This window comes from Pseudomonas gessardii, assembly GCF_001983165.1.
In the GTDB taxonomy this organism is placed as follows: domain Bacteria; phylum Pseudomonadota; class Gammaproteobacteria; order Pseudomonadales; family Pseudomonadaceae; genus Aquipseudomonas; species Aquipseudomonas gessardii.
On record NZ_MNPU01000005.1, the window covers coordinates 114,424 to 218,712 of the forward strand.

Annotated in this window: 87 protein-coding genes and 2 pseudogenes (1 of these 89 only partly in view); 41 read left to right on the plus strand and 48 right to left on the minus strand. The window is 62.0% G+C overall.

The window, feature by feature from the left end:
- Together BLL38_RS05950 and ubiE are read right to left on the minus strand one after the other, a co-directional pair.
- A protein-coding gene (locus tag BLL38_RS05950; protein WP_076961705.1) for a ubiquinone biosynthesis accessory factor UbiJ crosses the window boundary here: on the minus strand, positions 1 to 228 show its 5' end (the start). The gene continues 396 nt to the left of window position 1, outside the view; 228 of the gene's 624 nt are visible here — the first part of the coding sequence; the start codon lies at positions 226 to 228; the stop codon falls past the left edge of the window.
- On the minus strand, positions 228 to 998 hold the full coding sequence (gene ubiE, locus BLL38_RS05955; protein ID WP_076961787.1) for a bifunctional demethylmenaquinone methyltransferase/2-methoxy-6-polyprenyl-1,4-benzoquinol methylase UbiE: 771 nt from the start codon (positions 996 to 998) through the stop codon (positions 228 to 230). The genes BLL38_RS05950 and ubiE overlap by 1 nt, the downstream gene beginning before the upstream one ends.
- A 155-nt stretch (positions 999 to 1,153) precedes the next feature.
- Here ubiE and BLL38_RS05960 point away from each other — a divergent pair, with 155 nt between their 5' ends.
- The 3 genes from BLL38_RS05960 (at position 1,154) to BLL38_RS05970 (ending at position 2,928) form a co-directional block, all read left to right on the plus strand.
- On the plus strand, positions 1,154 to 1,429 hold the full coding sequence (locus BLL38_RS05960; protein WP_038445377.1) for a polyhydroxyalkanoic acid system family protein: 276 nt from the start codon (positions 1,154 to 1,156) through the stop codon (positions 1,427 to 1,429).
- Between the two features lie 138 nt (positions 1,430 to 1,567).
- The gene (locus BLL38_RS05965) at positions 1,568 to 1,990 is read left to right on the plus strand and encodes a phasin family protein (protein ID WP_076961706.1); all 423 of its coding nucleotides are present in this window, start codon (positions 1,568 to 1,570) and stop codon (positions 1,988 to 1,990) included.
- 11 nt (positions 1,991 to 2,001) lie between these two features.
- Positions 2,002 to 2,928 carry a phasin family protein gene (locus BLL38_RS05970; protein WP_076961707.1) on the plus strand — a complete coding sequence of 309 codons (927 nt, stop codon included), beginning with the start codon at positions 2,002 to 2,004 and terminating at the stop codon, positions 2,926 to 2,928.
- A gap of 182 nt (positions 2,929 to 3,110) precedes the next feature.
- On the opposite strand, the gene BLL38_RS05975 is transcribed toward BLL38_RS05970, so the two are convergent.
- From BLL38_RS05975 to BLL38_RS06020, 10 genes are all read right to left on the minus strand, one after another.
- Positions 3,111 to 3,731 (minus strand): TetR/AcrR family transcriptional regulator, encoded by a 621-nt coding sequence (locus BLL38_RS05975; protein WP_076961708.1) that lies wholly within the window; start codon positions 3,729 to 3,731, stop codon positions 3,111 to 3,113.
- A 27-nt stretch (positions 3,732 to 3,758) separates the two neighbouring features.
- On the minus strand, positions 3,759 to 5,441 hold the full coding sequence (gene phaC, locus BLL38_RS05980; RefSeq protein ID WP_076961709.1) for a class II poly(R)-hydroxyalkanoic acid synthase: 1,683 nt from the start codon (positions 5,439 to 5,441) through the stop codon (positions 3,759 to 3,761).
- A gap of 112 nt (positions 5,442 to 5,553) precedes the next feature.
- On the minus strand, positions 5,554 to 6,402 hold the full coding sequence (gene phaZ, locus BLL38_RS05985) for a poly(3-hydroxyalkanoate) depolymerase (RefSeq protein ID WP_076961710.1): 849 nt from the start codon (positions 6,400 to 6,402) through the stop codon (positions 5,554 to 5,556).
- A 192-nt stretch (positions 6,403 to 6,594) separates the two neighbouring features.
- The gene (gene phaC / locus BLL38_RS05990) at positions 6,595 to 8,274 is read right to left on the minus strand and encodes a class II poly(R)-hydroxyalkanoic acid synthase (protein ID WP_076961711.1); all 1,680 of its coding nucleotides are present in this window, start codon (positions 8,272 to 8,274) and stop codon (positions 6,595 to 6,597) included.
- A 250-nt stretch (positions 8,275 to 8,524) separates the two neighbouring features.
- Entirely contained in the window at positions 8,525 to 8,902 is a 378-nt protein-coding gene (locus BLL38_RS05995; protein ID WP_076961712.1) for a gamma-butyrobetaine hydroxylase family protein, read from the minus strand.
- Between the two features lie 193 nt (positions 8,903 to 9,095).
- Entirely contained in the window at positions 9,096 to 10,433 is a 1,338-nt protein-coding gene (hslU, locus tag BLL38_RS06000) for an ATP-dependent protease ATPase subunit HslU (protein WP_076961713.1), read from the minus strand.
- 38 nt (positions 10,434 to 10,471) lie between these two features.
- On the minus strand, positions 10,472 to 11,002 hold the full coding sequence (gene hslV / locus BLL38_RS06005; protein WP_017738857.1) for an ATP-dependent protease subunit HslV: 531 nt from the start codon (positions 11,000 to 11,002) through the stop codon (positions 10,472 to 10,474).
- A gap of 255 nt (positions 11,003 to 11,257) precedes the next feature.
- Positions 11,258 to 11,959: an SPOR domain-containing protein gene (locus BLL38_RS06010; RefSeq protein ID WP_076961714.1), complete on the minus strand. Its 702-nt coding sequence runs from the start codon at positions 11,957 to 11,959 to the stop codon at positions 11,258 to 11,260.
- Between the two features lies 1 nt (position 11,960).
- Positions 11,961 to 13,697, minus strand: coding sequence for an arginine--tRNA ligase (gene argS, locus BLL38_RS06015; RefSeq protein WP_076961788.1), 1,737 nt, complete (start codon positions 13,695 to 13,697; stop codon positions 11,961 to 11,963).
- A 204-nt stretch (positions 13,698 to 13,901) separates the two neighbouring features.
- The gene (locus BLL38_RS06020) at positions 13,902 to 16,121 is read right to left on the minus strand and encodes a primosomal protein N' (protein ID WP_076961715.1); all 2,220 of its coding nucleotides are present in this window, start codon (positions 16,119 to 16,121) and stop codon (positions 13,902 to 13,904) included.
- A 202-nt stretch (positions 16,122 to 16,323) separates the two neighbouring features.
- Between BLL38_RS06020 and rpmE the strand changes: the two genes are divergently transcribed.
- From rpmE to BLL38_RS06035, 3 genes are all read left to right on the plus strand, one after another.
- A complete protein-coding gene (rpmE, locus tag BLL38_RS06025; protein ID WP_029296053.1) occupies positions 16,324 to 16,554 on the plus strand; it encodes a 50S ribosomal protein L31 in 231 nt (76 codons plus the stop codon).
- Positions 16,555 to 16,568: 14 nt separating this feature from the next.
- On the plus strand, positions 16,569 to 17,375 hold the full coding sequence (locus BLL38_RS06030) for a thermonuclease family protein (protein WP_076961716.1): 807 nt from the start codon (positions 16,569 to 16,571) through the stop codon (positions 17,373 to 17,375).
- A 183-nt stretch (positions 17,376 to 17,558) separates the two neighbouring features.
- Positions 17,559 to 18,827 carry a malic enzyme-like NAD(P)-binding protein gene (locus BLL38_RS06035; RefSeq protein WP_076961717.1) on the plus strand — a complete coding sequence of 423 codons (1,269 nt, stop codon included), beginning with the start codon at positions 17,559 to 17,561 and terminating at the stop codon, positions 18,825 to 18,827.
- 137 nt (positions 18,828 to 18,964) lie between these two features.
- Here the strand turns inward: BLL38_RS06035 and BLL38_RS06040 are convergent, their stop codons facing one another.
- Entirely contained in the window at positions 18,965 to 21,406 is a 2,442-nt protein-coding gene (locus BLL38_RS06040; protein WP_373562140.1) for a penicillin-binding protein 1A, read from the minus strand.
- Between the two features lie 209 nt (positions 21,407 to 21,615).
- Between BLL38_RS06040 and pilM the strand changes: the two genes are divergently transcribed.
- From pilM to BLL38_RS06110, 13 genes and pseudogenes are all read left to right on the plus strand, one after another.
- A complete protein-coding gene (gene pilM / locus BLL38_RS06045) occupies positions 21,616 to 22,269 on the plus strand; it encodes a type IV pilus biogenesis protein PilM (RefSeq protein WP_076961719.1) in 654 nt (217 codons plus the stop codon).
- Positions 22,269 to 22,820 (plus strand): PilN domain-containing protein, encoded by a 552-nt coding sequence (locus BLL38_RS06050; protein ID WP_076961720.1) that lies wholly within the window; start codon positions 22,269 to 22,271, stop codon positions 22,818 to 22,820. Before pilM ends, BLL38_RS06050 begins: the two co-directional genes overlap by 1 nt.
- The gene (locus BLL38_RS06055) at positions 22,817 to 23,437 is read left to right on the plus strand and encodes a type IV pilus inner membrane component PilO (RefSeq protein WP_076961721.1); all 621 of its coding nucleotides are present in this window, start codon (positions 22,817 to 22,819) and stop codon (positions 23,435 to 23,437) included. The genes BLL38_RS06050 and BLL38_RS06055 overlap by 4 nt, the downstream gene beginning before the upstream one ends.
- A gap of 128 nt (positions 23,438 to 23,565) precedes the next feature.
- A pseudogene (locus BLL38_RS06060) lies at positions 23,566 to 23,949 on the plus strand (pilus assembly protein PilP); the annotation flags it as partial.
- A 69-nt stretch (positions 23,950 to 24,018) separates the two neighbouring features.
- Entirely contained in the window at positions 24,019 to 25,350 is a 1,332-nt protein-coding gene (locus BLL38_RS06065; RefSeq protein ID WP_076961722.1) for a type IV pilus secretin PilQ, read from the plus strand.
- 4 nt (positions 25,351 to 25,354) lie between these two features.
- Positions 25,355 to 25,873 (plus strand): shikimate kinase AroK, encoded by a 519-nt coding sequence (aroK, locus tag BLL38_RS06070; protein WP_076961723.1) that lies wholly within the window; start codon positions 25,355 to 25,357, stop codon positions 25,871 to 25,873.
- A gap of 147 nt (positions 25,874 to 26,020) precedes the next feature.
- Positions 26,021 to 27,121 carry a 3-dehydroquinate synthase gene (gene aroB / locus BLL38_RS06075; RefSeq protein ID WP_076961724.1) on the plus strand — a complete coding sequence of 367 codons (1,101 nt, stop codon included), beginning with the start codon at positions 26,021 to 26,023 and terminating at the stop codon, positions 27,119 to 27,121.
- A gap of 10 nt (positions 27,122 to 27,131) precedes the next feature.
- Positions 27,132 to 28,706 carry an SPOR domain-containing protein gene (locus tag BLL38_RS06080; RefSeq protein WP_076961725.1) on the plus strand — a complete coding sequence of 525 codons (1,575 nt, stop codon included), beginning with the start codon at positions 27,132 to 27,134 and terminating at the stop codon, positions 28,704 to 28,706.
- A 350-nt stretch (positions 28,707 to 29,056) separates the two neighbouring features.
- Positions 29,057 to 33,502: a glutamate synthase large subunit gene (gene gltB, locus BLL38_RS06090; protein WP_076961726.1), complete on the plus strand. Its 4,446-nt coding sequence runs from the start codon at positions 29,057 to 29,059 to the stop codon at positions 33,500 to 33,502.
- Positions 33,503 to 33,534: 32 nt separating this feature from the next.
- On the plus strand, positions 33,535 to 34,953 hold the full coding sequence (locus BLL38_RS06095) for an FAD-dependent oxidoreductase (protein WP_076961727.1): 1,419 nt from the start codon (positions 33,535 to 33,537) through the stop codon (positions 34,951 to 34,953).
- 135 nt (positions 34,954 to 35,088) lie between these two features.
- A complete protein-coding gene (gene hemE, locus BLL38_RS06100) occupies positions 35,089 to 36,156 on the plus strand; it encodes a uroporphyrinogen decarboxylase (RefSeq protein ID WP_076961728.1) in 1,068 nt (355 codons plus the stop codon).
- Between the two features lie 147 nt (positions 36,157 to 36,303).
- Positions 36,304 to 36,555 carry a helix-turn-helix transcriptional regulator gene (locus BLL38_RS06105; RefSeq protein WP_076961789.1) on the plus strand — a complete coding sequence of 84 codons (252 nt, stop codon included), beginning with the start codon at positions 36,304 to 36,306 and terminating at the stop codon, positions 36,553 to 36,555.
- Positions 36,548 to 37,819: a type II toxin-antitoxin system HipA family toxin gene (locus tag BLL38_RS06110; protein WP_076961729.1), complete on the plus strand. Its 1,272-nt coding sequence runs from the start codon at positions 36,548 to 36,550 to the stop codon at positions 37,817 to 37,819. Before BLL38_RS06105 ends, BLL38_RS06110 begins: the two co-directional genes overlap by 8 nt.
- A 21-nt stretch (positions 37,820 to 37,840) precedes the next feature.
- Here BLL38_RS06110 and BLL38_RS06115 read toward each other — a convergent pair whose 3' ends face one another.
- Positions 37,841 to 39,067, minus strand: coding sequence for an MFS transporter (locus BLL38_RS06115; RefSeq protein ID WP_249043051.1), 1,227 nt, complete (start codon positions 39,065 to 39,067; stop codon positions 37,841 to 37,843).
- A 172-nt stretch (positions 39,068 to 39,239) separates the two neighbouring features.
- Between BLL38_RS06115 and BLL38_RS06120 the strand changes: the two genes are divergently transcribed.
- Positions 39,240 to 40,133 carry a LysR family transcriptional regulator gene (locus BLL38_RS06120; protein WP_076961731.1) on the plus strand — a complete coding sequence of 298 codons (894 nt, stop codon included), beginning with the start codon at positions 39,240 to 39,242 and terminating at the stop codon, positions 40,131 to 40,133.
- 87 nt (positions 40,134 to 40,220) lie between these two features.
- A complete protein-coding gene (locus BLL38_RS06125) occupies positions 40,221 to 40,604 on the plus strand; it encodes a type II toxin-antitoxin system PemK/MazF family toxin (protein WP_076961732.1) in 384 nt (127 codons plus the stop codon).
- A 235-nt stretch (positions 40,605 to 40,839) separates the two neighbouring features.
- Here the strand turns inward: BLL38_RS06125 and BLL38_RS06130 are convergent, their stop codons facing one another.
- From BLL38_RS06130 to BLL38_RS06225, 20 genes are all read right to left on the minus strand, one after another.
- Positions 40,840 to 41,289, minus strand: a complete 450-nt coding sequence (locus BLL38_RS06130) for a hypothetical protein (protein WP_076961733.1) — start codon at positions 41,287 to 41,289, stop codon at positions 40,840 to 40,842.
- 27 nt (positions 41,290 to 41,316) lie between these two features.
- Positions 41,317 to 42,543: a beta-ketoacyl-ACP synthase gene (locus tag BLL38_RS06135; RefSeq protein ID WP_076961734.1), complete on the minus strand. Its 1,227-nt coding sequence runs from the start codon at positions 42,541 to 42,543 to the stop codon at positions 41,317 to 41,319.
- Positions 42,543 to 43,271, minus strand: coding sequence for a 3-oxoacyl-ACP reductase FabG (gene fabG / locus BLL38_RS06140; protein WP_076961735.1), 729 nt, complete (start codon positions 43,269 to 43,271; stop codon positions 42,543 to 42,545). The genes BLL38_RS06135 and fabG overlap by 1 nt, the downstream gene beginning before the upstream one ends.
- Positions 43,264 to 43,728 (minus strand): hotdog family protein, encoded by a 465-nt coding sequence (locus tag BLL38_RS06145; RefSeq protein WP_076961736.1) that lies wholly within the window; start codon positions 43,726 to 43,728, stop codon positions 43,264 to 43,266. Before BLL38_RS06145 ends, fabG begins: the two co-directional genes overlap by 8 nt.
- Entirely contained in the window at positions 43,725 to 44,891 is a 1,167-nt protein-coding gene (locus tag BLL38_RS06150; RefSeq protein ID WP_076961737.1) for a beta-ketoacyl-[acyl-carrier-protein] synthase family protein, read from the minus strand. Before BLL38_RS06150 ends, BLL38_RS06145 begins: the two co-directional genes overlap by 4 nt.
- Entirely contained in the window at positions 44,888 to 45,370 is a 483-nt protein-coding gene (locus BLL38_RS06155) for a DUF3261 domain-containing protein (RefSeq protein ID WP_076961738.1), read from the minus strand. The genes BLL38_RS06150 and BLL38_RS06155 overlap by 4 nt, the downstream gene beginning before the upstream one ends.
- Positions 45,367 to 46,101: a class I SAM-dependent methyltransferase gene (locus BLL38_RS06160; RefSeq protein ID WP_174553795.1), complete on the minus strand. Its 735-nt coding sequence runs from the start codon at positions 46,099 to 46,101 to the stop codon at positions 45,367 to 45,369. The genes BLL38_RS06155 and BLL38_RS06160 overlap by 4 nt, the downstream gene beginning before the upstream one ends.
- 11 nt (positions 46,102 to 46,112) lie before the next feature.
- On the minus strand, positions 46,113 to 47,360 hold the full coding sequence (locus BLL38_RS06165; RefSeq protein ID WP_242627601.1) for an NAD(P)/FAD-dependent oxidoreductase: 1,248 nt from the start codon (positions 47,358 to 47,360) through the stop codon (positions 46,113 to 46,115).
- Between the two features lie 57 nt (positions 47,361 to 47,417).
- On the minus strand, positions 47,418 to 49,730 hold the full coding sequence (locus BLL38_RS06170) for an MMPL family transporter (RefSeq protein ID WP_076961741.1): 2,313 nt from the start codon (positions 49,728 to 49,730) through the stop codon (positions 47,418 to 47,420).
- On the minus strand, positions 49,720 to 50,388 hold the full coding sequence (locus tag BLL38_RS06175) for an outer membrane lipoprotein carrier protein LolA (protein WP_076961742.1): 669 nt from the start codon (positions 50,386 to 50,388) through the stop codon (positions 49,720 to 49,722). Before BLL38_RS06175 ends, BLL38_RS06170 begins: the two co-directional genes overlap by 11 nt.
- Entirely contained in the window at positions 50,382 to 50,810 is a 429-nt protein-coding gene (locus BLL38_RS06180) for an acyl-CoA thioesterase (protein WP_076961743.1), read from the minus strand. Before BLL38_RS06180 ends, BLL38_RS06175 begins: the two co-directional genes overlap by 7 nt.
- Positions 50,803 to 52,347, minus strand: a complete 1,545-nt coding sequence (locus tag BLL38_RS06185; protein WP_076961744.1) for an HAL/PAL/TAL family ammonia-lyase — start codon at positions 52,345 to 52,347, stop codon at positions 50,803 to 50,805. The genes BLL38_RS06180 and BLL38_RS06185 overlap by 8 nt, the downstream gene beginning before the upstream one ends.
- Positions 52,328 to 53,266, minus strand: coding sequence for a lysophospholipid acyltransferase family protein (locus BLL38_RS06190; RefSeq protein ID WP_076961745.1), 939 nt, complete (start codon positions 53,264 to 53,266; stop codon positions 52,328 to 52,330). Before BLL38_RS06190 ends, BLL38_RS06185 begins: the two co-directional genes overlap by 20 nt.
- Positions 53,263 to 53,997 carry a glycosyltransferase family 2 protein gene (locus tag BLL38_RS06195; RefSeq protein WP_076961746.1) on the minus strand — a complete coding sequence of 245 codons (735 nt, stop codon included), beginning with the start codon at positions 53,995 to 53,997 and terminating at the stop codon, positions 53,263 to 53,265. Before BLL38_RS06195 ends, BLL38_RS06190 begins: the two co-directional genes overlap by 4 nt.
- A gap of 107 nt (positions 53,998 to 54,104) precedes the next feature.
- Complete coding sequence (locus BLL38_RS06200) at positions 54,105 to 55,775, minus strand: acyl-CoA synthetase family protein (RefSeq protein ID WP_076961747.1); 1,671 nt, start codon at positions 55,773 to 55,775, stop codon at positions 54,105 to 54,107.
- Complete coding sequence (locus BLL38_RS06205) at positions 55,772 to 56,317, minus strand: COG4648 family protein (RefSeq protein WP_076961748.1); 546 nt, start codon at positions 56,315 to 56,317, stop codon at positions 55,772 to 55,774. The genes BLL38_RS06200 and BLL38_RS06205 overlap by 4 nt, the downstream gene beginning before the upstream one ends.
- Positions 56,314 to 56,568 (minus strand): acyl carrier protein, encoded by a 255-nt coding sequence (locus tag BLL38_RS06210; protein WP_076961749.1) that lies wholly within the window; start codon positions 56,566 to 56,568, stop codon positions 56,314 to 56,316. The genes BLL38_RS06205 and BLL38_RS06210 overlap by 4 nt, the downstream gene beginning before the upstream one ends.
- A 9-nt stretch (positions 56,569 to 56,577) precedes the next feature.
- The gene (locus tag BLL38_RS06215; RefSeq protein ID WP_029296129.1) at positions 56,578 to 56,847 is read right to left on the minus strand and encodes a phosphopantetheine-binding protein; all 270 of its coding nucleotides are present in this window, start codon (positions 56,845 to 56,847) and stop codon (positions 56,578 to 56,580) included.
- Positions 56,825 to 57,637, minus strand: coding sequence for a lysophospholipid acyltransferase family protein (locus tag BLL38_RS06220; RefSeq protein WP_076961750.1), 813 nt, complete (start codon positions 57,635 to 57,637; stop codon positions 56,825 to 56,827). The genes BLL38_RS06215 and BLL38_RS06220 overlap by 23 nt, the downstream gene beginning before the upstream one ends.
- Positions 57,613 to 58,332: a beta-ketoacyl synthase chain length factor gene (locus BLL38_RS06225; RefSeq protein ID WP_076961751.1), complete on the minus strand. Its 720-nt coding sequence runs from the start codon at positions 58,330 to 58,332 to the stop codon at positions 57,613 to 57,615. Before BLL38_RS06225 ends, BLL38_RS06220 begins: the two co-directional genes overlap by 25 nt.
- Before the next feature lie 349 nt (positions 58,333 to 58,681).
- Between BLL38_RS06225 and BLL38_RS06230 the strand changes: the two genes are divergently transcribed.
- Complete coding sequence (locus BLL38_RS06230; RefSeq protein ID WP_076961752.1) at positions 58,682 to 59,452, plus strand: ParA family protein; 771 nt, start codon at positions 58,682 to 58,684, stop codon at positions 59,450 to 59,452.
- Between the two features lie 54 nt (positions 59,453 to 59,506).
- Here the strand turns inward: BLL38_RS06230 and trxC are convergent, their stop codons facing one another.
- On the minus strand, positions 59,507 to 59,941 hold the full coding sequence (gene trxC / locus BLL38_RS06235; RefSeq protein WP_076961753.1) for a thioredoxin TrxC: 435 nt from the start codon (positions 59,939 to 59,941) through the stop codon (positions 59,507 to 59,509).
- A 237-nt stretch (positions 59,942 to 60,178) separates the two neighbouring features.
- Between trxC and BLL38_RS06240 the strand changes: the two genes are divergently transcribed.
- Together BLL38_RS06240 and BLL38_RS06245 are read left to right on the plus strand one after the other, a co-directional pair.
- Positions 60,179 to 60,466: a type II toxin-antitoxin system HigB family toxin gene (locus tag BLL38_RS06240; protein WP_076961754.1), complete on the plus strand. Its 288-nt coding sequence runs from the start codon at positions 60,179 to 60,181 to the stop codon at positions 60,464 to 60,466.
- Between the two features lie 6 nt (positions 60,467 to 60,472).
- Entirely contained in the window at positions 60,473 to 60,874 is a 402-nt protein-coding gene (locus tag BLL38_RS06245; RefSeq protein WP_076961755.1) for a helix-turn-helix domain-containing protein, read from the plus strand.
- A 6-nt stretch (positions 60,875 to 60,880) separates the two neighbouring features.
- Here the strand turns inward: BLL38_RS06245 and selO are convergent, their stop codons facing one another.
- The 6 genes and pseudogenes from selO to BLL38_RS31820 form a co-directional block, all read right to left on the minus strand.
- Complete coding sequence (gene selO, locus BLL38_RS06250) at positions 60,881 to 62,344, minus strand: protein adenylyltransferase SelO (protein WP_076961756.1); 1,464 nt, start codon at positions 62,342 to 62,344, stop codon at positions 60,881 to 60,883.
- A 48-nt stretch (positions 62,345 to 62,392) separates the two neighbouring features.
- Positions 62,393 to 65,731: a mechanosensitive channel MscK gene (gene mscK / locus BLL38_RS06255; RefSeq protein ID WP_076961757.1), complete on the minus strand. Its 3,339-nt coding sequence runs from the start codon at positions 65,729 to 65,731 to the stop codon at positions 62,393 to 62,395.
- Between the two features lie 70 nt (positions 65,732 to 65,801).
- Positions 65,802 to 67,544 (minus strand): potassium/proton antiporter, encoded by a 1,743-nt coding sequence (locus tag BLL38_RS06260; RefSeq protein ID WP_076961790.1) that lies wholly within the window; start codon positions 67,542 to 67,544, stop codon positions 65,802 to 65,804.
- A 283-nt stretch (positions 67,545 to 67,827) separates the two neighbouring features.
- Entirely contained in the window at positions 67,828 to 68,238 is a 411-nt protein-coding gene (locus tag BLL38_RS30350; RefSeq protein ID WP_130898196.1) for a hypothetical protein, read from the minus strand.
- 282 nt (positions 68,239 to 68,520) lie between these two features.
- Positions 68,521 to 69,393, minus strand: a complete 873-nt coding sequence (locus tag BLL38_RS31815; protein WP_415756551.1) for a methyl-accepting chemotaxis protein — start codon at positions 69,391 to 69,393, stop codon at positions 68,521 to 68,523.
- A gap of 30 nt (positions 69,394 to 69,423) precedes the next feature.
- Positions 69,424 to 70,263 (minus strand): annotated as a pseudogene (locus BLL38_RS31820) (MCP four helix bundle domain-containing protein); the annotation flags it as partial.
- Between the two features lie 158 nt (positions 70,264 to 70,421).
- Between BLL38_RS31820 and BLL38_RS06270 the strand changes: the two are divergent.
- Entirely contained in the window at positions 70,422 to 70,652 is a 231-nt protein-coding gene (locus BLL38_RS06270; protein ID WP_029299225.1) for a hypothetical protein, read from the plus strand.
- On the plus strand, positions 70,649 to 70,942 hold the full coding sequence (locus BLL38_RS06275) for a cell division protein ZapA (RefSeq protein ID WP_076961759.1): 294 nt from the start codon (positions 70,649 to 70,651) through the stop codon (positions 70,940 to 70,942). The genes BLL38_RS06270 and BLL38_RS06275 overlap by 4 nt, the downstream gene beginning before the upstream one ends.
- Here BLL38_RS06275 and BLL38_RS06280 read toward each other — a convergent pair whose 3' ends face one another.
- Together BLL38_RS06280 and putA are read right to left on the minus strand one after the other, a co-directional pair.
- Complete coding sequence (locus BLL38_RS06280; protein ID WP_076961760.1) at positions 70,943 to 72,745, minus strand: acyl-CoA dehydrogenase; 1,803 nt, start codon at positions 72,743 to 72,745, stop codon at positions 70,943 to 70,945. It lies immediately after the preceding gene.
- A gap of 215 nt (positions 72,746 to 72,960) precedes the next feature.
- On the minus strand, positions 72,961 to 76,914 hold the full coding sequence (putA, locus tag BLL38_RS06285; protein WP_076961761.1) for a trifunctional transcriptional regulator/proline dehydrogenase/L-glutamate gamma-semialdehyde dehydrogenase: 3,954 nt from the start codon (positions 76,912 to 76,914) through the stop codon (positions 72,961 to 72,963).
- Between the two features lie 29 nt (positions 76,915 to 76,943).
- Here putA and BLL38_RS06290 point away from each other — a divergent pair, with 29 nt between their 5' ends.
- From BLL38_RS06290 to BLL38_RS06305, 4 genes are all read left to right on the plus strand, one after another.
- Entirely contained in the window at positions 76,944 to 77,198 is a 255-nt protein-coding gene (locus BLL38_RS06290; protein ID WP_090412817.1) for a hypothetical protein, read from the plus strand.
- Between the two features lie 174 nt (positions 77,199 to 77,372).
- Positions 77,373 to 78,857, plus strand: coding sequence for a sodium/proline symporter PutP (gene putP, locus BLL38_RS06295; protein WP_076961762.1), 1,485 nt, complete (start codon positions 77,373 to 77,375; stop codon positions 78,855 to 78,857).
- A 188-nt stretch (positions 78,858 to 79,045) separates the two neighbouring features.
- Complete coding sequence (locus tag BLL38_RS06300; protein WP_076961763.1) at positions 79,046 to 81,082, plus strand: type VI secretion system Vgr family protein; 2,037 nt, start codon at positions 79,046 to 79,048, stop codon at positions 81,080 to 81,082.
- Positions 81,079 to 81,792: a DUF4123 domain-containing protein gene (locus BLL38_RS06305; RefSeq protein WP_076961764.1), complete on the plus strand. Its 714-nt coding sequence runs from the start codon at positions 81,079 to 81,081 to the stop codon at positions 81,790 to 81,792. Before BLL38_RS06300 ends, BLL38_RS06305 begins: the two co-directional genes overlap by 4 nt.
- Position 81,793: 1 nt before the next feature.
- On the opposite strand, the gene BLL38_RS06310 is transcribed toward BLL38_RS06305, so the two are convergent.
- Entirely contained in the window at positions 81,794 to 83,062 is a 1,269-nt protein-coding gene (locus BLL38_RS06310; RefSeq protein WP_076961765.1) for an O-acetylhomoserine aminocarboxypropyltransferase/cysteine synthase family protein, read from the minus strand.
- A 251-nt stretch (positions 83,063 to 83,313) separates the two neighbouring features.
- Between BLL38_RS06310 and BLL38_RS06315 the strand changes: the two genes are divergently transcribed.
- Positions 83,314 to 84,150: a 23S rRNA (adenine(2030)-N(6))-methyltransferase RlmJ gene (locus tag BLL38_RS06315; protein WP_057958111.1), complete on the plus strand. Its 837-nt coding sequence runs from the start codon at positions 83,314 to 83,316 to the stop codon at positions 84,148 to 84,150.
- Positions 84,151 to 84,270: 120 nt separating this feature from the next.
- On the opposite strand, the gene msrA is transcribed toward BLL38_RS06315, so the two are convergent.
- The 4 genes from msrA to aceE all read right to left on the minus strand — a co-directional run bounded on the left by msrA (position 84,271) and on the right by aceE (position 92,290).
- Positions 84,271 to 84,918, minus strand: a complete 648-nt coding sequence (gene msrA / locus BLL38_RS06320) for a peptide-methionine (S)-S-oxide reductase MsrA (protein ID WP_076961766.1) — start codon at positions 84,916 to 84,918, stop codon at positions 84,271 to 84,273.
- Positions 84,919 to 84,985: 67 nt separating this feature from the next.
- On the minus strand, positions 84,986 to 87,676 hold the full coding sequence (locus BLL38_RS06325; RefSeq protein WP_076961767.1) for a putative bifunctional diguanylate cyclase/phosphodiesterase: 2,691 nt from the start codon (positions 87,674 to 87,676) through the stop codon (positions 84,986 to 84,988).
- A 310-nt stretch (positions 87,677 to 87,986) separates the two neighbouring features.
- Positions 87,987 to 89,633, minus strand: a complete 1,647-nt coding sequence (aceF, locus tag BLL38_RS06330) for a dihydrolipoyllysine-residue acetyltransferase (RefSeq protein ID WP_076961768.1) — start codon at positions 89,631 to 89,633, stop codon at positions 87,987 to 87,989.
- A gap of 11 nt (positions 89,634 to 89,644) precedes the next feature.
- Complete coding sequence (gene aceE / locus BLL38_RS06335) at positions 89,645 to 92,290, minus strand: pyruvate dehydrogenase (acetyl-transferring), homodimeric type (RefSeq protein ID WP_076961769.1); 2,646 nt, start codon at positions 92,288 to 92,290, stop codon at positions 89,645 to 89,647.
- A 383-nt stretch (positions 92,291 to 92,673) separates the two neighbouring features.
- Here aceE and glnE point away from each other — a divergent pair, with 383 nt between their 5' ends.
- The 10 genes from glnE to BLL38_RS30365 all read left to right on the plus strand — a co-directional run bounded on the left by glnE (position 92,674) and on the right by BLL38_RS30365 (position 103,905).
- Positions 92,674 to 95,613: a bifunctional [glutamate--ammonia ligase]-adenylyl-L-tyrosine phosphorylase/[glutamate--ammonia-ligase] adenylyltransferase gene (glnE, locus tag BLL38_RS06340; protein ID WP_076961770.1), complete on the plus strand. Its 2,940-nt coding sequence runs from the start codon at positions 92,674 to 92,676 to the stop codon at positions 95,611 to 95,613.
- Positions 95,614 to 95,811: 198 nt separating this feature from the next.
- Entirely contained in the window at positions 95,812 to 96,846 is a 1,035-nt protein-coding gene (waaF, locus tag BLL38_RS06345) for a lipopolysaccharide heptosyltransferase II (RefSeq protein WP_076961771.1), read from the plus strand.
- Position 96,847: 1 nt separating this feature from the next.
- Positions 96,848 to 97,909, plus strand: a complete 1,062-nt coding sequence (gene waaC / locus BLL38_RS06350; RefSeq protein ID WP_076961772.1) for a lipopolysaccharide heptosyltransferase I — start codon at positions 96,848 to 96,850, stop codon at positions 97,907 to 97,909.
- Complete coding sequence (locus BLL38_RS06355) at positions 97,909 to 99,030, plus strand: glycosyltransferase family 4 protein (protein ID WP_076961773.1); 1,122 nt, start codon at positions 97,909 to 97,911, stop codon at positions 99,028 to 99,030. The genes waaC and BLL38_RS06355 overlap by 1 nt, the downstream gene beginning before the upstream one ends.
- Positions 99,030 to 99,836 carry a lipopolysaccharide core heptose(I) kinase RfaP gene (gene rfaP, locus BLL38_RS06360; RefSeq protein WP_076961774.1) on the plus strand — a complete coding sequence of 269 codons (807 nt, stop codon included), beginning with the start codon at positions 99,030 to 99,032 and terminating at the stop codon, positions 99,834 to 99,836. The genes BLL38_RS06355 and rfaP overlap by 1 nt, the downstream gene beginning before the upstream one ends.
- Entirely contained in the window at positions 99,836 to 100,570 is a 735-nt protein-coding gene (locus BLL38_RS06365; protein WP_076961775.1) for a lipopolysaccharide kinase InaA family protein, read from the plus strand. The genes rfaP and BLL38_RS06365 overlap by 1 nt, the downstream gene beginning before the upstream one ends.
- Positions 100,567 to 101,319, plus strand: coding sequence for a lipopolysaccharide kinase InaA family protein (locus BLL38_RS06370; RefSeq protein ID WP_076961776.1), 753 nt, complete (start codon positions 100,567 to 100,569; stop codon positions 101,317 to 101,319). The genes BLL38_RS06365 and BLL38_RS06370 overlap by 4 nt, the downstream gene beginning before the upstream one ends.
- Positions 101,319 to 102,770, plus strand: a complete 1,452-nt coding sequence (locus BLL38_RS06375; protein WP_076961777.1) for a lipopolysaccharide kinase InaA family protein — start codon at positions 101,319 to 101,321, stop codon at positions 102,768 to 102,770. The genes BLL38_RS06370 and BLL38_RS06375 overlap by 1 nt, the downstream gene beginning before the upstream one ends.
- Positions 102,771 to 103,110: 340 nt before the next feature.
- A complete protein-coding gene (locus BLL38_RS06380) occupies positions 103,111 to 103,353 on the plus strand; it encodes a hypothetical protein (protein WP_130898198.1) in 243 nt (80 codons plus the stop codon).
- 222 nt (positions 103,354 to 103,575) lie between these two features.
- The gene (locus BLL38_RS30365; protein ID WP_130898199.1) at positions 103,576 to 103,905 is read left to right on the plus strand and encodes a hypothetical protein; all 330 of its coding nucleotides are present in this window, start codon (positions 103,576 to 103,578) and stop codon (positions 103,903 to 103,905) included.
- Positions 103,906 to 104,289 lie beyond the last annotated feature (384 nt).

Sequence of the window (104,289 nt, forward strand, 5' to 3'; positions counted from 1 at the left end):
GCTCGCCGCCGGCGCACGCAGGGTGCAGTCGGCGTCGGCGGCCCAGTGCGCGGCGAGCAACAGGCCTTCATCGCTGGGCAGGATAAACAGCTGCAAGGCCGGGCTGCTGCAATCGACGGCAATGATCTTGCCGTTCAGGTGCGCCAGCCGCGCCAGGGCGGTGCTGTCCAGGCGCAGGACACGGTTGAGGCCGTGTTCGACGCTGGCGAGAAGGCCGGTGAACAACATCAGGGCTTGATGCCGCGATGCAGGGCAACGATGCCCGAGGTCATGTTGTGGTAGGTCACGCGGTCGAAACCGGCCTCGACCATCATCGACTTCAGGGTTTCCTGGTTGGGGTGCATGCGGATCGATTCGGCCAGGTAGCGATAGCTCTCGGCGTCATTGGTGATCAGCTTGCCCATCAACGGCATGAAGGCGAACGAGTAAGTGTCGTAGACCTTGGACATCAGCGCGTTGGTCGGCTTGGAGAACTCCAGCACCAGCAGGCGCCCGCCCGGCTTGAGCACCCGCAGCATCGAGCGCAGGGCGTCTTCCTTGTGGGTCACGTTGCGCAGGCCGAAGGCGATGGTCACGCAGTCGAAATGGTTGTCGGGGAACGGCAGCTTTTCAGCGTCGGCCTGGACGAACTCGATATTGCCCGCCACGCCCTTGTCCAGCAGGCGGTCGCGACCGACCTTGAGCATCGAGCCGTTGATGTCGGCCAATACCACCTGGCCGGTGGGGCCAACCAGCTTGGAGAACTTGGCGGCCAGGTCGCCCGTGCCGCCGGCGATGTCCAGCACGCGGTTGCCGGCGCGCACGCCGGACAATTCGATGGTGAAACGTTTCCACAAGCGGTGCATGCCGCCCGACAGCACGTCGTTCATCAGGTCGTACTTGGCGGCCACGGAGTGGAACACCTCAGCGACTTTTTCCGCTTTCTGGCTTTCCGGGACGTTCTTGAAGCCGAAGTGAGTGGTGGGTTCGGCATCGCTGCCTTTGCGCTGATCAGTCATATCGCTGTCACCAAAAGAGAATGGGGGCATTCTAATCCCCAAGGCATGCTTTGTCTTGGCAAGGCTGAAGGTAAGATAGGTGGCCACCGAGACCTTTTGCCGCATGGCGGGTGAGCCGGGTGCTCAATATGTCTTTATAACGAGGAGTCATTCAAATGGCCCGCATACAGATTGAACGTGCCCACGCACTGGGTAAGGAAGCCGCCAGGGCGAAAGCCGAGAAGTTGGCGCATAAACTCAAGGAGCAATATGGCCTGGAGCCTTCGTGGTCTGGCGACACGTTGAACCTCAAGCGTTCCGGCGTCAAAGGCACACTGAAAGTAGCTGAGGATTCGTTAAGGATCGATGTGGAACTGGGCCTGTTGATGTCGGCCATGAGTGGCACCATCAAGTCCGAAATCGAGAAGGCCCTGGATAAGGCCCTGGCCTGAGCTGCGACCGCGCGCCGCATTGGCTGGCGGCCCATTGCGCTGTTCTTAGGGTGCCGATTCTAATTTTTCTCCCTACTTTGTATTCAGCCCTCAACTCCTGTGGGCAGTTCCTCCACCCTTTTATGCGTGAGGTGCACCATGGCCAAAGTTATTTTGAAGAAAAAAATCGACACCCAAATCAGCGCCCTGAGCGACGTTAAAACCTATGCTCGCAAGATCTGGTTGGCGGGTTTGGGGGCTTATGCGAAGGTCGGCAGCGAAGGCAGCGAGTACTTCAAGGAACTCGTCAAGACTGGTCAACATGTTGAAAGTAAAGGTAAAAAAGTTGTGAATGAACAACTTGATGCCGCCAACAGTCAGATTGATTACGTTAAGAGCAATGTCTCCAGCGTCAAAGGTCGCGTCGAAGTGCAACTGGATAAAGTCGAGAAGGCTTTTGATGCGCGTGTTGCAAGTGCCTTGAATCGAATCGGCATTGCGTCTAAACATGACGTGGAGACACTCTCTGCTAAGCTCGATGAGCTAACGGCATTGCTCGAACGTGTCGCGCGTAAACACTAAGGAGACATCGGATGGCTGTTAAAAAGACTACTCAGAAAGAAGGCAGCTCTTGGGTCGGGAAAGTTGAAGAATATTCCCGCAAGATCTGGCTGGCTGGTTTAGGCGTGTACTCGAAGATCGACAGTGACGGTAGCAAACTCTTCGAGACTTTGGTTAAAGACGGCGAGAAGGCCGAGAAGTTGACCAAGAGCACAGTCGGTAAACAAGTTACTGCGGCCAAGGCAACTGCCGGTTCGCGCATCAGTGATGCGAAGAAACAGGTGTTGGGAACTTGGGGTGAGCTTGAAGGCGCACTCGACAAGCGCCTCAACAATGCCATTTCGCGATTGGGCGTGCCTAGCCGTACTGAAGTGAAGGCGCTGCACAGCAAGGTCGATACCCTGACCAAGCAAATCGAAAAACTCACCGGCGCTAAAGTTGCCCCAGTGAAAGCAGCTGCAAAACCGGCTGCCAAGCCGGTGGCGAAGACGGCTGCGGCCAAACCTGCGGCAAAAACCGTGGCCAAGCCTCTGGTCAAGGCCGCTGCCAAATCTGCAGCTAAACCTGCGGCCAAGGCAGTTGCCAAGCCTGCGGCGAAAACCGCAGCAGCCAAACCAGCAGCCAAGCCTGCTGCCAAGAAGCCTGTAGCGGCCAAGCCGGCAGCGAAACCGGCCGCCAAGCCAGCGGCCAAAACGGCTGCCGCCAAACCGGCTGCCAAGCCAGTTGCAGCCAAACCGGCTGCCGCTAAGCCAGCAGCCAAACCTGCGGCTGCCAAGCCGGCTGCAAAGCCAGCGGCGAAGAAACCCGTCGTAGCCAAGAAGCCAGCAGCGCCAAAACCAGCGGTAGCGGCCAAGCCTGCAACCCCGGCCCCCGCGACCAACTCGGCCACTGCGCCGACACCCGCCGCCGCAACCCCGACTGTAACGCCGGCAACCCCGACGCCATCCAGTCAGTCCTGATTCACGGGACGTATAAAAACGCCCGGCCTGCAAAGGTCGGGCGTTTTACTGGGTGCTTGCAACAACACATTCCTAATGTGTGTGGGCTTGTGTGGGAGCGGGCTTGCCCGCGATAGCGGTGTATCAGTGCCAGATTTGTTGGCTGACCCACCGCAATCGCGAGCAAGCCCGCTCCCACATTTCTAGTCCGTGTCGTCCAGGTAGCGCAGAGCAAAACGCTCGGTAGCCAACCGTGCCGGCATCAACAGGTGCGGCGCCACCAGCATCATCACTTGATACACCGCCACCCGCACCTCGGCCTCGCGATCGAGGATCCGCTGGTAATCCAGGGAAAACAGCAGGGTCATGGTGATCTGCTCCACCAGTTGCCCCAGGGCCTGGGTATCGCTGACCAGCTGCCCCTCGGTCTTGAGCCGGGCCAGCAGCGAAGCCAGGGTGCGCTTGAGTGCGGTCAGCAGGTGGCGAATGCCCTTGGCCAGCTTCGGCAAGCGCCCGGCCAGGTTCGACAGGTCCTGGAACAGGAACCGATAGTGCGCCATGCGCTCAACGATCAGGTGCAGGAACAGCCAGTAATCCTCCGGCGCCAACTGCACATCCGCCGGCGGGTCGAGCAGTGGCGCCAATTCCCCCTGGAAGCGCTCGAACAACCCCAGCACCAGGGGCTCCTTGCCATGGAAGTGGTAGTAGAGGTTGCCGGGGCTGATCCCCATTTCATTGGCCACCTCCATGGTTGAAACATTCGGCTCGCCCTTGCGGTTGAACAACTGCAGGGCGCATTCCAGGATACGGTCGCGGGTTTTCATCCAGTCTTCTTAATCTGATCGTTGAGCTCAGCGCACCCGCACATAGGTGCCCGGCGCTGCTTCCATCGGTGGGTAGTTCTGGTTGCCCAGGGCTGTCAGGGTCTCGCGCTGCACCCCGGAACGTTGCTGGATCCACTCAAGCCACTGCGGCCACCAACTGCCCTCGACGTGGCTGGCGTCGTAGTACCAGGCGCGTGGGTCGCTGCTCAGCTTGAGGTTTTCGACGAAGTTGGCCTTGGGGTTGCCCGGCGGGTTGAGGATGCTCTGGATATGCCCGCTGTTGGAAAGCACAAAACGTTTGTCGCCGCCCAGCAGCAAGGTCGAGCGGTAGACCGCGTCCCATGGCGTGATGTGATCGTTGATGCCGGCCACGCTAAAGCTGTCGACGGTGACTTTATGCAAGTCGATGGGTGTGCCGCAGACTTCCAGGCCGCCAGGGTGGCTCAACGGGTTGTGCTTGAAGAAATCCAGCAGATCGCCGTGCAAGGCTGCCGGCAAGCGGGTGTTGTCGTTGTTCCAGTACAGGATGTCGAACGCGGGCGGTTCCTTGCCCAGCAAGTAGTTGTTGATCCAGTAGTTCCAGATCAGGTCGTTGGGGCGCATCCAGGCGAAGACCTTGGCCATGTCCCGGCCATCGAGCACCCCTTCCTGGTAGGAGCGACGCTTGGCCGCTTCCAGGGTCTGTTCGTCGGCAAACAGCGTGGCGGGGCTGTCGAGCTGGCTGTCCAGCAGGCTCACCAGGTACGTGGCGCTGGCGACCCGCCGTTGTTGGCGCTTGGCTTGCAGGTGGCCTTGCAGGGCGGCGATGGTCAGGCCACCGGCGCAGGCGCCCATCAGGTTCACTTCGCGGGCGCCGCTGATTGCCCGGCAGATATTCAGCGCTTCCTCCAGCGCTGCCACATAGGTCGACAGGCCCCACTCGCGATGGCGCACATCCGGGTTGCGCCAACTGACCATAAACACCTGTAGGCCGTTTTTCAGGGCGTACTGCACGAAACTGTTGGCCGGGCTCAAATCGAAAATGTAGTACTTGTTGATCTGCGGCGGCACCACCAGCAGTGGCCTGGCGTACTGTTTTTCGCTCATGGGCTTGTACTGGATCAGCTCCAGCAGTTCATTGCGAAACACCACCGAGCCGGGCGTGGTGGCTACCGTCTTGCCGACCTCGAAGGCCTGCTTGGTGACCTGGCGCGGCAGGCCGTTGTTGTGCAGCAGGTCATCGAACAGGTTGCCCATGCCGCGCACCACGCTGTTGCCGCCGGAGTTGAGCAACTCCTTGATCGCCAGCGGGTTGAGCAGGGTGTTGGACGGCGACAGGGCATCGTTGAGCAACGAGAAGGCAAAGTGCGCCCGTGCGCGGTCGTCGTCGCTCAGGTGGCTGTCGTCAATCCAGTGCCGGGTTTGTTTCTGCCAGCTCAAATACGCCTGCAGGCTGCGCCGGTACAGGGGGTTGAGGGTCCAGGTGGGGTCGGCGAAACGGCGGTCGTGGGGGTTGGGTTCGTGCACGGTTTCACCCAGTAACACCCGGCCCAATTGCCCACCCAACGCCAACGCATGCCGGGCGCTGTGCAGCGGGTTGCGCAGCCCATGGGCGGCGACGCTGCGCAGGGTCGACAGCAGGTCCCGGCCACGCAGGCCGGTGATTGCACTTTGTGCATTGATGAACGCGGCGGGTGTGGGCGCCGGGGTCTTCAGGGGTCTGTCACGCATGAGTCAACACTCCTTCGTCAATTCATCAACAAGCACGCCAATGCAGAACCATAGTCGGTTCTGGCCAAGTTGCGCATAAGGATCATCCTGATCCGATATCGCTCAGGTGCTGCTATAGGGGGGCCGGTTGCGGGTGGATTACCGCGCGCAAGCGTTCCTCCTGGAGAAATTTCATGATGATCGGTGCCACCGCTTCGGCCCGGGTGATCAGGAACAGGTGGCCATCGTCGATGATGTGCAACTGCGCATTGGGAATGCGCCAGGCCAGCATGCGCATGTTGACCAGCGGGATCAGTGGGTCATCGTCGCCGGCCAGCACCAGGGTGGGTTGCTTGATCTTGTGCAGCCAGTGAATGCTGGTCCAGCCAAACCCTGCGAACAGTTGCCAGTAGTAGCCCAGCTTGCCGGCCGAGCGCACTTTGCTCGCGTGTTCGGCGGCCAGCTTTGAGTCCCGGCGAAACGAGCCGCCATAGATCATCGGCGCGATACGCACCACGTGGGACGGTTGGATGTAGCGCCGCGGGCTGGCCATCAGCCACAGCACCTTCGGCTTGCCGGGCACCATAAAGGCGCCGGCGGCGGTGGCGGCGAGGATCAGCTTTTTGCAGCGCTCCGGGTAGTCGTAGGCAAACTGCTGCGCCAGGGCACCGCCCCAGGACACCCCGACGGCATTGACCTGGCCATAGTCCAGGTAATCGAGCATACGTGCGGTGAGTTTGGCCAGGCCGGGAAAGCGATAGGGCCGGCTGGGTGTCGACGAGCCGCCCACCCCGGGTACGTCGAAGGCAATCACTTCCAGGTCCGGGTCAAGAGCCTGGACGAACGGAAACACCAGCTCAAGGTTGGCGCCGATGCCGTTGAAAATCAGCAGCGGCGTCAAGTGAGACTTGCCCGGTCGTACCGCCGTGCGGATGGTCTGGCCATCCAGGTCGATGGTACGGAAGATGAACGGTTGCGGCATGCTCAAGCCCTGTGAAGTGTTACTGCTGGAATGGGGCCAATGTGTGTGGTTTGTGTGGGAGCGGGCTTGCCCGCGATGGCATCCACTCGGTTTGACAGAGACACCGTGTTGCCTGCATCGCGAGCAAGCCCGCTCCCACCTTGACCGAGTTCCCACATTTGATCCCATTGCAATCGCGCAAAGGTGTCTGCCTTACCGCTCGTGCACGTATGTCCCGGGTGCAGCTTCCGCCGCTGCGTAGGCCTTGTTACCCAAAATCGTAGGTGACTTCTTCAACTTGCCCGAACGCTCCCCCAGCCAGCCCTGCCAGTGCAGCCACCACGAGTCGGTATGCTTGGTGGCGTTTTCCTGCCAGTCCAGGGCCTTCTCGCCCATGCTCTCGCTGGTCTGGTAACGCGCCTTGGGGTTGCCGGGGGGGTTGAGGATGCTCTGGATATGCCCGCTGCTGGACAGCACGAACTCGACCTTGCCGCCAAACAACTGCGCCGACTTGTAGCAGGACTGCCACGGTGTGATGTGGTCGTTGGTGCCCGCCAGCGAGTAGATATCGGCCGTCACCTGCTTGAGGTCGATCGGGGTGCCGCACACTTCCAGGGCATTGGCCCGCACCAGCGGGTTGTTCTTGAACAGTTCGATCAGGTCGCCGTGGAAGGCCGCCGGCAAGCGTGTGGTGTCGTTGTTCCAGAACAGGATGTCAAACACCGGCGGTTCATTGCCCAGCAGGTAGTTGTTGACCCAATAGTTCCAGATCAGGTCATTGGGGCGCATCCAGGCAAACACCTTGGCCATGTCCCGGCCTTCCAGCACGCCGGCCTGGTAGGAATGGCGCTTGGCCGCTTCCAGGGTCTGCTCGTCGACGAACAGGGCCACCTGGGTGTCGAGGGTGGTGTCCAGCACGCTCACCAGCAAGGTCAGGGCGTTGACCTTCTTCTCGCCCAGCGCCGCATAGTGGCCCAGTAGCGCGGTGCAGGTGATACCGCCCGAGCAGGCGCCGAGCATGTTGACGTCCTTGCTGCCGGTAATCGCCGTGACCACATCCACCGCCTCTTTCAGCGCCTCGATATAGGTCGACAGGCCCCATTCGCGCTGGGCCTTGGTGGGGTTGCGCCAACTGACGATAAAGGTTTGCTGGTTATTGCGCAGGCAGAAACGCGCCAGGCTCTTGTCCGGGCTCAGGTCGAACACATAAAACTTGTTGATCTGCGGCGGCACCACCAGCAGCGGGCGCTCGTACACCTGTTCGGTGATCGGCTTGTACTGGATCAGCTCCAGCACGTCATTGCGAAACACCACCGCGCCTTCGCTGGTACCCAGGCTCTTGCCCACTTCAAAGGCGCCCATGTTCACCTGGCTCGGCATGCCGCCGTTGTGCACCAGGTCCTTGGCCAGGTGCGAGAGGCCGTCCAGCAGGCTCTTGCCACCGGTTTCAAAGAAGCGCTTGACGGCGGCCGGGTTGGCGGCGCTGTTGGTGGGGGCCATGGCCTCGGTCATCAGGTTGATGACAAAGTGCCCGCGGCTGATGTCCTGTTCCGACAGGTTGCTGTCACCGATCCAGTCGTGCAGCTCCTTGCGCCATGCCAGGTAGGTTTGCAGGTAGCGTTTATAGAGGGGGTTCTGGCTCCAGGCCGGGTCGTTGAAGCGACGGTCATCGCTTTCAGGGGCAAGCTCGGATTTGCCGAATACGACGTTCTTCAACTCGACGCCAAAGTGGGCGACGTGCTTGACGCTGTGCAACGGTTGCTTGATGGCCTGGGTCAGCACCATCCGCGCCGAAGCCAGTAAATCCTTTTTGCGCAACGCGATGATCGGGTTCAGCCCCAGGGTGTTTTCCGAGGCCTGGCGTTTCAAGTCATCGTTATTCTTGTTACTCATCCACGACGCTCCATTGTCCGAAAGACGAGTACCGGGTACCGCTGTGCAGCCAACTATCGATGCACAACACAAGCCTGGTACTGCTGCTCGGGTGACCGTAAATACTGCATCGTCAAATGCAGGGAACTTGCCAGATCCATTGGTTACCCGAGTTTAATTTTTTTCGCAAGCGGACCAATCTTTGATCACACCACAGGGCATTCAAGCAGATGAAATTAGAAAATGCCCACTAATGAGCAACAGGCTTGAGCTAGAGCATCAGCTTGATGACGGACTGGCTCGGGTCGCGGGTTTTTCCGGCGGCCTTGAGCTCGGCAAGATAGTCGGCCCACAACGCGTCCTGACGTACGGCGAGTTGGTAGAGATAGTCCCAGGTGAACAGTCCGCTGTCATGACCGTCGTCGAAGGTCAATTTCAGTGCGTACTGCCCGGCAGGTTCGATCTTGGTCAGGCCGACATTCAGCTTGCCAAATTGCAGGATCGGCTTGCCGTGGCCCTGGACCTCGGCGGAGGGAGAGTGCACCCGTAGCAGTTCGGCGCTCAGGTGATAGACCTCGTCGGGGCCGTAGGTCAGCGAGAGGGTCTTGGAGGCTTTGTGCAGGTTGATGGCGGTGGGCAGTTTGGTCATTTGGGGAACCGCTCAGAGATGATCCTGAAGGAACCGGCTTTAAAATGTGGGAGCGGGCTTGTGTAGGAGCTGGCTTGCCTGCGATGGCATCACTGCGGTGTTTCTGACACCACGCGGCGATCCCATCGCGGGCAAGCCCGGCTCCCACACAAGCCCGCTCCCACATTAAAGCAGAGCGGTTCCTGTGTGAGGCTTACAGGATATAACGAGACAGGTCTTCGTTCTGCGCCAATTCGCCCAGGTGGTTGTTGACGTAGTCGGCGTCGATCCTGATCGCCACGCCATTCTGCGCGCCCGCCATGTCGCCGGCGCTGAAGGACACTTCCTCCAGCAGGCGCTCAAGCAAGGTGTGCAGGCGACGGGCGCCGATGTTCTCGGTCTTCTCGTTGACCTGCCAGGCAATTTCCGCCAGGCGCTTGATACCGTCGGGCAGGAACTCGATCCCCAGGCCTTCGGTTTTCAGCAACTCGCGGTATTGCTCGGTCAGCGAAGCATGCGGTTCGCTGAGGATGCGCTCGAAGTCGCCCGGGGTCAGGGCCTTGAGTTCCACGCGAATCGGCAGGCGGCCTTGCAGCTCCGGCACCAGGTCGCTGGGCTTGCTCAGGTGGAACGCGCCGGAAGCGATAAACAGGATATGGTCGGTCTTGACCATGCCCAGCTTGGTATTCACCGTGCAGCCTTCGATCAGCGGCAGCAGGTCGCGCTGCACGCCTTCGCGGGATACATCGACGCCGCCGGAGTTACCGCGCTTGGCCACCTTGTCGATCTCGTCGATAAACACGATGCCGTGCTGCTCGACCGCTTCCAGGGCCTTGGCCTTGAGCTCTTCCTCATTGACCAGGCGCCCGGCTTCTTCGTCACGCACCAGCTTGAGTGCGTCCTTGACCTTGAGCTTGCGGCTTTTCTTCTTGCCCTTGCCCATGTTGGCGAACAGGTTCTGCAACTGGCTGGTCATTTCTTCCATGCCAGGCGGTGCGGAGATATCGACGCCGGCGCTTTCGGCGACTTCGATCTCGATTTCCTTGTCGTCCAGCTGGCCTTCACGCAGGCGCTTGCGGAACAGCTGGCGCGTATTGGAATCCGAAGCGGGTGCGGCGTCTTCATTGAAACCGGCCCGCGCCGGCGGCAGCAGGGCATCGAGGATGCGCTCTTCGGCGGCGTCTTCGGCGCGATGGCTGACCTTGGTCATTTCCTGTTCGCGCAGCAGTTTCAGGGCGGCGTCGGCCAGATCACGGATGATCGACTCGACGTCGCGGCCCACATAGCCGACTTCGGTGAACTTGGTCGCTTCGACCTTGATGAACGGTGCATTGGCCAGCTTGGCCAGGCGCCGGGCGATCTCGGTCTTGCCGACACCGGTCGGGCCGATCATCAGGATGTTCTTGGGGGTTACTTCAACACGCAATTCTTCGGGCAGTTGCATCCGGCGCCAGCGGTTACGCAGGGCGATGGCAACGGCGCGCTTGGCATCGTCCTGGCCGATGATATGGCGATTGAGTTCATGGACGATTTCGCGGGGAGTCATGGACATAGTGGTGTGTGGTCCTCAAGCAGGAAAAAGCCGACGGCTTATTCCGCGAGGTCCTGCTCCTCAATGGTCAGGTTGTGGTTGGTAAACACGCAGATATCGCCAGCGATACCGAGGGCGGTCTCGACGATTTCCCGGGCAGACAGGTCGGTTTTCTTCAGCAAGGCACTGGCGGCGGCCTGGGCATAGCCACCGCCGGAACCCATGGCGATCAGGCCGTTCTCGGGCTCCACCACGTCACCGTTGCCGGTGATGATCAGGGATGCGTCTTTGTTGGCGACGGCAAGCATGGCTTCGAGGCGGCTGAGGGAGCGGTCGGTGCGCCACTCCTTGGCCAGTTCGACAGCGGCGCGCACCAGATGGCCCTGGTGTTTTTCCAGCTGGCCTTCAAAGCGTTCAAACAGGGTAAAGGCGTCAGCGGTGGCCCCTGCAAAACCGGCGAGGACCTGGCCGTGGTACAGGCGGCGCACTTTTTTGGCGTTGCCTTTCATCACGGTATTGCCAAGGGAAACCTGGCCGTCGCCGCCCATGACGACTTTGCCGTGGCGACGAACTGAAACGATGGTGGTCAAGGGGAGAGTCTCCACGCTGCGGGGCGAAAATGCCCTGATGGAACTCATATGGGGGTGGTGGGGGAGATTTCAACCGTAGGGCGGGTGTGCGGACGAGTGGTGTCTGGCGGGCCGGCACAAGCTCAAGAGCACTATAAAACCAATGTGGGAGCTGGCTTGCCTGCGATAGCGGTGCACCCGTCACTGAAAATATTGACTGATACACCGTCATCGCAGGCAAGCCAGCTCCCACATCTGATCCATGTTACCTGTGGCTCAACGGCTCTGGCGTTGTTGTAACAACAGGTTGCTAAAGCCCGCGCCTGCCAGTTGTTTCTGCGCCACGGTCAGTTGTTCGCGGTTGCTGAACGGCCCCACCAGCACGCGATACCAGGTCGCTTCCTTTACGGTCCCGGACTCCACCGTCACCGTCTGCCCCAGCAGGATAATCTGCGCGCGCACCCGATCCGCATCCGCCTGCTTGGGGAACGAGCCCGCCTGCAGGAAGAACTTGGTCACCGGCGCCGCCTTGGTGGTGGCGACCGGTGGTGCCGGCGGCGGGGTAATCCCGGCCAGCGCCGCCTGGGCCCGCGCGGTGTCGATCTTCGCTGCCTCCGCCGGGGTCACCGGGGTGGTCGGTATTTGTGGCGTCGGCAGGGTTTTCTCCGGCACGGCGTCTTGCGGCACGATCACTTCCGATTCCGGCAGCAGCGTGTAGAAGTCGTATTTCGGCTTCACCGGTGCGGTCGGGCTTGGAGGTGTCTTGTTCGCCTCGGCGATCTTGCTAGCCTTCTGCTGCTCCTGCTTGACCCGCTTGACGTCTTCGCCCTGGCCCGGCTCCAGCTTCATCAGGAACACGATAAACGCACCGACCGACAGGCCGATGGCCAGCCACATCCAGCCCGGGATCGGTTGTTTTGCCGGTGCCTGGTAGCGGCTGGCGCCGCGCTTGGGTGCAGGTTTTTTCTTGGCTGCCAACTTACATACGCTCCAGAGTTTCCAGGCCCAACAGTTCCAGGCCTTGCTTGAGGGTCCGTCCAGCCAGTGCGGCGAGGCGCAGGCGGCTTTGCTTCTGCGTTTGGTCGTCGGCGTTCAGGATCGGGCAGTTCTCGTAGAAACTGGAGAACAACCCGGCGACTTCATACAGGTAGGTGCACAGAATGTGCGGCGTGCCTTTCTCGCCGACGCTGTTGAGCACTTCGCCGAACTGCGCGAGCTTGGCCGCCAGTTCCTGCTCGTGGGGCGCGTCCAGCACGATCTGCCCTTCGACTTCGCTGAAGTCCTTGCCCAGCTTGCGGAAGACGCCGGCCACACGGGTGTAGGCATACAGCAGGTACGGCGCGGTGTTGCCTTCAAAGTTGAGCATCAACTCGAAGTTGAAGCTGTAGTCGCTGGTGCGGTGCTTGGACAGGTCGGCGTATTTCACCGCGCCAATGCCCACCACCTTGGCGATGTTGCGCAGGTCGGCTTCGGCCAGCTCCGGGTTCTTTTCCTTCACCAGGTTGTAGGCACGCTCCTGGGCTTCGTTGAGCAGGTCGATCAGCTTCACGGTGCCGCCGTCGCGGGTCTTGAACGGGCGGCCATCGGCGCCGTTCATGGTGCCGAAGCCCATGTGCTCCATGTGCATCGGGTGGGTGACGAAACCGGCGCGGCGCGCCACTTCAAACACTTGCTGGAAGTGCAGGGCCTGGCGCTGGTCGACGAAGTACAAGGCGCGATCGGCCTTGAGCACGCTGCTGCGGTAGCGCACGGCCGCCAGGTCGGTGGTGGCGTACAGATAGCCACCGTCGGCCTTGACGATGATCACCGGCAGCGGCTCGCCGTCGGCGGTCTTGAATTCGTCGAGGAACACGCACTGGGCGCCGTTGCTCTCAACCAGCAGGCCCTTGGCCTTGAGGTCGTTGACCACGTTGATCAGGTCGTCGTTGTAGGCACTTTCGCCCATGACGTCGGCCATGGTCAGCTTGACGTTCAGCAACTCGTAGATTTTCTGGCAGTGCGACAGAGAGATATCACGGAAACGTGCCCACAGCTCCAGGCATTCCGGGTCGCCGGCCTGCAACTTGACCACCAGGCCCCGGGCGCGGTTGGCGAACTCTTCGGATTCGTCGAAGCGTTTCTTGGCGGCGCGGTAGAAGTTTTCCAGGTCCGACAGCTCGTTGCTGGTGATCGGGTTTTCTTGCAGGTACGCCATCAGCATGCCGAACTGGGTGCCCCAGTCGCCCACGTGGTTCTGGCGGATCACGGTGTCGCCGAGAAACTCCAGGACCCGCGCCACGCCGTCGCCAATGATGGTCGAGCGCAGGTGGCCGACGTGCATTTCCTTGGCCAGGTTGGGGGCCGACAGGTCGATGGCCACACGCTGCACAGGGCCGGCCTTGCGCACGCCGATTTTGGCGTCGGCCAGGGCGGCGTCCAGGCGCGACGCCAGGGCCTGGGTATTCTGGAAAATATTGATAAAGCCGGGGCCGGCGATTTCGGCCTTGCTGACCTGTGGATCAGCCGGCAGCGCGGCAATGATTTTTTCCGCAAGGTCACGCGGTTTCATGCCCGCAGGCTTGGCCAACATCATCGCGATATTGCTGGCGAAGTCGCCGTGGGTCTTGTCTCGAGAGTTTTCCACCTGGATCGCCGGCGTCAGCCCTTCAGGCAACACACCTTCGTTGACGAGTTGGGTGAGGGCTTGTTGGATCAACTGGCGAATTGTGTCTTTCATGGTGTTCTCTTTCGACCGCAAGCGGCGGCGCGCGATGCGCAGGTGGAAAAACTGGACATTATCCGGTGCCAGGGCAGGCTTGCCAACCTTCAAGGTCCGTTACTGGACCTGCGGGCCTCATCGCGGGCAAGCCCGCTCCCACATTTTGATGTGTGAATACCGTCAAATGTGGGAGCTGGCTTGCCTGCGGTAGCAATTTACCTATCAGTACAAATCCACCGGATCGACATCCAACGACCATCGCACCTGTCGCCCGCTGGGCATTTGCTCCAGCGCAAGTAACCAGCTACTTAATAGCCGATGCAGCGGCGCGCGGGCGCTGGCTTGCAGCAGGAGTTGTGCGCGATAACGTCCGGCGCGGCGCTCCATCGGTGCTGGCACTGGGCCCAGTAACTCGATGCCGCTCAGACCCAACTCGCCGAGCAAACGTTCAGCCGCGCTGCACGCTTCGTCCAGGAAACCTTCGGCCTGCCCCGGTTTATGGGCCTCGGCGCGCAACAGCGCGAGGTGCGCAAAGGGCGGCAGGCCGGCGGAGCGGCGCTCGCTCAAGGCCTGCTCGGCGAAGGCGAAATAGCCTTGTTCTGTCAGTTGAATCAACAGGGGGTGGTCGGCCAGGTGGGTCTGGATGATTACTTTGCCAGGCTCCTCGGCCCGCCCGGCGCGGCCTGCGACCTGCACGATCAGCTGCGCCATGCGTTCACTGGCGCGGAAGTCCCCGGAGAATAGCCCGCCATCGGCATCCAGGATCGAGACCAGGGTCACGCGCGGGAAGTGATGGCCTTTAGCAAGCATCTGCGTGCCGACCAGGATGCACGGCTGGCCTTTCTGGATGGTGGCGAACAACTGGTTCATCGCATCCTTGCGCGACGTACTGTCGCGGTCCACCCGCAGTACCGGGAAGTCGGGGAACAGAATCCCCAGGCGTTCCTCGGCGCGCTCGGTGCCTGCGCCCACGGGCCGCAGGTCGACTTTGCCGCATTGCGGGCAATGGCGCGGGACCCGTTCCACATGGCCGCAATGGTGGCAGCGCAATTCGCCCGAGCGCTGGTGCACCGTCATCCGCGCATCGCAGCGGTTGCACTCGGACATCCAGCCGCAGTCGTGGCATAGCAAAGTCGGCGCAAAGCCCCGGCGATTGAGGAACACCAGCACTTGCTGGCCGGCCGCCAGGGTCTGGCCGATGGCTTGTTGCATCGGCCCTGAAATTCCGCTGTCCAGTGGCCGGCTTTTCACGTCCAGGCGCAAGAAGCGCGGTTGCTTGGCGCCGCCCGCGCGCTCGTTGAGGCGCAGCAGGCCATAGCGCCCGGTGTAGGCGTTGTGCAGGCTTTCCAGGGAGGGGGTGGCCGAGCCCAGCACAATCGGGATGTTTTCCTGGCGTGCCCGTACCAGGGCCAGGTCGCGGGCGTGGTAGCGCAGGCCTTCCTGCTGTTTATAAGAACCGTCGTGTTCTTCGTCGATGATGATCAGGCCGGGGTTTTTCATCGGCGTGAACAGCGCCGAGCGGGTGCCGATAATAATGTCGGCCTCGCCGTCCCGGGCGGCGAGCCAGGATTCCAGGCGTTCGCGGTCGTTGACGGCCGAGTGCACCAGGGCGATCCGCGCATTGAAGCGTTGCTCGAAGCGCGCCAGGGTCTGCGGGCCGAGGTTGATCTCGGGGATCAGCACCAGTGCCTGTTTGCCGGCTTCCAGGGTTTCGCGGATCAGTTGCAAATAGACTTCGGTCTTGCCGCTGCCGGTAACGCCGGCCAGCAGGAAGGCGTGGAAGCTGTCGGCGCCGGCGCTGATGGCTTCAAAGGCGGCGCGCTGTTCCGGGTTCAGCGGCAGTTCCGGTTGGGCCAGCCAGTGTTCATGGCGCTCGCCGGGGGCATGGCGGCGGATTTCCACCTGCACCAGGTCCTTGGCCAGCAGCAGGTCCAGGCTGTCTTTGCTCAGCATCAGTTTGCTCAGCAACTGATGAGCAACGCCGTGGGGGTGCTGCGCCAGGGTGGCCAGAGCCTCACGCTGACGCGGGGCGCGGGCGATGCGTGGGTCGTCCAGGCGTGCGCCCGGGGCCATCGACCAGAAACGCTCCTGGCGGGCCTCGGCCAACTCGCCCTGGCGCAACAGCACCGGCAACGCCCAGCTCAAGGTATCGCCCAGGCTGTGCTGGTAATACTGGGAGGTCCACAGGCACAGCTTGAACAGCGACGCCGGCAGCGGTGGCGTGGCATCCAGGATGGCCAGGGCCGGCTTGAGCTTTTCTGCCGGCACTTCGCTGTGGTCCGCCACTTCGATCAGGATCCCGATCATCTCCCGCCGACCGAACGGCACGCGCACGCGCATCCCCGGCTGCAACTGCGACCGTACGACACCCGCAGGCGCCCGATAATCGAACAGACGGCGCAGGGGCGAGGGCAGGGCGAGGCGCAAAATGGCGTCGGGCACGCGGGCGATTCTCATATGGCAGGCGGTGAAGAAGGGCGCGAGCCTAGCAGACCCGCAGGGGAGTGTCCTGCCACAGTTTCTGATGAAAGGGGGCATGGCGGCGCTTGCGCGTTTAAAAAGCTCTGGTAGAATCCGCAGCCCAATTACGTGCGGTATTCGACAATAGTGTCGAGTGGCGGCACGCTAGCCCGAGGAAGACACCATGAAAGCCGATATCCATCCAGCGTACGAAACCATCCAAGTTACTTGCAGCTGCGGCAACAAGTTCGAAACTCGCTCGAACCTGTGCAAGCCACTGGGTACTGACGTATGCAACGAGTGCCACCCGTTCTACACCGGTAAGCAGAAGACTCTGGATACTGGCGGCCGTGTACAGCGCTTCGCTGACCGTTTCGGTGCTTTCGGCAAGAAAGCTCCAGCTGCTGCAGAGTAAGGTTAAAGAGCCTGATGGGCTTTTACTTGCTAATGAAAAAGGCGTCCCTTGCGGGCGCCTTTTTTGTGCCTGCGATTTGGCTGTCGGCCGCCCAGGCCGAGGTGTTTTGCCCCGCGCCCGCTGCGCTCAGCACCTTCGAGGTGCAGCGCGTGGTGGATGGCGACACCGTGCGCCTCAAGGACGGGCGCAGTGTGCGGATGATCGGCGTCAATGCACCGGAGACCGCTAAGAAAGGCCGCCCGGACGAGCCATTCGCCGTGGCTGCGCGCCAACGCCTGCAAGGGTTGGTGGAGGCCAGTGGGGGTCGGGTCGGCTTGGTGCCGGGGCGCGAGGCCAAGGACCGTTACGGGCGGACCCTGGCCCATCTTTATGGGGCCAACGGCGCGAATCTGGAGGCCCAACTGCTTGCCGAGGGGCTCGGGTTCCTGGTGGCGGTGGCACCCAATGTCGATCTGGTCGCCTGCCAGCAAGCGGCTGAGCGCAGTGCGCGGGTGGCAAGGCTGGGCCTGTGGCGCCAGTCGCCAGTGCAGAAAGCCGGGCACATCCAGCAGTCGGGCTTCGCCGTGGTTAGCGGGCGCGTGAGCAAGGTCGAACGCAATCGCGGCGGGATCTGGATCGAATTGCAGGACTCCCTGGTATTACGGGTTGCACCCAATCTGGCCGGGCAATTCGATAACGCCCTGCTCAAGCGCCTGCCAGGCCAGGCTATCGAGGCCCGCGGCTGGGTGCTGGACCGCTCGCGGCGGGGCGGCCTGAAAAGTGGCCAGGCGCGCTGGCTGCTCCCCTTGACCGACCCCGGCATGCTGCAATTGGCACAATAAGAAAAAATTGTAGACATTTTTTCTATCAATTGTGAACAGTTGTAGGCCTTGTATCCCGTGGCTCTTGGCCGAAAGTCGTAGGGCAGGGCCCTTGACACCGGTGACTGCCCAGTCTTGTAGGGACTTTGCGACACGAGTATCCTCGGCGGTCCGTCGTCCAACAGTAAAAAGCGGAATGCCGATATGTCTGATTTGAAAACTGCCGCTCTCGAATATCATGCCCATCCTCGTCCAGGAAAGCTGAGTGTCGAGCTCACCAAAGCCACTGCTACCGCACGCGACCTGTCGCTGGCGTACAGCCCCGGTGTAGCCGAGCCCGTGCGTGAAATCGCCCGCGATCCTGAACTGGCCTACAAATACACCGGCAAGGGCAATCTGGTTGCAGTGATTTCTGATGGCACCGCGATTCTCGGCCTGGGTAACCTCGGCCCATTGGCCTCCAAGCCCGTGATGGAAGGCAAGGGCGTACTGTTCAAGCGCTTTGCCGGCATTGATGTATTCGACATCGAAGTCGACTCCGAAAGCCCGCAGGCCTTCATCGACACCGTCAAGCGCATCTCCATCACCTTCGGTGGCATCAACCTGGAAGACATCAAGGCACCTGAGTGCTTCGAGATCGAAAAGGCCCTGATCGAACAGTGCGACATCCCGGTATTCCACGATGACCAGCACGGCACCGCGATCGTTACCGCCGCCGGCATGATCAACGCCCTGGAAATCGCTGGCAAAACCCTGTCCGAGGCCAAGATCGTCTGCCTGGGCGCCGGTGCCGCGGCCATCTCGTGCATGAAGCTGATCGTCAGCATGGGCGCGCGCCTTGAAAACATCTCCATGGTCGACAGCAAGGGCGTGATCCAGTCCGAGCGGACCGACCTGAACCAGTACAAGGCGATGTTTGCCCACCCGTCCTCCAAGCGCACCCTGGACGACGCCTTGAACGGTGCTGACGTATTCGTCGGCCTGTCCGGCCCGAACCTGCTGAGCGCCGAAGGCCTGAAGCTGATGGCGGCCAACCCGATCGTGTTCGCTTGCTCCAACCCTGATCCAGAAATCGCCCCGGCCCTGGCACACGCCACCCGTGACGACGTGATCATGGCCACTGGTCGTTCGGACTTCCCGAACCAGGTCAACAACGTATTGGGCTTCCCGTTCATCTTCCGTGGCGCCCTGGACGTTCGCGCCAAGCGCATCAACGAAGAGATGAAAGTGGCTGCCGCCAACGCCCTGCGTGAACTGGCCAAGCTGCCGGTGCCTCAGGACGTGTGCGACGCCTACGGTGGTGCCAAGCTGGAATTCGGCCGTGAGTACATCATTCCCAAGCCAATGGATAAGCGCCTGATCACCGTGATCTCCGATGCCGTGGCCAAGGCCGCCATCGAGACAGGTGTGGCTACCCTGCCGTATCCGAAGAACTACCCGCTGCAAAGCGTGGATGATGTGTTCAACGGCTAAGCCGTTGTAGCGCCCCCACAAAAAAGCCCCGGCTCTTGCGAGTCGGGGCTTTTTTTGTAGGGGCAGAATGCAGGCTCAAATGTGGGAGCGAGCAAGCCCGCTCCCACACAAATCCGCTGCCACAATGGGACCTGTGTTTAGAACAAATCGATCGGCGCCGACTCATCCGCCGGCAGCGGGCTGCCCGGTGCCACGCCATTGCCCAGTTCATTCATCGACGGCGGCGTATCTTCGCTCTTGAACAGTTCAAAGTACGCATTCGGCGTGCCTGGTACGGCGGCGCGGCCGCTGATCGGGTCGATGCGCAGGCTGAGGATGCCTTCCGGCTCGGCCTGGGTGTGGGCGGGCTTGTCCTTGAGGGCGGCGCCCATGTAGCTCATCCAGATCGGCAGCGCCACGGTGCCACCGTACTCGCGGCGGCCGAGGCTTTCCGGTTGGTCGTAGCCGGTCCAGACGGTGGTGATGTAGTCGGCGTTGTAGCCGGAGAACCACGCATCCTTGGATTCGTTGGTGGTACCGGTCTTGCCCGCCAGGTCCGTGCGGCCCAGGGCCAGGGCACGGCGGCCGGTGCCGCGCTTGATCACATCCTGCAGCATGCTGGTAAGAATGTAGGTGGTACGCCCGTCAACCACACGTTCGGCCACGGCCGGTGTGTGTGGGGCCGGTGCCGCCTCCGTGGGCACCGCGCCTGGCGCAGGCTCGATGGTGATGCCAGCGTTGGCCGGTGCCGCCAGGCCATCGCTGGCGGCGACGCCGTTGGGCACGCTCGGCGGGTTGGCGACAAACAGCGTGTCGCCGTTGCGGCTTTCGATCTTGTCGATCAGGTACGGCGTGACCTTGTAGCCGCCGTTGGCGAACACGCTCCAGCCGGTGGCGATCTCCATCGGCGTAAGGGTCGCGGTGCCGAGGGCCAGGGACAGGTTGGGTGGCAGGTCCTGCTTGTTGAAGCCGAAGCGGGTCATGTAGTCGATGGTCTTGCCCACGCCCATCGCTTGCAGCAGGCGGATCGATACCAGGTTGCGCGACTTGTACAGCGCCTCGCGTACGCGGATCGGGCCGAGGAAGGTGTTGGTGTCGTTCTTCGGGCGCCAGACCTTGTCCAGGTACTCGTCGACAAACACGATCGGCGCGTCGTTGACCAGGCTGGCGGCGGTGTAGCCGTTATCCAGCGCGGCACTGTAGACAAATGGCTTGAAGCTGGAGCCCGGCTGGCGCTTGGCCTGGGTGGCGCGGTTGTAGTTGCTCTGCTCGAAGGCGAAGCCACCGACCAGGGCGCGGATCGCGCCGTTCTGCGGGTCGAGGGAGACCAGGGCGCCCTGGGCGACCGGGACCTGGCTGAATTTCAGGCTATCGTCCTTCTGGCGCTGCACGCGGATCAGGTCGCCGACCTGGGCCACGTCCGACGGTTGCTTGGGCATCGGCCCCATGCTGTTGGTGTTCAGGAAGGGGCGGGCCCACTTCATGCTGTCCCACGCCACATGTTCTTCGCCGCTGCGGGTCAGGACCTGCACGCCATCTTTTTTCACCTGGGTGACGATGGCCGGATCCAGGCCGCTGATGGAGCGCTGCTTGCCCAGCTCGACGGTCCAGGCGCTCAGGGTCTTGCCCGGCAGGCGCGATTCCGGCCCACGGTAGCCATGGCGCTGGTCGTAGGTGATCAGGCCTTCGTGTACTGCGTGGTTGGCAATTTCCTGCAAGTTGCTCGGAATGGTCGTGGTAACGCGGAAACCTTCGGTGTAGGCGTCGCTGCCGTAGCGGCCGACCATTTCGGCACGGGCCATCTCGGCGATATAGGGGGCGCTGATTTCTGGCGTCGGCACGTGGTAGCTGGCGTTCAACGGCTCGGCCACCGCGCTTTCATAGGCGCTCTGGTCGATCTTGCCCAGCTTGTACATGCGCCCCAGGATCCAGTCGCGGCGTTCCTTGCTGCGGGCCGGGTTGGCCAGCGGGTTGAAGCGCGACGGGGCCTTGGGCAGGCCGGCAATCATTGCCATTTGTGCCAGGCTGGCATCGCGAATCGACTTGCCGTAGTACACCTGGGACGCGGCCTCGATCCCGTAGGCGCGGTTGCCCAGGTAGATCTTGTTGACGTACAGCTCAAGGATTTCATCCTTGGTCAGCTGGCGTTCGATCTGCAGCGCCAGGAGGATCTCGGTGGCCTTGCGCGAGAAGCTGCGCTCGCTGGTGAGGAAGAAGTTCTTCGCCACCTGCATGGTGATGGTGCTGCCGCCCGATTGAATGTGTCCGCTTTTTACCAATTGCGTGGCTGCGCGCACCAGGCTGCTGGGGTCCACGCCATAGTGGTTGGCAAAATTATCGTCTTCAGCCGACAACAGGGCATTGATGAAGTTGGGTGGAATGTCGGCGAAACGGATCGGGGTGCGGCGCATTTCGCCGAACTCCGCGATCAGTTTTTCATCGCTGCTGTAGACCCGCAAAGGAATCTGCAACTGGATACTTCTCAGGGCCTCTACCGAGGGCAATCCCGGGCTAAGGTAGAGATAGGCGCCGCTGAACACGAGCAGCAGCCCGCAAACGATAGCGACGAAGGAGTACCCGAAAAACTTCAGCAGACGAATCAAGGCTTTTGGATTTCCAGAGAAAAGAATGAGTTAGGTGTCGGGGGTAGGCATGCCGACCCGACCTGCAGATAAAAAGCGGGAAAAAACGCTGGGCATTAAAGCATTTTTCGCCTCGGGGCGTCATGGGCGCTGCGGGACCGAGCCGACCGAATGCATCAAACCCGAAATTGATCAGCCCTGAGACAGGCAAAGCTTTAGGGAGTTTTATGAAAAAGGGATTTTTCAGGCGAAAAGCCGATACCGTACTGGGCGTGGACATCCAGGATCACGGCGTGCAGGTGCTGGAGCTGGCCCGTGCCGGCGATGGCTATGCGGTGCGCACCTATGCAAGCCAGCCTTTACCGGGCCACGCGGTGCTCGACAGTAATATCGTTGATCTGGAGGTTGTCGCGCAGGCCCTTTCCAAGGCATTGTTCCGGGCGCAGACCCAGGTCAGGCAGGCGGCGGTTGCCGTGGCGGGGCCTTCGGTGATCAGCCGTATGGTTGCGCTGGAGGCCGGGCTTGAGGCCGGCGAGATGGAGCGGCGCCTGCACTGCGAAGCCGAGCAGTACATTCCTTATCCGCTGGATGAGGTGGCGATTGATTTTCAGGTCCAGGGCCCCTCGGGTCGTGAGCCCGGTTATGTTGATGTGCTGCTTGTGGCGTGCCTCAAGGAGCAGGTGGAAGCGCGCGAAGCGGTGCTGGCCCTGGCCGGCCTGGTTGCACGAGTCGTGGATGTAGAGGCATTTGCCTTGGCGCGGATGACCGATCAGGTGGTCGCCCGGATAGCGCCGGGGCGTGGGATCAATAGTGCACAATGGGCTGCCGATGCCCAGGGATTGCGGGTCGCCTGCGGTTTGGCCCTCAGGAGTTTCGATTGATGACAAGAATCAACCTATTGCCCTGGCGTGAAGAACGCGCCGAGCGCCGTCGCAGGTTTTTCCTGATTTTCCTGTTGGTGATCAGCCTTATTGCATTGGCCGCGGTATGGCTGGCCGACCGCGTCATCGACCGTGCGATTGATCGGCAAGTGGCCCGTAACAACCACTTGAGCAAGCAGGTCACGATATTGGACTCACGCATCAAGACCATCGACGAGCTGCGCGAACAGCGCCAGCAACTGATGGAACGGATGAAGGTGGTCGAAGACCTGCAGAACCATCGTGCGTCCGGCCAGGCCTTGTTCGACCAACTGGCCCGTGCCGTGCCGGATGGGGTGCAACTGAGCCAGGTCAGCGTCAGCGGTACATCGGTGGAGGTTCTCGGCACGGCGGTGTCCAGTGATGATGTCGCCTGGCTGATGCGCAGCCTGGAAGCCTCCAGCGCCCTGCACGCGCCCAATCTGCGGCATGTGCGGGCCGAGGAGGGCGGTGCGGGCACTGCCTTCCAGTTGATGGTGGACCATGGGGAGCCTCAGGAGACGGGGCAGTGAGCCTTGCGCCCAGCCTGCCAGGGCTGGCACTCCCGCGACTCTCCACGCTGTACCGCAACACCGCCCACTGGCCTTTGGCTGGCCGGCTCCTGGTGGGCGTCGTGCTCGCCTTGCTGGTACTGGTGGCGGGGGATGCTGTGTACCTGGGCAGCGCCCGTGAGGTCTTGCAGCGTCAGGAGGCGGGAGAAATAACGCTGCGCCAGCAGTTTGCTACCAAAGCCCGGCAAGCCGCCCAGCATGAAGGGGTGGTGCGCGAGCTTGAAACCCTGCGCACCGCCTTCACCGAACAGTTGCGCCAAATGCCGACGCTGACGCAAATGCCCGGCCTGCTGGAAGACTTCGCCCGGCTGGGGCAGGCCAGCGGCGTGCAGGTCGAGCAGCTCAGTGTGCTGGACGAGCAGGTGCAACCCGTGTTCGTCGAACGGCCGATGCAGCTCAAACTGCTCGGCACCTATCACGACCTCCTGGCCTTCGTCAGTGGCGTGGCCGGGTTGTCGCATATCGTTACCCTGCATGACTTTGTGATTCGCCCTGCCAGCTCCCAGGGTGACGCCTTGCTGAGCCTGACGATGCTCGCCAAGACCTACAGGTACAGCGCCCAGGGAGCATTGCCATGAGCCGTCTCAAGGTTGTGGGCCTGAGCCTGGCATTGCTTGCGGGGTGCGACAGTGACCCGCAATTGCAGGCGCTGAATGACGAGTTGCAAGCGATCCGCCAGCAGGCGCTGCCGCTGGCCGACGACGTGCCGGCAGCGAGGCCCGGGCCACGGTTTGTCGCCAGCTCGCCACCCCTGCGTGATCCCTTCCAGCCACCGGACCAGCCCGCCAGTCGTCCCACCGGCAAGCCTGGACCTGCACCGGACCTCGACCGTCCCCGGCAGTTTCTCGAAGGGTTTGCCGTCGATCAGTTCCAGTTGGTCGGCACCCTGTCGCTGGGCGCGCAGACCTTTGCCCTGCTGCGCGGCGCGGCAGGTGTTCATCGCCTGGCGGTGGGGGATTACCTGGGGGCCGATCATGGGCGCGTCGTGGCGATCCATGAGGGGCAGTTGGAGCTGGTCGAGCTTTTTCCCGATGGTCAGGGCGCCTGGCTTGAGCGCCCGCGCACCTTGGTATTGAACGTGAACTCATAACGGAAGCAAAAAATGAAAAGGATTATTTCGTCCTTCGGTGTGGCGCTATGGATAGCGTTCACGGCACCGATGACTGAGGCTGTGCCCAAGCGGATCGACCTGATTCACTTGCCACCACCGGGCGGCTCGCCCCTGAATGCTGCGCGTGGCCCGTTTACCGGTGACAAGCTGTCCCTCAACTTCCAGGACATCGAGGTGCGCGCCGTGCTGCAGCAGATTGCCGACGTCGCTGGCCTCAACCTGGTGGCCGGCGATGATGTGCAGGGCTCGATTACCCTGCGTCTCAGGGATGTGCCGTGGGACCAGGCCCTGGACCTGGTGCTGCAAGCCAAGGGCCTCGACAAGCGCGTGACGGCCAATGTGCTGCTGGTGGCGCCGGCCGAAGAGTTGGCCGCGCGTGAGCTGTTGGCCCTGGAGTCGCGCAAGTTGATGACCGAACTGGCGCCCCTGCGCCGGGAGCTGCTGCAGGTCAATTACGCCAAGGCGTCTGAGCTGGCCAAGTTGTTCCAGTCGGTGGCCGGGCTTGAAGGGGCAACCGATGAGCGCGGTTCGGTGACGGTAGATGACCGCACCAACAATATCATCGCCTACCAGACGGGGGAGCGCCTGGAGGAGCTGCGGCGCATCGTCGATCAGCTGGATGTTCCGGTGCGCCAGGTGATGATCGAGGCGCGGATAGTCGAGGCTAATGTCGACTATGACAAAAGCGTCGGTGTGCGCTGGGGTGGGTTGCTGCGCAATAAAGGCAATTGGAGTGGTGGTGGGGTCGATAAAAAACCGTCAGGTGAGGGCGAGTCGCCCGATAGCTCGCCGTTCGTTGACTTGGGCGTGGTTAACCCAGGCTCCGGCCTGGGCATCGCGTTTATCACCGATAATGTGCTGCTGGACCTGGAACTCACCGCCATGGAAAAAGGCGGTAATGGCGAGGTGATTTCCCAGCCCAAGGTGGTCACGTCCAACAAGGAAACTGCGCGGATTCTCAAGGGCACCGAGATCCCTTACCAGGAGTCGACGTCCGAGGGAGCAACCTCGGTTTCGTTCAAGGAAGCCTCGCTTTCTTTGGAGGTGACGCCGCAAATCACCCCGGATGACCAGGTGATCATGGAGGTCCGGGTGACCAAGGACGAGCCGGACTACTTGAACAAGCTCAACGATGTGCCGCCGATCAAGAAGAACGAGGTCAACGCCAAGGTGCTGGTCAAGGACGGCGAGACCATCGTCCTCGGTGGGGTTTTCTCGAAAAACCAAAGCAAGGTGGTAGATAAAGTGCCATTTTTGGGCGATGTGCCGTATCTTGGCCGCCTTTTCCGGCGTGATGTGGTCGCCCAAAGAAAATCCGAGCTGCTGGTATTCCTGACTCCGCGTATTATGAATAACCAGGCGATTGCTGTGAGTCGTTGATTCTGTGCGAAATTTGATTCTTGTAGGGCCGATGGGCGCTGGAAAAAGCACCATCGGCCGTTTGCTGGCCAAAGAGCTGCGCCTGCCATTCAAAGACTCCGATAAGGAAATTGAATTGCGCACGGGTGCCAATATTCCGTGGATCTTCGATAAGGAAGGCGAACTGGGCTTTCGTGACCGCGAGCAGGCGATGATTGCCGAGCTGTGCGGCTGCGATGGCGTGGTATTGGCCACCGGCGGCGGCGCGGTGATGCGCGAGGAAAACCGGCGAGCGCTGCATGCCGGCGGTCGGGTGGTGTATTTGCATGCCTCGGTCGAGCAGCAGGTCGGGCGCACCGCGCGTGATCGCAACCGACCATTGCTGCGCACCGCCAACCCTGAAAAAACCCTGCGGGACTTGCTGACACTGCGCGATCCGCTTTATCGGGAAATCGCCGATCTGGTGGTAGAAACCGATGAACGGCCACCGCGCATGGTCGTAATCGACATTATCGAGCGCTTGCAGCAGCTGCCGCCCCGTTAAAGCCAGGGCCGAAATGCGCTATCCTCGGCAACGCGTTGCAACCGTCCGAGGTGTGGCGTAGAGCCATCAGGCAGCGTCCGATCTCGACGGTGCCGACAACGTTAATACAGGGCAGGACGCCTGCTTCCATCTTCAGCGCGGGGACACATGCAGACACTTAAGGTCGATCTTGGCGAGCGTAGCTACCCGATCCATATTGGCGAAGGTTTGTTGGGCCAGCCCGAGTTGCTCGCGCCGCATATTGCCGGGCGACAAGTGGCAATCATCTCCAACCAGACCGTGGCGCCGCTCTACCTTGAGCGTCTGAGTCGCAGCCTTGCGGCGTATTCGGTGATCTCGGTGATTCTTCCCGACGGCGAAGCCTTCAAGAACTGGGAAACCCTGCAACTGATCTTTGACGGCCTGCTCACTGCACGCCACGACCGGCGGACCACGGTGGTGGCCCTTGGCGGCGGCGTTATCGGCGACATGGCCGGTTTTGCGGCGGCCTGTTACCAGCGTGGCGTGGACTTTATCCAGGTGCCGACCACTCTGCTGTCCCAGGTCGATTCGTCGGTGGGCGGCAAGACCGGGATCAACCATCCCCTGGGCAAGAACATGGTCGGCGCGTTCTACCAGCCCAATGCCGTGCTGATCGACACCGCCACCCTCAATACCCTGCCGCCCCGCGAGCTGTCGGCGGGCCTGGCGGAAGTCATCAAGTACGGGTTGATCTGCGATGAGCCGTTCCTGACCTGGCTTGAAGAGCACGTCGATGCCTTGCGCAACCTGGACCAGGTGGCGCTGACCGAGGCTATCTCCCGCTCCTGTGCGGCCAAGGCGCTGGTGGTCAATGCCGACGAACGTGAGTCTGGCGTGCGTGCCACCCTGAACCTGGGCCACACCTTCGGCCATGCGATTGAAACCCACATGGGCTATGGTGTCTGGCTGCATGGAGAGGCCGTGGCGGCTGGCACAGTGATGGCGTTGGAGATGTCGCAACGCCTGGGCTGGATCAGTGTCCAAGAGCGTGATCGCGGCATTCGCCTGTTCCAGCGCGCCGGGTTGCCGGTCATTCCTCCTGAGGCAATGACCGAGGCCGATTTCCTCGAACATATGGCGATAGACAAGAAAGTGATCGATGGTCGTTTGCGTCTGGTGCTGTTGCGCCGAATGGGCGAAGCGGTAGTGACCGACGATTATCCGAAAGAGATTCTACAGGCCACGCTGGGAGCGGATTACCGCGCCCTGGCCCAGCTGAAAGGTTAACCAGATCCCGATGACTAGTTTGCATGCCGACGAGGCTTTCCTCGGCCATTACCAGTTGAGCCACGACCCTTTTGCGCCACGGGTCCCCGGTTTCAAGTTTTTCCCTGCGCAACGCAAGCCGGTGTTGGGGCAGTTGCACCACCTGGCGCGTTACAGCCAGTTGCTGCTGGTGGTCACCGGCCCCCTGGGCAGCGGCAAGACCCTGCTGCGCCAGGCCCTGGTGGCCAGCACCAACAAGCAATCGGTGCAGAGCGTGGTGGTTTCCGCCCGTGGCGCCGGCGATGCGGCCGGCGTGTTGCGCCAGGTTGCCCAGGCGCTGGATGTGGCCAATGCCGAGCCGACCGCGATCCTCAAGCAAGTGGTGCAACTGGGTCTGACCGGCCAGGAAGTCTACCTGCTGGTGGACGACGCCGAGCAGCTCGACGAGTCCGCCCTGGAAGCGTTGCTGGCCCTGGCGGCGGGTACGCCGGAAGGTCGCCCCCATGTCTTCCTGTTCGGTGAGGCATCGCTGATTGCCGATCTGGAGCAGCTCAGTGGCGAGCAAGAGCTGTTCCACGTCATCGAATTGCAGCCCTACGAAGAGGAAGAAACCCGCGAGTACCTGGCCCAGCGCCTTGAAGGTGCTGGCCAGGGCATCGAACTTTTCTCTGCCCAGCAGATCTCTGATATTCACGAAAGCTCCGACGGCTGGCCTGGCACCATCAACCAGGTGGCCCGGGATGCAATGATCGAAGCAATGATTGCCAGCCGCTCTGCGGTTAAGCGTCCAAAGATGGGGTTCACCATGCCGAAGAAACACGTACTGGCGATTTCTGCTGTTGTCGTGGTGGCCGTTGTCGCCGCCTGGCTGATTCCTGGCCGCAGCAAGGCCCCGACCGCGCCAGGTGCGCCGACCGAGCAGGCACAACTGCCACTGGGCAAGCCCACCACCAACGGCGCGCCTGCCGTTGAGTTTGCCGGTTCCGGCCAGCCTACCAACCTGCCGATGGTCGGCCAGCCGGTCATGCGTGGCCCGCTGGCAGAAGAAGCCGGCGCCATTTCCGAAGGCGACGACGGTGTGCCGGTAGAAGGCTCCAGCGCCACGCCACCGACCGTTACCACCGTGGCTCCGCCACCGGGCGCAACAGCCAGCCCTGCACCGGTGCCTGCGGCCACGCCAACGCCTGCTCCGACTCAGGTTGCCACCGCCAAGCCAGCTCCGGCGCCCGTGGTCAAGCCTGCGCCAGCCCCTGCGGCCAAGCCCGTGCCAGCCGCCAAGCCTGCTGAAAAACCGGTGACCGTGGCCAAGGCCGCTGCCGGCAGTGGCTGGTACGGTAGCCAACCGGCGAAGAACTACGTGGTGCAGATCCTCGGCACCAGCTCTGAAGCCAATGCCCAGGCGTTCGTCAAAGAGCAGGGCGGCGAGTACCGTTATTTCAAGAAAGTGCTCAACGGCAAGCCTCTCTACGTGATCACCTACGGCAGTTTCCCGAGCCGTGCGGCCGCCGATTCCGCGATCAAAGCCTTGCCAGCGAAGGTTCAGGCTGGTAAACCTTGGCCTCGCACTGTTGCCAGCGTTCAACAAGAACTCGCAACAACTCGCTGAAGATCCGGCGACCTTACCCAGGTCGCCCTCTCAGCACCTCAAAAAAACGACAACAGCGTGCTGCCCTGAAGGCCGCACGCTTTGTGGTGTCTGCGTTACAGTAGCTTTTGAGTAGTAGCAGTCAGAATTAAAAAAGTTTTGACTAGCACAGCATATCGCTTTAAACCTTTCATAAATGCGACATAGATTTGCGACAGTTCGTCGCCAAATTTGTGGGCGTCTGTGTCGGTGTGTACAATGACCTCCCTTTTGCCCCCGCTAAGCCGGCGTACGTTCGGCGTGGAAGGTAACCGGTTGAATTGAAAAGAAATTTGCCTCGAAATAAGAGGCAGCCTGGTGAGAAAGTGTCTATGAAAGCAGGTCTGTACCAACCCGATGAATTCAAGGATAACTGTGGTTTCGGCCTGATAGCCCATATGCAGGGCGAACCCAGTCATACCCTTCTGCAAACGGCCATCGAGGCCCTGACCTGCATGACCCACCGCGGTGGGATCAACGCCGACGGCAAGACCGGTGACGGCTGTGGCTTGCTGATTCAAAAGCCCGACCTGTTCCTGCGCGCTGTCGCCAAGGAAACCTTCGGCGCCGATTTGCCCAAGCAATACGCGGTGGGCATGGTGTTCTTCAATCAGGACCCGGTCAAAGCCGAGGACGCTCGCGAGAACATGAACCGCGAGATCCTCGCCGCCGGCCTGCAACTGGTCGGCTGGCGCAAAGTGCCAATCGACACCAGCGTGCTCGGCCGCCTGGCCCATGAGCGCCTGCCGCAGATCGAACAAGTGTTTATCGCAGGCGAGGGCCTGAGCGACCAGGACATGGCGATCAAGCTGTTCACCTCCCGTCGTCGTTCGTCCGTGGCCAACGCCCTGGACACCGACCACTACATCTGCAGCTTTTCCCACAAGACCATCATTTATAAAGGCCTGATGATGCCGGCGGACTTGACCGCCTTCTATCCAGACCTGAGCGATGAGCGCCTGCAAACCGCGATCTGCGTGTTCCACCAGCGCTTCTCCACCAACACCCTGCCGAAATGGCCGCTGGCCCAGCCATTCCGCTTCCTCGCCCACAACGGCGAGATCAACACCATCACCGGCAACCGCAACTGGGCCGTGGCCCGTCGCACCAAGTTCGCCAACGACCTGATGGACCTCGAAGAGCTCGGCCCACTGGTCAACCGCGTGGGTTCCGACTCTTCGAGCATGGACAACATGCTGGAATTGATGGTCACCGGCGGTATCGACCTGTTCCGTGGCGTGCGCATGATCATTCCGCCAGCGTGGCAGAACGTCGAGACCATGGACCCCGATCTGCGGGCGTTCTATGAGTACAACTCGATGCACATGGAACCGTGGGACGGCCCGGCCGGCGTGGTCATGACCGACGGTCGCTACGCGGTGTGCCTGCTCGACCGTAACGGCCTGCGCCCGGCGCGCTGGGTAACCACCACCAACGGCTTCATCACCCTGGCGTCGGAAGTCGGCGTGTGGAACTACCAGCCTGAAGACGTGATTGCCAAAGGCCGCGTCGGCCCTGGCCAGATCCTCGCCGTGGACACCGAAACCGGGCAGATCCTCGACACCGATGCCATCGACAACCGCCTGAAGTCGCGCCACCCGTACAAGCAATGGCTGCGCAAGAACGCCCTGCGCATCCAGGCGACCATGGAAGATAACGACCATGGCTCGGCGTTCTATGACGTGGACCAGCTCAAGCAGTACATGAAGATGTACCAGGTCACGTTCGAGGAGCGCGACCAGGTGCTGCGCCCACTGGGCGAGCAAGGCTACGAGGCGGTCGGCTCCATGGGCGACGACACGCCGATGGCCGTGCTGTCCCAGCGCGTGCGCACGCCGTACGACTATTTCCGCCAGCAGTTCGCCCAGGTGACCAACCCACCGATCGACCCGCTGCGTGAAGCCATCGTCATGTCTTTGGAAGTGTGCCTCGGTGCCGAGCGCAATATCTTCCAGGAATCGCCAGAGCACGCCTCCCGCGTGATCCTCAGCTCGCCGGTGATTTCCCCGGCCAAGTGGCGTTCGTTGATGACTTTGGAGCGTCCAGGCTTCGACCGCCAGATCATCGACCTGAACTACGACGAGAGCCTCGGCCTGGAAGCCGCGGTGCGCAACGTCGCCGATCAGGCCGAAGAAGCCGTGCGTGCCGGTCGTACCCAGATCGTGCTGACCGACCGCCATATCGCCCCGGGCAAGCTGCCGATCCACGCCTCCCTGGCTACCGGCGCGGTGCACCACCGCCTGACCGAAAAAGGCCTGCGCTGCGACTCCAACATCCTCGTCGAAACCGCCACCGCCCGCGACCCGCACCACTTTGCGGTGCTGATCGGCTTTGGCGCATCGGCGGTGTATCCGTTCCTGGCCTACGAAGTGCTGGGCGACCTGATCCGCACCGGCGAAGTGCTGGGCGACCTGTACGAAGTGTTCAAGAACTACCGCAAAGGCATCACCAAAGGCCTGTTGAAGATCCTGTCGAAGATGGGCATCTCCACCGTCACTTCGTACCGTGGTGCGCAGTTGTTCGAGGCCATCGGCCTGTCGGAAGAAGTCTGCGAGCTGAGCTTCCGTGGTGTGCCAAGCCGCATCAAGGGCGCGCGTTTCGTCGATATCGAAGCCGAACAGAAAGCCCTGGCTTTGGAGGCCTGGAGCGCGCGCAAGCCGATCCAGCAAGGTGGCCTGCTCAAGTTCGTGCACGGTGGCGAATACCACGCCTACAACCCGGATGTGGTCAGCACCCTGCAAGCCGCTGTGCAGCAGGGCGACTACGCCAAGTTCAAGGAATACACCGCACTGGTGGATAACCGCCCGGTGTCGATGATCCGCGACCTGTTCCAGGTGAAGACCCTGGACACGCCAATGGACATTGCCGAAGTCGAGCCGCTGGAATCGATCCTCAAGCGCTTCGACTCCGCCGGTATTTCCCTGGGCGCCTTGTCGCCCGAGGCCCATGAAGCCCTGGCTGAAGCCATGAACCGCCTGGGTGCGCGTTCCAACTCCGGCGAAGGCGGCGAAGACCCGGCGCGCTACGGCACCATCAAGAGCTCGAAAATCAAGCAGGTGGCCACTGGCCGTTTCGGCGTAACCCCGGAATACCTGGTCAACGCCGAAGTGCTGCAGATCAAAGTCGCCCAGGGCGCCAAGCCCGGTGAAGGCGGCCAGTTGCCAGGCGGCAAGGTCAATGGCCTGATCGCCAAGCTGCGTTATGCCGTGCCGGGCGTGACCCTGATCTCGCCACCGCCGCACCATGACATCTACTCGATTGAAGACTTGTCGCAGCTGATTTTCGACCTCAAGCAAGTCAACCCGCAGGCCCTGGTCTCGGTGAAACTGGTTGCTGAAGCCGGCGTCGGCACCATCGCCGCTGGCGTGGCCAAGGCCTATGCCGACCTGATCACCATCTCCGGCTACGACGGCGGCACCGGCGCTTCGCCGTTGACCTCGATCAAGTACGCCGGCGCACCGTGGGAGCTGGGCCTGGCCGAGACTCACCAGACCCTGCGCGGCAACGACCTGCGCGGCAAAGTCCGGGTGCAGACCGATGGCGGCCTGAAAACCGGCCTCGACGTGATCAAGGCCGCGATCCTCGGCGCCGAAAGCTTCGGCTTCGGTACCGCACCGATGATCGCCCTGGGCTGCAAATACCTGCGCATCTGCCACCTGAACAACTGCGCCACCGGCGTGGCCACGCAGAACGAGAAGCTGCGCAAGGATCACTACATCGGCACCGTCGACATGGTGGTGAATTTCTTCACCTACGTCGCTGAAGAAACCCGTGAGTGGCTGGCCAAGCTCGGCGTGCGCTCCCTGGAAGAACTGATCGGGCGTACCGATCTGCTGGATATCCTCCAGGGCCAGACCGCCAAGCAACAGCACCTGGACCTGACGCCGCTGTTGGGCAGCGATCATATCCCGGCAGACAAGCCACAATTCTGCCAGGTGGAGCGCAACCCACCGTTCGACAAAGGCCTGTTGGCCGAGAAAATGGTCGATATGGCCGGTTCCTCGATCAATGACGCCAGTGGTGGCGAGTTTGCCCTGGATATCTGCAACTGCGACCGCTCCATCGGCGCACGCATCTCCGGCGAAATCGCGCGCAAGCACGGCAACCAGGGCATGGCCAAGGCGCCGGTCACCTTCCGCTTCAAGGGCACTGCCGGCCAGAGCTTTGGCGTGTGGAACGCCGGCGGCCTGCACATGTACCTCGAAGGCGACGCCAACGACTACGTGGGCAAGGGCATGACCGGCGGCAAGCTGGTGATCGTCCCGCCAGCGGGTAGCATCTACAAGACCCAGGACAGTGCCATCATCGGCAACACCTGCTTGTACGGCGCCACTGGTGGCAAGCTGTTTGCCGCAGGGACCGCCGGTGAGCGTTTCGCCGTGCGTAACTCCGGTGCCCACACTGTGGTTGAAGGCACGGGCGATCACTGCTGCGAGTACATGACCGGTGGCTTTGTCTGCGTGTTGGGCAAGACCGGTTACAACTTTGGTTCGGGCATGACCGGCGGTTTCGCCTACGTGCTGGACCAGGACAACACCTTCGTCGACAAGGTCAACCACGAGTTGGTCGAGATCCAGCGGATCAGCGGCGAAGCCATGGAGTCCTACCGGAACCACTTGCAGCACGTGCTGGACGAGTACGTCGAGGAAACCGGCAGCGAATGGGGTCGTAACCTCGCCGAGAACCTCGATGATTACCTGCGTCGTTTCTGGCTGGTCAAGCCCAAGGCTGCCAACCTGAAATCGTTGCTTTCCAGCATCCGTGCCAACCCGCAGTGATATGCGCCTGAAGAGTTTGATGAGGTTTTAACATGGCTGAACGTCTGAATAACGACTTCCAGTTCATCGATGTCGGGCGCAAAGATCCGAAGAAGAAACTGTTGCGTCAACGCAAGAAAGAGTTCGTGGAAATCTACGAGCCCTTCAAACCCCAGCACTCGGCCGAACAGGCCCACCGCTGCCTGGGGTGCGGTAACCCGTATTGCGAATGGAAGTGCCCGGTGCACAACTTCATTCCCAACTGGCTCAAGTTGGTGGCCGAGGGCAACATCCTCGCCGCCGCCGAGCTGTCGCACCAGACCAACACCCTGCCGGAAGTCTGCGGCCGGGTGTGCCCGCAGGACCGTCTGTGCGAGGGGGCGTGCACCCTCAATGACGGTTTTGGCGCGGTGACCATCGGTTCGGTGGAGAAGTACATCACCGACACCGCGTTCGCCATGGGCTGGCGCCCGGACATGTCCAAGGTCAAGCCCACCGGCAAGCGCGTGGCGATCATCGGCGCAGGCCCGGCGGGCCTGGGCTGTGCCGACGTGCTGGTGCGTGGTGGCGTGACCCCGGTGGTGTTCGACAAGAACCCGGAAATCGGCGGCCTGCTGACCTTCGGCATTCCCGAGTTCAAGCTGGAAAAGACCGTGTTGAGCAATCGCCGCGAAGTCTTCACCGGCATGGGCATCGAGTTCCGCCTGAACACCGAGATCGGCAAAGACGTGACCATGGAGCAACTGCTCGAAGAATACGATGCGGTGTTCATGGGCATGGGCACCTACACCTACATGAAGGGCGGCTTTGCCGGTGAGGACCTGCCGGGTGTGTACGACGCGCTCGACTTCCTGATCGCCAACGTCAACCGCAACCTGGGCTTTGAAAAGTCGCCGGAAGATTTCGTCGACATGAAAGGCAAGAAGGTCGTGGTGCTGGGCGGTGGCGACACCGCGATGGACTGCAACCGCACGTCGATCCGCCAGGGCGCCAAATCGGTGACCTGTGCCTATCGCCGTGACGAAGCCAACATGCCGGGCTCGCGCAAAGAGGTGAAGAACGCCAAGGAAGAAGGCGTGAAATTCCTCTACAACCGCCAGCCGATCGCTATCGTCGGTGAAGACCGTGTCGAAGGCGTGAAGGTGGTCGAGACCCGTCTCGGCGAACCGGACGCCCGTGGCCGTCGCAGCCCCGAGCCGATCCCGGGTTCCGAAGAGATCATCCCGGCCGATGCCGTGGTCATCGCTTTTGGCTTTCGCCCAAGCCCGGCGCCGTGGTTCGAGCAGTTCCAGATCCAGACCGACAGCCAGGGCCGCGTCGTGGCCCCGGAGCAGGGCCAGTACAAGCACCAGACCAGCAACCCGAAAATCTTCGCCGGTGGCGATATGGTGCGCGGTTCTGACCTGGTGGTGACGGCGATCTTTGAAGGCCGCAATGCCGCCGAAGGCATCCTGGACTACTTGCAGGTCTGATCTGATCGTTCCCACGCTCCGCGTGGGAACGATCGGCCGCGACAAATTGACCCTATAGACAAAAGGCACGGTGCATACCGTGCCTTTTGCGTCCGGCTCTGAGAAAATGCCCGCACTTTTTTTGCGGATGCCGACATGACTGCCCTCAAGAACGACCGTTTCCTTCGTGCCCTGCTCAAGCAACCCGTAGACGTCACCCCCGTGTGGATGATGCGTCAAGCCGGTCGCTACCTGCCGGAATACCGCGCCAGCCGCGCCAACGCAGGCGATTTCATGAGCCTGTGCATGAACCCGGAGTTTGCCTGTGAGGTCACGATGCAGCCGCTGGACCGCTATCCACAACTGGACGCGGCCATCCTCTTCTCCGATATCCTGACCATCCCCGATGCCATGGGCCAAGGCCTGTACTTTGAAACCGGCGAAGGTCCACGCTTCAAGAAAGTGATCAGCACCCTGGCCGATATCGAAGCCCTGCCGATCCCTGATCCACACAAAGACCTCGGTTATGTGATGGACGCCGTCAGCACCATCCGCCGCGAACTCAACGGCCGCGTACCGCTGATCGGCTTCTCCGGCAGCCCGTGGACCCTGGCCACCTATATGGTCGAAGGCGGCTCGTCGAAAGATTTCCGCAAGACCAAGGCCATGCTCTACGACAACCCGCAAGCCATGCACCTGCTGCTGGACAAGCTGGCGCAGTCGGTCGTGTCTTACCTCAACGGCCAGATCATGGCCGGCGCGCAAGCGGTGCAGATCTTCGACACCTGGGGTGGCAACCTGTCGGCGGCGGCGTACCAGGAATTCTCCCTGGCCTACATGCGCAAAATCGTCAGCGGCCTGATCCGCGAACACGAAGGCCGCAAAGTGCCGGTGATCCTGTTCACCAAGGGCGGCGGCCTGTGGCTGGAAAGCATCGCCGATGCGGGCGCCGATGCATTGGGCCTGGACTGGACCTGCGACCTGGGCGAAGCCCGTCGCCGCGTCGGCAGCCAAGTGGCCCTGCAAGGCAACATGGACCCGACCGTGCTCTACGCCAAGCCAGAGGCGATCTGCAGCGAAGTGGGGCGCATCCTCGCCAGCTACGGCAAGGGCAGCGGCCATGTGTTCAACCTCGGCCATGGCATCACCCCGGAAGTGAACCCGGAGCATGCGGGCGCGTTCCTGCGGGCGGTGCATGAGTTGTCGGCGCAGTATCACGAGTGATTGCAGCCTATAAAAAACGCCCGGCTTAGGCTGGGCGTTTTTTTGGGTCGGTTTTATGAGTGGGCAACGGACGTAAGAGGCTTGTAAAGTCCGTCATATAGGACTAAATGTATGATTTACTCTATAAAGTCCGATATGGGTAACATTATGTTGCTGACTAATCCACCTGACCTCGGTGAAAGGATACGCCAGTTGCGTCGCGCCAAAGGTTACAGCCAGGCGCAACTGGCGGACCGTGCCAAGTGCAATCGCAAGACCATCATTGATCTTGAAGCGGGTGAGAACGTCGCGATGTACACGGTATTCCGGGTGATCTCGGCACTCGGGATGGCCTTGGAAGTCGTCGACAAACGCATCGATCTCAAATCCCTGGCGGATCTGGTGGAGCACGATGAGTAGAGTCAAATTGCTCAATGTCGTAGCCCCACAGGGGAACTCAGGCGCGCTGTCCAAGGGCTCCCAGTTCTCGTTTGCCTACGCGTCTGCCGATGCCGAGCGCGAGGTGTCGCTGGTCATGCCTTATGACCCTACGCCTGCGGTCAGCAATGTGTTGCATCCGATTTTTGATATGAACGTGCCGGAGGGTTTTCTCGCCGATCAGATAAAACGCCGGATGGCCAAGCACATGCAGGTAGATGAGATGCGCCTGTTATCGGTAATCGGCGGGAACCAGATCGGACGTCTGACCTATCAAAACCCAGTCGAAGCGTCGGTTGCCGTGCGTGCTCAGGTTGGGCTTGAGCAAATACTTTCGGCCGATACCTCCCAGGGCATATTCGAGTTTCTGGTGCAAACGTACTTCGAGTCGGGTATTTCCGGCGTGCAGCCCAAAGTGCTGGTACCTGACCTGGATAAGCTGACCGGTAGCCGCAAAACCATGCTCAGTTCCGACCTGATCGTGAAGTCTGGTGCCGATGAGTACGCCCACCTGGCCCAGAACGAGTTCCTCTGCATGGAAGCTGCGCGCTTAGCGGGGATGGAAACACCACCATTCTGGCTGTCTGAAGGTGGCGATCTGTTTGTCATGGAGCGCTTTGACTTGACACCATCTGGCCGGCTCGGTTTTGAAGACATGGCTGTGCTCTTGGGGCTCAACAAAGACCCCCATGACAATTACAAGTATTCCCAGAGCTACGAAACCCTTGCTGCAGTCATTGACCATGTCTGCTCACATGGCGACCCGTTACGTGAGCTTGAGCGGTTTTTTTTCTCGGTCTGCTTGTCGGTGATGGTGCATAACGGTGATGCGCACTTGAAGAATTTCGGGGTGATCTACACCCATCCGGGCGCTCGTGAAACGGTGCGGCTGGCGCCCGTGTTCGATGTGACCACTACCACGGTGTATGAGAACTACAACCCAAAATCCGGCCGCTCATTGGTTGATCGCACGTTGGCAATCAAAATGAACAAGGTGAAAACCTACCCGGACCGTCAGCAACTGATGGAGTTCGGTCGTAAACACTGTGCTGTGGAGAAGCCTGGGGTGATCATCGAGCGAATCGCAGAGGCCATGTCCGAGGCGCTCGTTACTCATCAAGCACGAATCGACGTTGAGCTGTTTTCGGCGATGCAGGCGGAGTGGGACGCGGGGCGTGCCACGGCGTGTTATGACTCGATAACTACCGCAATGAAGCGCAAGCCTGTGGTGAGAAAAACGCAGTGAGGCGCTTTATCCAGGAGCACTTCAAGCCACTGTTTGTCTCAGCGGCGCCAACTTCGCCAGCTTCAACGCCACCAGCAGCGCAACGATCAGCAGCGCCACGATAAACCCGCCAATCCCGTTCCACCCGGCGTAATGCCAGAAAAACCCACCGGCCGTCCCGGCAATACTCGACCCCGCGTAATAGCTGAACAGGTACAGCGACGATGCCTGGCCCTTGGCTTTCAGTGCACGCCGGCCAATCCAACTGCTGGCTACCGAGTGGGCGCCGAAGAAGCCGAAGGTGAAGATCAGCATGCCGATGATGATCAGTGGCAGCGGGCTGAACAGGGTCAGGGTGATGCCGGTGAGCATCAGCACAATCGTGGCCCACAGGACGCGGCGGCGGCCCAGGCGGTCGGCCAGCGAGCCAATCTTCGCCGAGCTGTAGATGCCCGATAGGTACACCACCGACAGCAAGCCCACCACCGCCTGGCTCAGGTCATAGGGATCGGCCAGCAAGCGGTAGCCGATGTAGTTGAACAGCGTGACAAACGCCCCCATCAGCACGAAGGCTTCGAGAAACAGCCACGGCAGGCCGGCATCCTTGAAGTGCATGACAAAGCCATTGATCAGGTTGCGCGGCTTGAGGCTGCTGGCGCGGAAGTTGCGCGAGGGTGGCAGGATCTTCCAGAACACTGTCGCCGCAATCAGCGCGAGGGCGCCGATGATCAACATCGCGGTGTGCCAACTGACGAAATCGATCAACACTCCGGTGATCAAGCGCCCGCTCATGCCGCCAATCGCATTGCCGCCGATATACAGGCCCATGGCCAGGCCGATGTGCTGCGGGTGGATCTCTTCGCTGAGGTAGGTCATGGCCACGGCTGCCAAGCCACTAAGGGACAGGCCCAGCAGCGCGCGCATCCACAGGATGCCTTCCCAGGTCGGCATCAGGCCGCTGGCGATGGTGCATACGGCTGCGCAGAACAGCGAGGTGACCATCACCGGCTTGCGCCCCAGGCGGTCGGAAATCGGCCCGGTGATCAGCAGGCCAAAGGCGAGCATCGCGGTGGAGACGGAGAGGATCAGGCTGCTCTGTGCGGCATTGATGGAGAATTCGTGGGACAGCGCCGGCATCATCGGCTGTACGCAATACAGCAGGGCAAAGGTGGCAAAGCCGCCGGAAAACAGCGCCAGCACCGTACGCATAAACATCGGCGTACCTTTTTCGATGTACGCGTCGTTGAGCTGCGCCACCACCTCATCCAGGGCGGTGGGCGGACGTTCTTGGGCAAGTGGAGCGACAGCAGCTTTCACGCGGGACCTCGGGAAGCAAAGGCAGCCAGGACTGGCCATGCAAAAAAGAATATAGCTGGCTAATGATTCTTTCCAATATATTGTTCGACCTGTTTGATAGCTTTTACGACCTAATGAGGTTTTTATGGAATTGCGCCACTTGCGCTACTTCATCGCCGTGGCTGAAGAGCTGCATTTCGGCAGGGCTGCCCAGGTCCTGGGCATCTCCCAACCGCCCTTGAGCCAGCAGATCCAGGCGCTGGAACAGCAGGTCGGCGCCCGGCTGTTCGAGCGTACCAATCGTCGGGTCGAGCTGAGCGAGGCAGGGCGCTTGTTCCTCACGGAAGCCCGCCTGGTATTGGCCCAGGTCGACAAGGCTGCGGATGTGGCACGCCGAGCGCAGTTGGGGGAGTTGGGGGAACTGAAGATTGGCTTCACTTCTTCGGCGCCGTTCAACTCCAGCATCCCACAGGCGATTTTTGCTTTTCGCCAGGCCTTCCCGGCGGTGCACCTGAACCTGCAGGAAATGAGCAGTACCGAAGTGGCGGATGCGCTGGTGGATGAGTCGATCCAGGTCGGCTTGATGCGCCCGTTGCCCTTGCCGGACTCACTGAGTGTCGTGGAGTTGATGCGTGAGCCCCTGGTGGCGGTGCTCAGTGCCGGCCATCCATTGGCGCAAGGCAGCGAACGGGGCTTGCACCTGACGCAGTTGGCTGACGAACCTTTTGTATTTTTCCCTCGGGCCTATGGCAGCGGCCTGTATGCCCAATTGCTCAGCCTGGCTCGCGACGCAGGCTTTAGCCCGCATTTTGCCCAGGAGGCCGGTGAGGCCATGACCATCATCGGCCTGGTGGCGGCGGGGTTGGGGGTGTCGGTGTTGCCGGCGTCGTACCAGCGCATCCGCATCGACGGCGTGGTCTACCGCCCCTTGCTCGACCCGGAGGCGGTGACGGCGGTATGGCTGGTGCAGCGCAAGGACCAGCAGTCACCCATGGCCAAGGCGTTTGTCGAGCTGCTGACGCGTAAGGCGTTGGTGTAGCGGCGGTCACATATCAGGTAACGGAACCGATTTAGTGATTTGCCTTGGAGTTGCGCAGAATCGTTTCTTTTTCACTGAGTGACATGGATGACACTTCTCTATCAGCCCAAAGAAGGCAGCGTGTTGATTTGTGATTTTCGAGGCTATGAGGTGCCGGAAATCATCAAGATCAGACCTGTTATTGTGATACGCAGGCACAGGACCAATAAGCTGTTGGTAACGGTTGTGCCTTTAAGTACCACGGCGCCGCAGACGGTACTCGCACACCACTTGCAGCTTGAAAGCCATTTACAAGGTGCGAACCCGGTGTGCTGGGCGAAATGCGACATCGTTGCCACCGTCAGCCTTGGACGACTTGATCGAATCAAGAGTAAGGATCGGCATGGCAAACGAACTTACAAAATCGCCGAACTTTCCAGTGAGCAGTTTTTGGCTGTCAAGGCGGCGGTGCGCGGTGCACTTGGCCTTTGAGGAGTGCGTTAGCCGACAGGAGGCGTTTTGCCACGGATTGTCCTGCCCGGTATTTCAGGCATACTGACCCAGTTCCCGAAAGGGGCTTGTGAGACTCTGAGGATCCTGGAAATCCAGCCATCGCAGAGCCGGGCAGGACAAGGCGATGACAAGCCAGCCTGCTTGTGAAGAGGGCGCCGAAAGGCGCCCTTTGTCGTTTCTGGTGCTAGGTAGATGCCGGTTTTTCAGGCGCCGATCAGTTCTGCTTCGACGTCCCCGTCTCCTTGAACAACTGCGCCGCCGTGCCTGCTTGCGCTGCGCCGCTTGTGCGCAGCCCGGCCATGATGTCGCGGTCGAGCATGCTCACCCAGCGGTTGTAGTTGCGGTGGATCTTGCCGTCCTTGTAGCCCAGTTCCTGGCTGTCGCGGTAGGTGATGGCGTAGCTGGTGCCGGTGTAGCGGATGTCGATTTCGGCGGAGTAGCGGTTGCGCACGTTGATCTGGGCCTGGATCAGGCGTGGGTCGGCGCGCTGTACGGTCCAGTTGCGCTTGTCCAGGGCAGTGAGGATGCTCTGTTTCATTTTCTCTTCGCTGACCTGCTCGTTGGCGGCAAGTGCGTGCTGGGTGTTGAGCACCGGCTTGCTGGTACAGCCGGCAGCGGTCAGCAGGGTCAGGGCGATAAGGGTGGCGCGTAGCAACGAAGACATTGCGTTCTCTCCAATCAATTAAAAGGCTTACTGCCAGCGGCGAAAGATCAGCGACGTGTTGACGCCGCCAAAGGCAAAGTTGTTGTTCATCACGTAGTCGTTGTGCATCTGGCGGAACTCGCCGCGCAGGTAATCCAGTTCGCCGCAGCGTGGGTCGATGTGATCGAGGTTGAAGGTCGGCACGTACTGGTCGCGGTTCATCATCTCGATGCTGAACCACGACTCCAACGCCCCGCAGGCACCCAGGGTATGGCCCAGGAAGCTCTTCTGCGAGCTGATGGGCATGCGGCTGCCGAACAGGCTGCTGGTGGCCAGGGTCTCGGCTATGTCGCCTTGTTCGGTGGCGGTGCCGTGGCCGTTCACGTAACCGATGGCATCCGGTGCCAGGCCGGCATCTTCGAGGGCCAGCTCCATCGCCCGGCGCATGGTGACCTGCTCGGGACGGGTGGTGTGCTGGCCGTCGGCGTTGCTGCCAAAACCGACGATCTCGGCATGGATAGGCGCACCGCGGGCCAGGGCATGTTCCAGCTCTTCAAGCACCAGCATGCCGCCGCCTTCGCCGATCACCAGGCCATCGCGGCCGCTGTCGTAGGGGCGTGGGCTGGTCTGCGGGGCGTCGTTTTTCAGGCTGGTGGCGTAGAGCGCATCAAATACCATGGCTTCGGTGGGGCACAGCTCTTCGGCGCCGCCGGCGAGCATCAGCGGCAGGCGGCCGAACTTGATCGCTTCATAGGCATAGCCGATGCCCTGGCTGCCGCTGGTGCACGCGCTGGAGGTGGGGATCAGGCGCCCGGTGAGGCCAAAAAAGATGCTGATATTGGCTGCCGTGGTGTGCGGCATCATGCGCACATAGGAGTTGGCGTTCAGGCCTTCGGCTACCGAGTTGAGCAGCATATTGCCGAATGCCTTGATCTCGTCGGTGCTGCCGGTGGATGAGCCGCAGGCTACACCCATGCGCCCATCCTTGATCGACGCATCGCCCAGCAGGCCGGCGTCGTGCAACGCCTGCTCGGCCGCCCACACCGCCAGGCGCGAGACCCGGCCCATGCTGCGCAGTTGTTTGCGGGTCCAGTGGGCGGGCACGACAAAGTCGTCAATCGGCCCGGCCAAACGGGTGTTCAGTTCGCTGAAGCGATCCCACTCGTCCATGCGCCGGATACCGCTGCGTTGGGCGCGGAAGTTGGCGACGATGGTTTCCCAGTCGCAGCCCAGGGAGGTCATGCCGGCCATGCCGGTGACTACCACACGTTTCATCAGCACAGGCCCCCGTTCACGGCCAGGACCTGGCGGGTGATGTAGCCGGCCTCGGCCGACATCAGGAAGTTCACCGCACTGGCGACCTCTTCGGGGGTGCCCATGCGTTGCGCGGGGATCATCTTCATCAATTCTTCCACCGGCACGTTTTCGTCGAGCATCGCCGTGTCGATCAGGCCGGGAGCCACGCAGTTGACGGTGATCTTGCGTTTGCCCAGCTCAATGGCCAGGGCCTTGGCCGCGCCGATCAGGCCGGCCTTGGACGCGCTGTAGTTGACCTGGCCACGGTTGCCGATCAGCCCCGAGACCGAGGTGATGCACACAATGCGCCCGGCCGCGCGACGCCGGATCATCGGCATCATCACCGGGTGCAGCACGTTATAGAAACCGTCGAGATTGGTGCGCATCACCACGTCCCAGTCGTCTTCCGACAGCGCCGGGAACGCGCCATCGCGGGTCAGGCCGGCGTTCAACACCACGCCGTAATAGGCGCCGTGGGCTTCTACGTCGGCTTCAAGGATCTGCTTGCAGGTGGCCCGGTCCGCCACATCGAATTGCAGCACCCGCGCCTTGCGGCCCAGGGCCTGGACTTCGACCTGTACGGCATCCGCCTCGGCGCGGCCACTGCGGCAATGCAGCACAATGTCATGGCCGGCCTGGGCCAGGCGCAGGGCGATAGCGCGGCCGATACCCCGGCTGGAGCCGGTGACCAGTACGGATTCAGTCATGACGAGTGTCCTTCGATTCAGCTAAATAGTTGGCCGCCTGGGGCGGTCGAAATACGTTCAGGCGCGCACTGGCCTGGATCCCGTCGCCGGTCAGGTGGCACTCGAACACACCCATGCCGTTGTCGTCTTCCAGGGAGCGCAGGCCGTGGATGGTCAGCTCGGTGCCGGCGGGAAAGTGCTCGACATTGCACTCGAATTTACGGGTGCCCAGCAGGAAGCCCAACGCCACGGCTTCGCCGTTCTGGCGTGCGCGGCAGCCGGCATAGGCCGCGACGCTTTGCGCCATCAACTCGACGCCGACCCAGGCCGGCAGGCTGCCGTCAGGGCGGTTGAACAGGCCGCCGGGCTTGACGGTGGCGTGGGTGCGGATCTGCTCTTCATCGAAGGCCAGCACCTGGTCGATCAGGATCATGTCCCCGGCGTGGGGCAGCAGTTCGGCGAGTGGCCAATGGCTCATGGGGCGTCTCCGATAATCAGGCTGACGTTATTGCCACCGAAGGCAAACGAGTTGCTCATCAGGTAGCGTTTTTCCAGGGGGTCGCCGACCTTGGCCCAGCGCAGGGCGGGCAGCGCCGGGTCGGCGTGGCCGTCCCAGAGATGCGGCGCCAGCGTGCCCTCGACCAGGCTCAGCCAGCAAAACGCCGCTTCCAGCGCCCCGGCGGCGCCGAGGGTATGGCCGGTCAGTGGCTTGGTCGAGGAGCAGGCCACGCCCGCCGGAAACAGGCTGGCCACGGCCAGGCTTTCCATGGCGTCGTTATGCTGGGTGGCGGTGCCGTGCAGGTTCAGGTAACCGATCTGCGCCGGTGCTAACTTCGCGTTGGCCAGGGCCTTGCTCATCGCCTGCAATGCGCCCTTGCCACTGGGCTCCGGTGCGGAAATATGGTGCGCGTCGCAACTGGCGCCGCTGCCCAGCAGGGCGATGGGCCCTGGGGTCTTGCTCATCAGGAACAGCACCGCCGCCTCGCCGATATTGATGCCATTGCGGTTCAGCGAAAACGGGTTGCAGCGCTCGGCGGACACCGCCTCCAGCGAGGTAAAGCCATTGAGGGTCAGCTTGCACAGGCTGTCGACCCCGCCGCACAGCACCGCATCGCACAGGCCCAGGTCCAGCAGGCGGCGTGCGCTCATCATTGCGCGGGCGCTGGAGGTGCAGGCGGTGGAAATCACATAGGCCGGGCCGCTCAGTTGCAGCCAGTCGGCGAGGAAGTTGGCCGGGGCGCCGAGTTCCTGTTGCCGGTAGTCATAATCGTCAGGGAAGTGCCCTTCTTGCAGATAGTGGGCAATGCCGCGGCTGGCTTCATCGATGCCCGAGGTGCTGGTGCCCAGCACAATCCCGATGCGCGCGGCGCCAAAGGTGTGGATCGCCTGCCGGATCGGGCCTTCGATCTGCAAGGCGGCCTCCAGCAGCAACTGGTTATTGCGACTGCTTTGTTGCGCCAGGTGCGGCGGCAGCGGTGCCAGCTCGCCAGGCACGCTGCCCACCGGCAGTACCCGCTCGGGCACCCAGCCACTCTCGGCGCGCATGCCCGAGCTATCCCCGGCAAACAGGTTGCGCCGCACTTGCTGCTGGCCACGGCCCAGGGCGCAGATGATCCCCAGGGCATTGAGGTAGGCGGTCATGGGCTGCTCTCAAGCGCGCTGACGCGGTAGTTCAGGTGCTGGCCCGGCATGTTCACGCTGAAGATCAAGGGTGCGCGGTAGATCACCTGCCAGTGCGGCTTGAGGGCCCGCACGCCATCGTCTTCACGGGCTTGGGGGTAGTTGCCGGGCAGCTCGGCGGCGGGTGTCAAAGCAAATAGCAAGGCGGCAAACAACTCGCGGGCCTGGGGGTTGGGCGGCAGCAGGCCATCTGCCTGCCAAGCCCCGGCCACCAGCTTTTGCCGGGCCAGGGGGATGCCCAGCGGGTCCAGCAGCGACCAGCGCAAGGCCTGGCCTTCGCGCTGGATCACCAGCAACCAGTCCTGGCGCTGGCCATCCTGCTCGCGCTCGATATGCAATTGCAGGGGCAAGGCCAGGCTTGGCGTATGCACCGGCAGCGGCGGCTGGCTGGCGCAGGCGGCCAGCAGCAACAGGCAGCCGATCAACAGCGCGCGGATCATGCTGGCGGGCCTGCGAGGGGCTTGCGCGCAACCACATTCACCAGGGTCTCTTCACGTTGGCCAAACGGCTTGGGCTGGCGCAGGCCCCAACGCTCCAGCAGGCCGAAGTCTGCCGAGCGGCTCCACCACAGGTACGGGTACGACACGTTCTGCGGGCCAAACTCGAAACCCTGGTCGCGGATCATCTCCAGGTACTCATCGGCACTTTTCTGCACCTGCATCGGGTGGCGGAACAGCCAGCGAATTACCCAAGTGTCGATGTAGGCTTCGGTGGACTCGGCAAACAGCAGGTAGCCGCCGGGCTTGAGCACCCGATAGAACTCGGTCAGTGCCCGCTGTTGCTCCACCAGGTGGTGGAAGGTCTGGTGGCAGAACAGGATATCGACACTTTCATCGGCCACCTTGAGGGTCGCGCAATCGCTGCCGATCAGCTCGATCTCTATGCCCTGGCGCGCCGCTTCGGCACGGCTCAGGTCGAGGCTGTGCGGGTCGGCGTCCAGGCCGATCAGGCGCTTGGGGGCGAACACCTGCTGCAAATAGCCGAACGATTTGCCCTGGCCACAACCGGCATCCAGCAGCACCGGGGCCTCGGGCAGCGGCGCGTTGAACAGGCTGCGCAGGTCGTTGATGGCCACGCGTAGTACGTGATGCTGCCAGGTGTGACTGCGCAGGAACCAGAAGCCGAACTTGGTTTCTTCGACGTAGTTTTTGCTCAAGTACTCTTTTGACACAGGTGGGCTGCTCATAGGTTTTCCCCGGCACAGATTTCCGAGAGCATCCGCAAGCGGCGCTTGGGTTCGCTGACAAAGGGGTTGCGCTCGTCCCAGGCATAACCGGCGAGGATCGAGCTGATCATGCGGCGGATTTCCGGCGAACTGCCCGGGTGGTAGATCACATCCTGGAACGTGCCGGCGTACCAACCTTCGACATAGCAGCGGAACGTATCGACCCCACGTTTGAGCGGCTCGGCGAACTCGGTCTGCCAGTCCACCCTTTGGCCCTTGAGCTGGCGGTGCAGCAGCCCTGCGGCCATGCTGGCCGAACGCATGGCGATGGTCACGCCGGAGGAGAATACCGGGTCGAGGAACTCCGCCGCATTGCCCAACAGCGCAAAGCCCGGGCCATGCAGGGTGGTGACGTTGGCCGAGTAGCCGCCGATGGTCCGCGCCGGGGTATCCCAGACCGCGTTCGCCAGCACCTTGGACAGGCTCGGGGTTTGCTCGATGAAGCCGCGCAGGCAGGCATCGAGGTCGGCATCGCAACCGTCGAAATGCTCCTTGGCTGCGACCACGCCCACCGAGCAGCGCCCATTGCTGAACGGGATGGTCCAGAACCAGATATCGCGCTGGGTCGGGTGGGTGGTGATGAGGATCTTGCTGCGGTCGAAGCCCGGATGTTCGATGCGGTCCTCGACGTGGGTGAACACCGCCTGGCGCAACGGGAAGTTCGACGGCGCTTCGAGGTTCAACAGGCGTGGCAGCACGCGGCCGTAACCGCTGGCGTCGAGGACGAAGCCGGCCTTGATATGGTATTCGCGGCCATTTTCGCGGCGGACATGCAGGTAGCGGTGGCCAGCGGCAAAGTCCACCCCGACCAGGGTCTGGCCATACCGGATCTCTACGCCTTGCAACGCCGCCTGATCGGCCAGCAACTTGTCGAAATCGGCGCGCTGGACCTGGAAGGTGGTGGGCTTGCCATCGCTGAACGTGTCGCTGAAATCAAAGGCACTGTAGCGCTCGCCCCAGGCAAACGCGGCGCCGGTTTTCAGCTGGAAGCCGGCGGCGTTGACCGCCTCGAGCATGCCGGCTTCTTCGATAAAGTCGATGCAGTGGGACAACAGGCTCTCGCCGATGGAAAAGCGCGGGAAGTGCTGGCGCTCGATGATCAACACATCATGCCCGTTACGCTTGAGCAACGCGGCCGCAATGGCGCCGGACGGGCCGGCACCGATCACCACGACCTGGCGACGTTCCATTTCAACTGTGGGCACTGTGGCTCCTTGCCGGGTTGGCAATCATCAGGTTCGACTCAATAAAATTCGTGGGCATCATTGCGTGTGCTCCTGGCGGCCGGCCCACGGCGCCAGCATAAAGCTGAAGGCCAGGCCCAGGCTGACCGACAGGCCGAAGTTACTCACTGCCGGCGTACTGGAAACGGCCAGCAGGCCAAAGGACAGCCAGGTGGTGACGGCGGCCAGCAAGGTCCCCAGAAGACTGACAGCGGCACCGCCGATCTGTTCGCGCATGAGGATCGCATAATCGACGCTGATGGCCGTCACCAGCAGCAGGCCAAACAGGCTGAACAGGGTCAACGGCTGCCCCAGCCAACCGAGGCTGGCCAGGCTGCACAGGGCGGCCAGCAGCGGCAGGGCGACAATCCGCAGCGCGCCGCCCAGGCCGAAGGGCAGGATCAGCAACAAGACAATCAGTACACAGGACAATAATTTCAATTCGGCGGCGCTGACCTGGGTCGCGGCAAATACCTGGTTCAAGTCGCCAAGGCGATCCACCAGTTGCACGCCCGGCAGGTCCAGGGCCTGGATACGCAGCAGCGCCGGGTTGTTCAGGCCTTGCAGGCTGACCATCGCCGCCACGCCGCCGTCCACCTTGCCCAGCCACAACAGGCGCCACGGTTCGGCCAATGGGCCGGCCAGGGCGGCGTCGATGTCGGCGGTGGGCAGCGCCTGCAACTGCGCCACCTCCGCTTGCAAGGCGCTGGTGGGGATGCCGAGGTCGAGCAGCGGTTGCCACAGCGCCGGCAGTTGCTTCAGGGCCTCGCGCACATGTTGCTGTTCGCCGGGCGTGCTGACCAGTTGATTGAGCGCCAGGTAGCCCTGCAGCTTGTCCAGGTGCACCAGTTGATCCAGGCGCTGGCTCAACGCCGCCTGGCGCTCCAGTAACTGTTGTTGAGTGTCCGCCCGCACGAGGAAGAACTGGCTGGTGGGCTGGTAGCCGGTAATCCGTGCAATGGCCTGGGCTTCTTGCAGCAACTGCGGCGGTGCGCCGATCCACTGGCGAATATCGTTCTTGCTGTTCAACTGCCACAGGCCGCCGGCGCAGAACAGCAGGGCCAGCACCAGCAGCGCCTGGCTCGGCAGGCGCTTGAGCAAGGATTCACGTACCCCCAGCAGGAACTCGGCGACCCGCAGCGGCCATTGCGCCGGGCGCAGGTCCAGGCCGTTGAGCAGCGCCGGCAACAGGCACACCGCCGACAGGTAGGCGCCCACCAGCCCAGCGGCGGAGAACACGGCGATCTGGGTCAGCGCCGGGAACGGCGTCCAGGCCAGGGCCAGGTAGCCGATGCAACTGGTGGCCAGGCTCAGGCTCAGGCCCGGCAGGGTCAGGCGCAAGGCCGGCCAACTGCGCCAGGGTTGCAGGCTCCAGCTCTTGGACAGGTAGTGCAGCGGGTAGTCGACCGCCACACCGATCAGGCTTGCGCCCAGTACCAGGGTCATCACATGCATATGGCCAAACAACGCCACGCAGGCCACCGCGCCAAACAGCATGCCCACCAGCACCGGGACAAAGGCCAGCAACACGCGCCAACGACGGAACGCCAGCAGCAACAGCAACAGAATCCCTACCGTTGCGCCGCCGCCGACCCAGGTCATCTCGCGGCTGGCCTGTTGTTGGCCGTTGGCCGCGTACAGCAGGCCGCTGGCGGCAAGCAGTTGCACGCCTTGCTGGCTGGCCTGTTCGCGGCTCGCTTGCAGCAGGTCGGCGACTTGCAGCGGCAGCTTCATATCAAAGGCATTGCCCTGGGTACGCGCGCGCAGCAGCACCCAGCTTTTGCCGTCGGCATCGGCGATCAACGCGCCGCTGCCGATATCCAGCTGCACCGCACCGTGTTGCGGCTGGCTGTTCTGGATGCGCCCGGTCAGGCCCAGCCAATCGTCCTGGCTCGACACCAGGCTGAAGCCGGTAAAGGGGTCGAACAGCGCCTGTACCCGCTGCGCGATAAATGCCTCGGGCTCGCTGATCAACTGTTCGCGGTCCTTGGCCGACAGCATCGCCAGGCGCCCTTGCAGCAATTGCTGGCGCAGGGCTGGCAGGTCGGCCTGCAGGGTCCAGGTGACCTGTTCAAACAGGCCGCTGGCCTGCCACTGCGTGCCGAGCTGTTGGGCCATGCTCAGTGCCTGCTGGCGGTCGGCATGCCCGACCAGCACCAACATCTCGCGGTTCAGCGGTTCTTGCATGCGTTGCTCGGCCGCCAGTTCCAGGGCGTCCGGGGTGTTGCCCGGCACCAGGTCCATCAGGTTGGCCGACAACGGTGCGCCATGGCGCCATTGCCAGCCGGCCAGGGCCAGCACGGCCACCAGCAGGATCAGGAACAGGCGCGGCAACCAACGCTCACTGGGCAAAGTCGTGTTGCTCCGCGTCGCTCAAGGGTTGCGTGCTGGTGCTGTCTTGCATGCGCAACAGGGTGCTGTCGCCCTGGGTTTCCAGCAGCTCGATGGTGTGCACCAACTCGCCGCCGTCGATATTGATCTGGGTGAACACTTGCTTGAGCAGCAGCGAGCGGGGGATCAGCGTGAGTTTCCAGGCCTTGGCCTCGCCTTGCAGCTGCAACTCGAAGTCGCGCTGCAAGCCGCTGCTGTCGCCTTGCAGCACGGCGAGGAACAAACGGTTCTGCTCGGCGCCGGCGCTTTTGTTCGGCAGCGGTTGCCAGCCGTTGACATCACGCCGGGCAATGCCCTGAGAGTTGATGCGGTAGTCCTGCTGCAGCGGGGTTTTCAGCAGCCAGAGCAGGCCGTGGTCCCGGGCCAATACGAAGGTGCCCTTGCTGGTCAGCGGCTGGGGCAGGGCGCGCAGGTGTTTTTCCTGGATGAAGCTGCCGTGGATCACCGTGGGTTTGGCCAACTGATCGCTCAGTTGTTGCAAGTCGAAGGCATAAGCCCCAACGCTCAGCAACAACCCAACCCCTGTAGGCGCGAGCTTACTCGCGAAAAAACCGAGGACGCCGCGCAGTGTCAGGCACCCCGCGTTATTGTTGGCGAGCATCGCAGGCAAGCTCAGCATTTCAGAGCCCTTTCGACGGCGGTGGTGAACACGGCGGGTGAGGCCAGTTGCATCTCGCGGCTGGCAATCTCGACCGCCACTTGCACGGTGCTGGCGCGGGTCAGGCGTTCGCCGCTGGCCAGGTCGGTGATCAGGTAGTTGACCTTCAAGCGGTTCTCCCACTCCACCAGGCTGGCGCGCACATTGAGGGTCTGGCCAAAGGTGGCGCCCCGCACGTAGCGCAGTTGCAGGTCGATCACCGGCCACGCATAGCCGGATTCGAGCATTGCCGTGTAGTTGTGGCCGAGCTTGTCGAGCAACGCGCAGCGGGCGATTTCCAGGTATTTCACGTAGTGGCCGTGCCAGACCACGTTCATCGTGTCGATGTCGAAGAAGGGCACGAGGATTTCAGTGTCGCAACGCAACACGCCGGGGCTACGCATGCAGCCTCCAGTGTTGCGCGGCGATGCGTTGCAGGCACAGGCGCAGTTCGCCTTCCAGGGCGCGGTCTTCAATCACCGGCGGGAAGTCCTTGGCCAGCTCGCTGTGCATCGCGGCTAGGGCCGGCGGCAACGGCCTGGCATCCGTGACCTGGGCGCGCAACCACACGCCCTGGTTGGCCGCGAGCAAGGTGGCGGCGGCCACCTGTTCGGTCAGCTCCAGCACGCGGATCGCATCGCGGGCGGCGATCGTACCCATGCTCACCTTGTCCTGGTTGTGGCACTCGGTGGAGCGTGAAAACACGCTGGCCGGCATCGTATTTTTCAACGCTTCGGCGGTCCAGGCGCTGGTGCCGATCTGCACCGCCTTGAAGCCGTGGTTGATCATCGCGCGGTCCGCCGGGGCGCCCGACAGGTTGCTCGGCAAACCATGGTTGTAGCGCTCGTCCACCAGCAGCGCCAATTGCCGGTCGAGCAGGTCGGCGACGTTGGCCACCAGGTTTTTCAGGCTGTCCATGGCAAAGGCGATATGCCCGCCGTAGAAGTGCCCGCCGTGCAGCACGCGCTCGGCCTCGGCGTCGATGATCGGGTTGTCGTTGGCGCTGTTGAGCTCGATCTCGATAAACGAGCGCAGCCAGTTCAGGCTGTCGGCCAGCACGCCGAGGACGTGGGGCGCGCAGCGCAACGAGTAGCGGTCTTGCAGGCGGTGCAGCGGCGCGGTCGGGGCGTCGATGGCCAGGTCCTTGCGCAGCCACGCCGCCACCTGCATCTGCCCGGGGTGCGGCTTGGCGGCGAACAGGCGTTCGTCGAAGTGCTCCGGGTTGCCTTGCAGCGCTACCACGTTCAACGCGGTGATGCGCGTGGCCAGTTGCAGCAGGTAGTCGGCGCGGGCGAAGGCCAGGCAAGCCAGGCCGGTCATCACCGCGGTGCCGTTCATCAGCGCCAGGGCTTCCTTGGGCCGCAGCACCAGCGGCGTCCAGCCCAGTTCGCGATGGACATCGGCGGCCTGGCGGCGCTCGCCACGGAACAGCACTTCACGCTCGCCGGACAAGGTCGCGGCCACGTACGACAGCGGCGTCAGATCGCCGCTGGCGCCCACCGAGCCCTCTTCGGGGATCAGCGGCAGGATGTCGTGTTCAAGGAACGCATGCAGGCGCTCCAGCAGTTCAACCCGCACCCCGGACACGCCATGGCACAGCGACTGCAAGCGTGCCGCCAGCACCGCACGGGTGGCCTGGGCGTCGAGCAACTTGCCCAGGCCGCAGCCGTGGAAGGTGTACAGGTGACGCGGCAAGGCCTCGACATGCTGCAACGGCACCGCCACCACGCACGAGTCGCCGTAGCCGGTGGTCACGCCGTAGATCACGCCTTCTTTGTCCAGCAGCGAATCGAGGAACTGCGCGCCCTTGGCGATGCGCTGGCGGTACCCGGCATCGTCTTGCAGGCGGGTGGGCGCCTGACGGTTGGCCAGGGCCAGCACGTCTTCGATGCGCAAAGGGAGTTCGCCGAAGGTTACCGGCTCAAGCAGATGCGTCGTCATCGGTCTTCCAGAAAGGGTAAAAGTTGAACCATTGTTGGGGCGCTTGCAGGCAGAACTGGCCCAGGCGTGCGGCGTAGCGCGCGGCCCAGTGGGCGATCACCTGCTGGCGGTCGCTGCGTTTCCATTCGATCAATGGGGCAAAGGGCTCGATGATCAACCGATAGCGGCCCTGCTGCTTGAGGCACATCAGCAGGTTGACCGGGCATTTGAGCAGGCCGGCCAGCAGCCAGGGGCCCTGGGGGAAGGCCGCGCTGTGGCCGAGAAAGTCCACGCGCACCGTGCGCCCGCCATGCAGGGGGATGCGGTCGCCGGCAATCGCCAGCCATTCGCCGTCGTCCAGGCGCTGGCTGAGCAGCAGCATCACCGCCGGGTCCAGCTCGCTGACCTGGATCAGCCGCAGGTTGCTCGCCCCGGCTTCGCCCAGCAGGCGGTTGAACTGTTCGGCATGCTTGGTGTGCACCAGCACGTTCATGGTGACTTTCTCACCCAGCTCCGCCAGGGCCCGGCACACTTCCAGGTTGCCCAGGTGCGCGCCCACCAGCATCTGCCCGCGCTCGCCGCGCAGTTGCCCGCGCAATTGGGCCGGGTCGATGATTTCGATCTGTTCCAGGCGCAGCTTGCCGTTCCACACGTCGAGCTTGTCCAGCAAGGCGTCGGCGAAGGCCATGAACTGGCCGAAGACCTTTGTGTGGCTGGGGCGCAGGTCGTCGCGCCCGCTCCAGTCGGCCAGGCGCTGCTGGTATTGCCAGATGCTCCGGCGCGCGGCGCAGCCAAACAGGAAAAAGTACAGGACGATGCCATACAGCAGTGGGCTCAGTACCCGGCGCCCAAGGACTTTGGCGGCGAACGCGGTGAGTTTCATCAGCCAGAAACTACCGCGCTCCTGGCGGTCGGCCCAATGCCGGGTGTTTTCGCTCATGCCTGCCACCGCCGCCAGAGGATCAGCGGCGCGCGCAGCAACATGCCGAAGAACAGCCGGGTATGCATGGATGAAATCAGCAGGTTGTCGCGGACCAGGCGAAAGTGCGACAGGCCGTCGGCCGGGTAATGCACCTGGGTCGGCAGCCAGCGCATCGGCTGGTTGCGCCATGACAGGCGCACGATGATGTCGGAGTCGAAATCCATGCGCTTGCCGATCCGCGCCGAGTCCATCAAGGCCAGCACCGGTGCCAGGGGGTAGAGGCGAAAGCCACACATCGAATCGCGGATCTGCAGCGACAGGCTGTTGATCCACACCCAGACGTGGGTCAGGTAACGCGCATAGAGGCGGCCCTTGGGCACGCTGTCGTCGTATTCGGGGTAGCCGCAGATCACCGCGTCGGGGTGGGTGCGTGAGGCGTCGAGAAACAGCGCGACTTCGCGCAGGTCGTGCTGGCCGTCGGCGTCCACTTGCAGGGCGTGGGTGAAGCCCAGGCGTGCGGCTTCGCGAAAGCCGGCCATCACTGCCGCGCCCTTGCCTTGATTGACGGGCAGGGTCAGCAGCGACACGTTATCCAGGTTTGCCAGTTGCGCCAGCACGGCGGCGCAGGCCGGGCTGCTGCCATCGTCCACCAGCAGGCAGGGCAGGCCGTGGTCCAACAGGCTGCGGACCACGGCGGGCACGGCGGCTTCATGGTTGTAGACCGGGATCAGGGCGCAGGGGTTATGCATGGTGGTGGACACCTGATGGACCGAGTTGCCTGCATCGCAGGCAAGCCAGCTCCCACCCAATGTGGGAGCGGGCTTGCCCGCGATTGAGCGCGCAGCGCTCACCCAGCCTATGCATGGGAGCTCTCCAGCAAAATCCGCCCGCTGGAACACGCCGCACTGTCATTGCGATAGGCGAAATACAACTTGCCCCGCTCGCGATCAAAGCGCAGGTGCAACTCGACCCCATCGCCTGGGCGCACCAGTTGCTGGAACTTGAGCACTTCCATACCGGCAAAGCTCGCTGGTAGGTCGAGCAATTGCTGGCCCAGATTGAACGCCCACTCCACCTGCACCACTCCCGGCAACACCGGGGTGTGGGGGAAATGGCCACTGAAGTAGGCCAGGTCCGGCGGGATGCTCAACTGCAGGGTCCATTCGCCGTCCGTCTCGACTTGCGCCAGGACTTCCGGCGCCTTGGGGCGCGGCGCCAGCAGCAGGGCTTCGACCTCGGCCTGGGGCAGTTTGCCCTGGGGGTTGAGCGGCAACTGCCGCACCAGGCGCCAGCGGCGGGGCAGGGCCAGGGCTTCGCAATGCTGGCCCAGGTGCTGGCGCAGGGCTTGGGTGACGCTGCGCCGGCCTTGGTTGCGCAGGGCGTGCAGGCCGTCGCCACTGAGCACCACCAGGGCGCCGAGGGAGGCGCGGTTTTCCTGGACCACGCCCAGGCGCGCTTCGGCGACCCAGGCGTGACTGGCCAGGGCTTGTTCGAGCATGGGCAGGGAGATGCGTTTTTCTTCCAGCTTGACGATCCGGTCCAGGCGCCCGAGCAGCTCAAAGCGGCCATCGGCGTGGATCTGCGCGGCGTCGGCCGTCTGCTCCACATGCCCGGCCGGCAGGTACGGCGAGGCAATGCGTAGGGCGCCATCGGCATCCTGAGTCAGGCGCACATCGGCAAACGGTTGCCACGGTGCCTGGCCCTGGCGCCAGGCTATGCCGCCGGTTTCCGAGCTGCCGAGGATCTCCGTCGGCCACTGTTGCAGGCGTTGGTGCAGGCTGTCGGCTGCGTCAGTGGGCAATGCACCGCCGGAGGAGAACACCCGCTTGACCGCACTCAGGGCAGCCCAGTCGAGGTTATCGCCCATGCGCTTGAGCAGGGCCGGGCTGGCCACCCAGGCAAAGTGTGGGTGCTGGCGGCTGACGCGCTGCAAGTCTTCGGGGAACGGCAGTTGCTCGCGCACAAAGGCGCGGCCGGCGCACAGCGGCCACAGCACGCGGAACAGCAGGCCGTAGATATGCTGGGTGGCGACGCTGCCGATGATGCAGGCCTGGCCCAGGTCGGCGCCCCATAAGGCTTCCAGGGCCTGCACCTCATTGGCCAGTTGGCGCAGGGTCTTGTCGATGCGCTTGGGTTCGCCGCTGGAGCCGGAGGTGCACAGGCCCAGTTGGCAGGTATCCAGGTCGAGGGCGGCGGCGGCAAGGGGTGGCTGGTAGAGCGCATCCAGGTCGCCCGCTTCGGTCAGCCAGGCGTCAACATCTGCGGCCCAGCGTTGGCGGGTCTGGGGTTGCAGGTCGGCGGGTAGCAACACGCTGACCCCGGCGCGCCAGGCGCCCAGCAGGGCAATCGCCAGCTCGCCGGCGTCGTTCAGGTGCACCGCCAGGCGCTGGATGCCACGGGCTTGCAGCCCGGCCGCCAGGCTCAGGGCCCGTTCGCATAGTTGTGCGTGGTTCATCGCCGGTTCAGTGGTGACCGAACGCAGTTGCACAGGCTCAAGCAACAGGTGCTCAAGATTGACCCAATTCATACGCGGCCTCGAACCCTTTGTCGTACCAGCCATTCCACGGCAAACAACAAACCCATCAACCCATAGGCGATCAGGCCGTTGTACAACATCCACCAGCTCAGCGGTGCCCACAGGGTGAGCGCGGCGGCGAGCAGGCCGTTACACAAGAAAAACACACTCCATGCCACGGTGACCTGGCGGGTGTACGCAATGGCCTTCTCGGGCAACTGCGGATCGCTCAGGCGCGCCAGGCGTTCGACCATCGGCGGGCCGTACTTCAGGCTCAGGCCGAACAGCGCCAGCATGAACAGGCTGACCAGGCTCGGGTACCAGCGCAGCAGTTGCGGGTTGTCGAACCAGGCCAGCAGCAGGCAAAACACAATCGCTACCACGGCCATCCAGCCACTGCCGGGGCGTCGCGGGCCGGTCAGCGCGCGCAGCAGCCACAGGCTGGCCAGCAGCAGGCCGAATTGCCACGGGGCGAAATGCTCCGTGCCGTAATACACCGCGAAAGGGTACAGCAGCCCGACCAGCAACAGGCCAAGGCCGATCAGCCGGCTCATGCGGCCGGTTGGACCAGACGGTAGACCGCCTCGACCACGTCATTGACCGTACGCACGGCCTTGAACTCTTCGGCGGCGATTTTCTTGCCGGTCTGGCGCTTGATATGGTCGATCAGGTCCACCGCGTCGATGCTGTCGATTTCCAGGTCCTGGTACAGGTTGGCGTCGAGGGTGACCTGCGCCGGCTCCAGTTCAAACAACTCCACCAGGGCGTCGCGCAGGGTGTTGAAGATATCGTCACGAGTTTGCATGGTCGGGTCTCAAGCTGCCTGTCTGGCCGTGACGAACGCCGCGAGGCTGGCCACGTTGATAAAGTGATTGCGGGTATCCTTGGCGTCGGCATCGATCTTGATGCCGTACTTTTTCTGGATCGCCAGGCCCAATTCCAGGGCGTCTACCGAATCCAGGCCCAGGCCTTCGCCGAACAGGGTTTGCTCGCTGCCGATGTCGCTGGCGTCGATGTCTTCCAGGCCCAGGGCCTCGATGATCAGGGTTTTTATCTCGTGCTCAAGGCTGTTGGGGTTGCTCATCTTCGGCGAGCTCCTTAATGAAATAGTGATGCAGATAATCGTTGAGCTTGCGTGAAGCCTGGGGTGCCGGCCCTTGCGAGGCAAACACCTGTGGGTCTATATCGGCACCCACCTGCAAACTGAAGTGAAAACGGCGGTGGGGGATGCGATACCAGGGTTCGGCCTTGGTCAGCGTGGTCGGGCTGACCCTGAGCACGACGGGGGTGATGATTGTCGCACCCCGCAGGGCAATGGCGGCGGCCCCGCGATGAAAGGCCGGCGCTGCGCCCGGCACGGTGCGGGTGCCTTCGGGAAAAATAATCAGGGTCTGGCCATCACGCAGGGCGCCCGCAGCAGCATCGAGCAGGTCGATGCTGCCGTCATTGCTGAGGTAGCCGGCATCGTTCACCGGGCCGCGGGTGAAGGGGTTCTGCCACAGGCTTTGCTTGACCACGCAATTGGCCTGGCGTACCAGGCCGATCAGCACCACCACGTCGATCAGCGACGGGTGGTTGGCGATGATCATCTGCCCGGGGCGCCCGAGTTTTTCGGCGCCCTCGACGCTATAGGTGAGAATGCCGGCGCGGTACATCATGTTGATAAAGAACCAGAACAACCGGCCGATGGTCAGGCGCGCCCGCCGCTGGTGCTGCCGGGCGTCCCCCGGCAGGCAACTGAGCAGCGGAAATACCAGCAGGCGCAGGCACAGGCCGCCGAGGCCAAACAGCACAAAGCTGGCCGCCGTGGCGAACAGGCGCCAGTAGTAGGCGTCCCGGGGCTTTTCGGTCAGGGTTTGCGTTGCCAGTTCCATACTCGGTTCTTCCAGGCATGTTGGCAGGCCTCCTGCTCGGTGAGCAGGGTGCGCAGCAGGTTCAGGGCGTGGGGCCACTGGGTCTCGGAGGGTTGGACAGTCGCGGTGTGCAAGGCCAGTTGCCATTCGTCGCCAGGGGTCAGCAGCAGGCCCAGGGCATAGGGGAACGGTACGTCGTCGATCCAGCGCGCGTAGGCGCCGGGGGGCTGTTCTTCGGTGATTACCAGCAGCACCGCTGGCGCGCCCTCGTTGAGCAGGGCCGCGGCTTCGAGCATGCCGTGCTCCAGGCCGTCGCCCGCCGCTGCCAGGGCGGTCATTTCACTGGTTTCATTGCGCAGGATCGACCACAGGCCAATCACCGCGTTATGTACCGACAGGCTGAACTGGGTGGGCGACAGGGGCTGGTCAGTGGCCAGGTCGCTGAGAATATCCAGGGTGCGCGGGGTTTCGCCGTGACGGGAGACAAATACCAGCGGCAGGTCCCGCAGGCCTTCGGCCAATGGCCAGCCGACACTGAAGGCCATCCGGGCCAGGCGGCCCAGGCGCCGACGCTGCATGGCCGGCAGAAACGACACATCGGGCGCAGCATCGCTTTGGGCCAGCAACGCCGGGGCATGGCACCAGGCGCGCCAGGCATCCACGCTGTCGAGCCCCGGGGCCCAGGCGCGCCATTGGGCGATGTTGAAGTTGATCACTGAGAAGAATTCCCGCCCCTGCGGGCTTCCTTGTGCTGCAATTGGCCCGTAGAACCGGGACATGGCGCGATGGCCGAGTGGCGCGCATTATCCCGGTGCGGTGGGGTTCTAGCAAACTTTGGTAAAGAATTGTTCACGGAATATTACAAAATCGCCGAAAAAGAATCGCTGATTGTCCGCCATGGGGGGTGTGTGCCAGGTGTCGGGGATTTCCTGTTTTGTCGGAGGAAGCGACAGGCTGCGATGCGAGATAAAGCCTTCAATGCTGTAGTACAGGAATGATCAAGGTAGCGAGCGGGCGCTTTTGCCCTCTACACTCGGGCATTCATTGATACACGGAGGTTTTTCCATGCGGCGTGTGGTGTTCAATCAAAAAGGTGGGGTTGGCAAGTCCAGCATCGCCTGCAACCTGGCGGCGGTCAGCGCCAGCGAAGGCTATCGAACCCTGTTGGTGGACCTCGATGCACAGGCCAACTCGACCCAGTACCTCACGGGGCTGACGGGCGACGATATCCCCATGGGGATTGCCGATTTCTTCAAGCAGACCCTGTCTTCCGGGCCGTTCTCGAAGAAAAACCAGGTGGATATCTACGAAACCCCGTTCGACAACCTGCACGTCATCACCGCCACTGCAGAACTGGCGGACCTGCAGCCCAAGCTTGAGGCCAAGCACAAGATCAACAAGCTGCGAAAGCTGCTCGATGAATTGGCCGAGGATTACGACCGGATATACCTGGATACCCCGCCGGCCTTGAATTTTTATGCGGTTTCGGCGCTGATCGCGGCTGATCGTGTATTGATACCGTTCGATTGCGACAGCTTCTCGCGTCAGGCGCTGTATGGGCTGCTGGCGGAAATCGAAGAGCTCAAGGACGACCACAACGAAGGCCTTGAAGTGGAAGGCATTGTGGTCAACCAGTTCCAGGCCCGGGCGAGCCTGCCGCAGCAGATGCTCGACGAGTTGATCGCCGAAGGCCTGCCGGTGCTGCCGGTGTACCTGGCCAGCTCGGTGCGCATGCGCGAGTCCCACCAGGAGAGCAAACCGCTGATCCACCTGGACCCGCGCCACAAACTGACCCAACAGTTTGTGGCGCTGCATAACCTGCTGGAAAACCGCTGATCATCAAGGATGAACACGCTCGATGTGGGAGCTGGCTTGCCTGCTCCCGCAGGCTTACACCCCTTGGCTGCGCAACCAGCTCATCAATTGCGGCAATGGAAAGGCCCCACTCTGGCGCGCCACTTCGCGGCCGTTCTTGAACAGGATCAGGCTGGGAATCGAACGAATCCCCAATTGCGCCGAAAGCTGCTGGTTGGCCTCGCTATCGAGCTTGGCCAGCCGGCACTTGCCCGCCAACTGCCCGGCCGCCTGTTCAAACACCGGCGCAAACGACTTGCACGGCCCGCACCATTCGGCCCACACATCCACCAGGAGCGGCAAATCGCCCTTGATCTGGCTGGAATAGTCGCCCTGGCTTAATTCAAACGGTTTGCTGAGCAACACCGGCTGCTTGCAGCGCCCGCACTTTGGGGCATCGCCCAGGCGTTCGTGGGGGATGCGGTTGAGGGCGTTGCAGTGGGGGCAGGGGATTACAAGAGAATCGGACATGATGGGGTTCCGTTGACGTTGCCAATGAACACTATTTGGAGCCAAGGCCGAGATTATCAAGGTTCGGCGGTGGTGACGCACGCGTTCACATTTTTGTCTGTGCGCAGCTTTGGCCGTGTATCTAGGCTGCTTGGGCGGGTCTGGGATTGCGCCATTGGTCTGCTGACCAGTTATCGCATATTGCGATAATTTGATCCCCGGACTAACCTTCATAGCAAGATGCGATAAGGATATTGCATGCGAGTAATCAGTGTGAGGCCAATTCGAAATGCCAAGGAAAAATGGTCGAACTCAGCCAGTGCCCTGGATGAGTGGTACCGCAAAGTCAGGGTCATTACTCCCGGCGATTTTGCTGCATTGCGGTCGGTCTTTCCTTCAGTGGACAAGGTTGGGTCGTTGCATGTCTTCAATATCGGTGGCAATAAACTGCGGCTCATAGCCGTTGTGCGCTACCGCATGCAGCGCCTCTATATCCGGCATGTACTGGACCACCATGAATATGACAAGGGCAGGTGGAAGGAGTAACGAGAAATGAGCGTATTGATTGAGCAGGCCGTTGAGCACTGGGAGTTTGTGTCACCGTTGTTGCGCAAACCCAAAAGTGAGGCAGATTACAATGTGCTGGTCGAGGCCCTCGACGAATTGCTGGATATTGTCGGGGAGGACGAAACCCACCCGCTGATGGGGTTGGTGGATATCATCGGCGACTGGGTCGAGGCCTATGATCTGGAGCATTGGCCGATGCCTGAGGTGAGTGGGGTCGATGTGTTGCGGTCAATGATGCAAGAGCACGGTTTGACCCAGAGCGACTTACCGGGCGTTGGTCCTCAATCAGTGGTCTCTGAAATTCTCAGCGGCAAGCGCCAGCTCAACGTGCGGCAGATTCGTTGGCTGGCAGAGCATTTTAAAGTGCCGGTGGACATGTTCATCTGAGAAGGGCTAGGACGAACAACTGATCTCCAAATGCTTGCCCCAATCGGGCGGTCGTTGCGCGTACTGCTCCATCCCGGCCTGTTCTTCAAATGGATGGCTCAATACCTCATGCAGCCTTCGCACTTCACTGTAGTCACCTGATTCGGCGGCAGTGATGGCGTTTTGTGCCAAGTAGTTGCGCAGGATGTACAGCGGGTTGACCGCGTGCATCCGCTCGCGGCGTTCTGCCTCGCTCCCTGTGCCGTCGCGCTCAACCCGGGCCTTGTAATCGTCGGCCCAGGCATCGAAGCCCGCGCGGTCGACGAAGTCATCCCGCAGGCGCGCCACGGCCAATGCGGCGGGCTCATTCCCCAGGTGGCGGAAGAACAGGGTGTAGTCCACGCCGCTGTTCTGCATCAGTTGCAGCAAACGCTCCACCCGTTTCTGGTCGTCGTCTTCGGCGGTGGTCAGGCCCAGGCGGCGGCGCATCAGGTCCAGGTAGTGGGCCTGGTACAGCGGCAGGTACAGGCCGAGGGTTTCGCGCAGGGCTTCAACGCTGATATACGGCGTCAACGCCTGGGCCAGGGCGCTGAGGTTCCACTGGGCGATGGGCACCTGGTTGCTGAAGGCGTAGCGGCCTTCGTGGTCGGAGTGGTTGCAGATGAAATGGGCGTCGAAGTCATCGAGGAAGGCAAACGGCCCGAAGTCGAAGGTAATCCCCAGGATCGACATGTTGTCGGTGTTCATCACCCCATGGCAAAAACCATAGGCCTGCCATTTGGCGATCAGCTCGGCATTGCGTTCGACGATCTCGCGGAACATCGCCAGGTACGGCTCGGGTTGCCCCTGGCAGTGGGCAAAGTGCAGCTGCAGCACGTGCTCGGCCAGTTGCTGGTGCAGCTCGGTTTTCTGGGTGTAGTAGAAGTACTCGAAGTGCCCGAAGCGGATATGGCTCGGTGCCAGGCGCAGCACCATGGCGGCGCGCTCCTGTTTTTCGCGCCAGACCGGGGTGTCGGAGCCGATCACGCACAGGGCGCGGCTGCTGGGGATGCCCAGGGCGTGCAAGGCTTCGCAGGCGAGAAACTCGCGGATCGAGGAGCGCAGCACCGCGCGGCCATCGCCCATGCGCGAGTAAGGCGTTTGCCCGGCGCCCTTGAGGTGCAAGTCCCAATGTTCGCCCGCCGCGTTGTACACCTCGCCCAGCAGCAAGCCGCGGCCATCCCCCAGTTGCGGGTTATAGGCGCCAAACTGATGCCCGGAATAGACCATCGCCCGCGGTTCGGCCTCGGCCCACAGCGTGTGGCCGCCGAACAGTTCGGCGAACACCGGCGTGTCGGCGACGGCCGGGTCGAGGTCCAGCAGCGCCAGGGCGGCGTTGCTCGCCACCACCAGGCGGGGCGCGTCGATGGGCTCGGGCAATACGTGGGTTGAGAAACCGTCGCCCAGGCGGGCGAAGCGGTTGTCGAAGGTCAGGTCGTCGAGGGCTTTCACCGGCCATCTCCAGCAGAATGTCCGAGCATTCTGCTGGGGATAACGCGGTTAGTCGAGTTTGGTCGGCGGTGTGGGTTGCGGCGAGCCGTCATTGGCCGGTTTGCTCAGGGGCTCGATTTCCACCAGTTTGTATTCCTGGCCGTGCAGGTTCTTCAGGTAGACCTCCATCTGCCGGAACGAAATGTTGATGCTCTGCTTCTTGAACTCACGGTTGATAAAGCGGTTGACCTCATCGATCACCGGGTTGCGGTCGCCCAGGTCGCGCACATGCATGCGCAACTCGTGGTCGAGGGTGCTTTCGCCGAAGTTGAGGAAGTACACATGGGGTTCCGGGTCTTTCAGTACCCGTGGGTTATCCCTGGCGGCCTTGAGCAGCAAATCCTTCACCAGGTCCAGGTCGGAGCCGTAGTCCACGCCGAGCTTGAGGGTTACCCGGGTGATGGTGTCGGTCAGCGACCAGTTGATCAGTTGCCCGGTGATAAAGGTTTTGTTCGGGACAATGATGTCCTTGCGGTCGAAGTCGGTGATGGTGGTGGCACGGATGCGGATCTTGCTCACCGTGCCCGACAGGTTGCCGATGGTAATGGTGTCGCCAATCCGTACCGGGCGCTCGAACAGGATCATGATGCCGGAGATAAAGTTGGCGAAGATCTCCTGCATGCCGAAGCCCAGGCCCACCGAGAGCGCGGCCACCAGCCATTGCAACTTGTCCCAGCTCACCCCGAGGGTCGACAGGGTGGACACAAAACCCACGCCGGCAATTACATACGACAGCAAGGTGGTGGTGGCGTAGGCGCTGCCCTGGGCCAGGTCCAGTTTCGACAGCACCAGCACTTCCAGCAGGCCCGGCAGGTTGCGCGCCAGGGCAAAGGTGATGCCGATGATGATCAGTGCGCCGAGCATGTCACCGATGCTGATGGGCACCATGCTGATATTGGCGCCGGTGCCGCTGGTGTATTCGTAGAGGGTGATGTTGTCCAGGTAGGAGAACACTGAGATCAGGTCGGACCAGACCCAGTACAGCGCCGCGATAAAGCCGCCGAGCAGGGCCAGGCGGATCAGGCGCATGGATTGTTCGTTGACCTGCTCGATATCCAGGGTCGGTTCCTCGATCACCACTTCGCCGTCGCCGGCTTCCTTGGCGGCCTGGCGCTTGGCCAGTGCCCGGGAGTACGCCAGGCGCCGTGCGGCCACGCCCAGGCCGCGAACGAAGGTGGCTTCGATCACCAGCCAGAACATCAGCAGGTACAGGGTGTTGATCAGGCGGTCGCTGAGTTTGAGGGCGGTGTAGTAGTAGCCAAAGCACACGGCGATAAACAGGGCGATGGGCAGCGCGGTAAACAGCACGCCCACCAGCTTGCGAAACAGCGAGGCTTTTTCATGGGTCGGGCTGTTGAGCAGCAGGCGGCTGAGCAACCAGGCCATCAGTGCATAACAGGTCAGTACTACGGCGATGCCCAGTACATCGTCGGCCAGGGCCGCCGGTTGATGTTCGGCGATCGACACCACGGCCACCAGCGCCAGCACCACCAGCCCCAGCTTGCGGATCCAGCCCTGGAGGAATTCGACCTGGGGTTTTTCCCAGCGGAAATGCAATTCGGCCACGCCCCCCGGCGCCAGGATCCGATAGGCGGTGTAGAACACCAGCCACGCCTGGGCGATCTGCACCAGGGCCATGCCCAGGTTGGCGTTCTGCCCGCGGGCGTCGATTTGCAGGGCGTAGCCACACAGCGCCAGGCCGAGGGTCACCGGCAAGGCCAGGAGGATATTGACCAGGATCGCGATGGGAGTGTGCCACTGGCTGTCACGTTTGAAGTGGCCGATATCCATATGGATTTTTCTCAGCCGCTCGTACAGGTTGCTGCGCCGCCACAACAACGCGCCGATCAACAGCAGCAGGGGCAGGAACAGCAACGGGCGCTGGGCCAGGCCGTCGTACAGCTCGCTGAGGCTGGAGGCCCAGGGCAGGGTGTCGACCTGCTTTTCCAGGCGGGTGGGCACGGTTTCCAGCCATTCGACGTCCAGCGGTTTGTTGCTGGGGATCCAGAACATCTGTTCGTCGAGGGTTGCGCGCAGGCTGGCGGCGGTGCTGAGCAGTTGTTTCTGGTTCAGTTGCAGGGTGATGGATTCGTTGAGCAGCGCGCTCAACTCCCGGCTCAGGCGTTCGAGCAGGTCGCTGCGGGTCACCGCCAGTTCCATCAGGGTGCGGCGCAATTGCGGTGTGACTTGGTCTTGCGGTTGGTTGGCCAGCAGGTTATCCACATAGGTGCTTGGCGAACTGATCAGCTCGCGCTGCTGGTTGACCTCGAACTGGTACAGGCGAATGTTGGCGATATCGTCCGCCAGGTCGCGGTCGACCCGCAGTCGCGGCAAGGCCTGTTTCTGTTTGTAGAGAATCTTCGACAGCAGCAGGCTGCCCTTGAGTACGTTGATTTGCTCGTCCAGGGCCGAGTCGCTCTGGGTCACGTTGTCCAGCAGCTGTTTGGTTTGCAGGTTCTGCTGGGTCAGCTCGTTGAGCCGGTCGGTACTTTTGAGCAGGTAGTCGGACAGTTTCAGGTTGGCCGCGCTTTCCGTGGCCAGCAGGCTGCTGCTGCCGGCTTTTTGCGCTTCGATGGACTGCTGGGTCACGGTTTCCTGGGACTGGGCCAGGCGTTTCTGGTTGATCAGGGTTTGCAGGTCTTGGATTTCCTGCTCCAGGCGCGCGGTTTTTTCCACTGCCAGGTCATGTTGGCTGTTGCCCAGGTCTTGCAGTTGGCTGTTGCCCGCCAGTTCCTGGCGGCGTAACGGGATCAAGGCGTTGAGCGACGCCAGCTCGGCGTTCAGCAGGTTGCGCTGGTCGCCATTGAGGGGTTTGCCGTTGTCCTTGCCGGCCTTGAGGATGCCGTTGATCTGCTGGATGCGGGTCTGGCTGTTGCTGATTTCGGTCTGGGCGCGCTCGGGCCGGGTCTGGGCGGCGATGCTCAGGCTGTTGGCGTCGGCCAGCTCCTTTTGCAGGTCGCCTTGCTGGGTGCTGCGCTGCACCAGCAGTTGTTCGAGCTGCGGCACCGGCAGGCTGGCATAGCGTTGGGCCACTGGGATGACCTTGGTGGCTTTGAGCCGGGCCAGTTCACGGGCGTTTTCCGTGGTTTGGCGCGGCGCGTCTTGCAATTGGCGCTTGAGATCGCTCAGGCGCTGCTCGTAATCCTGCTTGTTGCCCAGCAAGGTCAGGGTCTGCTGCAACACATTTTGCAGCGCCTTCATGTCGGCGTCGGGTAGTTTGCGGTCCGGCAGCTTGTCCAGGGTCTGCTGTACGCTCTCGACGCTCGGCGGCTCGGCAGCGAACACGGGGCTTACGCAGAGACTCAGGCCCAGCAGGGCAGTGGCAAAAAAGGTGCGCAGGATTGTCATAGAGACCGGTCGGACAAGGTGGGAAATAGGGGGCGTCCTGGCATCCAGTGGCACGCCGTCGCCCCGCAGTTTAGAGGAAGAGCCCGGGGCCCGGGCGACTTCCTTCGGGGAATCTGACGCCAACTTTGCCGATCTTGTTCCCGTCCATCACCGCGACGGTCCAAATGGTGTTGTTCCACTCCACCTGGTCGCCGACAATCGGCGCGCCCCCGACTTTCTGGGTAATAAAGTGGCTGAGCGGCATGTCCGGGTCGATGCCGTCGAGCTTGAGCCCGTACAGCGCCGACACCGCGCCCAACTGGGCGTCGCCCTCCAGCACGAAGTCGCCGAAAAAGCGCAGGTCCAGGCCCCGTTGCGGTGCCTGGCTGAACAGTTTGCCGAGGGCGGCGAGGTTGTGTTCATGGCCGATCACGCACAGCAGGTCGCCGACTTCCAGCACCGTACTACCCGACGGGTGGAGCAGTTGCTGGCCGCGAAACAGCGCGGCGATCCGCGTGCCTTCGGGCATTTTCAGTTCGCGCAGGGCAGCGCCGATGCACCATTTCTCGGCCCCCAGGCGGTAGACAAACAGCTCCCACTCGCTGGTGACGTGCACTTCCAGGGCCGCCCGGGAAATCGGCGCAGGCTCGGGCGGGACCGTCACTTTCAAGAGCTTGGCCACCCACGGCAGGCTGGTGCCTTGCACCAGCAACGACACCAGCACGATAAAGAAGGCCAGGTTGAAATACAGCTGGGCGTGGGGCAGGCCAGCCATCAGCGGGAACACCGCAAGAATGATCGGCACCGCGCCGCGCAGGCCGACCCAGGCGATAAACACTTTTTCGCGGCCATGGAAGGCCTTGAACGGCAGCAGGCCGACCGCCACCGACAGTGGCCGGGCAAACAGGATCATCCACAGCGCCAGGCCCAGGGCCGGCAGGGCAATCGGCAGCAGGTCATGGGGCGTGACCAGCAGGCCCAGCACCAGGAACATGCCGATCTGTGCCAGCCAGGCCATGCCGTCGAGCATATGCAGGATGCCGTGGCGGCTGCGTACCGGGCGGTTGCCGATCACCAGGCCGCACAGGTACACGGCGAGGAAGCCACTGCCATGCAGGGCGTTGGTCAGGGCAAAGATAAACAGGCCGCCGGCGATCACCAGGATCGGGTACAGGCCGTTGGCCAGGTTGATCCGGTTGACCAGTTGCAGCATCAGCCAACCGCCGCCCAGGCCGATAATGCCGCCGATGCCGAACTCGCGGATCAGGTGGGTCAACAGGCTCCAATGCAGGCCGGTCTGGCCGCTGGCGAGCATGTCGATCAAGGTTACGGTGAGGAACACTGCCATGGGGTCGTTGCTGCCGGACTCGATTTCCAGGCTGGCACTGACCCGTTCGTTCAGGCCCTTGCCACCCAGCAGCGAGAACACGGCGGCGGCATCGGTGGAGCCGACGATGGCGCCGATCAGCAGGCCCTGGATGATATTGAGGTCGAACAGCCAGGCTGCCGCCATACCGGTGAGGCCGGTGGTAATCAACACCCCCACGGTCGCCAGCGACAGGGCTGGCCACAGTGCCACGCGAAAACTCGCGACCCGGGTCCGCAAGCCGCCATCGAGCAGGATCACCGCCAATGCCAGGTTGCCCACCAGATACGCGGTAGGGTAATTATCGAAAATGATCCCGCCGCCATCGACGCCGGCCAGCATGCCCACGGCCAGGATGATCACCAGGATCGGGATCCCCAGGCGGGATGAAAGAGAACTCACCAGAATGCTCGCACTTACCAGCAACGCGCCGATCAAGAACAGGCTGTTGATGGTCGTCGCATTCAAAGGCAGTACTCCGGAAAAAAAGGCGGGGCGCAGACTGGCCATGCAGCCTGCGTGCCAGCGATTCTAACCTGTTGAATTGCTACGCTGTCAAAAAGCTTTCAGGTTGCGCCTATCAAATGGCAGGTAGTTCCAGTACTCATCGCCGGCGGGTGGCTTCTTATCAAAAAATATATGTATGTTGCGATTAGTGTTGGTTTCCGCGGGCTCATTAAGAAAAAATGAACCTACTGTGGTTAGTTAGGCGGACTGCCTGTTATTGATATGGGCAATGTCAGGAAAGTTGTCACGTCCAGCCGGAGCCGACAATATCCCCATTCCTTACTTCGCCTTCTGCGGTGATACTAAGCGGCGGTCGATTGTGCACATGAATATAGGTTGTATTGTCTTCTGGAACCCAGTTCAACAATGTGTCACCTGGTTTTTTTATGGCGTCAGGACCTAAGGTTTGGAGGGTGAAAGAGTTTAAGCCCATGTGTTTTAGAGTGTCGGAAAAATCTATGAGATCTTTACCGGTCTGGAAGCCCTGGATTTTATGAGAGCCGGCTCTTGGATCGGATGGGCCATAGATAGAATAGGTGTTTCCTCCTCTATCGTTAGAGCTCACTCTAATGCCCCGGGCTTCACCCGCTGGGGTGGAGGAAGAATCCTGAACGGGGGGAAGTGTCACTAAGTTATTCACGTTCGAAATGGTCATAATGTTTCACGTCTCTGTGTTTGAATGTATGTCCCGAACTCGAATGGGGTGGTTTATCGCTAGTGCGATAATTAAGTATTCCACGGGCGTCTTTTTATTTGCCAGTGCCGGTATGTTTCTAATATTTGCGTTTTTATTGTTGTGTTGAAGTTTGGTTTTGGGGGGGAAGGGCGACGTAGGATAAATGGGGAGTTGTAAAGGAGGTTTATATAGACACAAACGCACTCGATAATCTTCGTACGGGGAATGGAGGTTAATACCCTCCATTCCTCATGACTTCAATCAGAGCCGAAAGCGCCCCACCATCCCATTCAAATCCACCGCCAGGCGCGACAACTCATTACTGGCTGCACTGGTCTGGCTGGCGCCGGTGGCCGATTGCACCGACAGGTCGCGGATGTTCACCAGGTTGCGGTCCACTTCCCGGGCCACTTGCGCCTGTTCTTCGGCGGCGCTGGCGATCACCAGGTTGCGCTCGTTGATCTCGACAATCGCGCTATTGATGGTATCCAGGGACATGCCCGCGCCTTTGGCGATGTTCAATGTGGATTCGGCGCGCTCGGTGCTGTTGCGCATCGAGTCCACGGCCTGTTCCGTGCCGACCTGGATGCTGCCGATCATCCGCTCGATTTCGCTGGTGGACTGCTGGGTGCGATGGGCCAGGGCCCGTACTTCATCGGCAACCACGGCAAACCCGCGCCCGGCTTCCCCGGCCCGCGCGGCTTCGATGGCGGCGTTGAGCGCCAGCAGGTTGGTCTGGTCGGCCAGGCCGCGAATCACATCCAGTACCTTGCCGATATCCCGCGACTCTTCGGCGAGGGCGCCGATCAGGGTGGCGGTGCCCTGCACGTCGCCGCTCATGCGCTCGATGGCGCTGACGGTCTCTTGCACCAGGTCGCGGCCATCGCCGGCTGAAGCGGTGGCGTTCTTCGAGGCTTCGGAGGTGCTGACGGCATTGCGCGCGACTTCTTCGACGGCGCTGGTCATCTCGTTGACGGCGGTGGCGGCCTGCTCGATCTCGTTGTTCTGCTGGGTCAGGCCACGGGCGCTTTCGTCGGTGACGGCGTTCAGCTCTTCGGCAGCCGAGGCCAGTTGGGTAGCCGAGCCGGAGATGCGTTGCAGGGTGTCGCGCAACTTCTCCTGCATCTTGTGCATCGCCAGCAGCAGGCGGCCGGCTTCGTCGTCGCCATCGACCTTGATCGGCTGGGTCAGGTTACCGTCGGCAATCTTCTCGGCAGCGCTCAACGCCTGGGCAATCGGCAGGGTGATGCTGCGGGTCAGCAGCCAGGCGAACAGCACGGTCAGCGCCGTGGCCAGCGCCAGCAAGGCCACCACCAGGTTAAAAGCCGCATCATATTGCTCGGCGGCTTTCTGGTTGCTGTCGTTGGCCATCGAATTGTTGATGTCCAGCAGGCGCGTCAGGACGGCATTGACCGCCTCGGAGTTGTTCAACAACTCGGTGTTGAGCAAGGTGCGCAGCTCTTCGGTCTGGTTGTTGCGCGACAGGCTCCTCATCCGCTCTTCGATCTGGCGGTACTGGCCCAGCAGGCGTACGTACTCGTCATAGGCCGAGCGTTCTTCGCGGCTGTCGATCAGCTTTTCATACACATCCTGGGCGGCACGGATCTGCTGGTTACGCAGTTCAAAGGCTTCCAGGGTTTTTTGCTGCACGTCCGGCTCGCGGTTGGTCAGCAGGCGATAGGACAGCACGCGCAGGCGCAGGGTCAGTTGGGTGAAATCATCGAGGGCGCGAATGCTCGGCACGCTTCGCAGGGTGATGTTTTCGGTGGCGCCCCGGATCTTGCCCATCTGGTTCAGGGCAAAAATACCGAGAAACAACATCAGCGCACCAATGCACGCGAAGCCGAGAAACGCACGTGGCGCGATATTCATATTACGAAGAGACATGCAGTGGTCCTGGGATAGGCGCGATCCGTGCGGCGTTGAGGCGGGGTAAGCCTGACCTATCGGACATACGACTAAAGTCTTGAGGGGGTGCGCGCTTTTGTCGCACCCGCTGCGCATTGGAATGGATTGAGGAACCAGATGGCGTAAATACAGTCACTAAGGCTCTACAGCGTGGCCTGGCCCATGAAATCAAGGCTGCGCGCCAGGATATCCCTGGCTTCCACGGTGATTTTTCTTTATCGTCACCGCCCTTTGAAAAAGCCCGAGAATTCAAAATGTTAGAAACATCCCTCAGCCAACTGGAACAACTGGTCAGTGACCTGGTGCAGCAGAATCAAGCATTGCTGGGTACCAACGAATCCCTCAAGGCGGAACTGGCCCGCGCCAAGGATGAGAACGACAGCCTGCAACTGAACCTGATGGAGCAGGAAGAAAAGCAGGGCGCCACCGCAGCCCGTATCCAGGCGTTGGTTGAGCGTGTGAGCGCAGGTCCTGTCAGCGCATGAATGACGGGATAAAGGTCGTTTCGATTCTCGGTGAGGATTACTCGATCAAGGCCCCGGACGGGGAGGATAACACCCTGCTCAAGGCCGTGACCCTGCTCAAGGCGTCCCTGGCCACCACCAAGCAGAAGTACCCGACCCTGATCGGCGATAAACTGCTGGTGCTGGCGGCGCTGAACCTATGTGCCGAGCAGATCGACATGCAGCAGCGTCACCAGCAGGAACTCGATCGTTACCAAGAGCAAGTCAGCGCCACGGTCGACGTCATTGCCAAGGCCATCGGCCAGCCCTGATCAGAACCATTCATCCTGCATGGCCAGGCACGTATCGTCCCGTGCCTGCAGGATCGACAGTTCATGATGGCAGCCCGGCACTTCCCAGGTCAGGAAGTACCGGGCCGCTTGCAGCTTGCCTTTATAGAAGGCGACATCTGCCGCATTGCCCTTGCTCAAGCCTTCTTCGGCGTGGATCGCCTGTTCCAGCCAGCGCCAGCCAATCACCATATGCCCAAACACTTTCAGGTACAGCGCCGAGTTCGCCAGGCTGCTGTTGACCTTGCCCTGGGCGAGATCCGTCAACAGCCCGAGGGTCACGCTTTGCAGGCGTGCCACCAGTTGTTCCAACGGTTCGCGCAATGCCGTGAGTGATGGATAGGCCTGGGCCCGTGCGCCGGTCTCGGCGATCAGGCGGATCAACTGCTTCAACCCTGCGCCGCCATTTTGCCCGAGCTTGCGCCCCAACAGGTCCAGGGACTGGATACCGTGGGTGCCTTCGTGGATCGGGTTCAGGCGGTTGTCGCGGTAGTACTGCTCCACCGGGTAGTCGCGGGTGTAGCCGTGGCCGCCGAGAATCTGGATCGCCAGTTCGTTGGCCTTCAGGCAGAACTCCGAGGGCCAGGATTTGACGATCGGGGTCAGCAGGTCCAGCAGCTCATGGGCCTGCTGGCGCCCGGCCTCGTTGTCCAGGGTGGTGGTGTCATCGAACAGCCGCGCCGCGTACAGGCCGAGGTCGAAAGCGCCCTCTACATAGGCTTTTTGCGTGAGCAGCATGCGTTTGATATCCGCGTGCTGGATGATCGACACCGGCGCGGTGTTCGGGTCCTTGCTGTCCGGCAGGCGGCCTTGCGGGCGTTCCCGGGCGTATTCCAGGGAGTACAGGTAACCGGCGTAACCGAGCATCACCGCGCCCATGCCAACGCCAATCCGCGCTTCGTTCATCATCTGGAACATACAGGCCAGGCCCTGGTGCGGCTTGCCCACCAGATAACCAACACACTCGCCGTTATCGCCGAAGTTCAGCGCCGTGGAGGTGGTGCCGCGCCACCCCATCTTGTGGAACAGCCCAGCCAGCACGACATCATTGCGCGGGCCCAGGCTGCCGTCGTCATTGACCAGGAACTTGGGCACGATAAACAGCGAAATGCCCTTCACCCCGGCAGGCGCATCCGGCAGTTTGGCCAGCACCATGTGCACGATATTTTCCGACAGCGGATGATCGCCGCCCGAGATAAAGATCTTGTTGCCCTTGAGGCGGTAGGTGCCGTCCGCCGCGGGCTCGGCGCGGGTGCGCAGATCCGACAGCGACGAGCCGGCATGGGGCTCGGTCAAGGCCATGGTGCCGAAGAACCGGCCTTCGATCATCGGTTGCAGAAAACGCCGCTTCTGCTCCTCGCTGCCAAAACTCTCGATCAGATTGGCCGCGCCCATGGTCAGGAACGGGTACGAGGTGGAGGCCGCATTGGCTGACTGAAAGTGCGCAAAACAGGCCTGGGACAGCAGTGTCGGCAGTTGCATGCCACCGGCTTCAAAACTGCGCGCCGCATTCAGAAAGCCGGCTTCGAGGAAGGCATCCACGGCAGGTTTCACCTCCGGGATCAGGATCGCCTGGCCGTCTTCGTAGCGCGGTTCGTTTTCGTCGCCCTTGCGGTTGTGCGGGGCGAAGTACTTTTCGGCGATGGAGCGGGCGGTGCCGATGGCGGCATCGAAGGTTTCGCGAGTGTGGTCGGCAAACCGCTCGCGCTGGGTCAGGCCCTCGGCATCGAGGACTTCGTACAGCTCGAAAGCCAGATTGCGGGAACTGAGGAGCGTCTCGGACATGGCGGCTTACCTAGGTGGGAATAGGCCGCAGTCTAAGTGCGCGAATAGAGGCGCGATAGCAAGATTGATCTGGGTGATGGAGCAGCAAAACAAAGGCTGGATACACAAGATCGTTCCCACGCTCTGCGTGGGAACGCCTCTTGCGACGCTCTGCGTCGCGGACGCGGAGCGTCCTGGGCGGCACTCCCACGCAGAGCGTGGGAGTGATCGGTGGACTAGCCGATGGTCATCAAGCTGGCATTACCCCCTGCCGCAGCCGTGTTGACGCTCAACGCCCGCTCGATCACCAGGCGCTCCAACGCAATGTTGGTTTCGCCCGAAGACAGGCCATTGACCCCGACAATCGCGCCACTGCGCTGCGCCACTTGCTGGCAAACCCCACGCAGTTGGTCGCCATCGCCATGGTGCAGGACGGCGTCGAAGATCACTTCGTCCTTGGTCCAATCGGCTACACGCTGGATCTTCGCCTGAACTTCCTTCGGCAGCCGTGGGAACAGCGCCTTGGTCAGGTCAGATTCCGGCCACACCGCCGAGCTGCCTACGGCCAATACCGCCGACAGTTGTGCCAGCAGGTCGCCTTCCACATCCGCCAGGCACAGGACGTGCTCGCGGGGCAGGATGGCGTAGCTGTTGCGCTCGCCGGTCGGGCCGGCCAGCAGGCGGGTGATACCACTTTGCGATTGCGCGGCGAACTGGCTGCACAGGACGCTCAGGTCGCTGAACTTATGGCTGTCGGCCCAGGTTTTGAGGGCGGTCAACGGTTGGCTCATGGCGTCACGCAGGCGCACATCCGGTGCGGCCAGTGCATCACCCCGTACGAAGGATTGCTCGATCGCATCGGTAGGACGAGTCGACAGCAGGCGGTACAGGTACAGCGGGCCACCGGCTTTCGGACCGGTGCCCGACAAGCCTTCGCCACCGAATGGCTGCACGCCGACCACGGCACCGACGATGTTGCGGTTGACGTAGACGTTACCGGCATGGACGTTGTCGATCACCTTGGCGATGGTCTCGTCGATACGGGTGTGCACGCCCAGGGTCAGGCCATAGCCAGACGCATTGATCTGGCCGATCAACTGGTCGATTTCCTTACGCTTGTAACGCACCACGTGCAGCACCGGGCCGAAGATCTCCCGTTGCAGCTCGTCGAAGCTTTCCAGCTCGATCAGGGTTGGCATCACGAAGGTGCCGCGCTTGATTTCTTCGCTGTCGGCAATCGCCACCTGGTACACAGTGCGGCCTTTGTCGCGCATGGCCTGGATGTGTTTCTCGATGCCCGCCTTGGCTTCGGCGTCGATCACCGGGCCGATATCCACGGACAGGCGCTCCGGGTTGCCCAGGCGGCATTCGGCCATGGCACCCTTGAGCATTTCGATGACGCGGTCTGCCGAATCTTCCTGCAGACACAGTACACGCAGGGCCGAGCAACGCTGGCCGGCACTGTCGAAGGCCGAGGACACGACGTCGATCACCACCTGTTCGGTCAGGGCCGAGGAGTCGACGATCATCGCGTTCTGGCCACCGGTCTCGGCGATCAGCGGGATCGGGCGGCCCTGGGCATCCAGGCGCCCGGCGACATTGCGTTGCAGCAGGCGCGCCACTTCGGTGGAGCCGGTGAACATCACGCCTTTGACGCGATCATCGCCCACCAGGCGGGCACCGACGCTTTCGCCTTGGCCCGGCAGCAGTTGCAGCACGCCTTCAGGAATGCCGGCTTCCAGCAGCAGGCGCACGGCTTGTGCGGCGACCAGCGGGGTTTGTTCGGCCGGCTTGGCCAGTACCGGGTTACCGGCGGCCAGTGCCGCGGCGACTTGGCCACTGAAGATCGCCAGCGGGAAGTTCCATGGGCTGATGCACACCACCGGGCCCAGTGGGCGGTGGGCGTCGTTGGTGAAATCGTTACGCGCCTGCACGGCGTAGTAACGCAGGAAGTCCACCGCTTCACGCACTTCGGCGATGGCGTTGGCGAAGGTCTTGCCGGCTTCACGGGCCAGCAGGCCCATCAGTGGCTGGATCTCGCCTTCCATCAAGTCGGCGGCCCGTTCCAGGATCGCGGCGCGTTCGGCCGGCGGGGTGGCCTGCCAGATCGGTGCGGCATTGAGGGCGCACTGGATCGCGTTATCGACGTCTTCGACGGTGGCTTCCTGGACATGGCCGACCACATCACGCAGGTCGGAGGGGTTCAGCACCGGCGCAGCGGCTTGATTGCTGGAGGCGCAGCCGAGCATCGGCGCGGCCTTCCAGTGGTTGTGCGCAGTGGCCAGCAGGGCGCAGGACAGCGAGGCCAGGCGGTGTTCGTTGGCCAGGTCGATACCGGCCGAGTTGGCGCGCTCGCTGCCATACAGGTCACGCGGCAGCGGGATACGCGGGTGCGGCAGGCCGAAGCCGCCTTCCAGCGTCGCCATCTGCTCGATGCTGGCCACTGGATCGGCCACCAGTTCCTGGATCGAGATGGATTGGTCGGCGATCCGGTTGACGAACGAGGTGTTGGCGCCGTTTTCCAGCAGGCGACGCACCAGGTAGGCCAGTAGGGTTTCGTGGGTGCCGACCGGAGCGTACACGCGGCACGGACGGTTCAGCTTGCCTTCGGAAACCTTGCCTACAACCTGTTCGTACAGCGGTTCACCCATGCCGTGCAGGCACTGGAACTCGTACTGGCCGGGGTAATAGTTCTGGCCGGCAATATGGTAGATGGCCGACAGGGTGTGGGCGTTGTGCGTGGCGAACTGCGGGTAGATGACTTCCGGGACTGACAGCAGCTTGCGTGCGCAAGCGATGTAGGAAACGTCGGTGTACACCTTGCGGGTGTACACCGGGTAGCCTTCCAGGCCTTCGACCTGGGCGCGCTTGATCTCGCTGTCCCAGTACGCGCCTTTTACCAGGCGGATCATCAGGCGGTGACGGCTGCGGCGGGCCAGGTCGATCACGTAGTCGATCACGTACGGGCAGCGCTTCTGGTAAGCCTGGATCACGAAACCGATACCGTTCCAGCCGGTCAGTTGCGGCTCGAAGCACAGGCGCTCGAGCAGGTCCAGGGACAGCTCCAGGCGATCGGCTTCTTCGGCATCGATGTTCAGGCCGATGTCGTATTGCTTGGCCAGCAGGGTCAGGGACAGCAGGCGCGGGTACAGCTCGTCCATGACGCGCTCGTACTGGGCGCGGCTGTAGCGCGGGTGCAGGGCCGACAGCTTGATGGAGATGCCCGGGCCTTCATAAATCCCACGGCCGTGAGAGGCTTTGCCGATGGAGTGAATGGCTTGTTCGTACGAGGCCAGGTACTTCTGTGCATCGTGTTCGGTGAGTGCAGCTTCACCGAGCATGTCGTAGGAATAGCGAAAGCCCTTGGCTTCAAACTTGCTCGCATTGGCCAGGGCTTCGGCGATGGTTTCGCCGGTGACGAACTGCTCGCCCATCAGGCGCATGGCCATGTCGACGCCCTTGCGGATCATCGGCTCGCCGCTCTTGCCGATGATGCGGCTCAGGGACGAGGTCAGGCCGGCCTCGTTGTGGGTGGCGACCAGCTTGCCGGTCAGCAGCAGGCCCCAGGTGGCGGCGTTGACGAACAGCGACGGGCTGTTGCCCAGGTGCGGCTGCCAGTTGCCGGTGCTGATCTTGTCGCGGATCAGCGCGTCACGGGTGCCCTTGTCCGGGATCCGTAGCAGGGCTTCAGCCAGGCACATCAGGGCCACGCCTTCCTGGGACGACAGGGAAAACTCCTGCAGCAGGCCCTGGACGATACCGGCACGGCCGCCGGCGCTCTTCTGGTTACGCAGTTTTTCGGCAATCGAGGCGGCCAGCTTGTTGGTGGCCTCGGCCATCTGCGCGGGTAGGCGGGCCTGCTCGATCAGCATCGGCACCACTTCCGGCTCGGGGCGGCGGTAAGCGGCGGTGATCGAGGCGCGCAGCACCGATTGCGGCAGGATGCTCTCGGCAAATTCGAGGAAGCACTGGTGGGCGTGGTCGTTCTGCACCTCGCCAGCGTCGTCTGCGTCCTTGAGGCTTGAACCGTTGAGCTCGGTCAGGGTTGCACCACCCTCGAGTTTCTCCAGGTAATTGAAAATTGCCTGCTTGATCAGCCAGTGCGGCGTGCGATCAATGGAGGTCGCGGCGGCCTTCAGGCGTTCGCGGGTCGGGTCATCGAGTTTGACCCCAAGGGTGGTCGTAGCCATATTTTTATCCTCATGGGTGCCACTACTGCGTGGCATCAGCTGGCGGCAAGATTAGCTTCGCACAGTACGAGGTGCAACCGGGTGCAACCCATTTTCTTCATGAAATCCGCGTTGCTCGTCAGAAATCATTTTCACTCGACGGAATCGGCTTGGTATTGGTGCATTTGCTTCTGGATTTGGCTGTTCTTGCTCCGAAAAGGAGCAAAAACCTGCCGTTTGCCGAAAAACGCGCACAGGTGCAACTAATTCTCACGAAACTGGTTGCACCTTATTTGCTTTGTTGAATAGCATTCGCGCCCAAGGTGCAACCATCTGCAAAGTTCGGTTCATCGGCTGATGGCTTTCCTGGGGAAACGTCAGTCATAAATGCGCGGCACGCAGTTTCGTCTACAAACGACTCTTTTGTAGATGGGCTGACAGACCGCCGCTACATAAAAACAAAGCCAGGGCGTAACTCAATGAGCGTAAGTAATCCAACCCTGATCACATTTGTGATCTACATCGCGGCAATGGTGCTGATCGGTCTCATGGCCTATCGCTCCACCAATAACCTTTCCGATTACATCCTCGGTGGCCGCAGCCTCGGCAGCGTCGTCACCGCACTCTCGGCTGGCGCCTCGGATATGAGCGGCTGGTTGTTGATGGGCCTGCCAGGTGCCATCTACATGTCGGGCCTGTCGGAAAGCTGGATCGCCATCGGCCTGGTCGTCGGTGCTTACTTGAACTGGCTGTTTGTGGCCGGTCGCCTGCGCGTGCAGACCGAACACAACGGCGACGCCCTGACCCTGCCGGACTACTTCTCCAGCCGCTTTGAAGACAAGAGCGGCCTGCTGCGGATTATCTCGGCAGTGGTGATCCTGGTGTTCTTCACCATCTACTGCGCCTCCGGCATCGTGGCCGGCGCCCGTCTGTTTGAAAGCACCTTCGGCATGTCCTACGGGACTGCGCTGTGGGCCGGTGCCGCGGCGACGATTGCCTACACCTTCATTGGTGGTTTCCTGGCAGTAAGCTGGACAGATACCGTACAAGCCACGCTGATGATCTTCGCGTTGATCCTCACGCCGATCATCGTGCTGCTGGCCACCGGCGGTGTCGATACCACGTTCCTGGCCATCGAAGCGAACGATCCAACCAACTTCGACATGCTGAAAAACACCACCTTCATCGGCATCATCTCGCTGATGGGCTGGGGCCTGGGCTACTTCGGCCAGCCGCACATCCTGGCGCGTTTCATGGCGGCGGATTCGGTCAAGTCGATTGCCAAGGCACGTCGTATCTCCATGACCTGGATGATCCTGTGCCTGGCCGGCACCGTGGCGGTCGGCTTCTTCGGTATTGCCTACTTCTCGGCACACCCTGAAGTCGCCGGTCCCGTGACCGAAAACCCTGAGCGTGTGTTCATCGAACTGGCCAAGCTGCTGTTCAACCCATGGATCGCTGGCGTGCTGCTGTCGGCCATCCTGGCTGCCGTGATGAGCACCCTGAGCTGCCAGTTGCTGGTGTGCTCCAGCGCCCTGACCGAAGACTTCTACAAGGCTTTCCTGCGCAAGGGCGCGTCCCAGCTTGAACTGGTATGGGTCGGCCGGATCATGGTGCTGGTGGTGGCGTTGATCGCCATCGCCATGGCCGCCAACCCGGAAAACCGCGTACTGGGCCTGGTGAGCTACGCCTGGGCCGGCTTCGGCGCTGCGTTCGGTCCTGTGGTCCTGATCTCGGTACTGTGGAAAGGCATGACCCGCAACGGCGCACTGGCCGGGATCCTGGTCGGCGCGATCACCGTGATCGTGTGGAAACACTTCGAGCTGCTGGGCCTGTACGAAATCATCCCAGGCTTCCTGTTCGCCAGCCTGGCGATCTACTTCGTGAGCAAGATGGGCGCCCCGACTGCCGGTATGGTTGAGCGCTTCACGGCTGCCGAGAAAGACTACAACCTCAACAAGTGAGGCGTTCATGTTGGCCTTGATGGCCCGCTGAACTGAAAAAAGGCCCGCATCCCTGGATGGCGGGCCTTTTTTTTCGGTGCGACGGTGGTGGTTGTCTTGTAGGGGTTTACTGAATTCCCTGCAGCGCACGCAGCTTGGCAAATGGCTGGTGCAGAATCCCAGGCCCTTCACTTGCAGAGAAACACCGGATGTTCGCTCCTGCCAACCACCCTGCGTTTAACCTGACCGTCGATGGCCAGCCCAGTGACCTCAAGGTCCTGGCGTTCAGGGGCGAGGAGGCTATCAGTCAGCCCTATTGTTTTGACCTTGAACTGGTCAGCGAACAGCCGGACCTGGATCTGGAGAGCCTCCTGCATCGCCAGGCCTTCCTGGCATTCGATGCCCAGGGCCATGGTATCCATGGGCAGGTCCAGCGGGTGGCGCAAGGTGACTCGGGCCGGCGCCTGACCCGTTATCAACTGAGCCTGGTGCCGCAGCTGGCCTACCTGCAACACAGTGCCCACCAGCGCATCTTCCAGCACAAGACGGTGCCGCAGATCGTCAGCCTGGTGCTGGAAGGGCAGGGTATCCAGCGCGATGCCTTTGAATGGCGCCTGGGCGCGACCTATCCCGAACGTGAATACTGCGTGCAGTTCGATGAAACCGACCTGGCGTTTATCCAGCGGCTGTGCGCCGAACTGGGGATTCACTATCACTTCCAGCATTCGCCGGACGGGCACCGGCTGGTGTTCGGCGATGACCAGACGGTGTTTGCCCAGGCCGGGCAGCCGACGAGCTATGCGCCGGGCTCGGGGATGGTGGCGGCAGCGCCGGTGATCAAGCGTTTCACGCTGCGCCTGGAGGCACGGACCACCGGGGTCAACCTGCGCGACTATGATTTTTGCAAGCCGCGCCTGGTGCTGGAAAGCGCCGCCCTCGGTGAGCAACTGCCGGCGCTGGAGGCCCAGGGCTACCCTGGGCATTTCACCGACCGTGCCCATGGCAAGCACCTGGCGCAACGGGCGCTGGAGCGCCAGCGCAGCGACCAGCGCCAGGCCCAGGGCGAGAGCGATCAGCCGGCACTGGTCAGCGGGCAGTTCCTCACACTGGCCGACCATCCGCGCCAGGAGTGGAACGGCCTGTGGCTGGTGACACGGGTAATCCACCAGGGCCGACAGCCGCAAGTGCTGGAAGAGTCCGTTGGCGCGGTGGATGAGCAGGGCTACCGCAACGAGTTCTTCGCCACGCCCTGGGATGTACCGTTTCGCCCGCCACTGCCTGCGGCCAGGGCGCCGATCGGCGGTTATCAGAACGCTGTGGTCACCGGGCCAGTGGACAGTGAAATCCATTGCGATGAGTTCGGCCGGGTCAAGGTGCAACTGGCCTGGGATCGTCACGGCCAATACAACGAACATGCCAGTTGCTGGCTGCGGGTTGCCAGTGCCTGGGCCCATGAGCATTACGGCAGCGTGGTGATCCCGCGGGTGGGTATGGAAGTGCTGGTGGGCTTCGTCAACGGCGATGTGGACATGCCGCTGGTGCTCGGCTGCCTGGCCAATGGCGCGACGCCGGTGCCCCTCGACCTGCCGGCGGACAAGACCCGCAGCCTCTTCCGCAGCCAGAGCAGCCCCGGAGGTGGCGGCTATAACGAGCTGCGTATCGAAGACCGCAAGGGCGCCGAGGAGATCTACCTGCGTGCCCAGCGTGACTGGACCCAGCATGTGCTCCACGATTTGCGCCTGCAGGTGGATCACCAGCGCCATGTGCAGGTGAGTGGCGAGTCGCACCACGAGTTGCACGGCCAAGAGCAGCGCATTACCCACGGCAACCGGCTGACGGAACTCAAGCAGGACGATCATCTGCTGATCGCGGGCCAGCAGCAGGTGCAAGTGGCGCGCTATTCGTTACAGGCGGGCCAGCAGATCAGCCTTGGCGCGGGCCAGCAAATGGTGGTCGACGGTGGTGCCAGCCTGACGCTGCAAGCCGGTGGGCAGTGGATCACCTTGTCGGCCGGGGGGATTTTCAGCAGTACACCGATCCAGCAGGGTGGCGCGCCGTCGGCGGCCGTGGCGCCATCACCCTTGCGCCCGGGCGTTCAGGAAACGCTGCTGGCGGCGTTGGCAGCGCCATTGAGTGCCGCGCAGGTGTTCAGCCTCAAGCGCAGCGCGCCGTTCTGCGAGGAATGTGAGCGCTGCAAGCAGGGTGTCTGTGAGACCCCGCAACATCGAGTGGGAGGCGTGCGATGATGACCCCGCGTGAGTGGCTGGCCCGGGAGCCGTTGCAGGCCGGCGAGCAGTTGTTCGTCATCCTGGCCAGCACCAGCGAGTGCCAGCCGGTGGCGGCCTGGCGCCAGGCGGATGGCGGGCCGCTGAGCCCGGTGTGGGCTGGCAGCGAGTACGCGGCCTGGGCTGAAGTCATGCCCTATGTGGCGCTGGTCAGCGACAGCAGTGGGTTTCTCGACTGGGTGGCTGAATGCGCCGCGACCGATTGGGGCTGGCTGGGCGTTTCCTCCAGCCCGCTGCCCACGGTGGTCGAGCATCTCGCCAGCCTGACCAAGGTGCGTTTGCCCGAGGGGCAGGAGGTGTTTTTCCGCTTCTGGGAGGGTGGTTATCTACTGCCGATCCTGCACGCGCTGGGGCCTGGGGCGGGGGAGCTGCTTGCAGTATTTCGACGCTACTGGATCAACGGCCAGCTTCATGAAGTGCCGGCTACGGTCGTGGGGACGGCGAGGAAAAGCCCCTGGTGGGAGGTGCCCGCCACGTTACTCAAGCAGCTTGGCGAGCAGTCCAGCGTGACCCTGGTGGACAACCTGCTGCAATGGCTGGCCCAAGAGCACCCCGACCTGCACGACGCCTTCGCGCCAGCGACCTTGCAGCACAAGGTCGCGTATTTTGTGCGCCCGCCCTACGCCGGGCAGCAGGCCTTGGTGGCCTATCTGGCCGGCGAGCGGGGTTGAGTCAGGCGTTCAGTGACTGCTGCAAGTCATTGAGCAGGTCCTCGATCGCCTCGATGCCCACCGACAGGCGGATCATCTCTGGACGTACGCCGGCCTTGGCTTGCTCCTGCTCGTTCATCTGCCGGTGGGTGGTGGACGCCGGGTGGCAGGCCAGGGACTTGGCGTCGCCGATATTCACCAGGCGCTTGAAGATTTGCAGCGCATCGTAGAAGCGCACGCCAGCGGCATAGCCGCCCTTGAGGCCAAAGGACAGGATCGCCGAGGGTTTGCCCTGCATGTATTTTTGCGCCAGGTGATGGTGCGGGTGATCCGGCAGGCCGGCGTAGCTGACCCATTCCACCTGTTCGTGGGCCTGCAGGAACTGCGCGACTTTCAGCGCGTTCTCGGTGTGGCGCTCCATGCGCAGGGCCAGGGTTTCCAGGCCTTGCAGCAGCAGGAAGGCGTTCATCGGGGCCAGGGCCGCGCCGGTGTTGCGCAGCGGCACGGTGCGGGCGCGGGCGATAAAGGCCGCCGGGCCGAATTTCTCGCTGTAGACCACGCCATGGTAGGCCGGCTCCGGCTGGTTGAGGCCGGGGAATTTCTGCGGGTAGTCGGTCCAGGGGAAGGTGCCGCTGTCGACAATCACCCCGCCCAGGGAGTTGCCGTGGCCGCCGACATACTTGGTCAGGGAGTGCACGACGATATCCGCGCCAAATTGGATCGGCTTGCACAGGATCGGGGTGGCGACGGTGTTGTCCACCATCAGCGGTACGCCGCGGGCATGGGCGACGTCGGCCAGGGCTTGCAGGTCGACGATGTTGCCGGCCGGGTTGCCGATGCTTTCGCAGTACACCAGCTTGGTGTTGTCGTCGATCAGCTCGGCGATGGCCTCGGCCGAGTCATTGCGGGCCAAGCGCACGTCCACGCCGAAGCTGGGCAGCAGGTGGGCGAACAGGGTGTAGGTGCCGCCGTACAACTGCGGGGTGGAGACGATATTGTCGCCGGCGCGGGTCAGGGCCTGGATGGCATAGTGAATCGCCGCGCTGCCTGCCGACACGGCCAGGGCCGCGATCCCGCCCTCCAGGGCGGCCATGCGCTGCTCCAGCACGTCATTGGTGGGGTTCATGATCCGCGTGTAGATATTACCGGGTACGTCGAGGTTGAACAGGTCGGCGCCGTGCTGGGCGTTATCGAACTCGAAGGCGACGTTCTGGTAGATCGGCACGGCAACGGCCTTGGTGGTCGGGTCCGACTTGAAACCGTGGTGCAATGCGATTGTGGCGTCTTTCATGAGGGTTACTGACCTCCCTGGATTACATGGGCAGCCCCGGACAAGGTGGGAGCTGGCTTGCCTGCGATAGCATCACCGCAGCATATGGGTAATACCGCGTCGCCTGCCTCGCGGGCAAGCCCGCTCCTACATAACCCACTAGAACGTTTTCGGGGCTGTTCCTATGTTTGCGACATAAGCACCGCCCGGCATGCAGCCCTGCACCTTTGCTCGCGTAAAAGGTAAACTTCGCCCCCTGCGCAGGAGCAACCATGAATTATCGTCACGCCTTTCACGCCGGCAACCACGCCGATGTCTTCAAACACCTGACCTTGACCCGCCTCATCGCCCTGATGTCGCGCAAGGAGCAGCCGTTTGCCTATCTCGACACCCACGCCGGGATTGGTCTGTACGACCTGCAAGGCGACCAGGCCAACCGCACCGGTGAATACCTGGAAGGCATCGCCCGCCTGTGGGGCGAGGCGGACCTGCCGGCGCTGACCGCCGACTACATGCGGGTGCTGCACGAGATGAACCCGGATGGCCAGTTGCGTTATTACCCAGGCTCGCCAGAGCTGGCGCGGCGCCTGACCCGGCCCCAGGACCGCGTGCTGCTCAACGAAAAACACCCCGAAGACGGTGTGTTGCTCAAGGACAATATGAAGGGCGACCGCCGCGTTAAGGTGCACCTGGGCGAAGGCTGGCACGTGCCACGGGCCTTGCTGCCGGTGCCGGAAAAGCGCGCGCTGATGCTGATCGACCCACCGTTCGAGCAACTCGACGAGATGCAGCGCTGCGCCGCCTCCCTCAAGGAAGCCGTGGGCCGCATGCGCCAGACAGTCGCTGCGATCTGGTACCCGGTGAAGGACCAGCGCATGTTGCGCCGCTTCTACCAGGACCTGGCCGGCACCGGCGCGCCGAAGCTGCTGCGTGTGGAATTGCTGGTGCATCCGCTGGACACCCCCAACACCCTGACCGGCTCGGGCTTGGCGATTGCCAACCCGCCGTGGGGGCTGGAGGAGGAGTTGCGTGAGCTGCTGCCGTGGTTGTCGAAGAAACTGGGGCAGACCCAGGGTGGGTGGCAGATGGATTGGCTTATAGCTGAATAATTGGATCTGGAGACAGGCACATAACAAATGTGGGAGCGGGCTTGCTCGCGATAGCGGAGTGTCAGTTGATGTATTTCTGACTGATCCACCGCTATCGCGAGCAAGCCCGCTCCCACATTTTTAGATCGGGCAAGTCACGCCAGTACCGCCGATCCCGCAATAACCCTGGGGGTTCTTCGCCAGGTACTGCTGGTGATAGGCCTCGGCGAAGTACACCGTTGGCGCCTGGTCGATTTCGGTGGTGATCGCGCCCAGGCCAGCCTTGGTCAGTTCTTCCTGATAAGCCTGTGCACTGGCCTTCGCAGCCTCCAGTTGCTCAGGCGTGGTGGCATAGATCACCGAGCGATACTGGCTGCCAATGTCATTGCCCTGGCGCATGCCCTGGGTCGGGTTATGCAGCTCCCAGAACATCTTCAGCAGGTCTTCGTACTTGAGCTTGGCCTGGTCATACACCACCAGCACCACTTCGCTATGGCCGGTCAGGCCCGAGCAGACTTCTTCATAGGTCGGGTTGGGCGTCAAGCCGCCGGCGTAGCCGACCACGGTGCTGACCACGCCGTCACGCTGCCAGAATTTGCGTTCGGCGCCCCAGAAACAGCCCAGGCCAAAGATCGCAAACCCTACATCGTCAAGGAACGGGCCCAGCAGCGGGTTGCCGTTGACGAAGTGCGTCTCGGGCAGGTTCATCGGCGTTTCACGACCAGGCAAGGCTTGTTCGGCAGTAGGCAGCACGTTTTTATTCACCAGAATTTCCGAGCGCAAGACCATGATCAGTCCTCTCGTCAGGTTGAGTTAACAGTTCAGACCCACAGTGTGCCCGAGTGTTACAGCGCTGTCAGGCGATTGGCCCACGCGGATAGCGTTTGAGCTTGTCCAGCAGCTCGGAGCCGGGGATGGGCCGGTCGAACAGGTAGCCCTGGCCGACGTCGCAACGATGGCGGCGCAGGAACGCCAACTGCTCGGCGGTCTCGATGCCTTCGGCGACCACCTTGAGCTTGAGGTTGTGCGCCATGGCGATCACCGCCGAGGTGATTTCCATGTCGTCCTGGTTATCGGGGATTTCATGGATAAAGCTGCGGTCGATCTTGATGATGTCGATGGGGAACTTCTTCAGGTAACTCAGGGATGAGTAACCGGTGCCGAAATCGTCCATGGCCAGGGTCAGGCCGAAGCTCTTCAACTGGTCCAGTTGCAGGCGCGTGTCCTCGGTGGCTTCCAGCAGCAGGCCCTCGGTCAGCTCCAGTTCCAGCAGGTTGGCCGGCAACTGTTCTTCCTTGAGGATGCTGGCGATGGAGGCCACGAGGTCCGGGTCGGAAAACTGCTTGGGCGACAAGTTGATGGCCACCTGCAGGTTGCCCATGCCCGCAGCGCTCAATTGCTTGCTCATGCGGCAGGCCTGGCGCGCGATCCATTTGCCGATGGGGATGATCAGGCCAGTTTCTTCGGCGACGCTGATGAACTGGTCCGGGCGGATCATGCCTTTTTCCGGGTGGTTCCAGCGCAGCAAGGCTTCCATGCCCAGCAGGCGCCCGCTGCGCAGGCACAGCTTGGGCTGGTAGAACACGTCCAGTTCGTTCTGGGTCAGGGCGCGGCGCAGGTTGTTTTCCACGAACAGTTTGTAGCTGGCCTCGGCATTCAGGGCCTCGGTAAACACCTGCACCTGGTGCTTGCCGTTGGCCTTGGCCTTGTGCAGCGCCAGGCCGGCGTTGCGCATCAGGGTCTGCGGGTCGCGGCCATGCAGTGGCGCGCAGGCCAGGCCCACGGAGCCGGTGACACTGATCAACTGGTTGTCGACGAACATCGGTTTGTCGAGGGTCATCAACAGTTGGCAGGCCATTTGCTGGCCGACTTCAAGGTCGGCGTTGTCGAGCAGCACCGCAAATTCATTACTGGCAAAGCGCGCCAGGCTGCCACCGGCATTGAGGCTGTTGCGCAGGCGTCGGGCCAGGCTGATCAGCAACTTGTCGCCGGTCTGGTGGCCAAGGCTGTCGTTGATCCGCTTGAAGTTGTCGATGTCCACCAGCAGCAGGCTGATGGGCGCGTCGCTGTCACGGGCGAAGCGTTCATCGAGGTTGCGGATAAACGCCGGGCGGTTGCCCAGGTTGGTCAGGTTGTCGGTGTAGGCCAGGCGTTCGATACGCTGCTGGGCCAGCTTGGTCTGGGTGATGTCTTCGTAGATGCCGATATAGTGGGTCAGTTCGCGGTTGTCGCCATAGACCTTGGAAATCGACAACTGGCCCCAGTACGGTTCGAGGTTTTTACGTCGGCTCTTGAACTCGCCCTGCCAGCTGTTGCTCTGGGCCAGGCTGGAGGGGGCGTCGAACAGCAGTTCGCTGAGGTTCTCCAGGGCCGGCAACTGGGCGAGGCGATGGCCGTGGACTTCTTCGGTGCTGTACTGGGTGATCGCGGTGAAGCTGGGGTTGACGTACTCCACCACGCCGTCGCAGTTGACCAGCAGGAAGGCATTGGCACTTTGCTCCACCGCGCGCTGGAACAGGTGCAGCGCGCTGGTGGCGGTGCGGCGGTTGTGGTTGTTGATGACCTGGGCGAACTGGTCGGCCAGTTCGCCGGCAAAGGCAATTTCATCGGACAACCAGTCCCGGGTGCTGGCGCTTTGCTCCAGGCACAGCACGCCGACCACCTGGCCATCGACGCGGATACTGGCGTCGAGCATGGCGTGGATATCCATGGGGCGCAGGCTTTCGACCATGTCCCGGGTACGGGGGTCGCGCATGGCGTTGCAGGCATCGATGGCGCGACTGCTCTGCAGGGCTTCCAGGTAGTCCGGGAAGCTGCTGGCATCAATTGGCGCTGGCAGATGGTGCTGTTGGTCGGCGCGATGAAACGCAGAAATCGGCACCAGTTGCTGGCCTTCGAGGTTCCAGATACTGGCGCAGTCGATCTGATAGATATCGCAGGCGCTGCGGGTGATCAGTTCGGCGGCTTCTTGCAGGGAGTTGTTGGTGCTGTAGCGTTGGCGGGCCAGCAGCAGGATCAGTTCCTGCTGGGCGCGCACCCGTTCCAGGTGCTGCAACTGCTCCTGTTGTGCGCGCTGGTTGAGCTCCAGGGCGATCTGCAAGCGGCTGTTCTGGTCTTCCAGGTCGGCAGCGGGCATGGGTGGCAGGTTGCTGAACAAACCGTCCACCACCATCAGGTAGCCGCGCAGCAGGTGGCGATTGTGCTGCTTGTAGGCCTCGCCCACCTCCAGCAGGCTCAACGGGCCGTCGTTGGTGTGCAGGGTGTAGCGCACCCGGTAATGGGGGCTGGCAGTCAGCTGCTGCTGGATCGCATCATGCAGCTGGTAGCGCGCCTGGGGTTCCATCAGGCTGGCGTAGGGCGAGCCGACCAGCGAGCACAGCTCTACCGCGGGCAAGCCGAATTGGCGTTCACAATTGGGGTCCAGGTACAGCAGTGCCCAGCTAGCCTCATTCAGCCGCTCGAAACGCAGCATACCGAGGCGCGAAGGCACCGGTAATTGCGTCACGACCTCGGCCGCCGTTCGGGCGACATCGGGTTGGCTTTTCATGGGGAAACTCGCTTGGAAAAATGCGCATTGCGCCGGGCTATCGCCCTCTTTACTGCTGCCTGTGGCAAGGTTGCATCATGCAGCACGGACTGACAAGAGAGGATGAAGGCTAAGTGCTATAAGTGTGTTATCGGCGGCGCAGCGGTTTTCTACAGTCGGCCTGATAGATGGTCTGTCGATTCCCTATAGGAGCCGGCTTCTACAAACCACAGGCAAAAAAAGCCCCGCCAATTGACGGGGTTGAGGTACGAGCGTGGCGCTCGGAAATCGTACAGCCAGGCCTCCCCGGTGAAGGGGAGGCCGCTGCGGCTTACAGCAGGATGGTGCGGATATCGTTCAGCAACTGGCTCAGGCGCTGGGTGAAGCGTGCGGCGGCCGCGCCATTGATCACACGGTGATCGTAGGACAACGACAGCGGCAGCATCAGCTTCGGCTGGAAGGCCTTGCCGTCCCACACAGGCTGGATGGTGGCCTTGGAAACACCGAGGATCGCCACTTCCGGCGCGTTGACGATTGGCGTGAAGCCAGTGCCGCCAATGTGCCCGAGGCTGGAGATGGTGAAGCAGGCGCCTTGCATGTCGTCCGGGGTCAGCTTCTTGTCGCGGGCTTTGGCCGCCAGTGCAGCCGCTTCGCCAGCCAGTTGCAGCAGGCTCTTCTGGTCGACGTTCTTGATGACCGGTACCAGCAGGCCATCCGGGGTGTCGACCGCAAAGCCGATGTGCACATACTTCTTGCGGATGATCGCTTTGCCGCTTGGTGCCAGCGAACTGTTGAAGTCCGGCAGTTCCTTGAGCAGGTGCGCGCAGGCCTTGAGCAGTAGTGGCAATACGGTCAGCTTGACGCCGGCCTTCTCGGCCGCGGCTTTCTGCGCAACGCGGAAAGCTTCCAGGTCGGTGATGTCGGCCTGGTCGAACTGAGTCACGTGCGGAATGTTCAACCAGCTGGCGTGCAGACCGGCTGCGCCGATTTGCATCAGGCGGGTCATCGGCACTTCTTCGGTTTCGCCGAAGCGGCTGAAGTCCACGGTGCGGATCGGCGGAATGCCCGAACCACCGGTAGCCGCGCCGGCAGCCGGAGCGTCCTTGGCTTTTTGCATCATGGATTTGACGTAGACCTGCACGTCTTCCTTGAGCACACGACCGTGCGGGCCGGTTGGGCTGACAGCGCTCAGCTCGACGCCGAATTCACGGGCCAGTTGACGCACGGCAGGGCCGGCATGGGCCTTGGCGCCACTTGGCGCAGGGGCAGCAGCCGGGGCCGGGGCGGCCTCGGCTTTTGCCGCAGGAGCCGGGGCCGCAGCAGGTGCAGCTTCAGCCTTGGCGGCAGGAGCAGCAGCGGCTGGCGCCGGAGCCGCAGCAGGGGCAGCGCCGCCCGCGACTTTCAGCTTGAGGATGAAGTCGCCAGTGCCGACCTCGTCTTCGAGCTTGACCGCGATGCTTTCCACGACGCCGGCAGCCGGCGATGGGATTTCCATGGAGGCCTTGTCGGACTCCAGGGTGATCAGCGACTGGTCGGCTTCGACAGTGTCGCCGACCTTGACCAGCAGCTCGATGATCTTGGCCTTGCCCGACGAACCGATGTCCGGGACATGAATGTCCTGGACGGTCGCCGCTGCCGGTGCAGCCGCCGGGGCCGCAGGGGCCTCGGCCGCCGCCGCTGGCTTTTCAGCCGGCGCCGGTGCAGCAGCGGCAGCAGGCGCCGCTGCTGGGGCCGCATCGGCGGCACCTTCGATCTCCAGTTCCAGCAGTTCGTCGCCTTCTTTCAGGCGGTCGCCCAGCTTCACTTTCAGGCTCTTGACCACGCCGGCCTTGGGAGCAGGGATTTCCATGCTCGCCTTGTCCGACTCCAGGGTCAGGATGCTCTGGTCGGCTTCGACTTTGTCGCCGACCTTCACAAACAGCTCGATTACTTCACCTTCACCGCTGCCGATGTCAGGTACGCGAATGAGTTCGCTCACAAAAAGTCTCCTCAGCAGTCCAGTGGGTTGCGTTTTTCCGGGTTGATCCCGAACTTGACGATAGCGTCAGCCACCACCTTGGGTTCGATCTCACCACGGTCAGCCAAGGCTTCCAGGGCTGCCAACACCACGAAGTGACGGTCGACCTCGAAGAAATGACGCAGCTTCTTGCGGCTGTCACTGCGACCGAAACCGTCGGTGCCCAGGACTTTGAATTCCTTGGACGGGACCCACTGGCGAATTTGTTCAGCAAATAGCTTCATGTAGTCGGTAGAGGCGATCACCGGCCCCTTGCGGCCAGCCAGGCACTCTTCGACGTAGCTGCGCGCAGGCTTCTGGCCTGGGTGCAGGCGGTTGCTGCGTTCCACGGCCAGGCCGTCGCGACGCAGTTCGTTGAAGCTGGTAACGCTCCATACGTCAGCGCCGACGTTGAACTCTTCACGCAGGATCTTCGCCGCTTCACGCACTTCGCGCAGGATGGTGCCGGAGCCCATCAGCTGGACGTGGTGTGCCGCTTCCTTGGTGTCTTCTTCGAGCAGGTACATGCCCTTGATGATGCCTTCCTCGACACCGGCCGGCATGGCAGGTTGCTGGTAGGACTCGTTCATCACAGTGATGTAGTAGAAAACATCCTGCTGCTCTTCGGTCATCTTCTTCATGCCGTCCTGGATGATCACCGCCAGCTCGTAGCCGTAGGTTGGATCAAAGGTGCGGCAGTTCGGGATGGTGGCAGCCAGGATGTGGCTGTGACCGTCTTCGTGTTGCAGGCCTTCGCCGTTCAGCGTGGTCCGCCCGGCGGTACCGCCGATCAGGAAGCCACGGGTACGGCTGTCGCCTGCTGCCCAGGCCAGGTCGCCAATGCGCTGGAAGCCGAACATCGAGTAGAAGATGTAGAACGGCAGCATCGGCTGGTTGTGGCTGGAGTACGAAGTACCGGCAGCGATGAAGGAGCTCATGGCGCCCGCTTCGTTGATGCCTTCTTCGAGGATCTGGCCCTTCTTGTCTTCCTTGTAGAACATCACCTGGTCTTTATCGACTGGCTCGTAGAGCTGGCCGACGGAGGAGTAGATGCCCAACTGGCGGAACATGCCTTCCATACCGAAGGTACGGGCTTCGTCCGGGATGATCGGGACGATGCGCGGGCCGATTTCCTTGTCCTTGACCAACTGCGCGAGGATCCGCACGAAAGCCATGGTGGTGGAGATTTCACGGTCGCCCGAACCGTCAAGGATGGCCTTGAGGGTGCTGAGGTCCGGCGTCGGTACGCTGAAGCTCTGTGCGCGGCGCTGTGGCACGAAACCGCCCAGTGCAGTGCGACGCTCGCTGAGGTAGCGGGCTTCGGCGCTGTTTGGCTCCGGCTTGAAGAACGGCAGGTTTTCCAGCTCTTCGTCCTTGACCGGGATGTCGAAGCGGTCGCGGAACAGCTTCAGGCTTTCAACATCAACCTTCTTGGTGTTGTGCGCGGTGTTCTTCGCTTCGCCGGCACCGGTGCCATAACCCTTGATGGTCTTGGCCAGGATGACGGTCGGTTGTTCTTTGTGGTTGACCGCTTCGTGGTACGCCGCGTAGACCTTGTACGGGTCGTGGCCGCCACGGTTGAGTTTCCAGATCTCGTCGTCGGACAGGTCGGCAACCATCGCCTTGAGTTCAGGCGTGTTGAAGAAGTGTTCACGCACGAACGCGCCGTCTTTGGCCTTGTAGTTCTGGTACTCGCCGTCGATGACTTCGTCCATACGGCGTTGCAGGATACCGTCGACGTCCTTGGCCAGCAGTGGGTCCCAGAAACGGCCCCAGATGACTTTGGTCACGTTCCACTGGGCACCGCGGAACACGCCTTCGAGTTCCTGGATGATCTTGCCGTTGCCGCGAACCGGGCCGTCGAGGCGCTGCAGGTTGCAGTTGATGACAAAGATCAGGTTGTCGAGCTTCTCGCGGCCGGCCAGGGAGATGGCGCCCAGGGATTCCGGCTCGTCGCACTCGCCGTCGCCCAGGAAGCACCAGACCTTCTGCTTGCCTTCGGGGATGAAACCACGGGCTTCCAGGTACTTCATGAAGCGGGCCTGGTAGATCGCCTGGATCGGGCCCAGGCCCATGGAGACGGTCGGGAACTGCCAGAAGTCAGGCATCAGCCAAGGGTGCGGGTAGGACGACAGGCCGCCCCCGTCGACTTCCTGGCGGAAGTTGTTCATTTGCTCTTCGCTGATGCGACCTTCCATGAACGCACGGGCGTAGACGCCTGGCGAGGTGTGGCCCTGGAAGTAGATCAGGTCGCCGCCGTGTTCGTCGGTCGGGGCCTGGAAGAAGTAGTTGAAGCCGATGTCATACAGGGTTGCGCTGGAAGCGAAGCTGGAGATGTGACCGCCCAGGTCAGAATCTTTCAAGTTCGTGCGCATAACCATCGCCATGGCGTTCCAGCGTACCAGCGAGCGAATGCGGCGTTCCATGAACAGGTCGCCAGGCATGCGTGCTTCGTGGGTAACGGGGATGGTGTTGCGGTATGGCGTGGTGATGGCGTAAGGCAGTTGCGAGCCGCTGCGGGTCGCGAGTTCGCCCATACGGGTCATCAGGTAATGCGCACGGTCTTCGCCTTCTTTGTCGAGAACCGATTCCAGGGCGTCCAGCCATTCCTGGGTTTCGACGGGATCGAGGTCTTGCATGGCTTGCTCCAGGGCGGAAAGGCTACCAGAATCGGTTGCCTGAAGTTTGCGACTGGCCTTGTGGGCAGACGACATAAATTCTTGGGTGGCCGAAGGTTGCTTCGGCGTCCTGTAGTTTTACTACAAATCGTCGGCCATTTCAGCCTTTCGGATGTATATACGAGTAGTAAAACTACACAAGACCGAGGGGGTTGCTCGGTCTGGATGATGAGCATAATCGTTATTGTTGATCTTTTGTGAACAAGAAAAGGTAGAAGTTTAATGTTGCCTGCCAAAATTAATATTTTTTCAGCTATTTCTAACCTTTGTTCGACAGTCCTTCATCGAGCGTGGTTCTTGCGTTCACAGCCACAAGCCATTTACACGCCGATCAAGGATAGACCATGAGCCTTCCCGTGCTGGTTGAACTCCCTGCTGTTCTGTTGCCATTTGCGAGCCGGGCCGAGCAGTCATTTCGTGACGCCGTGGCCAGGCTGGATGACGATCATGGCCTGTCCGCGTGGACGCCGCAACGTTGGGCCGACTTCGCCCGGGTGTGCGCCGCCAGTGATTTTGTGATTGAACAGAGTGTTCGTGACCCTTTGATGTTGCTTGAACTGGTGGCCTGGGGCGAGCTGGACCGCGGCTTTGCACCCGATGAGCTGTGTGGGCAGATTGCTGCAGCCGTGCAACAGGCTGAAACAGAAGATGAGCTGGGGCGCATGCTGCGTCGCCAGCGCACCCGCCAGCAGGTGCGGATTATCTGGCGCGACCTGACCCGACAGGCGGACCTGGTACAGACCTGCCGCGACCTGTCGGACATGGCCGACGCCAGCATCGACCAGGCTTACCAGTGGCTGTACCAGCGCCACTGCGCGCAATTTGGCACCCCCACCGGCGGGCGCAGCGGCGAGCCGCAGCAGATGGTCATCCTCGGCATGGGCAAGCTGGGTGCGGTGGAGTTGAACCTGTCGTCGGACATCGACCTGATCTTCGCCTACCCCGAAGGCGGCGAGACCGTGGGGGCCAAGCGTGCCCTGGACAACCAGGAGTTCTTTATCCGCCTGGGCCAGAAGCTGATCAAGGCCCTGGACCCAATGACCGTCGATGGCTTTGTGTTCCGCGTCGACATGCGCTTGCGGCCCTACGGTTCGGCCGGGGCGCTGGTGTTGAGCTTCAATGCCTTGGAGCAGTACTACCAGGACCAGGGGCGCGACTGGGAGCGCTACGCGATGATCAAGGCGCGGGTGGTGGCCGGCGACCAGGTGGCCGGTGCGCAACTGCTCGATCTGCTGCGCCCGTTCGTCTATCGGCGCTACCTGGACTTTTCTGCCATTGAAGCGCTGCGCACCATGAAGCAGTTGATCCAGCAGGAAGTGCGGCGCAAGGGCATGGCCGACAATATCAAGCTGGGCGCGGGCGGCATCCGCGAGGTGGAGTTTATCGCCCAGGCGTTCCAACTGATTCACGGCGGCCGCGACCTGAGCCTGCAACAGCGGCCTTTGCTGAAGGTGCTGGGCACCCTGGAAGGCCAGGGCTACCTGCCGCCGGCGGTGATTGCCGAGTTGCGCAGCGGCTATGAGTTCCTGCGTTACACCGAGCATGCGATCCAGGCCATCGCCGACCGTCAGACCCAGATGCTGCCCAACAGTGATGAAGACCAGGCGCGCATCGCGTTCATGATGGGTTTTGCCAACTGGAGCGCGTTCCATGAGCAATTGATGTACTGGCGCGGCCGGGTGGACTGGCATTTCCGCCAGGTGATTGCCGATCCAGATGAAGAGGAGGGGGGAGAAAGCGAATTGGTGGTCGGTGGCGAGTGGTTGCCCTTGTGGGAAGAATCCCAAAATGAGGAGGCCGCCTGTCGCCAATTGGCCGAAGGCGGCTTTGCCGACGCGCCCAAGGCCCTGAAAGCCCTGGCCAGCCTGCGCGGCAGCCCGCAATTGCGGGCGATGCAACGCCTGGGGCGTGAGCGGCTGGATGCGTTTATCCCGCGCCTGCTGGCCCAGGCCGTCGAGCACGCCAACCCGGACCTGGTGCTGGAGCGCGTACTGCCGCTGGTCGAAGCGGTGGCGCGGCGTTCCGCTTATCTGGTGCTGTTGACGGAAAACCCTGACGCCCTGCGTCGGCTGTTGACCCTGTGCGCTGCCAGCCCGTGGATTGCCGAGCAGATCACCCGCTTCCCGCTGCTGCTGGACGAGTTGCTCAACGAAGGTCGCTTGTTCAAGCCGCCATTGGCGCCGGAGCTGGCCGCCGAACTGCGCGAGCGCCTCACGCGTATCCCCGAGGATGACCTTGAGCAGCAGATGGAAGCCCTGCGCCACTTCAAGCTGGCGCACCGCCTGCGGGTCGCTGCCTCGGAAATCGCCGGCAGCTTGCCGTTGATGAAGGTCAGCGACTATCTGACCTGGCTCGCCGAGGCCATTCTGGAACAGGTGTTGGCCCTGGCCTGGCGCCAGACCGTGGCGCGCCACGGTACGCCGCAACGGTTGGACGGCACCTTGTGCGACCCCGGCTTTATCATCGTCGGTTATGGCAAGGTCGGCGGGATCGAGCTGGGGCATGGCTCGGACCTGGACCTGGTGTTTATCCACGACGGTGATCCCCAGGCAGAGACCGATGGCGCCAAGCCGATCGATGGCGCGCAGTTCTTTACCCGTCTGGGCCAGCGGATCATTCACCTGCTGACCACCCAGACCAACTCCGGGCAATTGTATGAAGTGGATATGCGCCTGCGACCTTCTGGCGCATCCGGGTTGCTGGTCAGCTCCCTGGGGGCCTTCGCCCGTTATCAGGAAAACGAGGCCTGGACCTGGGAGCACCAGGCCCTGGTGCGGGCGCGGGTGCTGGTGGGCAGCCAGGACGTGGGCCGCGCGTTTGAAGGCGTGCGCGCACAGGTACTGGGGCGCGCGCAGGACCTGGCGAAGCTGCGCCAGGAGGTCAGCGAGATGCGCGCCAAGATGCGTGACAACCTGGGCACCAAGTCCACGGCGGCCGGTACGGCGGCGAATGCCTTCGAGGCCACGGCGGTGTTCGATCTCAAGCAGGACGCCGGAGGTATCGTCGATATTGAATTTATGGTGCAATACGCCGCTTTGGCGTGGTCTGCGCAACATCCATCGTTGCTGCGCTACACCGACAATATCCGCATCCTGGAAGGCTTGGAGCAGGTCGGGCTGATGCCCGCCGCCGATGCCCACCTGTTGCGTGAGGTGTATAAGGCCTACCGCTCGGCGGCCCATCGCCAGGCCTTGCAGAACGAGGCTGGGGTGGTTGCCGGGGATCAGTTTGCTGACGAACGGCGCCAGGTGAAACGGATCTGGCAAGAACTGGGGTTAAGCTAAAACACTACAGCGACCCCAATTGAATGTGGAGACCGGCTTTATGTGGGAGCGGGCTTGCCCGCGATGCAGGCGCTGCGGTCTGGCTGACAGCCCGCGGTGATGCTATCGCGGGCAAGCCCGCTCCCACACACACCGTGACCTACAGTAATTATCGAGGCGGGGAGGCATGAGCCTCCCCGAATCGTTTGTGGAAACTACATGAATATTCTGATCGTTGGGCCCAGTTGGGTCGGTGACATGGTGATGGCGCAGACACTGTTCCAGTGCCTGAAACAGCGTCATCCCGACTGCCAAATCGACGTGCTCGCCCCCGAGTGGAGCCGGCCGATCCTGGAGCGCATGCCCGAAGTCCGGCAGGCCTTGAGCTTCCCGCTCGGCCACGGCGCGTTGGAGCTGGCGACCCGACGGCGCATCGGCAAGTCCCTGGCCGGCCAGTACGACCAGGCGATCCTGCTGCCCAACTCGCTGAAGTCGGCCCTGGTGCCGTTCTTCGCCGGCATCCCCAAGCGTACCGGCTGGCGCGGCGAGTTCCGTTACGGCCTGCTCAACGACGTGCGCAAGCTCGACAAGGCCCGCTACCCGCTGATGATCGAGCGCTTCATGGCCCTGGCCTACGCGCCCGGTGCCGAGTTGCCGACGCCGTATCCGCGACCGAGCCTGCAAATTGACCCGGTCACCCGCGACGCGGCCCTGGCCAAGTTCGGCCTGAGCCTCGACCGGCCGGTGCTGGCGCTGTGCCCGGGCGCCGAGTTTGGCGAGTCCAAGCGCTGGCCGTCGGAGCATTACGCCAAGGTCGCCGAGCTGAAAATCCGCGAAGGCTGGCAAGTCTGGCTGTTTGGCTCGAAAAACGATCATTCGGTGGGTGAAGACATCCGCCAGCGCCTGATCCCCGGCCTGCGTGAAGAAGCGGTCAACCTCAGTGGCGATACGTCCCTGGCCGAGGCCATCGACCTGCTGTCCTGCGCCGATTCGGTGGTGTCCAACGACTCCGGCCTGATGCACGTGGCCGCCGCGCTGAACCGCCCATTGGTGGCAGTGTACGGCTCCACTTCGCCGGGCTTTACCCCGCCATTGGCCGACAAGGTCGAAGTGGTGCGCCTGGGCCTGGAGTGCAGCCCCTGCTTTGACCGCACCTGCCGTTTCGGCCACTACAACTGCCTGCGCCAGTTGCTGCCCGATTCGGTAGCCGAGGCCTTGCAGCGTTTGCAGGGCAACGTGGTCGAGGTTCATTGAGTTGCGGGTACTGGTAATCAAGACCTCATCCCTGGGCGATGTGATCCACGCCTTGCCGGCATTGACCGACGCGGCCCGGGCGATCCCGGGGATTCGCTTTGACTGGGTGGTGGAAGAAGGCTTTGCCGAAATCCCCACCTGGCATCCGGCGGTGGACAAGGTGATCCCCGTAGCGATTCGCCGCTGGCGCAAGAACCTCTGGCAGACCTTCAAGAGCGGCGAATGGCGGCGCTTCAAGCAGCAGATCCAGGCGACTAAATACGACCTGGTGATCGACGCCCAGGGCCTGTTGAAAAGCGCCTGGCTGACCCGCTATGTGCGGGCGCCGGTAGCCGGCTTCGACAAGCAGTCGGCCCGCGAGCCAATTGCCGCACGTTTCTACTCCCGGCGCCTGGCGGTTGCCCGTGGCCAGCATGCGGTTGAGCGCTTGCGCCAGTTGTTCGCCGTGGCCCTGGGCTATGACCTGCCCAAAGGCCTGGGGGATTACGGCCTGAGCACCGAAAAACTGCTCGGCCTGCCGCCGAAGAAACCTTTTGTGCTGCTGCTGCACGGCACCACCTGGGACACCAAGCACTGGCCCGAAGCCTATTGGCGCGAGCTGGCCGAGCGCATGGGCAGCCTGGGGGTGGATGTGAAACTGCCGTGGGGCAATGCCGCCGAAAAAGCCCGCGCCGAACGTCTGGCCCAGGGCCTGCCCAATGCTGAGGTGCTGCCCAAGCTGAACCTGGCGGGTGTGGCGCGGGTATTGGCCGGAGCCAGGGCTTGTGTGGCGGTGGATACTGGCCTCGGGCACCTGGCCGCCGCGCTGGATGTGCCGACAATTTCCCTGTTCGGCCCGACCAACCCGGGCCTGACCGGGGCCTACGGCAAGGCGCAGATCCATCTGGGCAGCGATTTCCCCTGCGCGCCCTGCCTGCAAAAGAAATGCACCTACCAACCGACGGCTGAAGACCAGCGCCGGTTCGATCTCAAGCGCGAGTGGCCACTGTGCTTCACTCGCCTGAACCCTGAGCGTGTGGCCAGCCGACTGAGCACGTTGTTATTGGCTGAGGAGCTGCACTGATGCAACTGGCATTTGTACTGTACAAATATTTCCCCTTTGGTGGCTTGCAGCGCGACTTTATGCGCATCGCCCTGGAGTGCCAGCAGCGCGGCCACCAGATCCGTGTCTACACCCTGATCTGGGAAGGCGACGTACCGCCCGGGTTTGAAGTGCTGGTGGCGCCGGTCAAGGCGTTCTTCAACCATCGGCGCAACGAGAAGTTGACGGCCTGGATGCAGGCCGACCTGGCCCAGCGCCCGGTGGACCGCCTGATCGGCTTCAATAAAATGCCCGGCCTGGATGTGTACTACGCGGCAGACGGCTGTTTTGAGGACAAGGCGCAGAACCTGCGGCACTCGCTGTACCGCAGCTTTGGCCGCTACCGGCATTTTTCCGAGTACGAACGCGCAGTGTTTGCCAGGGACGCCAAGACCCAAGTGCTGATGATCTCCGAGGTCCAGCAGCCGCTGTTTATCAAGCATTACGACACGCCGCTGGCGCGCTTCCACCTGTTGCCGCCGGGCATCGCCCAGGACCGTCGGGCGCCGCCGAATGCGGCCGAGATCCGCGCGGGCTTCCGTGCCGAATTCAACCTTGCCGAGGACGATCTGCTGCTGGTGCAGATCGGTTCGGGCTTCAAGACCAAGGGCGTGGACCGCAGCCTCAAGGCGCTGGCCGCCCTGCCAGCGGAGCTGAAAAAACGCACTCGCCTGTTTGTAATCGGCCAGGACGACCCCAAAGTATTCCAATTACAGAGTGCTACCCTTGGCCTGGGCGACAATGTGCAGTTCCTCAAGGGGCGCAGCGATATCCCGCGTTTTTTGCTGGGCGCCGACCTGTTGATTCACCCGGCGTACAACGAAAATACCGGGACTGTGCTGCTCGAAGCCCTGGTGGCCGGGTTGCCGGTATTGGTCACGGCGGTGTGTGGGTATGCCCATTACATCAGTGAGGCCGATTGCGGGCGCGTACTGGACGAACCTTTCGAGCAGGCCCAGCTCAATCAGTACCTGGCTGGGATGCTCAGTGATCAGCAGCAACGTGCGGCCTGGAGCCGCAATGGTCTGGCCTTCGCCGAGACGGCCGACCTCTATAGCATGCCGCAGCACGCTGCGGATGTAATTCTGGCGGAGCAACACTGATGAAGTTGATTCTTGCCGAACCGTTCAAGAGCCTTTGGGCCGGACGCGATGCGTTCACTGAAGTCGAGCTGTTGGAGGGTGAGGTTTACCGTGAACTGGAAGCCCGTCGCACCTTGCGCACCGAGGTGGAGGGGCGCGGCTACTTTGTGAAAATCCACCGTGGCATCGGCTGGGGTGAAATCTTCAAGAACCTGTTCACCGCCAAACTGCCGGTGCTGGGCGCTGGGCAGGAGTGGCAGGCGATCCAGCGCCTGCACGAAGTGGGCGTACCGACCATGACCGCCGTGGCCTACGGCGAGCGCGGCGCCAACCCGGCCGACCAGCATTCCTTTATTGTCACCGAGGAGCTGGCGCCGACCGTCAGCCTGGAAGACTTGAGCATGGATTGGCTCCGGCAGCCGCCCGAGCCGCGTCTCAAGCGTGCACTGATTGCCGAAGTGGCGCGCATGACCGGGATGATGCATCGCGCAGGCGTCAACCATCGCGACTGCTACATCTGCCACTTCCTGCTGCACACCGACAAGCCGGTGACGGCCGATGACTTCAAGCTGTCGGTGATCGACCTGCATCGCGCCCAGGTGCGGCCGCGCATCAGCCAGCGCTGGCGCAACAAGGACCTGGCAGCCCTGTATTTCTCGATCCTGGATATCGGCCTGACCCGCCGCGACAAGCTGCGCTTCCTCAAAGGCTACTTCCAGCAGCCCCTGCGCCAGATCCTGGCCGAGGAAGGCGCGTTGCTGCAGTGGCTGGAGCGTAAGGCCAGCAAGCTCTATGACCGTAAAGTCCGCTACGGAGGCGCGCTCTGATGGCGGGTTGGAACCTGGAACCTGCTTACTCGGAGCTTGTGCACGACTTTGGTAGCCTCGACGCGGTGTTTGCCCTGCAAGGCGAGCGGCTGACCCGTGATCCGCTGTCCGAAGTCATTCGCGTGCAGCGTGGCGGGGTCAACTATTACGTCAAGCGCTACACCGGCGCCGGCAAAGGCTTGCGCCGTTACCTGGGCAAGCCACGGGTCAAGTCCGAGTGGCAGAACCTCAAGCGTTTCGCCAAGTGGGGCATCCCCACGGCCGACGTCGTGGCCTGGGGCCTGGAGCGCAAGGGCCTGGCCTATGACCGTGGGGCGATGATCACCCGCGAGCTGCCGCGCACCGAAGACCTGGCGGCCCTGGCTGAGCGCAAGGACCCGCGACTGTCCGACCCGGTGTGGGTCGACAAGGTCAGCCGCCAGCTCGCCGAATACACCCGGACCCTGCACGACCACCGGTTTACCCACAACGATTTGAAGTGGCGCAACCTGTTGATCGACGACCAGCAGACCCTGTACCTGATCGACTGCCCCAATGGCGACTTCTGGCGCGGGTTCTGGCTCAAGTACCGGATCACCAAGGACTTGGCGTGCCTGGACAAGGTCGCCAAATACCACCTGTCGGCCACCCAGCGCCTACGTTTCTACATGCAATATTGTCGGCGCAAGCACCTGAGCGAATCGGACAAACAGCGGATTCGCCATGTGCTGAAGTTTTTCGAGGGACGCGAATGAATGACTTCCTGGCAGCTGAAGACCGGGCCTTGCTGGAGCGCAATGGCCTGGCTGACTTCGACGCCCTGTGGGCCAGGCAACTGGATGCAGTGGACGAACCCAATACCAGCCGCGGCGGTTGGAGTAGCGTGTTCCGCCTGGAGCTGGAGGGCCGTGGCTTTTACCTCAAGCGCCAGAGCAACTACCTGACGCGCACCCTGCATCGGCCCTTTGGCGAGCCGACCTTTGCCCGCGAGTTTCGCAATATCAGCCGCTATCGGCAGAAGGCGATCCCGGCCTTGCAGGCGGCCTTTTATGGCGAGCGCAAAGTCGCCGGCGAATACCGCGCCTTGCTGCTGACCCGCGCGCTCGATGGCTGGAATGACCTGGATTCACTGCTGGAGCAGTGGCCAGCCCTGAGCGACGCCCAGCACCACGCGATCCTCGTGGCCTGTGGCCAATTGGCGCGCACGCTCCATGGTGTCGGCCAGGTGCATGGCTGTTTTTACCCCAAGCATATCTTCCTGCAGGCCACTGGCGACGGTTACGCCGCGCAGTTGATCGACCTGGAAAAAACCCGGCCACTGTTGTTGGGCCGGCGTGACCGGGTCAAGGACCTGGAACCACTGCTGCGCCGTGCTGGCGCATGGACTGCCGAGCAAGTGCGGCAATTCCTGGCGGCCTACCTCGACCAGCCGGTGGACAGCTCGCTGGTGGATACGTGGGCAGAGTACTTGGCTGGGCGGCGCAGTCACAAGGAGGCCCGCTGATGCGCTTGTCTGAACTCAAAAATGCCGGGCGCATGCCTACGCTGCCCTTGAGTATCGAGTTGGCGGATGCGGCGGGCCCCGGCCAATTGCAACTGCTGAGCCTGTTGCGAGTGTTGCCGGGCCAGCGTTATGTGGGCGCGGCGGTTTGGCGCGGCCGGCCGGTGTTGGCCAAGTTGCTGGTGGGTAGCAGCGCCGCCCGGCATTTCCAGCGTGAACTCCAGGGCGTGCGCCTGCTGGCCGAACAAGGCCTGACCACGCCGCTGTTGCTGGCTGACGGTTTGCAAGACGGTGAGGGCGGCTGGTTGCTGTTCGAGTTTCTCGAAGGCGCACAAAGCCTGGCCGAGGCCTGGGCGGCTGTTGAAGCAATGCCGCCCCTGGCGGATGAGCAGCAGGCAGTGTTGGCCGAAGCGCTGGGTGCGATTGCACAGATGCACGCCAAGGGCCTGTGGCAGGAAGACCTGCACCTGGACAACCTGATGCGTCAGGGCGACACGCTGTATTTGATCGACGGTGGCGGGATCTGCGTCGAACAGGCGGGCAAACCCCTGTCACGCAACCGGGTGCTGGAAAACCTCGGGGTGTTTTTTGCCCAGTTGCCGAGCAATCTCGAACCGGTTACCGAAGAACTGCTGGTGCATTATTTGCTGAGCAATGGCGAACACGCCTTGCCCCTGGAAGCCCTGCAAAAACAGGTGCGCAAAGTGCGGGCCTGGCGCCTGAAAGACTTCCTGGGCAAGGTCGGCCGCGACTGCACCTTGTTCAGCGTGGTGCGCGGGGCTTTTGGGCTGCGGGCGATCCGCCGTGAAGAAGCACCGACCCTGTTGCCGGTCCTGGCGCAGGTCGATGGGCTTATGGGCCAGGGCCAGATGTACAAGGCCGGCGCCTCGGCCACGGTGGCCAGGGTGGACGTCGCGGGGCGACCGCTGGTGATCAAGCGCTACAACATCAAGGGCTTTGCCCACTGGCTCAGGCGTTTCTGGCGGCCAAGCCGTGCCTGGCACGCCTGGTGCGAAGGCAATCGCCTGGCGTTCCTGGGCATTGCCACGCCCAAGCCCCTGGCAATCCTGGAGCGGCGCTTTTTCTGGTTGCGCAGCCGCGCTTATCTGGTCACCGAGCACCTGTCCGGGCCAGACCTGATTGAGCATCTGGCCCCTTACGTGGACAGCGGCGAAGTGCCCGAACCTGAACTGCTGGCCCTGGAGCGCTTGTTTGGCGACCTGATTCGCGAACGCATCAGCCATGGCGACTTCAAGGGACGCAACCTGTTCTGGCAGGGGGGGCGTTGGGTGCTGATTGATCTGGATTCGATGTGCCAGCATGGCTCGCTGAGTAGCTTTGCGCCGGCGTTTGCCAGGGACCGTGCGCGGTTTATGCGCAACTGGCCGGCTGACAGCGCTTTGTATCGTGTGATCGACCAGCGCTTGCCCAAACGCATCGACACTGACCTGTAGCCATCGGCTTACCGGCGCCTATGGGGCGGGGCGCCGGCTGTCCAACTTATTCGTTATGTTTCATCGTGGCGATGATTAACGCTGACCTGGCGTGATAAATATTTGAGATTGCAAAATCAAGTCATGGAGACTATTCCAGAAGGACTATGGAAAGGCTGTGCGTCGGATTTGTCTGATGGCGGGCTTGGAAGTTGTATGTGTGAGCCTATGAGACTTTACATTCTGTGATGTTTGCTGCTGATTTGATATTTTTGTTGTGTTGAAAGTAAGTGGGCTGTTGTGTAGTTTTTTATTTGTCAGCGTTGTTTTGGTTTTGATTCTTGGTTAAGAGGGTTTGATTATGTCTTCTATTAATGCTGCTGCTTTTTTTGCTGCTAATGTTAAATATTTTGAGGATGCAGGCGATAGGAACGTGGATAAGCCTCTGGTCAATGATCGTGATCGCCTGGCTGGAGAACCGATGGATGATAAGGAAACCCCTCTTGAACCTGGGATCTACGTTCTTCGGGAAGGTGGACACTTTGTTGTTGCCGGTGATTCCGGGGGCGATGGTCGCTCAGATATCCTTTATGGGGGAGAGTGATAGTTCTCGATAGGCCAGGATGTTGCGCATACTCTCAGGCGGGTTGTCGTGTTTGTTTACCGAAGATTTATTGATTCATGAGTCACGGCGACCGTGCCCTGCCGCTGGTGGGCTTGCAAAGGCAGATGGTTAGTGCGACTTGATATTTTGATTAAGTCATTACTTTTTAGGTTGATAGGTTGCATCGATATTCAACGAGGATGCCTGTGTAGGTAGCCTTGGTTGAATGTTCTAGTTATTGATATTGGGGGTGTAAAAATGAGTGCAATAACATTTCTTCTTCCGCTTTTTATAAATAATGTTTTATTTGATAAAAGCAAACCAGTAAAGAAGGAGGGATCAGACGGTAAAATAGACAAGGTCCAGGGGGATCACCGTAACCCATTGGATAAAACTGCTGGCGAGGGTGCCGAGTTTTTTAGCGCCGAGAGCCAGGAGTGGCAGCCAACGGCCTCTAATGGCAAGGGTGATGGTGGTTATGTGAACTTTGGTCCTTCCTATCGAGAATCCATAGATCATGAGCTGGTTTATGGGGGGGCAATTAAAAGCTGATCGGTGATTGCTTAAAGAGGGGCTTGTGGGGCTGGGGCAAATGTATAAAGCGACGAGGTGCCAGAGCATGAACTATTGGCCCAGCAACGCTTGTCGAAATAGGTCGGTATGTCATGTCTGTGCGTGGTTATGTTTAGCCCGGGGCTTACATTGATGGGGTGGCCGGTGTGTTGGTTGGGGTTTTTATGTTTTGTAAGGGTTGATGCGGATTTCACTGTCGTAGGTGGCTTGCAGACGGGTGTAGGCCAGGGAGCAACGTAAGCGCTCCATAAACCCCACCTCCCGCTGGTGGGGTTTTGCGTTTTAAAGTGGCGTTGTGGGTTTGCAGTTCCACGGCAGCAGCGCTTCGTAGCCTTCGATGCAATTGGCCTGAGGCAGGCGTTC

What these genes read in the sequence shown, in the direction of transcription:
- BLL38_RS06095 (WP_076961727.1), top strand. Translation starts at nt 33,535, where the DNA reads ATGGCTGAACGTCTGAATAACGACTTCCAGTTCATCGATGTCGGGCGC.
- BLL38_RS06110 (WP_076961729.1), top strand. Translation starts at nt 36,548, where the DNA reads ATGAGTAGAGTCAAATTGCTCAATGTCGTAGCCCCACAGGGGAACTCA.
- msrA (WP_076961766.1), bottom strand. Translation starts at nt 84,918, where the DNA reads ATGGTCTTGCGCTCGGAAATTCTGGTGAATAAAAACGTGCTGCCTACT.
- BLL38_RS06240 (WP_076961754.1), top strand. Translation starts at nt 60,179, where the DNA reads ATGCGAGTAATCAGTGTGAGGCCAATTCGAAATGCCAAGGAAAAATGG.
- phaC (WP_076961709.1), bottom strand. Translation starts at nt 5,441, where the DNA reads ATGCGTGACAGACCCCTGAAGACCCCGGCGCCCACACCCGCCGCGTTC.
- BLL38_RS06365 (WP_076961775.1), top strand. Translation starts at nt 99,836, where the DNA reads ATGGCGGGTTGGAACCTGGAACCTGCTTACTCGGAGCTTGTGCACGAC.
- phaZ (WP_076961710.1), bottom strand. Translation starts at nt 6,402, where the DNA reads ATGCCGCAACCGTTCATCTTCCGTACCATCGACCTGGATGGCCAGACC.
- BLL38_RS06200 (WP_076961747.1), bottom strand. Translation starts at nt 55,775, where the DNA reads ATGAATTGGGTCAATCTTGAGCACCTGTTGCTTGAGCCTGTGCAACTG.
- BLL38_RS05965 (WP_076961706.1), top strand. Translation starts at nt 1,568, where the DNA reads ATGGCCAAAGTTATTTTGAAGAAAAAAATCGACACCCAAATCAGCGCC.
- BLL38_RS05995 (WP_076961712.1), bottom strand. Translation starts at nt 8,902, where the DNA reads ATGACCAAACTGCCCACCGCCATCAACCTGCACAAAGCCTCCAAGACC.
- BLL38_RS06030 (WP_076961716.1), top strand. Translation starts at nt 16,569, where the DNA reads ATGGGCTTTTACTTGCTAATGAAAAAGGCGTCCCTTGCGGGCGCCTTT.
- BLL38_RS06150 (WP_076961737.1), bottom strand. Translation starts at nt 44,891, where the DNA reads ATGACCGCCTACCTCAATGCCCTGGGGATCATCTGCGCCCTGGGCCGT.
- BLL38_RS06375 (WP_076961777.1), top strand. Translation starts at nt 101,319, where the DNA reads ATGCGCTTGTCTGAACTCAAAAATGCCGGGCGCATGCCTACGCTGCCC.
- phaC (WP_076961711.1), bottom strand. Translation starts at nt 8,274, where the DNA reads ATGAGTAACAAGAATAACGATGACTTGAAACGCCAGGCCTCGGAAAAC.
- BLL38_RS06205 (WP_076961748.1), bottom strand. Translation starts at nt 56,317, where the DNA reads ATGAGCCGGCTGATCGGCCTTGGCCTGTTGCTGGTCGGGCTGCTGTAC.
- BLL38_RS06080 (WP_076961725.1), top strand. Translation starts at nt 27,132, where the DNA reads ATGACTAGTTTGCATGCCGACGAGGCTTTCCTCGGCCATTACCAGTTG.
- BLL38_RS06050 (WP_076961720.1), top strand. Translation starts at nt 22,269, where the DNA reads ATGACAAGAATCAACCTATTGCCCTGGCGTGAAGAACGCGCCGAGCGC.
- BLL38_RS06280 (WP_076961760.1), bottom strand. Translation starts at nt 72,745, where the DNA reads ATGTCCGAGACGCTCCTCAGTTCCCGCAATCTGGCTTTCGAGCTGTAC.
- BLL38_RS06175 (WP_076961742.1), bottom strand. Translation starts at nt 50,388, where the DNA reads ATGCTGAGCTTGCCTGCGATGCTCGCCAACAATAACGCGGGGTGCCTG.
- BLL38_RS06035 (WP_076961717.1), top strand. Translation starts at nt 17,559, where the DNA reads ATGTCTGATTTGAAAACTGCCGCTCTCGAATATCATGCCCATCCTCGT.
- BLL38_RS06355 (WP_076961773.1), top strand. Translation starts at nt 97,909, where the DNA reads ATGCAACTGGCATTTGTACTGTACAAATATTTCCCCTTTGGTGGCTTG.
- BLL38_RS06370 (WP_076961776.1), top strand. Translation starts at nt 100,567, where the DNA reads ATGAATGACTTCCTGGCAGCTGAAGACCGGGCCTTGCTGGAGCGCAAT.
- putP (WP_076961762.1), top strand. Translation starts at nt 77,373, where the DNA reads ATGAGCGTAAGTAATCCAACCCTGATCACATTTGTGATCTACATCGCG.
- BLL38_RS05975 (WP_076961708.1), bottom strand. Translation starts at nt 3,731, where the DNA reads ATGAAAACCCGCGACCGTATCCTGGAATGCGCCCTGCAGTTGTTCAAC.
- gltB (WP_076961726.1), top strand. Translation starts at nt 29,057, where the DNA reads ATGAAAGCAGGTCTGTACCAACCCGATGAATTCAAGGATAACTGTGGT.
- BLL38_RS05960 (WP_038445377.1), top strand. Translation starts at nt 1,154, where the DNA reads ATGGCCCGCATACAGATTGAACGTGCCCACGCACTGGGTAAGGAAGCC.
- BLL38_RS06315 (WP_057958111.1), top strand. Translation starts at nt 83,314, where the DNA reads ATGAATTATCGTCACGCCTTTCACGCCGGCAACCACGCCGATGTCTTC.
- rpmE (WP_029296053.1), top strand. Translation starts at nt 16,324, where the DNA reads ATGAAAGCCGATATCCATCCAGCGTACGAAACCATCCAAGTTACTTGC.
- mscK (WP_076961757.1), bottom strand. Translation starts at nt 65,731, where the DNA reads ATGACAATCCTGCGCACCTTTTTTGCCACTGCCCTGCTGGGCCTGAGT.
- rfaP (WP_076961774.1), top strand. Translation starts at nt 99,030, where the DNA reads ATGAAGTTGATTCTTGCCGAACCGTTCAAGAGCCTTTGGGCCGGACGC.
- BLL38_RS06270 (WP_029299225.1), top strand. Translation starts at nt 70,422, where the DNA reads ATGTTAGAAACATCCCTCAGCCAACTGGAACAACTGGTCAGTGACCTG.
- glnE (WP_076961770.1), top strand. Translation starts at nt 92,674, where the DNA reads ATGAGCCTTCCCGTGCTGGTTGAACTCCCTGCTGTTCTGTTGCCATTT.
- BLL38_RS06135 (WP_076961734.1), bottom strand. Translation starts at nt 42,543, where the DNA reads ATGAAACGTGTGGTAGTCACCGGCATGGCCGGCATGACCTCCCTGGGC.
- BLL38_RS06145 (WP_076961736.1), bottom strand. Translation starts at nt 43,728, where the DNA reads ATGAGCCATTGGCCACTCGCCGAACTGCTGCCCCACGCCGGGGACATG.
- BLL38_RS06220 (WP_076961750.1), bottom strand. Translation starts at nt 57,637, where the DNA reads ATGGAACTGGCAACGCAAACCCTGACCGAAAAGCCCCGGGACGCCTAC.
- BLL38_RS06195 (WP_076961746.1), bottom strand. Translation starts at nt 53,997, where the DNA reads ATGCATAACCCCTGCGCCCTGATCCCGGTCTACAACCATGAAGCCGCC.
- aroB (WP_076961724.1), top strand. Translation starts at nt 26,021, where the DNA reads ATGCAGACACTTAAGGTCGATCTTGGCGAGCGTAGCTACCCGATCCAT.
- BLL38_RS06215 (WP_029296129.1), bottom strand. Translation starts at nt 56,847, where the DNA reads ATGAGCAACCCCAACAGCCTTGAGCACGAGATAAAAACCCTGATCATC.
- aceE (WP_076961769.1), bottom strand. Translation starts at nt 92,290, where the DNA reads ATGCAAGACCTCGATCCCGTCGAAACCCAGGAATGGCTGGACGCCCTG.
- BLL38_RS06325 (WP_076961767.1), bottom strand. Translation starts at nt 87,676, where the DNA reads ATGAAAAGCCAACCCGATGTCGCCCGAACGGCGGCCGAGGTCGTGACG.
- BLL38_RS06210 (WP_076961749.1), bottom strand. Translation starts at nt 56,568, where the DNA reads ATGCAAACTCGTGACGATATCTTCAACACCCTGCGCGACGCCCTGGTG.
- BLL38_RS06155 (WP_076961738.1), bottom strand. Translation starts at nt 45,370, where the DNA reads ATGATCCGCGCGCTGTTGATCGGCTGCCTGTTGCTGCTGGCCGCCTGC.
- BLL38_RS06190 (WP_076961745.1), bottom strand. Translation starts at nt 53,266, where the DNA reads ATGAGCGAAAACACCCGGCATTGGGCCGACCGCCAGGAGCGCGGTAGT.
- BLL38_RS06180 (WP_076961743.1), bottom strand. Translation starts at nt 50,810, where the DNA reads ATGCGTAGCCCCGGCGTGTTGCGTTGCGACACTGAAATCCTCGTGCCC.
- BLL38_RS06305 (WP_076961764.1), top strand. Translation starts at nt 81,079, where the DNA reads ATGATGACCCCGCGTGAGTGGCTGGCCCGGGAGCCGTTGCAGGCCGGC.
- hemE (WP_076961728.1), top strand. Translation starts at nt 35,089, where the DNA reads ATGACTGCCCTCAAGAACGACCGTTTCCTTCGTGCCCTGCTCAAGCAA.
- BLL38_RS06300 (WP_076961763.1), top strand. Translation starts at nt 79,046, where the DNA reads ATGTTCGCTCCTGCCAACCACCCTGCGTTTAACCTGACCGTCGATGGC.
- hslU (WP_076961713.1), bottom strand. Translation starts at nt 10,433, where the DNA reads ATGTCCATGACTCCCCGCGAAATCGTCCATGAACTCAATCGCCATATC.
- pilM (WP_076961719.1), top strand. Translation starts at nt 21,616, where the DNA reads ATGAAAAAGGGATTTTTCAGGCGAAAAGCCGATACCGTACTGGGCGTG.
- BLL38_RS31815 (WP_415756551.1), bottom strand. Translation starts at nt 69,393, where the DNA reads ATGCACAAGATGCAGGAGAAGTTGCGCGACACCCTGCAACGCATCTCC.
- argS (WP_076961788.1), bottom strand. Translation starts at nt 13,697, where the DNA reads ATGAAAGACACAATTCGCCAGTTGATCCAACAAGCCCTCACCCAACTC.
- BLL38_RS06245 (WP_076961755.1), top strand. Translation starts at nt 60,473, where the DNA reads ATGAGCGTATTGATTGAGCAGGCCGTTGAGCACTGGGAGTTTGTGTCA.
- putA (WP_076961761.1), bottom strand. Translation starts at nt 76,914, where the DNA reads ATGGCTACGACCACCCTTGGGGTCAAACTCGATGACCCGACCCGCGAA.
- BLL38_RS06105 (WP_076961789.1), top strand. Translation starts at nt 36,304, where the DNA reads ATGTTGCTGACTAATCCACCTGACCTCGGTGAAAGGATACGCCAGTTG.
- BLL38_RS06380 (WP_130898198.1), top strand. Translation starts at nt 103,111, where the DNA reads ATGTCTTCTATTAATGCTGCTGCTTTTTTTGCTGCTAATGTTAAATAT.
- BLL38_RS06130 (WP_076961733.1), bottom strand. Translation starts at nt 41,289, where the DNA reads ATGTCTTCGTTGCTACGCGCCACCCTTATCGCCCTGACCCTGCTGACC.
- BLL38_RS06125 (WP_076961732.1), top strand. Translation starts at nt 40,221, where the DNA reads ATGACACTTCTCTATCAGCCCAAAGAAGGCAGCGTGTTGATTTGTGAT.
- BLL38_RS06275 (WP_076961759.1), top strand. Translation starts at nt 70,649, where the DNA reads ATGAATGACGGGATAAAGGTCGTTTCGATTCTCGGTGAGGATTACTCG.
- BLL38_RS30350 (WP_130898196.1), bottom strand. Translation starts at nt 68,238, where the DNA reads ATGACCATTTCGAACGTGAATAACTTAGTGACACTTCCCCCCGTTCAG.
- waaF (WP_076961771.1), top strand. Translation starts at nt 95,812, where the DNA reads ATGAATATTCTGATCGTTGGGCCCAGTTGGGTCGGTGACATGGTGATG.
- ubiE (WP_076961787.1), bottom strand. Translation starts at nt 998, where the DNA reads ATGACTGATCAGCGCAAAGGCAGCGATGCCGAACCCACCACTCACTTC.
- BLL38_RS06185 (WP_076961744.1), bottom strand. Translation starts at nt 52,347, where the DNA reads ATGACGACGCATCTGCTTGAGCCGGTAACCTTCGGCGAACTCCCTTTG.
- BLL38_RS05970 (WP_076961707.1), top strand. Translation starts at nt 2,002, where the DNA reads ATGGCTGTTAAAAAGACTACTCAGAAAGAAGGCAGCTCTTGGGTCGGG.
- trxC (WP_076961753.1), bottom strand. Translation starts at nt 59,941, where the DNA reads ATGTCCGATTCTCTTGTAATCCCCTGCCCCCACTGCAACGCCCTCAAC.
- BLL38_RS06230 (WP_076961752.1), top strand. Translation starts at nt 58,682, where the DNA reads ATGCGGCGTGTGGTGTTCAATCAAAAAGGTGGGGTTGGCAAGTCCAGC.
- BLL38_RS06065 (WP_076961722.1), top strand. Translation starts at nt 24,019, where the DNA reads ATGACTGAGGCTGTGCCCAAGCGGATCGACCTGATTCACTTGCCACCA.
- fabG (WP_076961735.1), bottom strand. Translation starts at nt 43,271, where the DNA reads ATGACTGAATCCGTACTGGTCACCGGCTCCAGCCGGGGTATCGGCCGC.
- BLL38_RS06120 (WP_076961731.1), top strand. Translation starts at nt 39,240, where the DNA reads ATGGAATTGCGCCACTTGCGCTACTTCATCGCCGTGGCTGAAGAGCTG.
- BLL38_RS06310 (WP_076961765.1), bottom strand. Translation starts at nt 83,062, where the DNA reads ATGAAAGACGCCACAATCGCATTGCACCACGGTTTCAAGTCGGACCCG.